Annotated in this window: 112 protein-coding genes, 1 tRNA gene and 1 pseudogene; 64 read left to right on the forward strand and 50 right to left on the reverse strand. The window is 64.1% G+C overall.

Annotation, left to right across the window (positions count from 1 at the left end):
* The first annotated feature begins 9 nt into the window (after positions 1-9).
* Both dnaE and RB2654_RS17940 read left to right on the forward strand, forming a co-directional pair.
* Complete coding sequence (gene dnaE / locus RB2654_RS17935) at positions 10-3,525, forward strand: DNA polymerase III subunit alpha (RefSeq protein WP_008334473.1); 3,516 nt, start codon at positions 10-12, stop codon at positions 3,523-3,525.
* Positions 3,526-3,760: 235 nt separating this feature from the next.
* A complete protein-coding gene (locus RB2654_RS17940) occupies positions 3,761-4,621 on the forward strand; it encodes a formate/nitrite transporter family protein (RefSeq protein WP_008334474.1) in 861 nt (286 codons plus the stop codon).
* Here the strand turns inward: RB2654_RS17940 and RB2654_RS17945 are convergent.
* The 3 genes from RB2654_RS17945 to RB2654_RS17955 form a co-directional block, all read right to left on the reverse strand.
* The gene (locus tag RB2654_RS17945) at positions 4,618-5,238 is read right to left on the reverse strand and encodes a hypothetical protein (protein WP_008334475.1); all 621 of its coding nucleotides are present in this window, start codon (positions 5,236-5,238) and stop codon (positions 4,618-4,620) included. The two genes, RB2654_RS17940 and RB2654_RS17945, sit on opposite strands and share 4 nt — an antisense overlap.
* A gap of 60 nt (positions 5,239-5,298) precedes the next feature.
* Positions 5,299-5,946: a glutathione S-transferase family protein gene (locus tag RB2654_RS17950; RefSeq protein WP_008334476.1), complete on the reverse strand. Its 648-nt coding sequence runs from the start codon at positions 5,944-5,946 to the stop codon at positions 5,299-5,301.
* 114 nt (positions 5,947-6,060) lie between these two features.
* Complete coding sequence (locus RB2654_RS17955; RefSeq protein WP_008334477.1) at positions 6,061-6,267, reverse strand: SlyX family protein; 207 nt, start codon at positions 6,265-6,267, stop codon at positions 6,061-6,063.
* 79 nt (positions 6,268-6,346) lie between these two features.
* On the opposite strand from RB2654_RS17955, the gene RB2654_RS17960 reads away from it, so the two are divergent.
* The 10 genes from RB2654_RS17960 (at position 6,347) to RB2654_RS18005 (ending at position 18,864) form a co-directional block, all read left to right on the forward strand.
* The gene (locus RB2654_RS17960) at positions 6,347-6,664 is read left to right on the forward strand and encodes a hypothetical protein (protein WP_008334479.1); all 318 of its coding nucleotides are present in this window, start codon (positions 6,347-6,349) and stop codon (positions 6,662-6,664) included.
* Between the two features lie 63 nt (positions 6,665-6,727).
* Positions 6,728-8,281 carry a histidine--tRNA ligase gene (gene hisS / locus RB2654_RS17965; protein ID WP_008334483.1) on the forward strand — a complete coding sequence of 518 codons (1,554 nt, stop codon included), beginning with the start codon at positions 6,728-6,730 and terminating at the stop codon, positions 8,279-8,281.
* Positions 8,274-9,368, forward strand: coding sequence for an ATP phosphoribosyltransferase regulatory subunit (locus RB2654_RS17970; RefSeq protein WP_008334484.1), 1,095 nt, complete (start codon positions 8,274-8,276; stop codon positions 9,366-9,368). The genes hisS and RB2654_RS17970 overlap by 8 nt, the downstream gene beginning before the upstream one ends.
* A complete protein-coding gene (hisG, locus tag RB2654_RS17975) occupies positions 9,365-10,063 on the forward strand; it encodes an ATP phosphoribosyltransferase (RefSeq protein WP_008334485.1) in 699 nt (232 codons plus the stop codon). The genes RB2654_RS17970 and hisG overlap by 4 nt, the downstream gene beginning before the upstream one ends.
* Before the next feature lie 59 nt (positions 10,064-10,122).
* Positions 10,123-12,306, forward strand: a complete 2,184-nt coding sequence (locus tag RB2654_RS17980) for a PBP1A family penicillin-binding protein (protein WP_008334486.1) — start codon at positions 10,123-10,125, stop codon at positions 12,304-12,306.
* A gap of 97 nt (positions 12,307-12,403) precedes the next feature.
* Positions 12,404-13,819 (forward strand): YcjX family GTP-binding protein, encoded by a 1,416-nt coding sequence (locus RB2654_RS17985; RefSeq protein ID WP_040885222.1) that lies wholly within the window; start codon positions 12,404-12,406, stop codon positions 13,817-13,819.
* 41 nt (positions 13,820-13,860) lie between these two features.
* Positions 13,861-14,256, forward strand: a complete 396-nt coding sequence (locus tag RB2654_RS17990; RefSeq protein ID WP_148912560.1) for a GNAT family N-acetyltransferase — start codon at positions 13,861-13,863, stop codon at positions 14,254-14,256.
* Positions 14,253-15,254 carry a YcjF family protein gene (locus RB2654_RS17995; protein ID WP_008334489.1) on the forward strand — a complete coding sequence of 334 codons (1,002 nt, stop codon included), beginning with the start codon at positions 14,253-14,255 and terminating at the stop codon, positions 15,252-15,254. The genes RB2654_RS17990 and RB2654_RS17995 overlap by 4 nt, the downstream gene beginning before the upstream one ends.
* A 170-nt stretch (positions 15,255-15,424) precedes the next feature.
* Positions 15,425-18,415, forward strand: a complete 2,991-nt coding sequence (gene ileS, locus RB2654_RS18000; protein ID WP_008334491.1) for an isoleucine--tRNA ligase — start codon at positions 15,425-15,427, stop codon at positions 18,413-18,415.
* The gene (locus RB2654_RS18005) at positions 18,412-18,864 is read left to right on the forward strand and encodes a methylated-DNA--[protein]-cysteine S-methyltransferase (RefSeq protein WP_008334493.1); all 453 of its coding nucleotides are present in this window, start codon (positions 18,412-18,414) and stop codon (positions 18,862-18,864) included. Before ileS ends, RB2654_RS18005 begins: the two co-directional genes overlap by 4 nt.
* On the opposite strand, the gene RB2654_RS18010 is transcribed toward RB2654_RS18005, so the two are convergent.
* The 5 genes from RB2654_RS18010 to fsa form a co-directional block, all read right to left on the reverse strand.
* Complete coding sequence (locus RB2654_RS18010) at positions 18,861-19,568, reverse strand: CDP-alcohol phosphatidyltransferase family protein (RefSeq protein WP_008334495.1); 708 nt, start codon at positions 19,566-19,568, stop codon at positions 18,861-18,863. The two genes, RB2654_RS18005 and RB2654_RS18010, sit on opposite strands and share 4 nt — an antisense overlap.
* A 48-nt stretch (positions 19,569-19,616) precedes the next feature.
* Entirely contained in the window at positions 19,617-19,946 is a 330-nt protein-coding gene (locus RB2654_RS18015) for a hypothetical protein (protein WP_040885225.1), read from the reverse strand.
* 52 nt (positions 19,947-19,998) lie between these two features.
* On the reverse strand, positions 19,999-20,940 hold the full coding sequence (locus tag RB2654_RS18020) for a tyrosine recombinase XerC (protein WP_008334497.1): 942 nt from the start codon (positions 20,938-20,940) through the stop codon (positions 19,999-20,001).
* A gap of 71 nt (positions 20,941-21,011) precedes the next feature.
* Positions 21,012-21,719, reverse strand: coding sequence for a DUF484 family protein (locus RB2654_RS18025; protein WP_008334498.1), 708 nt, complete (start codon positions 21,717-21,719; stop codon positions 21,012-21,014).
* A gap of 135 nt (positions 21,720-21,854) precedes the next feature.
* Positions 21,855-22,508: a fructose-6-phosphate aldolase gene (gene fsa / locus RB2654_RS18030; RefSeq protein WP_008334499.1), complete on the reverse strand. Its 654-nt coding sequence runs from the start codon at positions 22,506-22,508 to the stop codon at positions 21,855-21,857.
* A 113-nt stretch (positions 22,509-22,621) separates the two neighbouring features.
* On the opposite strand from fsa, the gene RB2654_RS18035 reads away from it, so the two are divergent.
* Positions 22,622-24,811: a primosomal protein N' gene (locus RB2654_RS18035; RefSeq protein ID WP_008334500.1), complete on the forward strand. Its 2,190-nt coding sequence runs from the start codon at positions 22,622-22,624 to the stop codon at positions 24,809-24,811.
* 272 nt (positions 24,812-25,083) lie between these two features.
* Entirely contained in the window at positions 25,084-26,313 is a 1,230-nt protein-coding gene (locus RB2654_RS18040) for a DNA methyltransferase (protein WP_008334501.1), read from the forward strand.
* Here the strand turns inward: RB2654_RS18040 and RB2654_RS18045 are convergent.
* Positions 26,310-26,906: a hypothetical protein gene (locus tag RB2654_RS18045; RefSeq protein ID WP_008334502.1), complete on the reverse strand. Its 597-nt coding sequence runs from the start codon at positions 26,904-26,906 to the stop codon at positions 26,310-26,312. The genes RB2654_RS18040 and RB2654_RS18045 overlap by 4 nt on opposite strands.
* 66 nt (positions 26,907-26,972) lie before the next feature.
* On the opposite strand from RB2654_RS18045, the gene RB2654_RS23465 reads away from it, so the two are divergent.
* Positions 26,973-27,455 (forward strand): hypothetical protein, encoded by a 483-nt coding sequence (locus RB2654_RS23465; protein ID WP_148912559.1) that lies wholly within the window; start codon positions 26,973-26,975, stop codon positions 27,453-27,455.
* 110 nt (positions 27,456-27,565) lie between these two features.
* On the opposite strand, the gene RB2654_RS18050 is transcribed toward RB2654_RS23465, so the two are convergent.
* The 3 genes from RB2654_RS18050 to RB2654_RS18060 form a co-directional block, all read right to left on the reverse strand.
* Positions 27,566-27,925 (reverse strand): hypothetical protein, encoded by a 360-nt coding sequence (locus RB2654_RS18050; protein WP_008334503.1) that lies wholly within the window; start codon positions 27,923-27,925, stop codon positions 27,566-27,568.
* A gap of 144 nt (positions 27,926-28,069) precedes the next feature.
* Positions 28,070-28,873, reverse strand: a complete 804-nt coding sequence (locus RB2654_RS23470; protein ID WP_148912696.1) for a hypothetical protein — start codon at positions 28,871-28,873, stop codon at positions 28,070-28,072.
* 24 nt (positions 28,874-28,897) lie between these two features.
* A complete protein-coding gene (locus RB2654_RS18060; RefSeq protein ID WP_008334509.1) occupies positions 28,898-29,353 on the reverse strand; it encodes a hypothetical protein in 456 nt (151 codons plus the stop codon).
* Positions 29,354-29,845: 492 nt separating this feature from the next.
* On the opposite strand from RB2654_RS18060, the gene RB2654_RS18065 reads away from it, so the two are divergent.
* The 4 genes from RB2654_RS18065 to RB2654_RS18080 all read left to right on the forward strand — a co-directional run bounded on the left by RB2654_RS18065 (position 29,846) and on the right by RB2654_RS18080 (position 32,780).
* Positions 29,846-30,334: a hypothetical protein gene (locus RB2654_RS18065; RefSeq protein ID WP_008334510.1), complete on the forward strand. Its 489-nt coding sequence runs from the start codon at positions 29,846-29,848 to the stop codon at positions 30,332-30,334.
* 77 nt (positions 30,335-30,411) lie between these two features.
* A complete protein-coding gene (locus RB2654_RS18070) occupies positions 30,412-30,807 on the forward strand; it encodes a hypothetical protein (RefSeq protein WP_008334512.1) in 396 nt (131 codons plus the stop codon).
* 149 nt (positions 30,808-30,956) lie between these two features.
* Positions 30,957-31,160: a hypothetical protein gene (locus tag RB2654_RS18075; protein ID WP_008334514.1), complete on the forward strand. Its 204-nt coding sequence runs from the start codon at positions 30,957-30,959 to the stop codon at positions 31,158-31,160.
* Between the two features lie 3 nt (positions 31,161-31,163).
* Complete coding sequence (locus tag RB2654_RS18080; protein ID WP_008334516.1) at positions 31,164-32,780, forward strand: recombinase family protein; 1,617 nt, start codon at positions 31,164-31,166, stop codon at positions 32,778-32,780.
* 64 nt (positions 32,781-32,844) lie between these two features.
* Here the strand turns inward: RB2654_RS18080 and RB2654_RS18085 are convergent, their stop codons facing one another.
* Positions 32,845-33,909, reverse strand: coding sequence for a YeeE/YedE family protein (locus tag RB2654_RS18085; RefSeq protein ID WP_008334518.1), 1,065 nt, complete (start codon positions 33,907-33,909; stop codon positions 32,845-32,847).
* A 186-nt stretch (positions 33,910-34,095) separates the two neighbouring features.
* Between RB2654_RS18085 and RB2654_RS18090 the strand changes: the two genes are divergently transcribed.
* Both RB2654_RS18090 and msrA read left to right on the forward strand, forming a co-directional pair.
* Positions 34,096-35,331: an MFS transporter gene (locus RB2654_RS18090; protein WP_008334520.1), complete on the forward strand. Its 1,236-nt coding sequence runs from the start codon at positions 34,096-34,098 to the stop codon at positions 35,329-35,331.
* Positions 35,332-35,365: 34 nt separating this feature from the next.
* Entirely contained in the window at positions 35,366-36,013 is a 648-nt protein-coding gene (msrA, locus tag RB2654_RS18095) for a peptide-methionine (S)-S-oxide reductase MsrA (RefSeq protein WP_008334522.1), read from the forward strand.
* Positions 36,014-36,092: 79 nt separating this feature from the next.
* Here the strand turns inward: msrA and RB2654_RS18100 are convergent, their stop codons facing one another.
* Entirely contained in the window at positions 36,093-36,530 is a 438-nt protein-coding gene (locus RB2654_RS18100; protein ID WP_008334524.1) for a DUF1489 family protein, read from the reverse strand.
* A 138-nt stretch (positions 36,531-36,668) separates the two neighbouring features.
* On the opposite strand from RB2654_RS18100, the gene RB2654_RS18105 reads away from it, so the two are divergent.
* The 8 genes and pseudogenes from RB2654_RS18105 to RB2654_RS18140 all read left to right on the forward strand — a co-directional run bounded on the left by RB2654_RS18105 (position 36,669) and on the right by RB2654_RS18140 (position 44,342).
* The gene (locus RB2654_RS18105; protein ID WP_008334525.1) at positions 36,669-38,945 is read left to right on the forward strand and encodes an adenosylcobalamin-dependent ribonucleoside-diphosphate reductase; all 2,277 of its coding nucleotides are present in this window, start codon (positions 36,669-36,671) and stop codon (positions 38,943-38,945) included.
* An 85-nt stretch (positions 38,946-39,030) separates the two neighbouring features.
* On the forward strand, positions 39,031-40,365 hold the full coding sequence (gene proS / locus RB2654_RS18110) for a proline--tRNA ligase (RefSeq protein WP_008334528.1): 1,335 nt from the start codon (positions 39,031-39,033) through the stop codon (positions 40,363-40,365).
* On the forward strand, positions 40,362-40,850 hold the full coding sequence (locus RB2654_RS18115) for an HXXEE domain-containing protein (protein WP_008334532.1): 489 nt from the start codon (positions 40,362-40,364) through the stop codon (positions 40,848-40,850). Before proS ends, RB2654_RS18115 begins: the two co-directional genes overlap by 4 nt.
* A gap of 55 nt (positions 40,851-40,905) precedes the next feature.
* Positions 40,906-41,400: a DUF2937 family protein gene (locus tag RB2654_RS18120; RefSeq protein WP_040885229.1), complete on the forward strand. Its 495-nt coding sequence runs from the start codon at positions 40,906-40,908 to the stop codon at positions 41,398-41,400.
* A 17-nt stretch (positions 41,401-41,417) separates the two neighbouring features.
* Complete coding sequence (locus tag RB2654_RS18125; protein WP_148912632.1) at positions 41,418-41,801, forward strand: hypothetical protein; 384 nt, start codon at positions 41,418-41,420, stop codon at positions 41,799-41,801.
* Between the two features lie 72 nt (positions 41,802-41,873).
* Positions 41,874-43,121 carry a lipoprotein-releasing ABC transporter permease subunit gene (locus RB2654_RS18130; protein WP_008334536.1) on the forward strand — a complete coding sequence of 416 codons (1,248 nt, stop codon included), beginning with the start codon at positions 41,874-41,876 and terminating at the stop codon, positions 43,119-43,121.
* Positions 43,114-43,644 (forward strand): annotated as a pseudogene (locus RB2654_RS18135) (ABC transporter ATP-binding protein); the annotation flags it as partial. The gene RB2654_RS18130 and the pseudogene RB2654_RS18135, both read left to right, overlap by 8 nt.
* Positions 43,645-43,889: 245 nt before the next feature.
* Positions 43,890-44,342 carry a L,D-transpeptidase gene (locus RB2654_RS18140; RefSeq protein ID WP_008334538.1) on the forward strand — a complete coding sequence of 151 codons (453 nt, stop codon included), beginning with the start codon at positions 43,890-43,892 and terminating at the stop codon, positions 44,340-44,342.
* Positions 44,343-44,497: 155 nt separating this feature from the next.
* Here the strand turns inward: RB2654_RS18140 and RB2654_RS18145 are convergent, their stop codons facing one another.
* The 6 genes from RB2654_RS18145 to RB2654_RS18170 form a co-directional block, all read right to left on the reverse strand.
* On the reverse strand, positions 44,498-44,941 hold the full coding sequence (locus tag RB2654_RS18145) for a DMT family transporter (protein WP_008334539.1): 444 nt from the start codon (positions 44,939-44,941) through the stop codon (positions 44,498-44,500).
* Positions 44,938-45,342, reverse strand: a complete 405-nt coding sequence (locus tag RB2654_RS18150; protein WP_040885829.1) for a PaaI family thioesterase — start codon at positions 45,340-45,342, stop codon at positions 44,938-44,940. Before RB2654_RS18150 ends, RB2654_RS18145 begins: the two co-directional genes overlap by 4 nt.
* Positions 45,343-45,381: 39 nt before the next feature.
* Positions 45,382-45,981 (reverse strand): PAS domain-containing protein, encoded by a 600-nt coding sequence (locus RB2654_RS18155; protein WP_161600705.1) that lies wholly within the window; start codon positions 45,979-45,981, stop codon positions 45,382-45,384.
* Positions 45,982-46,056: 75 nt separating this feature from the next.
* The gene (locus RB2654_RS18160) at positions 46,057-48,630 is read right to left on the reverse strand and encodes an HWE histidine kinase domain-containing protein (RefSeq protein ID WP_008334547.1); all 2,574 of its coding nucleotides are present in this window, start codon (positions 48,628-48,630) and stop codon (positions 46,057-46,059) included.
* Positions 48,627-49,205, reverse strand: coding sequence for a heme oxygenase-like domain-containing protein (locus RB2654_RS23940; RefSeq protein WP_246146611.1), 579 nt, complete (start codon positions 49,203-49,205; stop codon positions 48,627-48,629). The genes RB2654_RS18160 and RB2654_RS23940 overlap by 4 nt, the downstream gene beginning before the upstream one ends.
* A gap of 82 nt (positions 49,206-49,287) precedes the next feature.
* Positions 49,288-49,875 carry an exopolysaccharide biosynthesis protein gene (locus RB2654_RS18170; protein ID WP_040885832.1) on the reverse strand — a complete coding sequence of 196 codons (588 nt, stop codon included), beginning with the start codon at positions 49,873-49,875 and terminating at the stop codon, positions 49,288-49,290.
* A 126-nt stretch (positions 49,876-50,001) separates the two neighbouring features.
* Between RB2654_RS18170 and RB2654_RS18175 the strand changes: the two genes are divergently transcribed.
* Positions 50,002-50,523: a pyridoxamine 5'-phosphate oxidase family protein gene (locus tag RB2654_RS18175; RefSeq protein WP_008334554.1), complete on the forward strand. Its 522-nt coding sequence runs from the start codon at positions 50,002-50,004 to the stop codon at positions 50,521-50,523.
* A gap of 30 nt (positions 50,524-50,553) precedes the next feature.
* Here RB2654_RS18175 and RB2654_RS18180 read toward each other — a convergent pair whose 3' ends face one another.
* Both RB2654_RS18180 and RB2654_RS18185 read right to left on the reverse strand, forming a co-directional pair.
* Complete coding sequence (locus RB2654_RS18180) at positions 50,554-51,153, reverse strand: hypothetical protein (protein WP_008334555.1); 600 nt, start codon at positions 51,151-51,153, stop codon at positions 50,554-50,556.
* 59 nt (positions 51,154-51,212) lie between these two features.
* Positions 51,213-51,608: a hypothetical protein gene (locus RB2654_RS18185; RefSeq protein WP_008334556.1), complete on the reverse strand. Its 396-nt coding sequence runs from the start codon at positions 51,606-51,608 to the stop codon at positions 51,213-51,215.
* Positions 51,609-51,722: 114 nt separating this feature from the next.
* On the opposite strand from RB2654_RS18185, the gene RB2654_RS18190 reads away from it, so the two are divergent.
* The gene (locus RB2654_RS18190; RefSeq protein ID WP_008334557.1) at positions 51,723-52,118 is read left to right on the forward strand and encodes a c-type cytochrome; all 396 of its coding nucleotides are present in this window, start codon (positions 51,723-51,725) and stop codon (positions 52,116-52,118) included.
* Between the two features lie 46 nt (positions 52,119-52,164).
* Here RB2654_RS18190 and RB2654_RS18195 read toward each other — a convergent pair whose 3' ends face one another.
* The 7 genes from RB2654_RS18195 to RB2654_RS18220 all read right to left on the reverse strand — a co-directional run bounded on the left by RB2654_RS18195 (position 52,165) and on the right by RB2654_RS18220 (position 58,488).
* Positions 52,165-52,461: a hypothetical protein gene (locus tag RB2654_RS18195; RefSeq protein WP_008334559.1), complete on the reverse strand. Its 297-nt coding sequence runs from the start codon at positions 52,459-52,461 to the stop codon at positions 52,165-52,167.
* Between the two features lie 327 nt (positions 52,462-52,788).
* Positions 52,789-53,394, reverse strand: a complete 606-nt coding sequence (locus tag RB2654_RS22985; RefSeq protein WP_161600706.1) for a type VI secretion system-associated protein TagO — start codon at positions 53,392-53,394, stop codon at positions 52,789-52,791.
* 13 nt (positions 53,395-53,407) lie between these two features.
* The gene (parE, locus tag RB2654_RS18200) at positions 53,408-55,360 is read right to left on the reverse strand and encodes a DNA topoisomerase IV subunit B (protein ID WP_008334560.1); all 1,953 of its coding nucleotides are present in this window, start codon (positions 55,358-55,360) and stop codon (positions 53,408-53,410) included.
* Positions 55,361-55,895: 535 nt separating this feature from the next.
* Complete coding sequence (gene truA, locus RB2654_RS18205) at positions 55,896-56,669, reverse strand: tRNA pseudouridine(38-40) synthase TruA (protein ID WP_008334561.1); 774 nt, start codon at positions 56,667-56,669, stop codon at positions 55,896-55,898.
* Positions 56,669-57,745: a 5-(carboxyamino)imidazole ribonucleotide synthase gene (locus tag RB2654_RS18210; RefSeq protein ID WP_040885236.1), complete on the reverse strand. Its 1,077-nt coding sequence runs from the start codon at positions 57,743-57,745 to the stop codon at positions 56,669-56,671. Before RB2654_RS18210 ends, truA begins: the two co-directional genes overlap by 1 nt.
* Complete coding sequence (purE, locus tag RB2654_RS18215; RefSeq protein WP_008334563.1) at positions 57,738-58,226, reverse strand: 5-(carboxyamino)imidazole ribonucleotide mutase; 489 nt, start codon at positions 58,224-58,226, stop codon at positions 57,738-57,740. Before purE ends, RB2654_RS18210 begins: the two co-directional genes overlap by 8 nt.
* Positions 58,227-58,269: 43 nt before the next feature.
* Entirely contained in the window at positions 58,270-58,488 is a 219-nt protein-coding gene (locus RB2654_RS18220) for a YdcH family protein (RefSeq protein ID WP_040885238.1), read from the reverse strand.
* A 189-nt stretch (positions 58,489-58,677) separates the two neighbouring features.
* On the opposite strand from RB2654_RS18220, the gene RB2654_RS18225 reads away from it, so the two are divergent.
* Together RB2654_RS18225 and RB2654_RS18230 are read left to right on the forward strand one after the other, a co-directional pair.
* Positions 58,678-59,091, forward strand: a complete 414-nt coding sequence (locus RB2654_RS18225; RefSeq protein WP_008334565.1) for an Hsp20 family protein — start codon at positions 58,678-58,680, stop codon at positions 59,089-59,091.
* A 62-nt stretch (positions 59,092-59,153) separates the two neighbouring features.
* Positions 59,154-59,381 (forward strand): DUF1150 family protein, encoded by a 228-nt coding sequence (locus tag RB2654_RS18230; RefSeq protein ID WP_008334566.1) that lies wholly within the window; start codon positions 59,154-59,156, stop codon positions 59,379-59,381.
* Positions 59,382-59,444: 63 nt separating this feature from the next.
* Here the strand turns inward: RB2654_RS18230 and RB2654_RS22590 are convergent, their stop codons facing one another.
* Complete coding sequence (locus tag RB2654_RS22590; RefSeq protein ID WP_008334574.1) at positions 59,445-60,068, reverse strand: hypothetical protein; 624 nt, start codon at positions 60,066-60,068, stop codon at positions 59,445-59,447.
* Positions 60,069-60,192: 124 nt separating this feature from the next.
* On the opposite strand from RB2654_RS22590, the gene RB2654_RS18240 reads away from it, so the two are divergent.
* Complete coding sequence (locus RB2654_RS18240) at positions 60,193-60,777, forward strand: rhodanese-like domain-containing protein (RefSeq protein ID WP_040885240.1); 585 nt, start codon at positions 60,193-60,195, stop codon at positions 60,775-60,777.
* A gap of 125 nt (positions 60,778-60,902) precedes the next feature.
* Here the strand turns inward: RB2654_RS18240 and RB2654_RS18245 are convergent, their stop codons facing one another.
* Both RB2654_RS18245 and RB2654_RS18250 read right to left on the reverse strand, forming a co-directional pair.
* The gene (locus tag RB2654_RS18245) at positions 60,903-62,981 is read right to left on the reverse strand and encodes a bifunctional sulfate adenylyltransferase/adenylylsulfate kinase (protein ID WP_008334577.1); all 2,079 of its coding nucleotides are present in this window, start codon (positions 62,979-62,981) and stop codon (positions 60,903-60,905) included.
* A 124-nt stretch (positions 62,982-63,105) separates the two neighbouring features.
* Positions 63,106-64,194: a 2OG-Fe(II) oxygenase family protein gene (locus RB2654_RS18250; protein WP_008334578.1), complete on the reverse strand. Its 1,089-nt coding sequence runs from the start codon at positions 64,192-64,194 to the stop codon at positions 63,106-63,108.
* Between the two features lie 185 nt (positions 64,195-64,379).
* On the opposite strand from RB2654_RS18250, the gene RB2654_RS18255 reads away from it, so the two are divergent.
* A complete protein-coding gene (locus RB2654_RS18255; protein ID WP_008334579.1) occupies positions 64,380-64,943 on the forward strand; it encodes a fasciclin domain-containing protein in 564 nt (187 codons plus the stop codon).
* A 140-nt stretch (positions 64,944-65,083) separates the two neighbouring features.
* Positions 65,084-65,572, forward strand: coding sequence for an inner membrane protein YidI (gene yidI, locus RB2654_RS22595; protein WP_008334580.1), 489 nt, complete (start codon positions 65,084-65,086; stop codon positions 65,570-65,572).
* A gap of 87 nt (positions 65,573-65,659) precedes the next feature.
* On the opposite strand, the gene trxB is transcribed toward yidI, so the two are convergent.
* Positions 65,660-66,646: a thioredoxin-disulfide reductase gene (gene trxB / locus RB2654_RS18265; protein WP_008334581.1), complete on the reverse strand. Its 987-nt coding sequence runs from the start codon at positions 66,644-66,646 to the stop codon at positions 65,660-65,662.
* A gap of 181 nt (positions 66,647-66,827) precedes the next feature.
* On the opposite strand from trxB, the gene RB2654_RS18270 reads away from it, so the two are divergent.
* From RB2654_RS18270 to RB2654_RS18285, 4 genes are all read left to right on the forward strand, one after another.
* Positions 66,828-67,328 (forward strand): Lrp/AsnC family transcriptional regulator, encoded by a 501-nt coding sequence (locus tag RB2654_RS18270; protein ID WP_008334582.1) that lies wholly within the window; start codon positions 66,828-66,830, stop codon positions 67,326-67,328.
* A 97-nt stretch (positions 67,329-67,425) separates the two neighbouring features.
* Positions 67,426-68,013 carry a CAP domain-containing protein gene (locus RB2654_RS22600; RefSeq protein ID WP_050771993.1) on the forward strand — a complete coding sequence of 196 codons (588 nt, stop codon included), beginning with the start codon at positions 67,426-67,428 and terminating at the stop codon, positions 68,011-68,013.
* 237 nt (positions 68,014-68,250) lie between these two features.
* A complete protein-coding gene (locus RB2654_RS18280; protein ID WP_008334588.1) occupies positions 68,251-68,967 on the forward strand; it encodes a L,D-transpeptidase in 717 nt (238 codons plus the stop codon).
* Between the two features lie 96 nt (positions 68,968-69,063).
* Positions 69,064-69,906, forward strand: coding sequence for a glycoside hydrolase family 25 protein (locus tag RB2654_RS18285; protein WP_040885242.1), 843 nt, complete (start codon positions 69,064-69,066; stop codon positions 69,904-69,906).
* A 459-nt stretch (positions 69,907-70,365) separates the two neighbouring features.
* Here the strand turns inward: RB2654_RS18285 and pgeF are convergent, their stop codons facing one another.
* Genes pgeF through lgt form a run of 3 tightly spaced genes read right to left on the reverse strand, consistent with a single transcriptional unit; the run spans position 70,366 to position 73,066 of the window.
* Positions 70,366-71,124: a peptidoglycan editing factor PgeF gene (gene pgeF, locus RB2654_RS18290; RefSeq protein WP_008334591.1), complete on the reverse strand. Its 759-nt coding sequence runs from the start codon at positions 71,122-71,124 to the stop codon at positions 70,366-70,368.
* Positions 71,121-72,179 carry a class I SAM-dependent methyltransferase gene (locus RB2654_RS18295; RefSeq protein WP_008334592.1) on the reverse strand — a complete coding sequence of 353 codons (1,059 nt, stop codon included), beginning with the start codon at positions 72,177-72,179 and terminating at the stop codon, positions 71,121-71,123. The genes pgeF and RB2654_RS18295 overlap by 4 nt, the downstream gene beginning before the upstream one ends.
* Positions 72,176-73,066 carry a prolipoprotein diacylglyceryl transferase gene (gene lgt, locus RB2654_RS18300; protein ID WP_008334593.1) on the reverse strand — a complete coding sequence of 297 codons (891 nt, stop codon included), beginning with the start codon at positions 73,064-73,066 and terminating at the stop codon, positions 72,176-72,178. The genes RB2654_RS18295 and lgt overlap by 4 nt, the downstream gene beginning before the upstream one ends.
* A 137-nt stretch (positions 73,067-73,203) precedes the next feature.
* Here lgt and RB2654_RS18305 point away from each other — a divergent pair, with 137 nt between their 5' ends.
* Positions 73,204-73,470, forward strand: coding sequence for an accessory factor UbiK family protein (locus tag RB2654_RS18305; protein ID WP_040885244.1), 267 nt, complete (start codon positions 73,204-73,206; stop codon positions 73,468-73,470).
* A 95-nt stretch (positions 73,471-73,565) separates the two neighbouring features.
* Positions 73,566-73,937, forward strand: coding sequence for a CAP domain-containing protein (locus tag RB2654_RS18310; RefSeq protein ID WP_008334599.1), 372 nt, complete (start codon positions 73,566-73,568; stop codon positions 73,935-73,937).
* Between the two features lie 83 nt (positions 73,938-74,020).
* Here RB2654_RS18310 and RB2654_RS18315 read toward each other — a convergent pair whose 3' ends face one another.
* Positions 74,021-74,827, reverse strand: coding sequence for an SseB family protein (locus RB2654_RS18315; RefSeq protein ID WP_008334603.1), 807 nt, complete (start codon positions 74,825-74,827; stop codon positions 74,021-74,023).
* Complete coding sequence (locus RB2654_RS18320; RefSeq protein ID WP_008334605.1) at positions 74,824-75,417, reverse strand: uracil-DNA glycosylase family protein; 594 nt, start codon at positions 75,415-75,417, stop codon at positions 74,824-74,826. The genes RB2654_RS18315 and RB2654_RS18320 overlap by 4 nt, the downstream gene beginning before the upstream one ends.
* 190 nt (positions 75,418-75,607) lie before the next feature.
* On the opposite strand from RB2654_RS18320, the gene RB2654_RS18325 reads away from it, so the two are divergent.
* The 6 genes from RB2654_RS18325 to RB2654_RS18350 all read left to right on the forward strand — a co-directional run bounded on the left by RB2654_RS18325 (position 75,608) and on the right by RB2654_RS18350 (position 82,273).
* The gene (locus RB2654_RS18325; RefSeq protein WP_008334607.1) at positions 75,608-76,684 is read left to right on the forward strand and encodes a Hint domain-containing protein; all 1,077 of its coding nucleotides are present in this window, start codon (positions 75,608-75,610) and stop codon (positions 76,682-76,684) included.
* Positions 76,685-76,759: 75 nt separating this feature from the next.
* On the forward strand, positions 76,760-78,058 hold the full coding sequence (locus RB2654_RS18330) for a Na+/H+ antiporter NhaA (protein WP_008334612.1): 1,299 nt from the start codon (positions 76,760-76,762) through the stop codon (positions 78,056-78,058).
* Between the two features lie 195 nt (positions 78,059-78,253).
* Complete coding sequence (locus RB2654_RS18335) at positions 78,254-78,913, forward strand: ABC transporter ATP-binding protein (protein WP_008334614.1); 660 nt, start codon at positions 78,254-78,256, stop codon at positions 78,911-78,913.
* The gene (locus RB2654_RS18340; RefSeq protein ID WP_040885246.1) at positions 78,891-80,690 is read left to right on the forward strand and encodes a KpsE/RkpR family capsule polysaccharide export protein; all 1,800 of its coding nucleotides are present in this window, start codon (positions 78,891-78,893) and stop codon (positions 80,688-80,690) included. The genes RB2654_RS18335 and RB2654_RS18340 overlap by 23 nt, the downstream gene beginning before the upstream one ends.
* 130 nt (positions 80,691-80,820) lie before the next feature.
* Positions 80,821-82,134, forward strand: coding sequence for a mechanosensitive ion channel family protein (locus RB2654_RS18345; RefSeq protein ID WP_008334621.1), 1,314 nt, complete (start codon positions 80,821-80,823; stop codon positions 82,132-82,134).
* A 64-nt stretch (positions 82,135-82,198) separates the two neighbouring features.
* Positions 82,199-82,273, forward strand: a tRNA-Gln gene (locus tag RB2654_RS18350).
* A gap of 526 nt (positions 82,274-82,799) precedes the next feature.
* On the opposite strand, the gene RB2654_RS18355 is transcribed toward RB2654_RS18350, so the two are convergent.
* The 5 genes from RB2654_RS18355 to RB2654_RS18375 are packed head-to-tail and all read right to left on the reverse strand — an operon-like array spanning position 82,800 to position 87,853.
* Positions 82,800-83,555 carry an SDR family NAD(P)-dependent oxidoreductase gene (locus RB2654_RS18355; RefSeq protein WP_008334623.1) on the reverse strand — a complete coding sequence of 252 codons (756 nt, stop codon included), beginning with the start codon at positions 83,553-83,555 and terminating at the stop codon, positions 82,800-82,802.
* Positions 83,552-84,415, reverse strand: coding sequence for a TIM barrel protein (locus RB2654_RS18360; protein ID WP_008334626.1), 864 nt, complete (start codon positions 84,413-84,415; stop codon positions 83,552-83,554). Before RB2654_RS18360 ends, RB2654_RS18355 begins: the two co-directional genes overlap by 4 nt.
* Positions 84,412-85,563: an alpha-hydroxy acid oxidase gene (locus RB2654_RS18365; protein WP_008334632.1), complete on the reverse strand. Its 1,152-nt coding sequence runs from the start codon at positions 85,561-85,563 to the stop codon at positions 84,412-84,414. The genes RB2654_RS18360 and RB2654_RS18365 overlap by 4 nt, the downstream gene beginning before the upstream one ends.
* Positions 85,563-86,540 (reverse strand): 2-hydroxyacid dehydrogenase, encoded by a 978-nt coding sequence (locus tag RB2654_RS18370; protein WP_040885248.1) that lies wholly within the window; start codon positions 86,538-86,540, stop codon positions 85,563-85,565. Before RB2654_RS18370 ends, RB2654_RS18365 begins: the two co-directional genes overlap by 1 nt.
* Entirely contained in the window at positions 86,537-87,853 is a 1,317-nt protein-coding gene (locus tag RB2654_RS18375) for a Rieske 2Fe-2S domain-containing protein (RefSeq protein ID WP_040885842.1), read from the reverse strand. Before RB2654_RS18375 ends, RB2654_RS18370 begins: the two co-directional genes overlap by 4 nt.
* Before the next feature lie 206 nt (positions 87,854-88,059).
* Here RB2654_RS18375 and RB2654_RS18380 point away from each other — a divergent pair, with 206 nt between their 5' ends.
* The 5 genes from RB2654_RS18380 (at position 88,060) to RB2654_RS18400 (ending at position 92,382) form a co-directional block, all read left to right on the forward strand.
* A complete protein-coding gene (locus RB2654_RS18380) occupies positions 88,060-89,349 on the forward strand; it encodes a Rieske 2Fe-2S domain-containing protein (protein WP_008334637.1) in 1,290 nt (429 codons plus the stop codon).
* A gap of 63 nt (positions 89,350-89,412) precedes the next feature.
* Positions 89,413-90,405, forward strand: a complete 993-nt coding sequence (locus RB2654_RS18385; protein WP_008334638.1) for a PDR/VanB family oxidoreductase — start codon at positions 89,413-89,415, stop codon at positions 90,403-90,405.
* 16 nt (positions 90,406-90,421) lie between these two features.
* Complete coding sequence (locus tag RB2654_RS18390; protein WP_008334640.1) at positions 90,422-91,219, forward strand: SDR family NAD(P)-dependent oxidoreductase; 798 nt, start codon at positions 90,422-90,424, stop codon at positions 91,217-91,219.
* Positions 91,216-92,142 carry an alpha/beta hydrolase gene (locus tag RB2654_RS18395; RefSeq protein ID WP_008334641.1) on the forward strand — a complete coding sequence of 309 codons (927 nt, stop codon included), beginning with the start codon at positions 91,216-91,218 and terminating at the stop codon, positions 92,140-92,142. The genes RB2654_RS18390 and RB2654_RS18395 overlap by 4 nt, the downstream gene beginning before the upstream one ends.
* A 15-nt stretch (positions 92,143-92,157) precedes the next feature.
* Positions 92,158-92,382, forward strand: a complete 225-nt coding sequence (locus RB2654_RS18400) for a hypothetical protein (protein ID WP_008334642.1) — start codon at positions 92,158-92,160, stop codon at positions 92,380-92,382.
* A 4-nt stretch (positions 92,383-92,386) separates the two neighbouring features.
* Here the strand turns inward: RB2654_RS18400 and RB2654_RS23610 are convergent, their stop codons facing one another.
* Positions 92,387-92,902, reverse strand: coding sequence for a MarR family winged helix-turn-helix transcriptional regulator (locus tag RB2654_RS23610; protein WP_008334643.1), 516 nt, complete (start codon positions 92,900-92,902; stop codon positions 92,387-92,389).
* A gap of 457 nt (positions 92,903-93,359) precedes the next feature.
* Between RB2654_RS23610 and RB2654_RS18410 the strand changes: the two genes are divergently transcribed.
* The 5 genes from RB2654_RS18410 (at position 93,360) to RB2654_RS18430 (ending at position 97,894) form a co-directional block, all read left to right on the forward strand.
* Positions 93,360-94,457 carry an ABC transporter substrate-binding protein gene (locus tag RB2654_RS18410; protein WP_008334644.1) on the forward strand — a complete coding sequence of 366 codons (1,098 nt, stop codon included), beginning with the start codon at positions 93,360-93,362 and terminating at the stop codon, positions 94,455-94,457.
* Positions 94,458-94,547: 90 nt separating this feature from the next.
* Positions 94,548-95,426, forward strand: a complete 879-nt coding sequence (locus RB2654_RS18415) for a branched-chain amino acid ABC transporter permease (protein WP_008334646.1) — start codon at positions 94,548-94,550, stop codon at positions 95,424-95,426.
* Positions 95,426-96,445: a branched-chain amino acid ABC transporter permease gene (locus RB2654_RS18420; RefSeq protein ID WP_008334648.1), complete on the forward strand. Its 1,020-nt coding sequence runs from the start codon at positions 95,426-95,428 to the stop codon at positions 96,443-96,445. The genes RB2654_RS18415 and RB2654_RS18420 overlap by 1 nt, the downstream gene beginning before the upstream one ends.
* Complete coding sequence (locus RB2654_RS18425; protein WP_008334649.1) at positions 96,442-97,206, forward strand: ABC transporter ATP-binding protein; 765 nt, start codon at positions 96,442-96,444, stop codon at positions 97,204-97,206. Before RB2654_RS18420 ends, RB2654_RS18425 begins: the two co-directional genes overlap by 4 nt.
* Positions 97,199-97,894, forward strand: coding sequence for an ABC transporter ATP-binding protein (locus RB2654_RS18430; RefSeq protein ID WP_008334651.1), 696 nt, complete (start codon positions 97,199-97,201; stop codon positions 97,892-97,894). The genes RB2654_RS18425 and RB2654_RS18430 overlap by 8 nt, the downstream gene beginning before the upstream one ends.
* On the opposite strand, the gene RB2654_RS18435 is transcribed toward RB2654_RS18430, so the two are convergent.
* Complete coding sequence (locus RB2654_RS18435; protein WP_008334656.1) at positions 97,891-98,367, reverse strand: Lrp/AsnC family transcriptional regulator; 477 nt, start codon at positions 98,365-98,367, stop codon at positions 97,891-97,893. The genes RB2654_RS18430 and RB2654_RS18435 overlap by 4 nt on opposite strands.
* 125 nt (positions 98,368-98,492) lie before the next feature.
* Here RB2654_RS18435 and RB2654_RS18440 point away from each other — a divergent pair, with 125 nt between their 5' ends.
* Genes RB2654_RS18440 through lpdA form a run of 5 tightly spaced genes read left to right on the forward strand, consistent with a single transcriptional unit; the run spans position 98,493 to position 103,594 of the window.
* Positions 98,493-98,732: a hypothetical protein gene (locus RB2654_RS18440; RefSeq protein ID WP_008334657.1), complete on the forward strand. Its 240-nt coding sequence runs from the start codon at positions 98,493-98,495 to the stop codon at positions 98,730-98,732.
* Complete coding sequence (locus RB2654_RS18445) at positions 98,729-99,955, forward strand: 3-methyl-2-oxobutanoate dehydrogenase (2-methylpropanoyl-transferring) subunit alpha (protein ID WP_008334658.1); 1,227 nt, start codon at positions 98,729-98,731, stop codon at positions 99,953-99,955. The genes RB2654_RS18440 and RB2654_RS18445 overlap by 4 nt, the downstream gene beginning before the upstream one ends.
* Position 99,956: 1 nt before the next feature.
* Positions 99,957-100,970 (forward strand): alpha-ketoacid dehydrogenase subunit beta, encoded by a 1,014-nt coding sequence (locus RB2654_RS18450; RefSeq protein WP_008334659.1) that lies wholly within the window; start codon positions 99,957-99,959, stop codon positions 100,968-100,970.
* Position 100,971: 1 nt separating this feature from the next.
* On the forward strand, positions 100,972-102,216 hold the full coding sequence (locus RB2654_RS18455; RefSeq protein ID WP_008334660.1) for a dihydrolipoamide acetyltransferase family protein: 1,245 nt from the start codon (positions 100,972-100,974) through the stop codon (positions 102,214-102,216).
* A gap of 1 nt (position 102,217) precedes the next feature.
* Positions 102,218-103,594, forward strand: a complete 1,377-nt coding sequence (lpdA, locus tag RB2654_RS18460; protein WP_008334661.1) for a dihydrolipoyl dehydrogenase — start codon at positions 102,218-102,220, stop codon at positions 103,592-103,594.
* 66 nt (positions 103,595-103,660) lie between these two features.
* On the opposite strand, the gene RB2654_RS18465 is transcribed toward lpdA, so the two are convergent.
* The 5 genes from RB2654_RS18465 to RB2654_RS18485 all read right to left on the reverse strand — a co-directional run bounded on the left by RB2654_RS18465 (position 103,661) and on the right by RB2654_RS18485 (position 110,283).
* Positions 103,661-104,995: a Rieske 2Fe-2S domain-containing protein gene (locus tag RB2654_RS18465; protein WP_148912628.1), complete on the reverse strand. Its 1,335-nt coding sequence runs from the start codon at positions 104,993-104,995 to the stop codon at positions 103,661-103,663.
* A gap of 414 nt (positions 104,996-105,409) precedes the next feature.
* Complete coding sequence (locus RB2654_RS18470) at positions 105,410-105,955, reverse strand: hypothetical protein (RefSeq protein WP_148912627.1); 546 nt, start codon at positions 105,953-105,955, stop codon at positions 105,410-105,412.
* A gap of 41 nt (positions 105,956-105,996) precedes the next feature.
* On the reverse strand, positions 105,997-107,982 hold the full coding sequence (locus tag RB2654_RS18475) for a glycosyltransferase (protein ID WP_008334667.1): 1,986 nt from the start codon (positions 107,980-107,982) through the stop codon (positions 105,997-105,999).
* Positions 107,983-107,990: 8 nt separating this feature from the next.
* Complete coding sequence (locus RB2654_RS18480) at positions 107,991-109,151, reverse strand: HlyD family secretion protein (RefSeq protein ID WP_008334671.1); 1,161 nt, start codon at positions 109,149-109,151, stop codon at positions 107,991-107,993.
* 103 nt (positions 109,152-109,254) lie between these two features.
* On the reverse strand, positions 109,255-110,283 hold the full coding sequence (locus tag RB2654_RS18485; RefSeq protein WP_008334677.1) for a family 8 glycosyl hydrolase: 1,029 nt from the start codon (positions 110,281-110,283) through the stop codon (positions 109,255-109,257).
* Between the two features lie 147 nt (positions 110,284-110,430).
* Here RB2654_RS18485 and RB2654_RS18490 point away from each other — a divergent pair, with 147 nt between their 5' ends.
* Entirely contained in the window at positions 110,431-111,501 is a 1,071-nt protein-coding gene (locus RB2654_RS18490) for a cache domain-containing protein (protein WP_008334679.1), read from the forward strand.
* The last annotated feature ends 40 nt before the right edge of the window (positions 111,502-111,541 follow it).

Here is a 111,541-nt window from a genome sequence, read left to right on the forward strand (position 1 = left end):
TCTGGGCGTATGGCTGCCACTCCCCGATTCATTCACCTTCGCGTCCACACGGAATATTCGCTTCTCGAAGGCGCGGTTCCGGTCAAGAAACTCGCCGGTCTGTGCGAGAGCATGGACATGCCCGCCGTCGCCGTGACCGACACGAACAACATGTTCTGCGCGCTGGAGTTTTCCGTGACGGCGAGCGGGGCGGGCGTGCAGCCGATCATCGGGTGTCAGGTAACGGTCGCCTTCGATACGCCGGAGCCGGGCGAGCAGCCCAGACCGGGCGCGCCCGTGGTTCTGCTGGCCCAGAACGAGGGCGGCTACGAGAACCTGATGAAGCTGAATTCCTGCCTATACCTCGACAAGCACGGGGCGCTGCCGGAGGTCACTCTGGCGGAGTTGGAGCAATATTCGGCGGGTCTTATCTGTCTGACCGGCGGGGCCGAGGGGCCTGTGGGTCACTGGCTTCAGCAGGGCAACCGCGCAAAGGCGCAGGAGCTGATGACGTGGTTCCACCGCGTGTTCGCGGATCGGCTGTATGTCGAATTGCAACGCCATCCCGGCGAAGGCGGGCAGCTGACCGAACCAGAGCAGAAGACCGAGCGCGGGTTCGTGGAAATGGCATATGCCATGGGCATTCCGCTGGTCGCAACGAACGACGTCTATTTCCCCAAGACCCAGCTATACGAGGCGCATGACGCGCTGATCTGTATCGCCGAAGGGGCCTATGTCGACCAGCAGGAGCCGCGCCGCCACCTGACGCCGCAGCATTATTTCAAATCGCCGCAGGAAATGGCGACGCTGTTCGCCGACCTGCCGGAAGCGATCGAGAACACCGTCGAAATCGCGCGCCGCTGCGCCTTCATGGCTTACCGCCGCGACCCGATCCTGCCCAAGTTCGCCGACGACGAGGTGGACGAATTGCGCCGTCAGGCGAAAGAGGGGCTGGAGGCGCGGCTCGCGGTGATCCCGCATGCCGCCCCGGTCGAGGAATACGAGGCGCGGCTCGAGTTCGAGCTGGGCATCATCGAAGGCATGGGGTTTCCCGGCTACTTCCTGATCGTTGCCGACTTCATCAAGTGGTCCAAGGACAACGGCATTCCCATCGGGCCGGGGCGGGGGTCGGGTGCAGGCTCGCTCGTGGCTTACGCGCTGACCATCACCGACCTCGATCCGCTGCGCTATTCGCTGCTGTTCGAACGCTTCCTGAACCCGGAACGTGTGTCGATGCCCGACTTCGACATCGACTTCTGCATGGACCGGCGGGAGGAGACGATCCGCTACGTGCAGGAGAAATACGGGCGCGACAAGGTGGGCCAGATCATCACCTTCGGTGCGCTTCTGTCCAAGGCCGCCGTGCGCGATGTGGGCCGGGTGCTGCAAATGCCCTATGGGCAGGTGGACCGGCTGTCCAAGCTGATCCCGGTCGAGGGCGTGAAGCCCGTGTCGATCACGCAAGCCCTGAAGGACGAGCCGCGGCTGCGCGAAGAGGCGCGAGCGGAGGAGGTCGTGGAACGGCTGCTGCGCTACGCCGAACAGGTGGAGGGGCTTTTGCGGAATGCCTCGACCCACGCGGCGGGGGTTGTGATCGGGGACCGGCCGCTCGATGCGCTGGTGCCGCTCTATCAGGATCCGCGCTCGGACATGCCCGCGACGCAATTCAACATGAAATGGGTCGAGCAGGCGGGGCTGGTGAAGTTCGACTTTCTGGGCCTCAAGACGCTCACGGTCATTCAGAACGCCATCGACCTGATCCACGGGCAGGGGCGCGACCTGCATATCGGGCCCGACGGGGCCGAGATCTACACCCCTGCCGAGGGCGGGGAGAACCAGATCAACCTGATCCCTCTGGATGACGAAAAGACCTATCGGCTTTATGCCAGCGCCAAGACGGTCGCCGTGTTCCAGGTGGAATCCACGGGCATGATGGACGCGCTCAGGCGCATGAAACCGACCTGCATCGAAGACATCGTGGCGCTCGTGGCGCTCTACCGTCCCGGCCCGATGGAGAACATCCCGACCTATTGCGAGGTCAAGAACGGGCAGCGCGAGATCGAGTCGGTGCATCCGCTGATCGACCATATCCTCGAAGAGACGCAGGGCATCATCGTCTATCAGGAACAGGTGATGCAGATCGCGCAGGAGATGGCGGGCTACAGCCTCGGCGGCGCCGACCTGCTGCGTCGCGCGATGGGTAAGAAGATCAAGGAGGCGATGGACGCCGAGCGCCCGAAATTCGAAAAGGGCGCAGCGGAAAAGGGCGTGGACAAGAAGAAGGCGAGCGAGGTCTTCGACCTTCTCGAAAAGTTCGCCAACTACGGCTTCAACAAGTCCCACGCGGCGGCCTATGCCGTTGTCAGCTACCAGACTGCATGGCTCAAGGCGAACCACCCGGTCGAGTTCATGGCGGGCGTCATGAACTGCGATATTCACCTGACCGACAAGCTGGGCGTCTATGCCGAAGAAGTCCGCCGGGGGCTGGATATCGAGATCGTGCCGCCTTGCGTGAACAGGTCCGAGGCGATGTTCTGCGTGTCGGAAGGCCGGGTTGTCTATGGTATCGGCGCGCTGAAGAACGTGGGTGTCGAGGCGATGAAGCTGATCGTCGAGGCACGCAAGGTCGAGGGCCGCGAAAAGCCCTTCGTGAACCTTTACGACGTGGCGCGGCGGGTGGACCTGAAGCGCGTCGGAAAGCGCCCGATGGAAATGCTGGCGCGGGCCGGGGCCTTCGACGAGTTGGACGCGAACCGGCGGCGGGTGTTCGAAAGCCTCGACGCGCTGGTGAGCTATTCGGCGGCGATCCACGAACAGCGCGACAGCGCGCAGGTCAGCCTGTTCGGCGAAGCGGGGGACGACCTGCCGGAGCCGCGCCTATCGAATGCGCCGGACTGGCTGCCCAACGAACGGCTGGCCGAAGAGCACAAGGCGATCGGGTTCTATCTGTCCGGGCATCCGCTGGACGACTACATGGCCGCGCTCAAGCGCAAGGGCGTGGTGACGCTGGAAGAACTGACCAAGAAGGTCGAGCGCGCGCCCTGCGTCGCCAAGATCGCGGGCGCGGTGTCGGCCAAGCAGGAGCGCAAGTCGGCCAAGGGCAATCGCTTTGCCTTCGTCGCCATGACCGACCCGACCGGGGCCTGCGAGATCACGGTGTTCTCGGAAACGCTGGAGCAGAACCGGCAGTTTCTGGAAACCGGCATGAACGTCGTGGTGACGGTCGAGGCGACCTATGAAAGCGAACAGTTGAAACTGCTCGCCCGGTCGGCCGCCCCGGTGGATACGGTGGTGCAGGACGCGGGCGGCATGGCGCTGAGAGTCTATGTCGACAGCCCCGGCGTGGTCGCCACGGTCGCGGGGCTGCTCGAGTCGGCGCGCGAACAGGCCAAGGGCGCGCGGCCTGGTGCGGTCAGTTTCTGCCTGATGGACCCGACCCTGCCCGGCGAGGTGGAAATGGACATCGGTGCCGAATTCCCGCTGAACCCCCAGATCAAGGGTGCGCTGAAGTCGTTGTCCGGCGTCGTCGACGTCGAGGAAGTCTGACGTTTCCGAAAGGAGCGGGCTGAAGCCCGCGCTTTGGGAGCCTGATCCGCCAAGGGCGGCTCAGGCGATCAGGGGGCGCTGCCCCCGCTCGCATTTGCAGGCAAATGAGAGCCCCCCCGAGGTTTTTTGAAACAGAGAAGAGGCAGGCTCGCCCACTTTGGGGGCCGTCGTGTTCGGCTGTGACTGAACCTTTCCGGCCTTTGTGCCGTTATCAGTCGGACACGAGGACCGTTACATGCACGACCATTCCCCCGACCGCGACAGCCCCGCGCCCGATCCCGCACTCGAGGAAGAAGAGCAGCAGGAAGAGATCAAGGAGGCGTCCAAGCTGTCGCCGACCACCATTTACGAGGTGATCCGGCTGGATGGCGAGGAAGAGCTACGGCGCAACAAACTGTCGCTCATGTGGTCGGGCATCTCGGCCGGGATCGTCATCAGTCTTTCGGTCCTTGGCGAAGCGATCTTCCGCGCGCACCTGCCCGATACGCCGGCGCGTTACCTGATCGAGAACCTGGGCTATTCGCTGGGTTTCCTGATGGTGATCGTGGGGCGGATGCAGTTGTTCACCGAGAACACGATGACCACAGTGCTGCCCTTGCTCGACAAGCCCGGCTGGGGTGTTCTGGGGCGCACGGCAGTGCTTTGGGCGATCGTCCTGATCGCCAACGTGATCGGCGCCTTCGTCGTGGCGCTGTTTTATGCCTATGGCGGCGCGCTGGGCGACGACCTTATGGCCGCCATGTTCGAACTGTCGCTGCATGCGGTCGGTTTCGAGCCGGGCGAGGCCTTTGCGCGCGGCATTCCCGCCGGTGTCCTGATCGCCGCGATCGTCTGGATGCTGCCGCAGGTCAAGGATGCAGCGGTCGCGATCATCGTGATCTTCACTTGGCTCATCGCGGCAGGCGATTTTACGCATATCGTCGCCGGATCGGTCGAAATGGCGCTGTTGATGGTGGTGGGCGACCTGAGCCTTACGGACGGCGTGTTCGACTTTTTCCTGCCGGTGCTCGCGGGCAATGTGATCGGCGGCACGGCGATTTTCACCATGTTGATCTATGGCCAGACCCGGCGGGACCGGGAACGGCGTCTGGGTTAACGGCGCAGTTCCACGATGCGGCGCGCGACGCCTTCGCCCCCGTTCAGGGTGCCGACGGTGATGCCGTAGATCAGACGTTCGGACAGGACGACGAAGTAGAGGTCGAAGTCCACCTCGCCCTCGGGCCCCGTGTAGCTGCCGCCGCCCTGAAGCTGGGGCAGGGTGCCGATGTCGCACCCGGCTTCGGCTGAGATCTGGTCGTTCTGGGCCACATCCTCGGGGTCGAGCGGGCTGCCCTCGGGGAGATCGAAGTTGAGGCCGTCGCGCCAGGCCCGCAGTTCGACCTCGCCCTCGAACACCGGGCCGCCGCTGATGAAGAGTGCGTCGTTCGCCATCGACAGGGTTGTCGGTTCCGCCGTGCCCTGATCGGGGAGGGGCACGGTGCGGCCCGACATCGTGGCCACGCCTACGCCCATGAAGGTCTGGTAGGTTCCGAGGATATCGGGCGCGTCGCCCGCCAGGATCGCGTCGGCGGTAAGCGTGCAGCCGATGCTGGGCGAGGCGTCCGGCGCGGGCATATCCGTGGCCTCGACCCCGTCCGAGGTGTCCTGTGCCAGCGCGATGGACGCGGCGAGGCAGAGAGCGGCGGCGGCGGGGGCGAGTGTGTATCGGGACATGAAATCTCCTGTCTGAACCACAGAAAACCTAGACGCCCCGCGCCCGCAGGTGAAGCCGCGTCAGGCCGCGAGCCCGCTTTTCTCGGGCGTGGCGAGCCCGTCGGCGCGAAGTGCGCGCTGGACCGCCGGGCGGGCGATCATGCGCTGGTGGTGGTCGCGGATGTTGTCCGGCATCTCGATCCCGTGTTGGTGACACCAGCGGGTCATGTAGAAAAGCGCTCCCTCGGCCACGGTGAAATCGCCCAGAAGCCAGTCCTTGTCGCCCAGCGTCTCGGACAGGTTGTCGAGGCCGATCTTCACCTGATCGCGGCCATGCGCCCGAAGCGCCTCCTGCGCGGACGGGTCGTCCGGGTGGAACTTCATCGGCGCGAAAATGAAGGTGAAGCCACGCATGTGGATCGACGACACCATGTAATCCATGATCTCGATCACGCGAAGCTGGCCCTCGAAATCGGCGGGCAGCATCCGGGCCTCGGGGTAGGTGTGGCCGATCCAGAGCGCGATGGCCGGAAACTCGGTCACGAGCGAGCCGTCTTCGCGCAGGATCGCGGGGACTTTGCCCTTGGGGTTCGCCGCGCGGTAGTCGGGCGAGAACTGTTCGCGGTTGGCAAGGTCGATGATCCGGTTTTCGAAGTCAGCCCCCGCCTCTTCGAGCAGGACATGGATGCCGATGGAACAGGCGCCGATGCCGTTGAAGAACGTAATCATGGTATCCTCCCTGAGACTGGCGCGAGCCTAGGGCAGGATACCTGTGTGTGACAGTCGGATTTTCGCGTCTTTGCGTTTCGCGGCGACGATGGACGGCGCTGGGTCGAGCCCGCCCTACCAGTGCGGCGGTTTCTGGTCGGCCAGCGGGACGCTTCCGCCCGCCTCAAGCTCCTGCTCCGCCGCGCGTTCCATCAGCATGTGCAGACGGCGGGTGAGCGTGTCGAGCAGCTTGTCCTGCCGCGCGATCACCTCGGACAGCTCGTCCACGGTGCGGGTGAGGTAGGCCACCTGTTCTTCGAGATCGGTAATGCGGTCGGTCATGTCCGTCTCCTTTTGATCGGTGTCATAGCGGGGGTGCCCGCCAAGCGCGACACTTACCTTCGTGAAATGGGAGGTAAGAATGAAACGGATCTTCGCAACCTTGGCCGCCCTGCTGATCGCCAGCACGGCGCAGGCCTATGACGGCGAGCTTTACGTGACCTGTCACCTCGACCCGGCAGGCGACAACTGGGTCGCGTTGAAGGCCGCGCCGAACATCAATTCGCAGCGGCTGATGAAGCTGGGGCCCGAGACGTTCCTCGTCACCACCGATCCCTATCCGCAGGGCAAGTGGCGGCAGGTGATCGTGCAGCGGTCGATGCAAAGCTGGGATTATTCCGGCCCCGTCGGCTGGGTCTATACCGACTACATCTGTTACGTGGACCTGAGCGGGGGCTGAGCGCCGCTTGCCCCGTGGCCGGAACCGGGATATTCCGCCCGCGAACGTTGGACGGGAGCCATCATGGCCAAGCAAAAGAAACAGCCCCGGCCCAAGGCGGAAACGCCGAAGGGCTTTCGCGATTACTTCGGCGCGGACGTGGAAGAGCGTCGGCAAATGCTGGACGCGATTGCGGGCGTGTATCATCGCTATGGCTTCGATGCGCTGGAGTCCTCGGGCGTCGAGACGGTCGAGGCGCTGGGCAAGTTCCTGCCCGATGTGGACCGACCGAACGAGGGCGTTTTTGCCTGGCAGGACGAGGACGAGACGTGGATGGCGCTGCGTTACGACCTGACCGCGCCGTTGGCCCGAGTCTATGCCCAGCACCGCAACGACCTGCCGACCCCCTATCGCCGCTATGCGATGGGGCCGGTCTGGCGCAACGAGAAGCCGGGGCCGGGGCGGTATCGGCAGTTCTATCAATGTGATGCGGATACGGTCGGCACGGCCAGCATGGCGGCGGATGCGGAAATCTGCGCGATGTTGTCGGATGCGCTGGAAGAGGTCGGCATTCCGCGCGGTGATTACGTGGTGCGGATCAACAACCGCAAGGTGCTGAACGGGGTTCTGACTTCTGTCACCTCCGGCGCGGAACGGAATGACATTGCAGGTATGTCTCCCTCGGAACTCCGAGAATACCGGGACTTTGAGATGCAGGGATTGCAGAATGATCCTGCTCTTGATGCTATCATGCGTACACTCGACAAGTTTGACAAAGTCGGCGTCGAGGGTGTGAGAAATCTCCTGACGCATGGACGGAAAGACCAATCTGGCGCATTTATTGAGGGTGTCGGCCTTTCCAATTCAATGGCCGAAGGTTTCGTGGCGTTCTTGACCGCACGCGGCTCTACGAATGAAGCTACGCTTGCTCGCCTTCGTGAGGTTTTGAGTTTTTCGGCAATTGGCTTGGAAGGCGTCAATGAGCTCGAAGAAATTATTGCCCTATTGAAAGCCCAAGGCTATGGCCCCGACCGCATTGTTATCGACCCTTCCGTCGTGCGCGGTCTTGGCTACTACACCGGCCCCGTGTTCGAGGCGGAGCTGACGTTCGAGATTCTCGACGACAAGGGCCGCCCGCGTCAGTTCGGATCGGTCGCGGGCGGGGGTCGCTACGACGACCTCGTGGCGCGGTTCACCGGGCAGACGGTGCCCGCCGTTGGCGTCTCCATCGGGGTCGACCGTCTACTGGCGGCACTCCGCGAAAAGGGCCGGGTGGGTGGCACCGCGCAAGGCCCCGTCGTGGTGACCGTCATGGATCGCGACCGCATGGCCGACTATCAGACGATGGTGGCGGACCTGCGCAACGCAGGCATCCGGGCCGAGGTCTATCTGGGCAACCCCAAGAATTTCGGCAACCAGATGAAATACGCCGACAAGCGCAACTCCCCCATCGCCATCATCGAAGGCGGGGACGAGAAGGAGCGGGGCGTGGTTCAGCTCAAGGATCTGATCCTCGGCGCGAAGATCGCCGAGAACGCGACGTTGGAAGAGTGGAAGGAACGCCCGTCCCAGATCGAAGTTTCGCGGGCTGATCTGGTGGCGGAAGTTCGAAAAATGCTGGACAGCCAGAATGCCTGACACCCTCGCAAAGGCGCAGGTCCGGGCCGAGGCCGCGCGGCTTCTGGCCCTGTTCGAAGGGCAGGGCGCGCAGGTCGTGGAAACGCCGATCCTGCAACCGGCCGAGACGCTGCTCGACCTGTATGGCGAGGATATTCGCGCGCGCGCCTATGTCACCTCGGACCCGATGATGGGCGAGGCGATGCTGCGCCCCGACTTCACCGTGCCCGTGGTTCAGATGCACATGGCCGAAGGGGCCGAGCCTGCGCGCTATACCTATGCCGGCGAAGTGTTCCGCAAGCAGGAGGACGATCCGCACCGCGCGCCGGAATACATGCAGGTCGGCTACGAGGTGTTCGACCGGGCCAATCCGGCGGCGTCCGACGCCGAGGTGTTCAGCGTGTTTTCCGACATCCTCGCGCCGCAGGGTCTGCGGGCGGCGACCGGCGATCTGGGTATCCTGCTGGCTGCGGTGCGCGGTCTGACCACCACCGAGCGGCGGCGCAACGCGCTGCTCAGGCACCTGTGGCGACCGCGCCGGTTCCGCGCCCTTCTCGACCGGTTTTCGGGGCGCGCGCAGAACCCCGAGGGGCGCAAGGCGCTGGCCGCGGGCGATCCGTTCGAGGGGATGGACGCGCCGGTCATCGGCCTGCGGTCGCGCGACGAGATCGAGGAACGCATCGCGGCCTTGCGGGAGGATATGACGACCCCGCCGATCCCCGAGTCCGAGGTCGCGCTGCTCAACGACCTGCTGTCGATGCGCGAGACGATGACGAATGTGTGCGAGAACCTGCGCGATCTCGCGGTGGACATGCCGTCGATCATGGGCGCGGTCGAACGGTTCAGCGCGCGGTGCAAGGCGCTGGAGGCACGCGGTGTCGATGTCGAAAACCTCGACTTCGAGGGGTCGTTCGGGCGCACCACGCTGGAATATTACGACGGCTTCGTTTTCGGTTTCTACGCCGCCAGCCGCCCGGACCTGCCGCCTGTCGCCACGGGCGGGCGTTACGATGCGCTGACGCGGGTGCTGGGGCGCGGGTCCGAGATTCCGGCGGTCGGCGGCGTGATCCGCCCCGAACTGCTCTTGGCGGCGGGAGGTGCGGCATGACCATCAAGCTTGGCGTGCCCTCCAAGGGCCGGCTCATGGAAAAGACCTTCGACTGGTTCGCGGATCGCGGCGTGACGCTGGCGCGCACCGGGTCGGAGCGGGAATATGCGGGCGCGGTCACGGGGATCGACGGGATCGAGCTGGTCCTGCTCTCCGCCGGGGAAATCCCGCGCGAACTGGCGGCGGGCCGTATCCACCTTGGCGTCACCGGGTCGGACCTCGTGCGCGAAAAGCTGGGGCTGTGGGAAGAAAAGGTGGGCGAGCTTGCGCCGATGGGGTTCGGGCACGCCGACCTTATCATCGCCGTGCCGAAGGCTTGGGTCGATGTGACCACGCTTGACGATCTCGACGCGGTGGCGGCGGCGTTCCGGCGTCGTCACGGTTTCCGCCTGCGCATCGCGACCAAGTATCACCGCCTCATCCGCGACTATCTGCGCGACAACGGGGTGGCCGACTACCAGTTGGTCGACAGTCAGGGCGCGACCGAGGGCACGGTGAAGAACGAGACCGCCGAGGCGATTGCCGACATCACCTCGACCGGGGAAACCTTGCGCGCGAACCATCTCAAGGTGCTGTCCGGCGGCCCAGTCCACCGTTCGCAGGCGACGCTGTTCAAGAGCCGCATGGCCGAGTGGTCCAAGGACGACCGCCGCATCCTGACCGACCTCAAGGATCGTCTCGGGCTCGAAGACTGACGCAGGTGCCGGAACCGCCGGACTGAGCCTGCGTTCTTCCCTTGAACGAGGGAGAGCGCATGTCCGATCACCATAACACCGCTGCGAACTGGGCCCGTGAACTTGGCCGGCGAACGGGGCGCGTCTTTCGCGGCGGACCCGGCCCCGCGACCGACGACGGCGACGAAAGGCGCGAACGGCCGGGGCGTCGCCCGTCGCGCAGGAAACGCATCGCAATCGGGGCGGGGACGCTTGCGCTTTGCGCGCTGCTGGTCGGAGGCGCTTACGTCTTCACCCTGTCCGATCTCGACCGCTACGAGGTGAACACCGAGACCGTCCTTCAATTCGAGGATTCCAAAGGCGGCCCGCTCATGCTGCGCGGCGAGATTCCGTCGGCCTATGTCACGCTGGACGAGATGCCCGCGCATCTCGCCGAAGCTGTGGTCGCGATCGAGGATCGCCGGTTCTTCTCCCACGGTGGCATCGACCCCCGGTCGGTCGGTCGGGCGGTCATGGCCAATGCCTCGGCCGGTGAAATCGTCGAAGGGGGCAGCACGATCTCGCAACAGCTTATCAAGATCAGCTATCTCGAACCCGAGCGGACGTGGCGGCGCAAATTTCACGAGGCGCTGCTCACGCTGTCGCTGGAACGCCGCTATTCCAAGGAAGACATCCTCGAACGCTACATGAACGCGGTGTACCTTGGCAGCGGTGCGCGCGGGATGGGGGCCGCGTCGAAGGTCTATTTCGGCAAGCCCGTCTCCGAGCTGACCCTCGCCGAAAGCGCGGCCCTCGCCGCGACGATCCAGCTGCCCTCCGCCGTGAACCTTTATTCCGATCCCGAGGCGCTCAAATCCCGCGCGGTCCAGACCATCCGCAACATGCGCGCGGACGGCAAGATCGACGCGACCGAGGCGAATGCGGCGGTTGCGGAATTGACGGTCATGCAACCGACGCAAGCGAAAGGCAGCTACGGCGGGTGGTTCGCCGATGTCGTGGCCGCCCAGACCGAAACGCTGGCCGACCGGTTCGATCAGCCGGGCAGCGTGCGCACGACATTGGACCCGGACATGCAGGCGCAGGCCGAGGCCGCGGTGAACAAGGTGCTTGCCGGCACGCCGCATCAGGCCGCGCTCGTCGCGCTGGACCCGGAGGGGCGCGTGGTCGCGATGGTCGGCGGGCGCGACTATGCCGACAGCCAGTTCAACCGGGCGACGCAGGCGCAGCGTCAGCCGGGATCGACCTTCAAGACCTTCGTTTACATGACGGCGCTGGCTGAGGGCATGTCGCCCGACGACGTGATCGAAGATGCGCCCGTCGAGATCGATGGCTACACGCCCGACAATTTCGATGGCCGCTTTCATGGCCGCGTCACGCTCACGACCGCTTTCGCGAATTCCTTCAACGCGGCGGCCGTGAACCTTGGTCAGGCCGTGGGGCTGGACAACGTCGCCGCGACGGCGCGGGCGCTGGGTCTGGACGCCGAGGTCTCCGCCACGCCGTCGCTCGCGCTTGGGGCGTCCGAAGTCACCTTGCTCGACCTCACCGAAGCCTATGCCGGGATCGCCACCGGGCGTATGCCGTTCAAGTCGCATTTCGTCGAGGGCATCACCGCCGGGCAGACGGGCGAGTATTTTCCGTTCGACTGGCAAGACCCGGCGCCGAGCGCGATGAGCGAAAAGCTGGATCCGGTGCGCGAGCAGATCGCGGGCATGTTGCGCGCGACCGTGACGGACGGGACGGGCAAGGCCGTCGCGGGTGTGCCGGGGGCGGTGGGCAAGACCGGCACCAGCCAGAATTTCCGCGATGCGTGGTTCGTGGGCTGGGGCAACGGTCATGTGGTCGGCGTCTGGGTCGGCAATGACGACAACAGCCCGATGGAGGGCGTGACGGGCGGCAGCCTTCCGGCACAGATCTGGGCCGCGTTCCTCGAGGGTGCCGGGGGCGACGCGCAGACGGGGACGGTGGCCCAAGACCCGGCCCCCGAAGTCGTCGCGCGCGAGGGCCAGCCGCAAGACGTGGCCCCGGCGGCGGATGCCGATGCGCTGCGCGACGTCATCGCCGGGATCACGCGGACGGGCGAGATCGACGGGCAGGCGCTGGAACGCGCGGTGCGGGGCCTGTTGAATCAGGGCGGCGCGGCGACCGCGCAGGCCGGATCGTGCAACGTCGCCTCGTGCGACCGCGCCTATCGCTCTTTCCGCGCCTCGGACTGCACCTATCAGCCCTATGGTGGCGGGCCGCGCAAGCTTTGCACTCGGTAAGCGGCGCGTGCGGCGCTTCGGGCGGGCGGGTTGTCCGATGCCACTGGCGAGCCCGCTGTCCAGCCCCTATGTTCTTGGAAACGAAAGGGGTTCGGCGTTGATTTTCAACGATATCGCGGATGGCATCGTCCGGCAGGTCGAGGCGGTGGGAAACGGCGTGAACGAGGCGCTGTTCGAACCCGTGATCCGGCTGGGCGTCACCGGGTTGTCCCGTGCGGGCAAAACCGTGTTCATCACCTCGCTCGTCGCGAACTTGATGAACCGCGAGAGGATGCCGGGCTTTCTGCCGGCCGCCGAGGGGCGCGTCCTGACCGCCTTTCTCCAGCCGCAGCCGCATGACGACGTGCCGCGCTTCGACTATGAAAGCCACCTGTCGGCGATGACCGGGCCGGACCCGCACTGGCCGCAATCGACCCGCGCGGTGAGCGAGTTGCGCTTGTCCTTCCGCGTGAAACCCGGCGGGCTTCTGTCCGGGCTGCGATCGCCACGCACCGTGCATCTGGACATCGTGGATTACCCCGGCGAATGGCTGCTCGATCTGGGGCTTCTCGACATGGACTATGCCACGTGGTCCGAGGACGCGCTGAAACGGGCCGAGCCGCGCAAGATGGGGGGCGATTTTCTTGCCGCTGCCCACGCCGCCGATCCGGCGGGCGAGTATGACGAGACGACGGCCAAGACCTTGTCGTCGGATTTCGCAGCCTACCTGCGTGACGCGCGCGAGGCCGGGTTTTCAGACTGCACGCCGGGGCGGTTCCTGCTGCCCGGCGAGATGGCCGGGTCGCCCGCGCTGACGTTCGCGCCGCTCCCGACGCCCACGCGCGCGCCGCGAGGGTCGCTCCACCGCGAGTTCGAGCGTCGGTTCGAGGCCTATAAATCCAAGGTGGTGAAGCCCTTCTTCCGCGATCATTTTTCCCGCATCGACCGTCAGATCGTGCTGGTCGACGTGCTGGGCGCGATCCATGCGGGGCCAGCCGCGCTGGAAGACCTGCGACGGGCGATGGCGGAAATTCTGTCGGCCTTCCGGCCTGGTCGCAACGCGTGGCTCACCTCGCTCCTCACTGGGCGGCGGGTCGAGAAGATCCTGTTCGCGGCGACCAAGGCCGACCATCTGCACCATACCCAGCACCCGCGCTTGACGGCCGTGATGTCGGCGCTGATGCGCGAGGCCAAGGATCGGGCCGATTTCGCAGGCGCGACCACGGCGGCCATGTCCATCGCGGCGCTGCGGACCACGACCGAAGAGACGCTGGACCATCAGGGCCGCAAGCTCGACTGCGTGCGCGGCACGCTTCTGGACACCGGAAAACGCGCGGCGTTCTATCCCGGCGATCTGCCCGAAGACCCGGCACGGCTGCTCAAGCCCGCGCGCGACGGGGCCGAGGCGTGGCTCGACGACGATTACGGGATCATGCGGTTCGCGCCCGCCGAGATCACGCTGAAACCGGGCGAGGGTCCGCCGCACATCCGGCTCGACCGCGCCGCCGAATTCCTGCTGGGGGATCGGCTGTGAGGGCGGTGCGCGTCACCCGCGCCCGGCCATGGGAGACGACCGTGCTTGCGCGCATCCTGTGGGATTTCGGGGGCGAGGCCGCGTGGCTGCCCCGTGTGCGCACCCGGACCGAAGAGGCGCGGCTCATTCGCCGGATGGTGCGCCGGGGCTGGGTCCATGTCGCCCGCCGTGGCGCGCGCGTCGTCGGGTTCATCGCCGCGGGCGAGGGCGAGATTCACGCGCTTTACCTGCTGCCCGAGGCACGGGGGCAGGGGATCGGACAGGCGCTGATCGCCCATGCGCAGGCACGTTCGCCCCGTCTGGGCCTATGGGCCCATGCCGCCAACCATCCCGCGCGCCGCTTCTACGCGGCCGCCGGGTTCCGCCCCGTCTCGGTGGGCGCGTCGAACGACGAGCGGCTCACGGAAATCCGATTCGAGTGGGAGGGTGCGGCATGAGCAAAGGCCCGGTTCTGATCGACCTCGACGACGACGCGCCCGCCAAGGAAACGCCCGCCACCGCGCCGCCCGTGCCCGACCCGGAGCCGGACCTGCCGCAGCCCCGCGCGATGGAAATGGCGGCCCGGATCGCCACGCGTAGACCTTCGCGGCTGTCGCGCTGGTTCTGGTCGTTGGCCCTGTCGCTTGTGGGGTTCGCCGCATCCGTCGCGGCTTGGGAATTCGTGACAACGCTGCTGGAACGCAACCCGGTGCTGGGCCTGATCGCTACCGTGCTGACGGTCGCCTTCGTCGTGGTCCTGCTTATCATCGCACTGAGGGAACTGGCGGCCTTCGCCCGACTGCGGCGCGTCGACGACATCCACGCGGCGGCGGATGCGGCACTGACCCATGCCAATCTGGCCGAGGCGAAGGGCGTCATCGAGCGGCTGCGCCGTCTCTTCCGTGGGCGCGAGGATCTGCGCTGGGGGCTGGATCGTCTGGCCGAACGTGAGGGCGACGTCTTCGACGCGGATGGGCTGATCCATCTGGCCGAGGCCGAGTTGCTTGGGCCATTGGACGAATTGGCCAAACGCGAGGTCGAGGCGGCGGCGCGGCAAGTCGCCACGGTGACGGCCATCGTCCCGCTCGCTCTGGCGGATGTGGTGACGGCGCTCACCTCGAACATCCGGATGATCCGCCGGATCGCGGAGATTTACGGCGGCCGCGCGGGTGCGCTTGGCGCTTGGCGGCTGACCCGCGCGGTGATGACACATTTGGTTGCCACAGGGGCCGTCGCGGTGGGCGATGACCTGATCCAATCGGTCGCGGGCGGCACGGCGCTCTCGCGCATCTCCCGCCGCTTCGGCGAGGGCGTCGTGAACGGCGCGCTGACCGCGCGTGTGGGCGTGGCCGCGATGGAGGTGTGCAGGCCCCTGCCGTTTTCGCGCGAGAAGAAGCCCTCGGTCACGCGGTTGGTGCAACGGGCGCTGACGGGGCTGTTCGGCTCGAAAAGCTGACAGTTGCGGACCGTCGCCAAGGGGCGCTATACCCCCGCCCATGATGCATACGGCGATCATCATTCGAATTAGCGGCCCGGCTCTCACCTGAGACGCCGGGACAAGGCGTATGGACCCCGCGCCGCCCTTCCCCTACACACACCGCGACCAGAATTCGAAGGACACACCCGATGTGCGCCGACACGCCTGACTACAAAGATACCCTGAACCTGCCCGAGACGGATTTCCCGATGCGCGCGGGCCTGCCGAACCGTGAACCCGGCTGGCTGGACCGCTGGGAAAAGATCGGCGTTTACGACCGCCTGCGCGAGAAAGAGGGGCGCCCGCCCTTCACGCTGCACGATGGCCCGCCCTATGCGAACGGTCACCTGCATATCGGTCACGCGCTGAACAAGATCCTCAAGGACATGATCGTGCGCAGCCAGCAGATGCTGGGCCATGACGCGCGTTACGTGCCGGGCTGGGACTGTCACGGCCTGCCGATCGAATGGAAGATCGAAGAGCAGTATCGCAAGAAGGGCAAGAACAAGGACGAAGTGCCGGTCATCGACTTCCGTCAGGAATGCCGCCGCTTCGCCGAGGGCTGGATCGACATCCAGCGTGAGGAGTTCAAGCGTCTCGGCGTGACCGGCAACTGGGCCGATCCGTACCTGACGATGGATTACCACGCCGAGGCCGTGATCGCGGAAGAGTTCATGAAGTTTCTCATGAACGGCACGCTCTATCAGGGGTCGAAGCCCGTGATGTGGAGCCCGGTGGAGAAGACCGCGTTGGCCGAGGCCGAGGTCGAGTATCACGACAAGGAAAGCTTCACGATCTGGGTGAAATTCAAGGTCACCGACTTCAATGTGAAGGACGAGGATCGCATGTCCGAGGAAGAGACCTCGGAAATGCGCGAGGCCGTGGCGCAGACGATCGCCGAGACGCGCGAGAAATTCCTCGGCGCGAACGTTGTGATCTGGACGACGACGCCTTGGACCATCCCGTCGAACAAGGCGGTCGTGTTCGGGGCCGACTATCAATATGGCCTCTACGAAGTCACCGACACGCCCGACGAATGTTGGGCAAGGGTGGGCGAACGCTTCATCCTTGCCGACAAGCTGGCCGCGCAGACCTTTGCACGCGCTCGCCTGGAGGAAGGTCAGTGGAAACGCGTCTCCGACGTGACGGCGCATCAACTGGCCGCCATGACGCTGGCCCACCCGCTTGCCGGGGCCGAAGGGTCGAACGGCGAATGGGACCAGCCGCGCGATTTCCGGGCCGCCGATTTCGTGACGGACGAGGAAGGTACCGGGTTCGTCCATTGTGCGCCGTCGCACGGGATGGAGGAATACGAGCTTTACCGCGATCTCGGGATGCTCGATCAGGTTATCACCTACAACGTGATGGACGACGGCGGCTTCCGCGCCGATCTGCCGTTCTTCGGCGGCAAATACATCCTGAACCGCAAGGGCGGGGAGGGCGATGCCAACAAAACCGTCATCGACAAGCTGGTCGAGGTCGGCGGGCTCTTGGCACGTGGCAAGATCAAGCACAGCTATCCGCATAGCTGGCGCTCCAAGGCTCCGGTGATCTATCGCAACACTTCGCAGTGGTTCGCCGCCGTCGATGCCAAGCTTGACGACGGGATGGGGCAGTATGGCGACACGATCCGTTCGCGCGCGTTGACCTCGATCGACGAGCTGGTGAAGTGGACGCCGCAGACCGGGCGCAACCGGCTGTATTCGATGATCGAAAGCCGCCCCGACTGGGTGTTGTCGCGCCAGCGCGCCTGGGGTGTGCCGCTCACCTGTTTCACCAAGAAGGGCGCGCTGCCGACCGATCCCGACTTCCTGCTGCGGGACGAGACCGTGAACGCGCGGGTCGTGGCCGAGTTCGAGGCCAAGGGCGCGGATGTCTGGTATGAGGACGGGTTCAAGGACCGCGTGCTCGGCAATGTCGTGAACCCGGACGACTACGAACAGGTGTTCGACGTGCTCGACGTGTGGTTCGACTCTGGCTCGACTCATGCCTTCGTGCTGCGCGACCGCCCGGACGGGACCGAGGACGGGATCGCGGATCTGTATCTCGAAGGCACGGACCAGCACCGTGGCTGGTTCCACTCGTCGCTGCTTCAGGCCTGCGGGACCAAGGGCCGCGCGCCTTATCGTGGGGTGCTGACGCATGGCTTCACGCTCGACGAGAAGGGCATGAAGATGTCCAAGTCGCTGGGCAACACCATCGCGCCCGAGGATGTGACCAAACAGTATGGCGCGGACATCCTGCGCCTGTGGGTTGCGCAGTCGGATTACACCGCCGACCTGCGGATCGGGCAAGAAATCCTGAAAGGGACCGCCGACAGCTATCGCCGTCTGCGCAACACGATGCGCTTCATCCTCGGCAACCTCGCGGGCTTCTCGGACGAGGAAAAGGTCGATGTGGCGGACATGCCTGAGTTGGAACGCTGGGTGTTGCACCGGATCGCGGAACTTGACGAAATCGTACGTCAGGGCTTTGCCGACTACGATTTCCAGGGGCTATTCCAGCAGGTTTTCAACTTCGCGACCGTGGACCTGTCGTCGGTGTATTTCGACATTCGCAAGGATGCGCTCTACTGCGACGCGGACGATAGCACGCGCCGCCGCGCCGCGCGCACCGTGCTCGACATGCTGTTCCATCGTCTGACCACGTGGCTCGCGCCGATCCTGGTGTTTACGATGGAAGAGGTCTGGCTGGAGCGGTTCCCCGGTGACGAAAGCTCGGTCCACCTCGTCGATATCCCGGAGACGCCGGCGGCGTGGAAGGACGAGGCGCTGGCGGCCAAGTGGGCCGGTATCCGCAAGGTGCGGCGCGTCGTGACCGCCGCGCTCGAGGTGCAACGCCGCGACAAGGTCATCGGGGCGTCGCTCGAGGCCGCTCCGGTGGTGCATGTCGAGGACGGCGAGGTCGCCAAGGCGCTGGGCACCGTGCATTTCGCCGACATTTGCATCACCTCGGACGTGTCGGTGACGACCGACCCCGCGCCCGCCGAAGCCTTCCGCCTGCCGGATGCGCCGGGCGTGGCTGTGGTGTTCGAGACGGCGGATGGCGAGAAATGCCAGCGCTGCTGGAAGATCCTGCCGGACGTGGGCACCCATTCGCACGACGGCGTCTGCGGGCGCTGCGACGAGGCGCTGGGGTGACCATCCGCGTCGAGAGCCCGGTCGGCCCGCTTTATGTGAGCGAGGGCGACGGGGCGATCACGCGGGTGTCCTGGCGCTCGGCGGATCTGGGGGAAGAAACCCCGGTTCTGGCCGAGGCGCGGGCGCAGTTAGGCGAATACTTCGATGGAAAGCGGCAGGCGTTCGACCTGCCGCTTTTCGTTTCAGGCTCGGACTTCCAACGGCAGGTTTGCGCCGCGATGTCCGCTATCCCGTTCGGGGAAACCCGCACCTATGGCGACATCGCCCGCGACCTCGGCGTGCCCGCGCAGGCGGTGGGGCAGGCCTGCGGCGGCAATCCGATCCCGGTCATCATCCCGTGCCACAGGGTTCTTGGCGCCAATTCGCTCGGCGGTTTTTCCGGGGAAGGCGGGGTCGAAACCAAGGTCGCGCTTTTGCGGCATGAGGGTGCCGCGGGGCTGCTGATCTAGGCGGTTCGCGCGGCGCCGCGCTGCGGGATGATCTGCTGCGCGATACCGGCGAACAGCAGGTAGACGCTGGTGATAACGATGCCCCAATGCGCCCACAGGCCGGGGGCGAAATCGAACCATGCCGCCCAGCCTGCAAAGCCCGTCCACGCGATCGCGATGGGAAGCGACAGCTTGCGCCAGCGCACGGTGCGGGCCGGGTGGATGAACTTGAGCGGCGTGAACATCGCGAAGGCGAGCGCCACGACCAGAACCAGCGTGATCCAGAAATTCGGCTCGGTCGCGAACAGCACCACGACCACCATGTTCCAGCAGCCCGGAAAGCCCGCGAAGGAGTTGTCCTTGGTCTTCATCCGGCTGTCGGCGAAGTAGAGCGCCGAGGCGTATGTGATGAGGATGATCGCGATCCATCCCGTCCAGCCGGGCAGGATGCCGGACTTGAACAGCGCGTAGGCCGGGATGAACACATAGGTCAGATAGTCGATGATGAGGTCCATCAGAACCCCGTCGATCTGCTTGGCGTATCGCTTCACGTCATAGCGCCGCGCCAGCGGGCCATCGATGCCGTCGACGATGAAGGCGACGACAAGCCAGACATACATCAGGCCCCATTCCTCTTCGACGGCGGCAAGCATGGCCAGCATCGCGCAGATGGCGCCGATTGCGGTGAAGAGGTGGACGGCAATCGCCTTTAACTCGCGGGTCATGCCCGACTTGATGGACGATCAACGAAGGCAGGACAAGCCCCGACTGGGTCAGCGCAGTTCGCGCATGGTCGCATAAAGCTGATGGATGCCATCGACGGTCGGAGGTATCGGCTGTTGGCTGACCGCAGGGGGCGGGGGCAGCGGTGCGCCGTTCAGCGGCTGAAGCTCGGCGGTCCCTGCGCGGCCCTGCACCGATGCGCCCGGTCCGGAGGCGCTGGTGACCGGACCGCCCGCGTCAGGCGCCGCCCCGCGTGCCGTTTTTTCCATCGCATCGGTGAAATTGCCCGCCTTGCCCTCGGCGGCGATGGTGGTGATGGCGTTCAGGGCCTTGCCGGCCAACATGAGGGGCACAGCGGCCCCGGCTGCTGCTGCAAACATGGCTCGTCCTTTCTGGTCAAGCGAATCTGCCGACCAGCATGGCGCCAAGCCTTCAAGATTTCCCTAACGCGCGCGGATGGGCGCGATCATAGACCTCCATCAGCCGTTGGGTGTCGACCGCCGTATAGGCCTGCGTGGTGGACAGCGAGGCATGGCCGAGCAGCTCCTGTATCGCCCTGAGGTCGCCGCCCGCGTTCAGAAGATGGGTCGCGAAGCTGTGGCGCATCGCGTGCGGCGTGGCGGTCGCGGGCAGGCCCAGTTGCAGCCGTGCGCTTTCCATCGCCTTCTGCACAGTGCGCGGACCCAGCGCCTTGCCGCGCGCGCCATAGAACAGGGGCGTGTCGTCGGTCACCGGGTAGGGGCAGAGGCGGACGTAGCTCGCGACCGCATCGCGCGCGGCGGGCAGGACCGGGACCAGCCGCTCTTTCCCGCCCTTGCCGACGATGCGCAGAACGTCGGGCAGGGGGTGGGCGCGTCCCGTCAGGCCCAATGCCTCGGAGATCCGCAATCCGCACCCGTAGAGCAGCGTGACGACGGCGGCGTCGCGGGCCCCGATCCAGCCGTCGCGGGCCTGAATGGCCGTGGTCGAGATGACCTCTTCCGCGGCCTCCTGCGACACGGGGCGGGGCAGTTTGGCGGTGAACTTGGGCGCGCGGGTCGACAGGACGGTCGAGGCATCGAACCCGTCACGGTCCGACAGCCAGCGGTAAAAGCCCTTGACCGCCGACAGGGCGCGGGCGAGCGACCGGGCCGACAGGCCGCCGGCGCGTTCCGATGCCATCCATGCGCGCATGTCGGAGATCGTGACGCTGGCGAGCGCAGTGCGCCCGTGCGAGGTGCCGTGGTGGGCCGACAGAAACGCAAGGAAGCTGACGACATCCTTGCGATAGGCTTCGATCGTATTGGCCGCCGCCCCGTCGAGCGCGCGCAGATGGTCGAGCCAACCGGACAGCGCATCGCGCGCGCCATCGGATATGACGATCCCGTCAGGCATTCAGTCTTGCGATCTTTTCACGCGTGAAACCGGCAGGTTCCGCGCGGTGCTTGGCCAATACGAACCTCGGCTCACGCCAGCCAGCGGCGCATCGTGCGTTCGAACACGCCGCCGAAATAGGTCAGAAGGTCGGTGCCCTGACCCGGCTTGAACTGGTGCGGGTCTTCGGCGCCCATGACGAGCATACCGGGCAGACGGCCTTCGCCGAGGTCGAGCCGGATCAGCGCCTCGGACCGAATCCAGTAGCCGGAGTCGCCGAACAGCTTTTTGTCCTGCTCCTGCACCTGGCGCAGCGTGACCGAGGGTCCGCCGTGTTCCCGCGGGCGTCCGATGTAGTCGTCCGAGAAGCCGCGCGGGGCGGTGACGAGCACGTCGCCCACCTTCTTCAGCGCAGGGTCCGCTTCGGTCATTTCGGTTTCAAGAACCAGCCGCAGGCAATCGACGCGCAGAACATCCGCGATATCCGTGCCAAGCTCGTGCAGGAGCGTTTCGAAGTCGTCCTGTTCGAGAATGCGCAGGGTCGCCCGGTGGATGATGTTCATCCCCGCGAGGTTTTCATAGGCCGCCGCGATCACCGAGCGGTGCGTGTCCTCAAGGCGGTCGAGGCGGCTTTCCAGCCGTTCCATCGCGATCCCGCGCAGATCGACGATATTCGCGCCCATGGCACGTTCGTTCGCCGCGATCAGGGCGCGCATCATGTCGTGATCTTCGAGGATGACCTCTGGCTGGGTCAGAAGCTGCTCGCGCACGTCTTCGGTAATGGGAGCGTTGCTCGTCATTCGCCTGTCCTAACTGCCGTTTTTTCGTTTCTTGACAGTGAGTCTAGCAGGTCGCGAATCGGATTTCTGCAACTTTTTTACGAAAAACGGGACCATGAGGCCCCGTTTCATCAGTTTTGTGACATTCGACCCGGTTCAGAGGATCTTGATGCCCGCCGCCTTGATGTCGGCGAGGAAGGCGTCGAGCCCCTTGTCGGTCAGCGGATGGTTCGCCATCGCCTTGATGACGCCCGGCGGTGCGGTCATCACGTCGGCACCGATCAACGCGGCGTCCTTCACGTGGTTGACGGTGCGGATCGAGGCGGCGAGGATTTGCGTCTCGTAGCCGTAGTTGTCATAGATCGTGCGGATTTCGGAGATCAGTTCCATGCCGTCCATGTTGATGTCGTCCAGCCGCCCGATGAAGGGCGAGATGAAGGTCGCGCCCGCCTTGGCAGCCAGAAGCGCCTGGTTGGCCGAGAAGCACAGCGTGACGTTCACCATGTGGCCGTCGTCGGTCAGCGCCTTGCAGGCTTTGAGCCCGTCGAGCGTGAGCGGCACCTTGACCGCGATGTTGCCCGCGATCTCGACAAGCTTGCGGCCCTCGGCGATCATCTGGTTCGCATCGGTCGCGGTCACCTCGGCAGAGACGGGGCCATCCACGATCTCGCAGATTTCTTTCGTCACCTCGAGGATGTCGCGCCCCGACTTCTTGATGAGCGAGGGGTTGGTGGTCACCCCGTCGAGCAGGCCGAGATCGTTGAGTTCCCGGATGGCATCGACGTCGGCGGTATCGGCAAAGAATTTCATGGCAGCGTCCCTGGGTCGGATGGTCGAAAATGTTAGCGGTGTCATACAGGAGGTGATCCGCCGCAGAAAGCCCCCCTTTGCCGATTTGCGAGGGTTCGCCGGGATCGTCCGACATGGCTGAGTTTTTCGACGAAGGGGGCCGGGTTTCGGTCCTGACCACTCAGGGCATCGACCGGCTGCTCACCTACCGCGCGCCCGAAGGCGGCTGCTGGGAGGGCGCTTTCGTCGAGGTGCCCCTTGGTCCGCGCAAGGTCATGGGCGTGGTCTGGGGTCCGGGCGAGCAGGGGTTCGACGCCTCGAAACTGCGCGCCGTCATTCGGGTGCTCGACGTGCCGCCGATGCGTGCGGAGATGGCCGAGTTCCTCACTCGTGTCGGGGATTACACGCTCACGCCGATGAATTTCATGCTGCGGCTGGCGACCCGCGCGCCCGGCCTCTCCAATCCGCCGTCGATGCGCAAGATCTATCGCTTGGGTCACCATGAACCGGACCGCAAGACCGAGGCGCGCGAGCGTGTGCTGGAGGTCTTGGAATCGCAGGCGCATTCAGCCTTCACGCTCAAGGAACTGGCCGAAGAGGCGGGCGTCACCTCGTCCGTCGTCAAGGGGTTGGTGAAACTCGGCGCGGTCGAGGAAGAGGAAAGCCCCCGCGACCTGCCGTTCCCCCATCTCGACTACACCGCGCCGGGCAAGGCGCTGACCGGGGATCAGGCGGCGGCTGCCGGTGCGCTGCGCGACGGCGTGCGATCCGGCACGTTCGGTGCGACGCTTCTGCGCGGCGTTACCGGATCGGGCAAGACCGAGGTCTATCTGGAAGCGGTGGCCGAATGTCTGGCGCAGGGCCGACAGGCGCTCGTCCTGCTGCCGGAAATCGCCCTGACGTCGGAATTTCTGAAACGGGTCGAGGAACGCTTCGGCGCGAAACCAGCCGAATGGCATTCCGGTGTGACCATGACCGAACGGCGCCGCGTCTGGCGCATGGTGGCCGAAGGCGGCGCGCAGATGGTGATCGGCGCGCGCTCGGCCCTGTTCCTTCCGTTTCGCGACATAGGCCTGATCGTCGTGGATGAGGAGCACGACAATTCCTACAAGCAGGAGGATGGCGTGCTCTATTCGGCGCGCGATATGTCGGTGCTGCGCGGGTCCATCAACGGCGCACAGGTGGTGCTGGCCTCGGCTACCCCATCGCTCGAGACATGGGCCAATGCGCAGGCCGGGAAATACAATCGCCTCGATCTGACCAGCCGGTTCGGCCCCGCCGTTCTGCCGGAAATGCGCACCATCGACATGCGGCAAGAGGATCTTCCGGGCAATCGCTGGATCTCGCCCACGCTCGCCACCGCCGTGCGTGGCCGGATCGACGAGGGCGAGCAGGCGCTGATCTTCCTCAATCGCCGTGGCTATGCGCCGGTCACGGTCTGCCGCGCCTGCGGCCACCAGATCGGCTGCGACCACTGCGACGCGCGCATGGTCGAACACCGCTTCCTAAAACGTCTCGTCTGTCACCAGTGCGGCGAGACGAAACCGATGCCCGAGACATGCCCGTCCTGCGAGACCGAGGGCAAACTCGCCCCCGTCGGGCCGGGGGTGGAGCGGATGGCCGAAGAAGTGGCTGAGACCTTCCCGGATGCGCGGGTCGCCGTGCTGTCCTCAGACCTCTTTGCAAGCGCCCGCGCGCTCAAAGCGCAGATCGAGCTGATCGCGGCGGGCGGGGCCGACATCATCATCGGCACGCAGATCGTGGCCAAGGGGCACAACTTCCCGAAGCTCACACTCGTCGGCGTGATCGACGCGGACCTCGGCCTGCAAGGGTCGGACCTGCGCGCCGCCGAACGCACGTTTCAATTGATCCGGCAGGTCGCGGGCCGGGCCGGTCGCGGCGACGTCTCCGGCCTCGCCCTGCTTCAGTCGTTCCAGCCCGAACACCCGGTGATCCGCGCGATCCTGTCGGGCGATGAGGAAGGGTTCTGGAAAGCCGAAGCCTCGGAACGACAGGCGGCGGGCGTGCCCCCCTACGGGCGTCTGGCGGGCATCGTCATTTCCGCCCCCGACCTCGACGCGGCCATGAACCTGGGCACCGCGCTCGCCCGGGCCGACGGTCCCATCGTCCAGATCGGCGCGCAGGTCTTCGGGCCGGCCCCCGCGCCCATCGCCCGCATCCGGGGCCGCCATCGCGTTCGCCTGCTCGTAAAGGCGCCCAAGACCGCCCCCCTGCAAACGGCATTGCGAAAGTGGCTGGCCAACATGGACGTCAAAGGCGACATCCGACTCTCCGTCGATATCGACCCGCAAAGCTTCTACTGAACCGCGTTCCTCTTCTCTGTTTCCGGAAACCTCGGGGGTGTGGGGGCATAACTCGTCTGTCGTTTGCAGCGTGCATTGTGAACCACCCCGAGGCTGCAGTCACCGTTATTTTTCTGTAGACCGAGAGGTTAGCCGGATAGCGCCAGAAAAGCACTTGGAACGTAGCTTTCGTTTGGCGGTATGGTGGACTAAGGTAGGAAGACGCTGCACGTCTCTAGCCGTGCCATCAGTGCTTTGGCGCCACAAGAAAGCAGAACAGAAGGTATGGGCGAATGAACCAGCTCTCCATCTTTGATCAGGAGAAGTTCGCGGCGACGGCTGAGACCTTCATCGAAGACCTTCGGGCCTTCGATGACTTCGGCCAGCGCACAATGACTGAGACCGTGGAAGGTATCCCTTACCTGATCAACGAGTTCTGGACGGCAGGGCAACGCCAAGCTCACTCGATCCACGAGGTTTCTTACCGTGCCTGCTTCAAGGCACAGTTGCCCGAGTTCTTCATCAAGCGTCTCACTAAGCCGGGGGGCGTGGTATTCGACCCGTTCATGGGGCGGGGCACAACGCCCGTGCAGGCGGCGCTAATGGGCCGTCAGGCCTTTGGCAATGACATCAACCCGTTGTCGGTCCTACTGACCCGTCCCCGGCTGCGCCCGATCACTTTGCAGGCGGTTGCAACGGCGCTGCAAACCGTTGATTGGTCTCGGGGTGATATTGAGCGCGAAGACTTGCTCGCCTTCTACCACCCCGAAACGCTCAAGAAGCTGGAGGGCCTGCGCCTATGGCTGGCTGAACGCGCGCCGCTTGGCAGCGAGAGCGTTGACCCGGTGGCCGACTGGATTCGGATGGTGGCGATCAATCGCCTCTCGGGTCATTCGCCGGGCTTCTTCTCTGGCCGGTCGATGCCGCCGAACCAAGCAGTGTCAGTCAAGGCACAACTCAAGATCAACGAGAAACTAGGCGTATCGCCGCCAGAGCGCGACGTGGTTGCCGTGATACTCAAGAAGTCGAGAACGCTGCTTAAGAACGGCTGTGCCCCTAGCCAAGTGCGTTCAAGCCTTCACACCGGCGCGGCGTGGGACTTGCGCGGCGTCGCTGATGCTTCGGTCGATCTAACTGTCACCTCACCCCCATTCCTCGACATCGTGCACTATGCCGCCGACAACTGGCTGCGCTGCTGGTTTGCAGGCATCGATCCGGAAACCGTCGCCATCGATATGCATCGCACCGAGGAGGCGTGGACCGCGATGGTGCACCGCGTCCTAGCGGAACAGGCCCGCATCTTGCGCTCCGGTGGCTACGTCGCCTTCGAGGTGGGTGAGGTGCGTAATGGCAAGGTGCTGCTCGAGCGCCTCGTCTGGAAGGCGGCGGAGGGCTTACCGTTCAACCGGCTGGGCGTGATGGTGAACGACCAGGAGTTCACAAAAACTGCCAATTGCTGGGGCGTGGCCAACGGCGCGAAGGGCACGAATACGAACCGGATCGTGCTCTTGCAACGTCACTAGGGGGTCTGCCAGCTTGAATGATTTCCGCCCGCAAGTAGTTTGTGCGAGGTTGAAGCTTCCAGCCTGATATTCATCGGTGAAGCGGGATCGAGAAAGTCGAGTCTGAACCCCTCCACGATTGCCCCGCCATTCTGGTATAGCACCGTAGCGACAGCGTGTGCAGGCGGGTTTTCGACGATGCCATCTTCGATGAGTCTGCGCATTTTTAGTGGCGAACTGGTCAGGACGCGTCGATTGCCGTCGTTCGGATTCCAGTCGGACGTCGCCTTGAACTCCAGAAAGTGCCGCTGCCCCTGAATTGTCAATACGGTGTCCGGGTAGCCTTTGCCGGGGGCAATTTCAATTCTGAATGCGTTTGTGAAAGCGGGCGCAATCTTGGTCAGAAATGCCGCAGCAGCCTTGTTGCCCAAAGATTGATTTGAGCCTGTGAAGTCTGGCATCTGCCAGCCGATGTAGCCTTGAGATTGAATGGCCTGACTGATTGCCGCTTGCGCGGCGGCTGCAATGTTGGCGTCCCAAGAAGAAATTAGCGATCGAGCTTGCAGGCCTGAGTATTCCTGCAACTCCTCCAGATAGTCATCGAAACGCGGCACGGCCTGCTCCTTGATCCGTGCCAGAAATCATGGCACTTCCTCCTAGGTAGCAGGGAGAAGTGTTTGATGGAAAGACGTTTTAAACTCCGCTGGGATGAGGAAGAGCTTGCCCGCGCGTTCCGGGTGACACCCAAGGATGTCCGCGAATACCTGACTGATGGTCGGCGCGTCTCGTTCATCATCGAGCGGCGTCTAATGTGGGAGAATCCCGGCTGGAAGCTGGCCCCGTCAGAGGGCGCTGGCTATGACCTGCTCGATCCTGAGGGTGGTATGTGGGAGGTGCGTTCGATCACGCGGCAAGGTGTATACTTTAATCCAAGCAACCAAGTTGGGTCCGGTCGCGCTTTTAATGAAGAAGGTTTTCAAGCCAAACTGGCAGGCATTAAAGGCTTCATTCTCTCAGACATCGTTGGATTTCCAGAGGTAGATGTATTTGTTGTGCCTGTAGCAAACGTCCTACGCTGGCACCAAAATAGAGATCTAGGTGCTAATGCCAAAGTATCTCGGACGAAGTTCTTCAATCAACTCGCAGGGGATATTGATTTTTGAACTTTAGATGACCTGTTCAATGTGTCGACTGAACAACATGAGAATACCAAAAGTCCGATGCGGTGTTCCGCATCGGCCCTGATAGATCGCTCGATTGAAGTTGTGACGCCTTAGGCGCTGGTAACGGGGGTGTCGTTGGCGGCATCGCTGCCGCCAACGGGTTTCTTTTTCGCCAGTTTGGCTTCGGCGCGGGCGGCCATCTCCGCGTCAGCCTTCGCGGCTTTCAACAACCCTTCGTGAACGAGGAGCTGCAGTGCAACTAGACTGAGGGTGGGAACGAGTGCGCTGATGATCTGACTACGCAGCTTTTCATCCACATTCGGAAGAGCGGCGAGGGTCGTTTCGCCGATTTCCTTGCGGGCTGCGGCTTCTTTCTTGGCTCTTTTTGTGGCCACTTTGGCTCGTTGTCGATCGACACGCGCTTTCATACGTGCTGTCGAGGCATCATCTTTGTCGATATCTTCAAACATCAGATGTCTCCGTGATTAAGTGTGTGAGCGATCTGGAGGGGAGTTGATGTCGTTTGAGATGGCCCCAAGATAATAAATGCTATCACTCGTCGATTTCCTTGCCGCCTTTGCGCGAAGTCTCCGATTTCATGATTGTTTTCGCTGTCAGCTTTGCGTCCGCGAAGTCGTTCGCCTCGCCCCGGACCCGTTTTTCGATGATCGGCAGAGAAATGCGCGGGACAGCTGCATGCATCGCGTGCAGGAAGGCTTCGGCTTTTCGCGCCAGGCGTTCCGCGGCTGCCATCCGCTTGGCAGTCTCGTTCTCCGCAGTCCGTTTCGTAGAGGTGACAGAGACGCGAACACGCGCCCCAGTTTGCGGCGAATGCGCGCCGTCAGAGGCGCCTCGTCTTCTTTCGCCTCTCCGACTGTGCCCTGTGATGCGGCCACGTCGAGAAGGGTTTCGACCTGATTGTTGACGGCCTCTCGTTCATCCAACCGCGCGGCTTTCGCGTCTGCTGTCACCTGAGCCTTGCGAAAGGCAGATTCGCTTTCGGCGGTGGCGCGTTCCCGGGTCTCTATTTCTGCTTCGCGCTGCCGTTGCGCGGCCTCACGTCCGGCGAGCGCATGTTCGCGCTCCTTGAGGTCTTTCGCCCGTTTTCGAAGCTGTGCCGCTTCGGCTTCGCGCCAGACGTGACCGCATTGGTTCTCTCGATACTCGGGCTGGTCCCTGCCGCCTTCTTCGGCCCGGCGCCGCTCCTCTGACCGCCGCTGGCCGCGAGCCAAATTGAGAGGCGCAAAGTTTTCCGCGATATCGGTTTGTGCGTCTTCGTAGCTCTTGAGCAGCTCGTAGGCTGATGGCACCAGAAGGTGCTGCCAACCGCGCCGTTTCGAGGTCTTTTCAGCCCAAGGGGCGATCATCGCGTGGATATGGGGCGCGGTTTCGTCGAAATCCGCCCGCGCCGTTATCACCGCGTCGCCGAAGCGCTCCTTCAGCTACGCGATCGAAGTTTCGACGAAGGCGTCTTCCCTTGCCGACCGCGCCGCGTTGATGAGCAGCGAAGGGTCGTCGAACGCGTTGAACCACTCTTTGTTCGCGGTGATGATGACCTCGCGGAGCGGACCTTGTTTCGACGCCTTCCACGGATCCTGAGGCCCGCCATCGGCGCGGTCTGCCCAGTCTTTTTTGCGGCCGAGCGCCTCCAAGGCTTCCAGCTCTTCAGCGAAGTTCGACAGTCGTGCGAGTTCATACCTCTCATTGAACCGTTCGCGCCAATCGGGTTCGCCGATCAGGTTTAGACGGTTCGCCATCGCCATGCCCGACTCGCAGTGCTTCGATCCTCGCCCCTTGCGCTCCTCGTGCAAGGCGTAGCCCGCGATGTCGTGGGGAAACATCGGCTTGAAGCGCAGCACGATGGGAAACTGGCGTTCGGAATTGGCGGGCTGTGCCATGAGGGCCTCCTGATCTGGTCGATCAGGAGGTCGGTTCGTTTCCTCGAAGAGAGAAACGGACGCCTCCGCAGGTCTGCGGGGGATCTACTCACTAGCAAAGTGACAGACGGCCCTTCGGTTCTTTCTGTCATTTTCGTTCGGCAGGGGAAACCCCTGCACCCCGGCACGGCTTGCGCGGCGCTCGAGATGCGCTCCGCCTCTCGAACTCTCCCGGAGCCTCCAGCCGGGCCAAGGGTCATCGTTCCGCACTCCCCCTTGGATCCCCCTGCGCCCGCGGGAGCGTCGTTCCGCACTCCTCCCCCGAACCCCCACCTGCTCGCGTTCCCCACGCGGGGTCGAGAGGCTTTCCCCCTCTCGACGCTCTCTCCCTGTGCGCTTGAGGCGCGAGGCGGGCGCAGTCGCGCGCGGCCCTGTCGTGACGCGCGCGCGGCTGACCCGCTTGGAGTTTAGGGCAGATGGGCGTGCGTCTTCTTTCAACGATTGGAGACGACAATGCTCGACAATACCACCCAAAAACCGAAGCCAGTGAAACACTGGCAGACGGTGCTTCAGCCGGGGCACATCGTGATGTTCCGGTTTCCGGTGCGCCTGACCGATGACCCGCCGAAGATCCGACCGTGCCTTGTCCTCGACGTGGTCCGTCGCGGCGGCGAACACTTCGCGGTGCTCGCCTATAACACCAAGGTACAGACGAACGCCAACTGCGGTCATGAAGTCGCGGTCAGTGGCGAGACCCTGTTGAAAGTGCTGAAGCAGCGCAAGTCCACGCGCTTCGTCGGCGCGCGGCGGATCACCGTTTCGCTCGATCACCACGGCTTCGCATGCAATCGCGATGGGACACCGATCCTCAGCGAATTGGTCGGCACCTCCGTCGATCGGATGCTCGCGGTCCGGGCCCACATCAACGCGATCGCGGACATCAAGAGGGAACGCGACGCCAAAACCGGTCGCCGGAAACCGAAGCAACTCTCCCTGTTCTGAAGCTCACCCACTCGACCCGGCCCCTGTTCACGAGGGCCGGGATCGACCGGCTGCCTTCTGAAAGCAAAGGAACCAGAATGAACACTCAGAAACACAAAATCGAATTCCACTACGAACCACCCGTTCGCGAGGTCGACAACCTCGAAGCGATGATCGCCGACGCAGCACGAGATGCCCGCGATGGTCTGCGTGGCCTGCATGCACTCAGCTCACGGGCGATCCGCGACAATGAGCTGAACATCAAAACGCTGACCGACATCATCGAGCAAAAGCGCATCCTGACCGACCAGTTCCGTCACACGATCCGGCTGATCCTCGCCAATATCGCGCAATCGCATCCCGAGACCGACGAAGATCCGGTCGCGGACACCGTGCGCCGAGATCTGCTCAGCGCGAGCTACCTCTCGCAGCGCGTCAGCGATCTGATCGAAGCCGAACAAATGATCGGGAAGAAGCGCCAGTCACGCAACTGACCGATCCAAAGAAACGCGGCTGTCTTTCCGCGTCAGGACGCGTCGGCACCATCCTTTCTGCTCCCCCAGCCGGTGCGTCCGAACTTTTCTCCAAAAATTTTTTCACTCTGAGAAACGTTCCACCCATCTCCTGTCCAGTTGTGAGCCACATGGACGAAGGAGAACAAGAAATGTCACGCGTTACTTTGCAAGCCGCCAACCAAAATCCGGGCGGAGAAACGAACCTTGAGACCAACCTACTGGGGTTGATTGAACTGCTCGCGCAGGCGCAGGTGCGCGCCGAGACGCGCCCTTCCAGCGCATACGGTCGCGTGGCTGCTAACGACAACACCCCAATTTACAAGAAAGGCTGAACCATGACCAAGCGCGCTGTCATTTACGCCCGCTATTCGACTGGCAAGCAAAAGCAGACGTCCATCGCTGATCAGGTGGCGATGTGCGAGCGTCATTGCGAAAACGCCGGCTGGGAAGTTGTTGGGGTGTTTAGCGACAGCGAGAAGACTGGCAAACGCACCAAGCGGCCTGGACTTCAGGAAATGATTGAGATGTTGCGCTGCCGCAAAGCCGACGTCGTTCTTATCGAAGCCGTCGACCGCTTGCACCGCTCCGTGGTCAATGCACTGTCCTACTTCGAGATTACTACCTTCCGAGGGATCGAGCTTTACTCAGTCTCTGAAGGGCAACAGGACTTTATCAAGCTCCTGTTCAATGCCCTTGGCGCTCAGTATTATTCGGATAGCGTCGCGGTTCACACGCGACGCGCTCTCGAGTCCCTCGTGCGTAAACAAGGACGAACGCACGGAATGGCCTTCGGCTATCGCAAAAAAGACGGCGAGACAGGTCTAAACCGCGAGCCGGACCCTGAAACCGCTTGGATCGTGACGCGCATTTTTGAAGAAACCGCCGCAGGCCATTCGGCCGAACAGATTGCCCAGCGGCTCAATCAGGAAGGCATCCCAGCGCCAAAGGGTGGGGATTGGTATACATCGACCTTGCGCGGAAACAAGCAGCGCGGCGATGGCATCCTGCGCAATCGAATCTACATTGGCGAGGTCACCTACGGCGCTACGAAGTCCAGCTTCGATCCCGAAACTGGCAAGAAATGGGTGGAAGCGACGCCGGACCAAGCGACCACCCTTCAGGTTGAGGATCTGCGGATCATTCCGCAGCCGCTCTGGGACGCAGCCCACACTCAACTCGAAGCCACCGCTCGTCAGGTCGAGACCATTGGAAATGCTTCAGCCGCGCATCGCACCAAATATCTCTTGTCCGGGCTCTTGGTTTGCGGCTGTTGCGGTCGCCCTTTCACAATGCAAGCTCAAGGGAAATATTATTGCCGGAACAAGAAGCTCTGTGGCAATCGGACTCCGGTTTTGCGGGAAGCAATTGAACAGCGTGTGTTCGCTAGCCTGCGCGACCTCTTCCTGACTCCGGAACTCGAAGCAAAGTTCGACGCAACGATCGCTGCTGAACGTCGGAAAATGGCGTCCGCATCTGGATCGAACGAGCTTCGAACACTCATCCGTCGCAAAGCCGAAGCAGAAAAGGCCATCACGCAGATCCTGCGCGCGATCGAAAGCGGCACGACATTCAAAAGCCTCCTTGAGCGAGCCCAATCCCTTGAGGACGAGATCGCCAGACTCGAACTCCAGATCAACAAGCTGGAGGCAGTGCGGCGCAGTGCTGAAGCTATGCCAACCCGAGCAGCACCCGTTTACGCCGCCGCTATAGAACGGATGGAGACGCTACTGGCCGATCCTGATTTTGTGCACCAGGCGAGTGGTCATTTGGCTCAACTGATCCGAAGTATCAGGCTCACGCCGGATCATACAGCGCAAGACGGAATGTCTGCCGAGGTTCATATGGACCTCGGCAGTTGGGTTTTGGGGGCCGGATATTCAGCAGAGATCGCCGCCCGGTTCTCAAACAATCCGCAAATGACGATTGAGGTGGGGGCAGCGCCCCCCACTTGAAGCAGGGGTGTGGGGGCAGCGCCCCCACGCGGGTCGGCTTGCGCCCTGCGCAAGTCGAAACCTCTCACGCGGGCTGGCCGATCGGCCCCCGTTGATCGACAAGGAAATCCGTCGCCATCGCCCCGATCCACATGGAAAAGAGCGCGAGCCATGCGGTGCCGACGAAGATCGACCCGCCGGACACGCCCGCCCCGATGGCGCAGCCGCCCGCCAGCATCCCGCCGAAGCCCATCAGCGCGGCGCCCGCGAAGGCGCGGCGCATGTTCTGTTCGTTCTCGAATCCCTGAAACCGGAACTCGCGTTTGATCCAGCTTGCCACGAACGCGCCGATCACCACACCGGGGACAAGTCCGATGTCGAATTCCAGCGCCGGGTTCGGCTCCAGAAAAAACATGAGCGTATTGGCCGAAGGGCCGGTGAACGTGGCCGAGGTGACCGTGACCGGGTCGAACGCCACCTGACTGAGCGAAAAGGTCAGCACCCATCCCAAAGCGACGGCGAAGCCGACGCCGGAGGCGAAGACGAGGCGCGCAGCGCCGATCTGGTTGCGCCGCGCCACGACCAGCGCGAGCACCGCGAGCGCGAGGCCAAGGGCGAAGCCCGACCAGTCCGGCAGGCGGAGCGCGTGCAGCAGGTTCACGTTGGTCCCGCCTTCGGTCATCCAGACCCGCGCAAGGCGGTCGCGCAGCGGGGCGAGCGAGCCGTGCAGCGACATCTGCGCCACCACGGCGAAGATCAGGCCGGACACGACCGAGCGCAGGTTGCCCGCCGCCGCCAGCACCAGAAGCCGCCCCGAACAGCCACGGGCCAGCACCATGCCGACCCCGAACATCAACCCGCCGATGATCGCACCGGACCATGATCCGGTGACGGCCATCATCCGGGCGTCCTCGACCCGCATCCATCCCAGAAGCGACGCGCCCTGAACCCAGGCCAGCGCGGTCGAAAAGGTCAAGAGCCACACCGCGACCGACGGCCCCATCCGGCGCCGCGCGAATTCGACCGTCGCGGCGCGCAGGCAAAAGCGCGAGCGTTGGGCCGCCACGCCGAAGACGATCCCGGTGACGAGGCCGAACAGCGCCCCGGTCTGGGTCTCTCCAATCCAGTCTATGAGCGGAACGATATCCATCGCGCGTCCTCCTGTTCGCCGTGTCTTGTGTCATGATCCTGTCCGGCGAGCCTTGATTTGGATCAGACGCATTCGCGGCACTGCATACGTCTCCTGTGCGCGGATGGCTCGGATCAGCGTCGCACTGTGCGGGTCCGAACAGGGATCGGGTCTCGCCAGAGCCTATGTGCGGCCCTATTGAGGGACATGCGATTTCACAAGGTCACTCTCGAAGAAGCCAGGAGCCTGCCGATCTGGCGCCAGCCCATCGCGCTTCTGGTGGTGACGGCGGCAGCGATGCCGATCGCCTTCGCGACGTGGAACGCGCTTCTCAACAACTTCGTCATCGAGGTCGCCGGTTTCACCGGGGTCGAGATCGGGTGGCTGCATTCGGTCCGCGAAATCCCCGGCTTCCTCGCCATCGGGGTCATCGCGCTCATCATGTTCGTTCGGGAGCAGGTTCTGGGCCTCGTCGCGCTCCTGCTGCTTGGCGCGGCGACGGCGGTGACCGCTTGGTTCCCGTCCTTGGGCGGCATCCTCACCATCACGATGCTCTCGTCGATCGGGTTTCACTACTACGAAACCGTGAACCAGTCGCTTCAACTGCAATGGATTCCGCGCGAGCGCGCGCCGCAGGTGCTGGGCTGGCTGGTGGCCGTCGCCTCTGCCGCGTCGCTCGCTTCCTACGGGTTGCTCGTGCTGACGTGGAAGGCGTTCGATCTGAGTTACAACTTCGTCTATCTCGCGGCGGGCGGGATCGCGACGCTCATGGCGATCGGTGCGCTCATCGTCTTTCCGCAATTCGAAAGCCCGGAGCCGCAGCTCAAGACCTTCGTGCTGCGCCGCCGCTACTGGCTTTACTACGCCTTGCAGGCCATGTCGGGTGCGCGCCGCCAGATCTTCGTCGTGTTCGCGGCCTTCATGATGGTCGAGCGGTTCGGCTTCGAGGTGCACGAGGTCACGGCGCTGTTCATCATCAACTTCGTCGCCAACATGCTCTTCGCGCCGCTCATGGGTCGGGCCGTGGCGCGGTGGGGCGAGCGGCGGGCGCTCATGTTCGAATACGGGGGGCTCATCCTCGTCTTTCTCGCCTATGGCGGCATCTATTACTTCGGCTGGGGCGTGATGCTGGCGGGTGCGCTTTACGTCATCGACCATCTGTTCTTTTCGCTGGCCTTCGCGATGAAGACCTATTTCCAGAAGATCGCGGATGTGCCGGACATCGCACCGACCGCCGCCGTGGCTTTTACGATCAACCACATCGCGGCGGTGTTCCTGCCGGCGCTTTTGGGCTACCTCTGGGTGCAGTCGCCGGGTGCGGTGTTCGGGCTGGCGGCGGGCATGGCGGCGGCCTCGCTGATGCTGGCGATGCTGATCCCGCGGCACCCGGAAAAGGGTCACGAGACCGTGTTGACCGGCACCGCGATCTCGCCCGCCGAGTGATCCGGGCCTATATTGCCGGGCAAAGGAGGACGCGATGTTTGGATTTTTCAAAGACCCCGAGATGGTGACGGCGGCGGATGCGCTGCCGGGCCGCGACCATGCGATCCCCACGGCGGACGAGCACGCGGTGTTCGGTCGGCCCCTGACGATGGACGTGCCCGAGGGCATGGAGGTCGCGATTTTCGCGATGGGTTGCTACTGGGGCGTCGAGCGCAAGTTCTGGCAGGTGCCGGGCGTCTGGCTGACCATGGTCGGCAATGCGGGCGGCCACACGCCGAACCCGACCTATGAAGAGGTCTGCACGGGCCGCACCGGGCATGCCGAAGCGGTGCGCGTGGTCTATGACCCCAAACAGGTCAGCTACGAGGAGCTGCTTCAGGTGTTCTGGGAGGGTCACGACCCGACCCAAGGGATGCGTCAGGGCAACGACCGGGGCACGCAGTATCGTTCGGCGATCTACGCCGTGAACGACGCGCAACTCGCCGCGGCCAAGGCCAGCCGCGAACGGTTCCAGCCGCGCCTGTCCAAGGCGGGATACGGCAAGATCACCACGGATATCGAGATGGCCGGACCGTTCTACTGGGCCGAGGACTATCACCAGCAATACTTGCACAAGCACCCGAACGGCTACTGCGGGCTGGGCGGCACTGGGGTCACCTGTCCGGTGGGCACCGACGCCTGAGCCGGGGCCGATACCTGAAACGACAAAGGCCGCGCGGGTTCTTGCGCGGCCTTTTTCATTCGTTCGCGGCGTGCGGGGCTTACAGAATCCCGATCTCGGCCAGCGCGGTTTCCAGCTCGCGCGGCAGTTCGCTTTCACCTTGGCGACCTTTCGGCAGATCGCGCGGCGCGTCCTCGGGCTTGAGGTAACGCCAGCCCTGAAACGGGCGCCGGGGCGCGGCGTGGGTGCGCACGACCTCACGGTCCAGCACCAGACCGCAGCGGCGGATGCCGTCCTCGCGCACGACCTCGTCCAGCCGCACGACCCGCTGGCGGGCGAGAATCACGCCCTTGAAGACCCAGTAGAGCGAGCCACCGTTCAGCAGTTCCTCCTCGCGTTTCGGCCACATGCGGGTGACATGGCGCGGCTCGTAATCCGGGTCGCCCCCGGCGCGCATCTTTTGCCACGCGGTCAGGTCTTCGACCGCTTCCGCACCGACGCAGAGTTTCACCAGATTGATATGGCTCACCGTGTTCACCTCTTGTTCATCCCCCCAAATCTAGTGGTTGGGGATGACTCGCACCCATCATTAGCGTAATACTAGGTCTCCCCCGCTGACTGATTCAACCGGGGGCCGCCGCTTAATCCGCCACGCTGAAGATCAAAAGGCCGTGCCATGACCCGTTTCGCCGCCCCCATCGCAGAACAGATCTGGGATATGAAATACCGGCTCAAGGAAGCCGACGGGACGGCGGTGGACAAGACCATCGAGGATACATGGCACCGGATCGCGGATGCGCTGGCGGACAGCGAGCCGGAGCGGGCGGGGGAGTTCTATGCCGCCCTCGAGGATTTCAAATTCCTGCCTGCGGGCCGGATCACGGCGGGCGCGGGCACGGCGCGCAACGTGACTCTGTTCAACTGCTTCGTCATGGGCACGATTCCCGACAGCATGGCGGGCATCTTCGACATGCTGAAAGAGGCCGCGCTGACGATGCAGCAGGGTGGCGGGATCGGCTACGATTTCTCGACGATCCGGCCCAAAGGGGCGGGGGTCAAAGGCGTGGCTGCCGATGCGTCGGGTCCGCTGTCGTTCATGGACGTCTGGGACGCGATGTGCCGCACCATCATGTCGGCGGGCAGCCGTCGCGGCGCGATGATGGCGACGATGCGCTGCGACCACCCGGATATCGAGGATTTCATCACCGCCAAGTCGGACGCGGCCCGCCTGCGCATGTTCAATATGTCCGTGCTCGTGACCGACCCGTTCATGGAAGCGGTCAAATCCGGCGGCGCGTGGGATCTGACCTTCGACGGAACCACCTACCGCACAGTCGAGGCACGCGATCTGTGGAACAAGATCATGCAGGCGACCTATGATTATGCCGAGCCGGGCGTGATCTTCATCGACCGCATCAACCGGATGAACAACCTGGCCTATTGCGAAACGATCGCGGCCACCAACCCCTGCGGCGAGCAACCCCTGCCGCCCTATGGTGCCTGTTTGCTCGGGTCGATCAATCTTGCCCGACTGGTGGAGCACCCGTTCGAGGAGGCCGCGACGCTCGACTACGATGCGTTGAGCGACCTCGTCACGACCGCTGTTCGAATGATGGACAACGTGGTGGATGCCTCGCGCTTCCCGCTGGAGCAGCAGGCGCGCGAAGCCGAGGCCAAGCGCCGGATCGGACTGGGCGTCACCGGGCTGGCCGATGCGCTGCTGATGCTTGGGCTGCGCTATGGCTCGGACGAGGCTGCCGCGCAGACCGAGGTCTGGATGAAGGCCATCGCGCGTGCCGCTTACCTCGCCAGTGTCGAGCTTGCGAAAGAAAAAGGGCCGTTTCCGCTGTTCGATGCCGAAGCCTATCTCGCCTCCGGCTCGCTTCAGCATATGGACGACGACGTGCGCGAGGCGATCCGCGAACACGGCATCCGCAACGCGCTGCTCACGTCGATTGCGCCCACCGGCACGATCAGCCTTTACGCCGGCAACGTGTCGTCGGGGATCGAGCCGGTGTTCGCCTATGCCTACACGCGAAAGGTGCTCCAGAAAGACGGAAGCCGGACCGAAGAAGAGGTCGTGGATTACGCCGTGCAGATGTGGCGCGACAAGTTCGGCGACGCCGATCTGCCGGATTACTTCGTGAACGCCCAGACGCTGGCCCCGATGGATCACGTCAAGATGCAGGCGGCGGCGCAGAAATGGGTCGATTCGTCGATCTCCAAGACGATCAACTGCCCCGAGGACATCAGCTTCGAGGGGTTCAAGGACGTCTACATGGAAGCGTGGGAGACGGGTTGCAAAGGCTGCACCACCTATCGCCCGAACGATGTAACGGGGTCGGTTCTATCGGTGAGCGAGGAGAAGGCCGCCCCCGAAGTCCTCTCCACCACCGACGATGAGCCGCGCCAGCCGCACGGCGATGTGGTCTATATCTCCGAGCCGCTGGATCGGCCGCAAGAACTGGACGGGTCGACCTACAAACTCAAGTGGCCGGACAGCGAGCACGCGATTTATATCACGATCAACGATCTGGTCGTCGCCGGGCATCGGCGCCCGTTCGAGGTGTTCATCAACTCCAAGAACATGGAGCATTTCGCCTGGACCGTGGCGCTCACACGCATGATCTCGGCGGTATTCCGGCGCGGGGGCGACGTGACCTTTGTGGTCGAAGAACTCAAAGCGGTGTTCGACCCGCGCGGCGGTGCTTGGATGCAGGGCAAGTATATCCCCTCGATCCTCGCGGCCATCGGCGGCGTGATCGAGAAACACATGATCGCCACGGGTTTTCTTGCCGGCGAGGGGATGGGGCTGAAGTCCGACCCTCAGGCCGACGTGGTGAACATCGGTCATCGCCCCGGCCCGGCCTGCCCGTCCTGCGGCCAGTACACCATGCAGATGATCGAAGGCTGCATGACCTGTTCGTCCTGCGGTCATTCCAAGTGCGGCTGAGCGCGACGCGTTCAACGTAACGACCGCACTTGTCGCCTTGGGGGCGGCGCGATAGGGATGCGCCACGATATCACGTGAGGTTTCCATGCGCCTGTCCCGCTACTTCCTGCCCGTTCTCAAGGAGACGCCGTCCGAGGCGCAGATCGCTAGTCACCGCCTGATGTTGCGGGCCGGAATGATAAAACAGCAGGCGGCGGGGATCTATTCGTGGCTTCCGCTGGGCTACAAGGTGCTCAAGAACATCGAGCGGATCGTGCATGAAGAGCAGCAGCGCGCGGGTCACATCCCGATCCTGATGCCGACGCTGCAATCGGCCGATCTGTGGCGCGAATCCGGGCGCTACGACGATTACGGGCAGGAGATGCTGCGCATCACCGACCGCCACGGGCGCGATATGCTCTATGGTCCGACGAATGAGGAAATGGTGACGGATATCTTCCGCGCCCATGTCGGCAGCTACAAGGATCTGCCGCTCACGCTTTACCACATCCAGTGGAAGTTCCGGGACGAGATCCGCCCGCGGTTCGGCGTGATGCGGGGCCGCGAGTTCTTCATGAAGGACGGCTACAACTTCGACCTGACCCGCGAAGATGCGCTGCATGCCTATAACCGCCACCTCGTCAGCTACCTGCGCACCTATGAGCGCATGGGGCTTCAGGCGATCCCGATGCGGGCCGATGGCGGGCCGATCGGCGGCGACTACACCCACGAATTCCTCGTGCTGGCCGAAACCGGCGAATCCGAGGTGTTCTATGACAGCGAGATCACCGATCTGAAATTCGGTGACCGCGAAATCGACTATGACAGCGTCGAGGCCTGTCAGGCGGTGCTTGAAGAGTTCACCTCGCGCTACGCCCGCACGGACGAAACCCATGACGAGGCGCTGTTCAACGAAATCCCCGAAGAGCGCCGCCGCGTGGCACGGGGCATCGAGGTCGGCCAGATCTTCTACTTCGGCACCAAGTATTCCGAGGCGATGGGTGCCACGGTGCAGGACAGCGACGGCAACAAGGTTCCGGTCGAGATGGGGTCGCACGGGATCGGCGTCAGCCGCCTTGTCGGTGCGCTGATCGAAGCGAACCACGACGACAAGGGCATCATCTGGCCCGAGGGCGTGACGCCGTTCCACTGCGGGATCGTCAACCTCAAGCAGGGCGATGACGAGGCCGACGCGGCCTGTGAGACGCTTTACAAGGCGCTGACCGCTGCCGGGCTGGAGCCGCTTTACGACGACCGCAACGAACGCGCGGGCGGCAAGTTCGCGACGATGGACCTGATCGGTCTGCCGTGGCGCATCACCGTCGGCCCGCGCGGGCTCAAGAACGGTGTGGTCGAGCTGACCTCGCGCCGCACGGGCGAGAGCGAGGAACTGGCACCCGAGGCCGCCGTCGCCAAGGTGCGCGAGATCTACGGGGTGTGATTTCGCGGCGCGAGGTCACCGAGCCGCAAGGGCTGTTTCATCCCTGCCGGGCCTACAGCTACGCGGCCATCGCGTTCATGCTCCATTCGATCGAAGAGTTGGAAGGGCTGGCGGCGTGGGTGGCGGCGCGGAACCTGCCGGTGGTCATCACCGCACCGCAGCTGTCGCAGGCGATCACGTGGCTCGCCATCGCGGTTCTGGGTATCCTGATCGTCGGGCGGACGGTGACGAACCGCCCGGTGCAGATCATCGTCGCGGGCGTCGTCGGCGCGCTTCTGGCGAATGTGGTCAGCCACGTGGGCCTCAGCCTCGCGACCTGGACCTATATGCCGGGAACGGGCACCGCGCTGGCGTTGGTTCTGCCCGCCTGTCTTTGGCTTTACCGGCACATGGCCCTGGCTGACCCGGCGCGGCTGGTGGCTGCGGGCATCGGGGTGCTTGCCATGGCGCCGGTCACGTGGGTCGCGCTGGCGCTTGCCGCGTGACTTGACCGACGCCGCGCCAACGCCCAGACTCGCGCCCAAAAAAGGAGTGGAGCAGATGCGTATTCTGGCCCTTGCAGGCGGCATCGTCGGTGCGCTTGGCCTGTCGCAGTTTCCCGAGTTCTCGCAGCAGTATGTCCAGCGCCTGTCGGGCGCCGTGGATGAGTTGCGCGCGGTGACCGTCGTGTTCGACGGGGCGGCCAGTGCGGCCGGCCTGACACGTGAAGAGGCGTTGCGCGAAATGCAATCGGGCAATTCCGGCCTCGTCGCCAGCGTGGGGTCGGGGATCGGCGAGCGGATCGCGCGGTATGAGCGGCTCAACGCCGATTACGAGGCGCTGGCACCCGCCACGCCGGTCGCGCGGCTGGCGAACGTCTGGCGTTTCCGTGATGAGGAACTTGTGGAGCGGACGTGGGAGCATTATCAACCCGCCGTGCCGGTCACCGTGGATGGCGCCATCACGGCGGGGATCGGGTTCGTCGCCGGATGGGCGGTTGTCGGCGGTCTGATCGCGCTTCTGCTCAGACCCTTCCGCCGCCGCCGCTACGCCTGAAAGGAATTGCCATGCCCATGCAGATGCGCTTCGCGCTGATTTCCGCGGGACTTTTGTTCGTCATGCCGCTGCTCGCGGGCATCCTGAAAGCCAGCGTGTTCTGGTGCCTCGCGATCTACGCGGTCTTCATCCTGAATGCGGCCATCGGGGCCAAGCGGGTAGGGCGCGAAGGCGGGCTGAAATCGATGCAGACGATTCTCATCACGCAGGGCGTGATGATCCTGATCTTCTATCTCATTGGCCGCTTCATCAACCTGATCGCCATGTCGGGCGACCGGGTGGACCTGACGCCGCTGCATTACGGGATCTTCGCCGTGATCGCGCTGGCGGCCATCGGGGCCGGCCTGATCGCGTCGAAAAAGCCCGCGACGCCCGCCGAAACGGACACCAGCGACGCCTGAGGGCGCGCCGGTTTCAGATCAGAAAGCCCGACCGTGGCCAACCGCACAGCCCCGTTTTCCCGTTTCGAATGGATGATCGCCTGGCGCTACCTGCGTGCGCGCCGGGCCGAAGGGGGCGTGTCCACGATGACGTGGATATCGCTGATCGGCATCACGCTCGCCGTGGCCGCGCTTATCATCACCCTGGCCGTGCGCACCGGGTTCCGGGCCGAATTCGTCGACACGATCCTCGGCGCGAACGCCCATGTCACCGTCTATACGGCGGGCGAGGTCACGGCGCAGGGCAACCTCGACCGGACGCTCAAGGATTATGACGCATGGGCCGACCGGATTGCCGGGGTCGAAGGCGTCACCCGGGCCGCGCCTTTGGTCAAGGGTCAGGTCATGGCCAACAACCAGGACCGCAACATCGGGGTCCAGATCTTCGGCATCCGCGCCGATGACCTGAAGACCATCCCCGGGATCGTGAACAACGAGACCTCGACCGGGAATATCGACGATTTTCAGGACGGGGTCGCCATCGGACTTGGCGTCGCGCGGGAACTGGGTCTGGGGCTGGGCGACAAGATCCGGCTCATTTCCCCCAACGGGGTCAAGACGGCGTTCGGCACCAGCCCGCGCGTCAATGTCTACGACGTGAAGTATATCTTTTCCGCCGGCCGCTACGACATCGACGCCACCCGCGTCTACCTGCCCTTCGAAGAGGCGCAGTCCTATTTCAACAAGGAAGGATCGGCGGACGAGATCGAGGTCATGGTCGAGGACCCGGAAGAGATCAACCGCTATGTCGGTGCGGTGCTGGCGGCGGCTGGCGACGGTTCGCTCGTCTGGACGTGGGAGGACAGTGCGGGATCTTTCCTGCGCGCGCTTGAGATCGAGGACAACGTGATGTTCATCATCCTGTCCGTGCTCGTGCTGATCGCGTCGATGAACATCGTCTCGGGCCTCATCATGCTGGTCAAGAACAAGGGGCGCGACATCGGCATCCTGCGCACCATCGGGCTGACCGAAGGGTCGGTGCTGCGCGTCTTTTTCCTGTGCGGGTCGGTCACGGGCATAGCGGGAACCGTGTTCGGTGTCATCCTCGGCTGCCTGTTCGCGATCTATATCGACCCGATCTTCGCCTTCGTGAACTACCTGTCCGGCGGCGGGGTCTGGGACCCGTCAATCCGGGGCATCTATGCGCTGCCCGCCAAGCTGCAACTGGGCGACGTGCTGTCGGCCGTGGGCATGTCGCTGGGCCTGAGCTTCATCGTCACGATCTTTCCGGCCCGCCGTGCCGCCCGGATGAACCCGGTGGAGGCGCTGCGCTATGAGTGATGTGCTGACGCTGGAAAGGATCGAAAAGGTCTACAACGCGGGCGAACCGGGCGAGGTCTCGGTGCTGAAAGGTGCGGATATCGCAATTGCACCCGGTGAGGTCGTGGCCCTCGTCGCGCCCTCGGGCGCCGGGAAATCCACGCTCCTGCACATCGCCGGTCTGCTCGACACGCCATCGGCGGGGCGCGTCGCCATCGGGGGCGAGGACGTGACCGATCTGGGCGACCGCCGCCGCACCGCGCTGCGCCGCTCGAAGATCGGGTTCATCTACCAGTTCCATCACCTGCTGCCGGAATTCACGGCGGCCGAGAACATCATCCTGCCGCAGCTTGCGAACGGGGCCGCGCAGGGCACCGCAAAGGCGCGGGCGGCGATGCTGCTCGACCGTGTGGGCGTCGCGCACCGTGCAAGCCATCGCCCCGCCGAACTGTCGGGCGGCGAGCAACAGCGCGTGGCGTTCTGCCGGGCGCTGGCGAATGCGCCGGAGCTTCTGCTGGCCGACGAGCCGACCGGGAACCTCGACCCCGAAACCTCGGACCGGGTGTTCGGGGCGCTCATGGATCTCGTACGTGAAACCGGGCTGTCGGCCCTGATCGCGACGCACAATCACGACCTCGCCGCGCGGATGGACCGGAACGTGCACCTTGATGGTGGGATGGTCACACTCAAGACGTGATACGACACATACCTCTTGCCGAATCGAGGTGACCCCCCAATCATTGAGTCGTATTTAGGGGGATACACCATATGTTGCGTAAACGACTTTCCATGCTCGCGCCGATCCTGGCCGCGACGATATTTTCCACGACCACGGCGCCTGCCAGCGCGGAAGAGGTCTTTTCATCATCCAACCGAGCGAAACAGCGGATCGTGGTGCGCGTCGACGTCTCGGAGCAGCGGATGACCGTGATCCAGGGCGGTCAAAGGCTTTACGACTGGGATGTGTCGACGGCGCGTGTGGGGAAATACACACCGCGCGGCACGTTCCAGCCGCAGTTCTTCTCGCCCAATCACCGCTCGTCGAAATACGGCGGCGCGCCGATGCCGTGGTCGGTGTTCTACGACGGCGACTATGCGATCCACGGCACCGATGCGATCAGCCGGCTCGGCGCACCGGCCTCGGCCGGGTGCGTGCGACTGCACCCGGACAATGCCAAGCTCCTCTACGCGATGATCTTCGAGGCCGGGAAGGCAGAGACCTTCATCGTCGTTCAGGACTAGGTCCGGTTCGAAAACTGTGCGGGCTTGCGCCCGCGCAGGTCTTGCGCCGCCCCGCCTTCGGCGGGTCGTCGCGATGGGGGGAGGCCAGCCTCCCCCGTCTCGCCCCTCGGGGCGAGACTCCCCCTCCGAGGTATTTGAAGACCGAAGAAGCCGGATCAGGCTTTCTGGGTGAGCCAGACTCCGACCGCCATGAGGGCGATGCCTGCGGCACGGGTCAGGCTAATCGGCGAAATGCGCGCGCCAAAGAGGCCGAACTGGTCGATCAGGGCCGCCGAGACGAGTTGCCCCAGCAGAACGAAGAACACCGCGTTGCCGACGCCGAAGCGGGGCGCGACGAAGGTGATCGAGAGCACGTAGAAGGCCACGAAGAACCCGCCGGTGAGCAGCACTTTCGGCGCATCCCCGAGCCGCGCGATGGCCGAGGGGCCGGTGAGGAGCGCGGCGATCAGGCCGATGGTGAAGGCGAGGCCGAAGGTCACGATGCCAGTTGCGAAGGGATTGCCGATCTTCTGACCCAGCTGCGAATTGATCGCGGCGAAGACGGGGATGCCGATCCCGGCGATCAGCATGGTCAGGGCGTAGCCGGTCGTGCCGTTCATGGGACCATGTAGGTTGCGGTGGCCGTGGCCACGGGTTTGTCGGAGGGTTCCGCGATCATCGTCGCATCGGCGAAAAGCACGGCCTTTCCGGCCCGCACCACGCGGGCGTGGCAGGCGATCCGCTCGCCCGCGCCGGGCCGGAGGAACACGGTGTCGAGGTTGGTGGTCGCCACAGGTTTGAATTCGCCGTAGTGGCCGATGGCGGCGAAGACCATCGCTGTGTCGGCCAGCGTCGCAAGTGCCTGACCTGAAACGATCCCGCCGACGCGGGCGATTTCGTCCGTTACGGGGATGGACAGGGTCGCGCCTTCCGGCCCGATCGCGTCGATGCGCATGTCGAGCGCACGGACCCAGGGGGCGAACATGTCTGCGAGGATTTTTTCGGCGGTTTCAGGCGTCATGGCGGCCACAATGTCCGCAACGCCCGCGTCGATCAAGCCTCAACCTGCGGGGGTTTCGCTGTCGCGGTCCATGAGGCCGCGCAGATCGTCGATCGCCGCGCTCGCCCGGTCCGCAGCGCCCCCGAGGTCTTCGGCGATCTGGGCGGTCATGTCCTGATCCAGCCCGCGTTTCATGAGCCGGGCGGAGGAGGCCGAGACGTTGGCGAGATTGGCGAAGGCGTGTAGCGCGCTGGGCAGGGCCATCACGATGTCACGGTCGCGTGCGCCCGCGTCAAAGGTGAGGGCGAGAACGGTCTTGACGCCGCTGCCCTCGGCCATCAGGGGCAGGGTGCGCACGGCGCGCGGTTCGTCCTCTCCGGCCAACTGCCCGGTGAAGGTCGCGACGGCCCCGTCGAGCGCCTGTTCCAGCGCGGCGCGCGCCTCGGGCGCCGTGTTCTGCGCCCACAGGGCCGACCAGGATGCGCCGCAGATGTCTTCGGCCTGCTTTCCGATCAGGGCGGCGCCCCGGCGGTTCACGGCGACCACTTCGCCCGCCTCGTCGACGAGTTTGGCGCAGATGCCGGCCGCGTCTGCAAGAAGGTCAATCAGCGCGTGAAGCACCGATGCGTCGATCGCATTGGATTTGAAGACGAGATCCAACTTGTCCTCCTTGGGCAATAAGTCGGAGCCTCAGTATCGTTTGAGGTGACTAATGACAAGCTTGACGCGAAGATATCAGCGCGACATCGCCTTGGCAAAAGCACTGCGCAGGCTTTCGTTCGAGAAGGGTTTCTGAACGACGGGGCAGGGTGGATAGCTTTCGATCAGTTCCGGGGTCTCGCCATAGCCCGTGGACAGCACGAAGGGCACGCCGAGTTCCGCCAGCCGTTTGGCCACGGGCACGGATTGCTCGTCACCGAGGTTCACGTCGAGCAGCGCGAAGTCGAGCTTGTGACTTTCGACGATATCGAGCGCCTCTTTCACCGAGGCGGCGATCTTGACGGTCTTCGCCCCGAATTCTTCGAGGATGCCCTGCGCGTCCATCGCGATGATGAGCGTGTCTTCGACGATGAGCCCGACCCCCTGAAGCGTGAGTTTCTGCGCGGCCTTCGACGAGGGCGGCGGCGCGGCGGGCGCGTGGTCTTCTTCCTGCACCCCGGCGATGTGGCCCTTGGGAATGTGGAAATGCGCTTCGACGCCGGAAATCTTGTAGTCGATCCGCGCTTCGCCCTTAAGCTCGTGCGGAATGGACAGCTCGATGATGGTGGAGCCGAAGCCCCGGCGGCTCGGCGCCTTGACCGGGGGGCCGCCCGCCTCGCGCCAGTCGATCGAGATTCCGCCCTTGGCATCCTCGGTGATCTGGATCGTGACCGTGCCGGACTGATCGCAGAGCGCGCCGTATTTCATCGAATTCGTCGCCATCTCGTGAACCACCAGCGCGACGTTCGTGAAGGCGGTGGGCGACAACAGCGCATCGGGGCCGTTCACGATCACGCGTTGCGACTTGGCCTCGGCATAGGCCTCGAATTCGCAGCGGATCAGTTCCTTGAGCGGCGCCGGCTCCCACCGGTCGCGGGTGAGCTGGTCGTGGGCGCGGGCGAGGGATTGGATGCGGCCGTCGAGGCGGCTGGTGAAATCCGCGACGCTGCCGGTGTCGGACTTGGTCTGAGACACCAGCCCCTGCATCAGGTTGAGGATGTTGCGCACGCGGTGATTGAGTTCGGAAATCAGAAGTTGCTGCTGCTCCTGAGCGCGCTTGCGTTCCTCGGCGGTGGCGTCCGTCACCTTGAGGAAAATCTCGAGCAGCACGACGCGAAGCTGGTCGGCGGCATGTTCGGCGTGATCGGTCCAGGCTTCGGACTTGCCCTCGACATCCTGTTGCCACGTCTCGAAGCTCTTGCGCGGGGTCAGGCGGGTGCCGTTGGGGCCGACCTCGACCGCCTTGGTCGGGTCTCCGGCCCAGTTCACCTTTTCCGTCACCGGTCGGCGGCACAGGACAAGGTAGTCGCGCGGAAAGCGCGACACGGGAATGGCAAGGATGCCCGCGGCCCGGTCGACGAAGGAGGCGGCAACGGGCAGGATACGCGACAGGTCTTCGGTGGAGAAGATGCCGGGGGTCGGCGCATCGTCCAGCAACTTGGCGATATGCTCGAATTCCTCGGCGGTGGGGGTCGTCCCCGTCGCACTGAATTCGCCGTCGTGATAGAGCACCATGCCGTCGTGCGGGATCACGCGCTGGATGTCGGGAGAGAGCGAGAACAGGCTTTCGTCAAGCGCCAGACCATCGGCCATATGCGCCATGATCCGGGTCTGAAGCCGCGCGGTATCGTCCTGCGCGCGCGACCGGATGCGGGCCTGATATTGACCCAGTTCGAACGAAAAGAGGTGCGCGAACAGTTCGACCGCCGTGCGCCGTTCATAGTCGATGTAACGCGGCGAATTGTGGTGGCAGGCGAACAGCCCCCAAAGCTCGCCGTCCTTCATGATCGACACCGACATCGAGGCTTCGATGCCCATGTTGTGCAGGTATTCGATATGGATGGGCGATACCGCACGGGTCACGGCGAGGGACAGGTCGATCGGCTTGCCTTCGGCATCCACACCGGGACGGATGACCGATCCGGGGTCTTCGACATCCGCGATCAGGCGCAGGAGCGCGCGTTTGTATAGCGCACGGGCCTGCACGGGGATATCCGAGGCCGGGAAATTTAGACCCAGATAGCGTGTTTCGCCATCGGACCGGCACTCGCCGATCACGCGGCCCGAATGGTCCGGCTGGAATTCGTAGACCATGACGCTGTCGAACCCGGCGATCTCGGCAAGGCCACGGGCGGCGTCGCCGGCCAGTTGCGCGAGATCCTTGGTCGTGTCGATGTTCTGAATGAGGGGATAGACCTCGCTCATCACGTCGCTGCCGCGTTCGGCGGCCTTGGGTTCGAATTCGAGGATCAGGTATTGGTCGCTCTGGTGCAGAGACAGGTCGAACAGTCGTCCGTTGTTCTTGAGTTCGACGCCGAAAAGGCGGACCGCGGTCTGGGTGATGTCGCCCCGCGTCATGGCGGTGCGGAGGCGGGCGATGGCGCTGGCGTCGACGATCTCGTCGATGTTCTGGCCGATCACCTCGCCGTCGTGGTGGTCGAGGATCGTCCCAAGGTTTTCCGAGGCGTGCTGGATGACCCAGTCGGGCGACAGTGCCACGAGCGCGCCGTAGGACTGGACGCGACCGAGCAGGTGGATCGGCTCACGGTCGCAGTTGGTCAGGTCGACGGGCGTGCCGGGATCGATGTGGCGGATGGTGGGTTCGTTCACGTTGCCGCCTTTGCAAAGGTAAGCCTGCCCGCTTGCGCATAAAGCGCATAGCCTGCCCGGGTGTCGTCGATCAAGCGCCTTGCGGCGTCGCTGTCGGGGTCCATATCGCCCAGCTTGGCGCAGACCGCCGCCCATTGGCTCCGCCGGTCGGTCGGCTGAAAGAACCGGGGGAGGGGGGCGATGCCGGCCCGCGTCGCGCGCACACGCATCGCATCCACGCCCATCTGCGAGCCGAGCACGAGATAGGCACCAGCCAGACCCGACAGCGGGCGCGTTGCCTGCACCACGGGGGCGCGCTGGCTCAGATCCGCACAGTCTTTGGCGAGGCGGTCGATCAGGTCGGGCAGGATCACGGCGATCTCGGGCGCGCCGGACCCCGCGGTGGCGTCGCGGATGGCCGACAGGGCGGCATGCTGGGCCGCAAGGAACGGCGCCATGTAGGCCTGTGGAGCGTCCATGAACGGGGCGAAGAACCGCTCGGAAGCGTCATGGTCCTCGCGCGTCATCTCGCGCAGGGTCACCCGGAACGAGCGACGGGACGGTGCCTCGGCCGCTACCTTAGTAAGACTGTTCATATCGGGTAGATGTATCCCAAATCCACGACTTCCCCAAGACCAAGCCGCAAGAAATGTTATTGTTCCATCCCAAAATCAAAAATTAAGCGAGCAGGTATTGGCCGAGTGCGAAAGCGCCCACGATCGTCGACAGTCCGAGCAACACCAAAAGCCCGTCCCGCGTCACCATCGCGACCGCCATGACGGCCACCGCGAAGCCGAGAAGGGACGATGTGAAGGGCACAAGCTCCAGCATCGGCATCATCGCCCCGGCCAGCAGGCAGATGATCTGCGGCACGATCAGCAGGGGTGGCTCGACCAACATGCAGACCCTCTGCCGGGTCACCCGGTCGAGAAACAGCGCGGGCGGGCACAGCCAGTCGAGCGCCTTGCGGATGCGATCCCGTGGCGCGTGACGCCGCATGATCCAGTCGGGCAGCCAGACGTGATCGCGCCGGGCGATCATCTGGAACGCGATCAGCGCGATCGAAATGCCGCAGATCGAGGACAGGCCGGGGATACCGCTCGCCGGACTCGCCACGATCATGGCGGGCAGCATCAGAAGCGGTGCGAAGGACGCGCGCCCCATCGCCTCGACCACATCGCGCACCGACACCTCGTCCCCGTCCAGCGAAAAGCGCGCCCGGTTGAGGATTCCGGCGACGCTTTCGGGCCGGGTGGTGGGGGTCATGTTCGTGTCTGCGGTCGTCATAGATGCCTGCCTTGTCCGGGGAGTTAACGCCGCCCGCCCGGAACGGTTCCCCCTTGCGGAACCCGCACGACGGCGCGGCGTTGGGACATCGAAAGGAGACATTCGATGTCAGAACTCAAGAAAGCCAAGACCGATCCGACCGACGTTTTCTGGGGCACCGCCGAGGACACGCGCTTTGGAATGCTGGGTCTCAAGGGCAAGGATCAGCACCTTCAGCCCATGACGCATTTCGTGGATCGCGACACCAATTCGCTGTGGTTCATGACCAGCCGCGACACCGACCTCGCAAAGGCCGCGGGCGAAGGCTGGCAGACCAAGATGAGCGGTGACGGCACCGAAGCGTGGTTCATCCTCGTGTCCAAGGGGCAGGACGTGCAGATCTGCTGCAAGGGGCGGCTGCACTATTCCGACGAGATGGAGAAGCACAAGGAACTGTGGAACCCGGTCGCGGGCGCATGGTTCGACGGGCCCGAAGATCCGAAGCTCGCCGTCTATCGGCTGGAACTGGAAGAGGCCGCGATCTGGGCTTCGACCGATTCCAGCTTCGTCTTCGCTTGGGAAATCGCCAAGGCGCACGCCAAGGACGAAGACCCGGACGTGGGCACGCATACCGTCATCAACTTCTGAAGACGCGCCCGCGCGCGCAGGGCCGATCCGTTACTGAAACGGGTCGGCTTTTTTCGAGTTTCCGCCGCCCTCGAAAGGGTCGGACCGCGATCCGACCGCGTCGAGGTAGCTTTCGGTGCAGGACATGACCTCGTTCATCGCCATGTTCGTGCCGCGCAGGGAAAAGTCGCCCAGCTCGGTGCCGCGATAGGTCCAGACCATGTGGTTCGACCGCTGGAACTCCCGCACGAAATTCCCGGCGCTGTCCGAGGTGGCGGGGAACAGGTTGTAAAGCCCACGTCGCCCGTCGACATCGGTGCCATACATGGTGATGTCCCAGGGCGGGCGGCGGTCGAAGCGGACGACGAGCTGATAGGCCTCGTCCACCGCGATGGAATCCCAGTGATGGTTCAGGATCGCGACGCGCAGGCCAAGGTCGCTGGTCGATGTGTCCAGACCGAAGAAAACGAAACTGTCGTTGTCGTATTCCGCGATGGCCGCGCAGGCGCCGTAAGCCTCGTAGAAGTTGACGTCCCACCAGCCGATCGTTTTCCACGTGATGACGTCTTGGGCGGCGGCCGGCGTGGCGACGACGGCAAAGGCGAGGGCAATGGCGCGCATCTGTAGCTCCCGATGGACAAGCGTTTCCATCAGGTTAGCAAGAGTTCGCCGAATCGCCAAACCCGCTGAACGCGGGTCTGACTGGTGCGTCAGTTGAGCAGGTTCGACACGATGCCGATCGCCTCGACCACCGTCTGCGTGTCGCGGATGATGCTGTAGATCTGGTCGCCCTGACGAACGTAGATCTGGTTCGAGGGAAGCGCGGGCAGGCCGTAGGTGGTGGGCTGTTCGATGATCGTATAGTTGCGGATCACCGTCACGTTTTCCTCGCGGATGATCGTGACGTCATCGTCGTCATGGCGCTCGCGCTCATAGACGACATCGCCGCCGTTGCGGCAGCTTTCGATCTTCTTGCAGTGACCCGGCGGGATCTTCCCGACGCCCCAGCCGGTGCCATTGTTGTGGTTGTTCGGTTTCGCCGCGAGCGGTGCGGCCATCGCGACGGCGCAGACGGCGGCGAGAGCGGATTTGGTGAGTGTGGACATGCTGTCCTCCTTTTCCTTTTCGTCTGTTTAACGCAAGGTGGGGCCGAAGGGTTCAGCGGGTGTCCGCGTATGGCGAGGGACCGCCGATGAACCGGGACGGACGGGAGAAGCGACATGAAACCAATGCTTTGGCTGGTCCCCGTGGCGATGTTCGTCGCGGGGTGCGAGATGGATGGGACGGCGGATGGAGCGAAATCCGGCGCCCAGCTTTACGGCGAATACTGCGCGGCCTGTCACGGCCCGTCGGGCACCGGGGGGTTGGACGTGGGCGGCAAGACGACGCCCGACCTGACCATGCTCGCCAAGAACAACGGCGGCACCTTCCCGATGACCTACGTGATGTCGACCATCGACGGCTATGCCCGCGACGACACGCACGGGCCGATGCCGCGCTTCGGTGACCTGATCGACAGCCCGGTGGTCAACTGGGTCGATGAAGAGGGTACGCCGACACCCACGCCGCAGGCGCTTATCCGACTGGCGGAATACGTCGAAGGTCTGCAAGACTGAGCCGATCTCCGGCGCGCGCTCTGCGGTCTGAATTGTCGCTGTCTCGTCACTGGGTGACGATGGCCCCCTTGGGCGTCAGGACCGAGGCATTGGCCCGCGCCATGCGGTAGATGTGATCGTCGAACTGCACATACATCTCATGCGCCGAAAGCGGCGGCAGACCATGCGCGGCGGGGTTCGCGATGATGCGGTAATCCTGCTGCGCGACACCCAGCGCCACCTCGGTCGGCTCAGTGGGCCGGTCGGTCGTGTCCTGCGCGGTGGCGGGGATGCCCACGAGAAGCCCGAGGCCCGAAAGGCCGAGGCTGAGGGCAATGGCGGAGACGGCGATGGTATTGGTCATGGCTCTTGTCCTGTTGGCAGCGTTTGAGTGCTAACGTTCCGGGGACGGTGAGCGGTTCCATGCCGAGGGAAAAGAGTGGGCGTGCGAGGCACCGGTTGGCCTTGGACCACGACCCATAACGAGGGCAATTACATTTAAGTTTTCGGCGTTGATCGATCTTCGTCTATTTGGAGAATGCTTAGGCAGGCATTTTCACGGCGGTTTGTTCTGGCTGAAGCATTCTGAATTCATACGAAAACTAATGAATCAACACGAATGCCTTATTTCTGGGAACTCAATGCTGAATGCATTTCTCGCTCAAACTACCTGTTCAACACTCGTTTCTGTCTACCAGCTACATGTCTCGCGTAATTCTACGACAGCTGTGTCAAAGCCTCGAGTGTCAAACTTGGCTGTAACAGGTGATTCGTTATATGGTGTCGCCCTGATGATTAGTCGTTGACTGCCCAAGAGTTCCTTTAAAAACGGTATAGACCTACCACCATTCCAAAGGCCCAACGCTTTATTGTCCGTGCTTGCGACAAATGATCTCGACTGCATTGGCTTTTCATCGACTCTATATTCAATTTTTCCGTATGTCTGAATATCTGCCAGGTGTAGGTCATTGAGAATGAAATAAGCGGAGGTGGTGTTCTCTTGGCATCGCACTAGCAACGTTGCTGGACCGGGTGCCCCAAAACGCCCTTGTACATTGTCATCACTTTCTATGCGCAAAAAGACTGATTTTTCGTCCGTTAACGGCGATTGGTCGGTGCGCAAGTTCCATTTTCCATGGCCTTCGAGAGGTCCGGTTTCGTTTGCGTTTACTCCGAAGGCTTTGTCGAAGCACTGTAGCCTTGCATCGCTATCACTTATGACTACGCACTCCTCTTGAGCCGATGCAGAACTGCATACCATCGACACCAAAGCGACAACCGCAACGATCATCCTCATGCCATTTCCTCTCTCAAACATCCAACTCCTCAACAAACCGAGCGTTCTCCTGAATATACTGGAACCGTAGCTCCGGCTTCTTGCCCATCAGGCGTTCTACCAGGTCGCCGGTCTCGCCGGGTTCGTCCTCGTCGATGGTCACGCGGATGAGTTTCCGGGTGTTCGGGTCCATCGTCGTCTCTTTCAGATCCTTCGCGTCCATCTCGCCCAGACCCTTGAACCGCTGGACGTCGATCTTGCCCTTGCCGCCCAGACCCTTGGCCATCCACGCATCCTTCTCGGCGTCGTCGGCCACGTAAAGCCGCTTGGCGCCCTGCGTGAGCCGGTAAAGCGGCGGGCAGGCGAGATACAGGTGGCCGTGGTCGATCAGCGGGCGCATCTGGCTGAAGAAAAACGTCATCAAAAGCGCCGCGATATGCGCGCCGTCTACGTCGGCGTCGGTCATGATGATGACCTTGTCATAGCGCAGGTCGTCGACGCGGAATTTGATGCCCATCCCGACGCCGAGCGCCTGACACAGGTCGTTGATCTCCTGGTTCTGGCCCAGCTTGCTCGACGCCGCGCCGAGCACGTTCAGGATTTTGCCCCGAAGCGGCAAGAGCGCCTGTGTCTTGCGGTCCCGGCCCATCTTGGCCGAGCCGCCCGCGCTGTCGCCCTCGACAAGGAAAATCTCGGTGCCTTCGCGGTTGGTGGCCGAACAATCGACCAGCTTGCCGGGCAGGCGCAGTTTCTTGGTGGCCGATTTGCGCTGCGTCTCTTTTTCCTGCCGCCGCCGCAGGCGTTCCTCGGCCCGAAGCACGAGAAAGTCGAGGATCGCGCCCGCCGATTTCGTGTCGGCGGCGAGCCAGTTGTCGAAGTGGTCACGCACCGCGCCCTCGACCATCTTGGCGGCAGCCTCGGTGGACAGCCGGTCCTTGGTCTGACCGACGAAGGCCGGGTCGGCGATGAAGGTCGAAACCAGCGCGCAGCCGCCCGTGAGCAGGTCGTCGCGGTTGATCTGGGCGGCCTTCTTGTTGCCGACCAGTTCGCCGTAGGCCTTGATCCCCTTGAGGATCGCGGCCCAGAACCCCGCGACGTGGGTGCCGCCCTCGGGCGTCGGCACGGTGTTACAGTAGGACTGGATGAAGCCGTCGCGCGCGGGCGTCCAGTTGATCGCCCATTCGACATAGCCCGGTTCGCCGAACTTCTCGCGGAATTCGACCTTGCCCGCGAACCCGGTGTCGGAATAGGTCGAGGCGGTTCCCAACACCTCTTTCAGATAGTCCTTGAGACCGCCGGGGAAGTGGAACGTCGCCTCGGTCGGCGTCTCGCCGTCGTCGATGGCCGATTTCCAGCGAATCTCGACGCCGGAATAGAGATAGGCTTTGGAGCGGGCGAGGGTGAAGAGCCGCTTGGGCTTGAAACGATGCGAGCCGAAGATCTGGTCGTCGGCATGGAACGTGACCGAGGTGCCGCGCCGGTTGGGCGCCGCGCCGACCTTTTCCACGGGGCCAAGGGGCAGCCCGCGCGAAAAGCGTTGCTCGAACAGTTCCTTGTTCTTGGCGACCTGCACCACGAGGCTGTCCGACAGCGCGTTCACCACCGACGAGCCGACGCCATGCAGACCGCCGGAGGTCTGATAGGCCTTGCCGGAGAACTTGCCACCCGCGTGAAGCGTGCACAGGATCACCTCGAGCGCCGATTTGCCGGGGAACTTGGGGTGCGGGTCGATCGGGATGCCGCGCCCGTTGTCGGTGACGGTGACGGAATAGTCCCCATGGAGCTCCACCTCGATCCGGGTGGCGTGGCCCGCCACGGCCTCGTCCATCGAGTTGTCGAGGATTTCCGCGACCATGTGGTGCAGCGCCCGTTCGTCCGTGCCGCCGATGTACATGCCGGGGCGCTGGCGGACGGGTTCGAGCCCTTCGAGCACCTCGATGGATGAGGCGTCGTAGTCGTCGGACGGATTGGTGAGGAGATCGCTCATGTGCCGCTGCTCTTTTTGTCGGTTTGTTGCCGGGCATTATGGCAGGGGTGCGGGCCGGAAAAAAGCGGGAAGCGTGATTCGGGTTTGGGCGCTGGATGGTCCGGTTTTCCGTAGTAAGGTTAGCCATACCTGAACACTCCATTTCGGCAGGCGTGGATTGTCGCCGGTTCGCGGATAACGGCGATGCAAATAAGGATAATTTGGGGCAAACTTGCGCGTTTTCGTTGACCGGAGGGGGGCGAAAATGGCACAACACAGGTGTCGCGACGGCTGGCTTGGGGGCTGGCTCGGACCGAAGCGAACGCAGCCTGGTCAGGGGTGCGTGCACATGGTCAGCGGCGTTTCCGCGTCAAACGATCCGATCCAGCGTCCCCAGGACGCAAGCCGGCCTTTGGTCAGGACCCGGCACCGGAAAAGGTCGTGCGGAATGACAAGTCTGGTGATTTGGGCAATTTGGCGGTCAGGGGTGTCCGCCGGGGGAGCCCAAGGGGGGAAAGACCGGGGTAGGGGTACCCCGGTCTTTCTTTTTGTAAAATCAGGTATTTGAGAAGGGGTCGACCGGGTATCCGACCCGCGCGAGGTACAGCCCGTCCGGCGGGCAGACCGGGCCGCAGGCGGCGCGGTCGCGTGCCTCGAGCGCGGCGGTCACGTCATCTGGCGACCACGATCCGGCACCGACCCGTTCCAGCGTGCCGACGAAGCTGCGCACCTGATTGTGCAGGAAGCTGCGGGCGCGGACGTGGAAGCGGTATTCGGTCCCGCCCGGGTAGGGCAGGGTTTCGACCCGCAATTCGTCCAATGTCTTCACCGGGCTGTCGGCCTGACACATGGTCGAGCGAAACGTGGTAAAATCATGGCGGCCGATCAGGCGGTCGGCCCCCGCCTGCATCGCGTCCGCGTCAAGCGCCTGCACGACGCGCCACGCGTTGCCCCGGTCGTGAACCAAAGGTGCACGGCGCGAAATCAGGCGGAACAGATACTGCCGTTCGATGGCCGAAAACCGGGCGTGAAACCCGTCATCCACGAGCGCGCAAGCGACGATGGCGACGCGGTCGGGTTTCAGGTGGTAATTCAGCGCCTCGGTCAGGCGAAACGGTGTCCAGTCTTTTTGCAGGTCGCAGGTCGCGACCTGTCCCAGCGCATGAACCCCGGCATCGGTGCGGCCTGCGGCGGCGATGGAGGGCACGTCGGCCTCCAGCTTGCCAAGCGCGGCCTCGACCGCGCCTTGGACGGACGGCTGATCCTTTTGCCGCTGCCAGCCGGAAAAGGGCCGCCCGTCGTATTCGATCTTGAGCGCGTAGCGCGGCATCAGCCTGCGGGACCGGTGACCCGGTTCACGTGGCCCATCTTGCGGCCCGCCTTGACCTCGGATTTGCCGTAGAGGTGGATCGCATTGGCGCTGTCTTGGGCAAGGTCCGGCACTTTGGACACGTCGTCGCCGATCAGGTTCGTCATGACAACGTTCGTATGATGCGTCCCATCGCCCAGCGGCCAGCCCGCCACCGCGCGGATGTGCTGCTCGAACTGGTCGATGGCGCAGCCGTTCTGGGTCCAGTGCCCCGAGTTGTGGACGCGCGGGGCGATCTCGTTCACGACGAGGCCCTGCTTGGTCACGAAGAGTTCGACCCCCATGACACCCACGTAATCGAGTTTTTCAAGGATGCGGGCGGCCATGCCCTGTGCCTCGTGCATCGCCTGCACGGACAGGCGCGAGGGCACGGTGGTCGTGTCGAGGATACCGTCCTTGTGCACGTTCTCACCCGGCGTGAAGCTGGCGAAATCGCCGTTCAGCCCGCGCGCGCCGATCACCGAGACCTCGTAGTCGAATTTCACGAAACCTTCGAGGATCGCGGGTGCGCCGTTCATGTCGGCGAAGGCCTGTGCGATGTCTTCCGGCCCCTTGAGCCGCGCCTGCCCCTTGCCGTCATAGCCGAAGCGACGTGTTTTGAGGATCGCGGGCGTGCCGATCTCGGCCACCGCTTCGGTCAGGTCGATCTCGTCATCGACGGCCGCATAGGGCGCGACAGCGAGGCCGAGGTCCGCAAGGAAAGCCTTTTCCGTAAGACGGTCCTGCGACACGCGCAGCGCGGTACGCCCCGGACGGACCGGCGTGATCGCTTCGACGATGTCGAGCGCCGAGGTCGGAATGTTCTCGAACTCGTAGGTGATGACGTCGGCGGCTTGCGCGAACGCTTTCAGCGCGGCTTCGTCGTCATAGTCGGCTTTGTGGTGGTAATTGGCCACATGACTGGCCGGACAATCGCCACCCGGTTCGAAAATGACGGTCTTGAAGCCAAGGCGCGACGCGGCGACGGATAGCATACGGCCAAGCTGGCCACCACCGAGAATACCGATGGTCGCGCCGGGGGCGAGGGGATCACTCATCTTGCGGCTCGTCGGGGATGGAAGCGGACAGGGCCGCGCGCCATGCGTCGAGGCGCTGGCCGAGCGCGGCGTCGGAAGTGGCGAGGATTCCGGCGGCCATCAGACCCGCATTGGCGGCTCCCGCCGCGCCGATGGCCATGGTCGCGACCGGGAAGCCCTTGGGCATCTGCACGATGGAATATAGGCTGTCGACACCGGACAACGCCTTGGTCTGGACCGGAACGCCGATCACCGGAACGCGGGTCTTCGATGCCATCATGCCGGGCAGGTGGGCCGCACCGCCTGCGCCCGCGATGATGACGGACAGGCCCCGTTCGACGGCGGACTTTCCATAGTCCCAAAGGCGGTCGGGGGTGCGGTGCGCCGAGACGATCTTTTTCTCATAGGCGATGCCCAGTTCGTCCAGAATGTCGGCGGCGAGTTTCATGGTGGGCCAGTCCGACTGGCTGCCCATGATGATTCCCACTTTCACGTCGGTCATACGGCTCTCCCTCAGGAATGGCCGTTATAGACCCTTCAGGGCCTCATGCAATGATGTCGGGGAGAAGGACGTCTTCAATCCGGGCGATCTTGTCCTTCAGCAGCAGTTTCTGCTTCTTGAGACGCCGGATGGTGAGCACGTCGGCCCGTCCCTCGGCCTCCAGTGCCGTGATCGCCTCGTCCAGATCGCGATGTTCGCGGCGCATGACCTCAAGCTCGACACGAAGCACGTCCTCATGCTTCATCTCGTAGGAATTGCTCATGGGTTTCGAGTCGTCCTTCATCGCGCGACCAATTTAACCCCTCGGTGGGTTTTCTCAAAGCTTTTCGCGCGGGTTCGCCTTTGGGCGCCAAGGTCTTGCGCCGATATGCCCCGCCACCCATATTGAAGGCGTGGGTTGCCGCTTCGGGGCCCACGACCTGCACATCGCTTTCAAGGCAAAGGACGTGTGATGACGAAGATGACGCTGGGGGCCCACCCGTATTTTCTGGGCTTTGATCAGCTCGAACGCATGATCGAACAGGCCGCCAAGAGCGGCACGGAAGGCTACCCTCCTTTCAACATCGAACAGGTGAGCGAATTCGCTTACCGCATCACACTCGCCGTGGCGGGGTTCTCGGAGGACGATCTGGCGATCACCATCGAGGACCGCAAGCTGGTCGTGCGGGGGCGTCAGCCGAAACCGGACGACAGCCGTGTGTTCCTGCACCGGGGCATTGCCGGGCGGCAGTTCATGAAAAGTTTCGTGCTGGCCGATGGTGTGGATGTGGTCGGTGCGCGGACCGAGAACGGGCTGCTGCATGTCGATCTCGAGCGGTCGGAGCCCGATCCGGTGGTGCAGACCATCCAGATCACGAAAGGCTGAGGGATCATTTCCCTGCCGCGACGCGTTGGGGATGAAACGCCCCCACAGGAAAGGAGTGCGTCATGGATACGAAATTCGAGCAACTGAGCGAGACGCCCGAGACCATCGTCTACGTGCGGGAGGTGCTGGTGGCAGACCTGCCGTCCGATATTCAGGACCAGGTAGAAGGGGCCGAGAAGCTCTACGCCGTGCACTCGTCGGAGGGCGAACGCCTTGCCTTGGTGGGGGACCGCAATCTGGCTTTCACGCTGGCGCGGCAAAACGACCTCTCGCCGGTGGCGGTGCACTGAACCTAGCGCAGGGGCCCATCTGGGCCTCTGCCTCTGGCCGAGGGCTTCGGCCGTTTCCCAACATTACAGGTCGGGCCAAGTCCCTGCGAGCCGCGCCGCCGCGCGGTTTGCGTCGTCACGGTCCGGGCGGGATTGAAGCGCACCGGGATCGGCGAGGGGCATCATCTTGCGCCGCGCGGCCGGGACGGCTGTGATGGCCGGAAGATGCGCCGATATCCACACATCATCCGCAACCCAAGCGTCCGGCGGTGGATCCGGGATGGCGCGCGCCAGCATCGACGGGATCAGCGCGCCCGCGAATCCTTGCAGGACCGTTCCACGATAGCCGATGCGCCGGGCATCCCAGGTCGAGGCGGCGAGAGCGCCGGGGGCGGTGGCGCGGGTGGCGAGGAACGTCGCGGCCCAGTCGGGCGCATAAAGCCAGTCGTCGTCGCAGATCAGGATATCCCCGTCGAACTGCTTCGCTGCGGGAAGCAGCTTGCCGATCGGGCCCATGTCCGTCTCGGTCTCGATCAGCGTGACGCCGAAGGGGATGGCGGGCAGGGGTGCAGGGTCGAACCGCGCCCAGTGTCGGGGGATTGTCAGGAAAACCGTGGCCGGTGCCGCCGTCTGGCCGACCAGCGCGGCGAGCACGCGGAGGAGCGTGGCAAAGCGCGGCGGAATGGTCGTCAGCGAGATCGCGTACATGGGGCGAACAGACCCGAAATCACGCGCCGCCGCAACGCGCCGGGACACCCACGCGAATAATATTCCATTTCATGAATATTGCGTGCTAGCGTGGCGCCGAACGGTCTTGGAACGGGAGGGTATCATGCGGGTTTTGACAGTGGCATTTCTGGTGGCGGCATCGACGGCGGGGGCGGACCCGGTGGGGATCACGCCCGACATGATGAGCGTCACGGTGGATACCGCATCCGGCCCCGTCGAGATCATGCGCGAACAGGACAACGACGCGGTGATCGAAGGCGATTTCGCCCGCATCGCTCGGCCCTGCCCGAATTTCTGCATTCAACCCATGGTTCCCGCGCCCGGCGTGACGCCGGTCGGGGAGTTGGAAATGCTCGGCTTCCTGACAGACCCGAACGTGGTGGTGATCGACGGCCGCGTGCGCCCCGACTTCGATACCGGAGCGATCCCCGGCGCGGTCAATGTCCCCTACACCGAGGCCGCCGACCGTCTAGGCGAGTTGGGCTGCGAGCCGGATTTCGACGGCTGGATCTGCGACGGCGAGGGGGTGAAGTCGGCCGCTTTGTACTGCAACGGCCCGTGGTGCGGCCAATCCCCGACGGCGGCGCGGCGCATGATCGAAGCGGGATTCCCGGCGGAAAAACTGTTCTACTATCGCGGCGGGATGCAGATGTGGCGGATGCTGGGGCTGACGGTGACGGGGGAGTGAGGAGGATAACGCCCTGAGCGGACATCCAATCCAAGTGCGGGGAACGTCCGCCCTCAGCCAATCCCGAACAAAAAACCGGGACCCTTCGGCCCCGGTTTCCATTCTTCCCTAACTCACCGCAGAGCTTACTGCCCCGCGATCAGACCCATGCTTTCGAGCTTCAGGATCACCTGATGCGCGCAGTTGTCGACGTCGACGTTCTCGGTCTCGACGCTCAGCTCGGGGTTCTGCGGCACGTCGTAGGGGTCCGAGATGCCGGTGAACTCCTTGATCTTGCCTTCGCGGGCGAGTTTGTAGAGGCCTTTGCGGTCGCGGCGTTCGCATTCTTCGATGCTGGTGGCCACGTGGACTTCGACGAAGGCGCCGTATTGCTCGATCTCTTCGCGGACGTGGCGGCGGGTGGCTGCGTAGGGCGCGATGGGGGCGCAGATGGCGATGCCGCCGTTCTTGGTGATCTCGCTCGCCACGTAGCCGATGCGCTTGATGTTCAGGTCGCGGTGCTCTTTCGAGAAACCAAGCTCCGACGACAGGTTCTTGCGCACGATGTCACCGTCGAGCAGCGTCACGGGGCGGCCGCCCATCTCCATCAACTTGACCATGAGCGCGTTGGCGATGGTCGATTTGCCGGAGCCGGAGAAGCCCGTGAAGAACACGGTGAAACCCTGCTGCGAGCGCGGCGGTTTGGTACGGCGCAGTTCGCGGACCACTTCGGGGAACGAGAACCACTCGGGGATTTCCAGACCCTCTTGCAGGCGGCGGCGCAGTTCGGTGCCGGAGATGTTGAGGATGGTGACGTTGTCCTTGTCCTCGATCTCGTCGTTCGGCTCGTACTGGGCGCGTTCCTGCACGTAGACCATGTGTTTGAAGTCGACCATCTCGATGCCGATTTCGTCCTGGTATTCGCGGAACAGGTCCTGCGCGTCGTAGGGGCCGTAGAAATCTTCGCCGGCCGAGTTCTTGCCGGGGCCGGCGTGGTCGCGGCCGACGATGAAGTGGGTGCAGCCGTGGTTGGCGCGGATCAGGCCGTGCCAGACGGCTTCACGCGGGCCGGCCATGCGCATGGCGAGGTTCAGAAGCGACATGGTGGTCGTCGACTGCGGGTATTTGTCGAGCACGGCCTCATAGCAGCGCACGCGGGTGAAGTGGTCGACGTCGCCCGGTTTGGTCATGCCCACGACCGGGTGGATCAGCAGGTTGGCCTGCGCTTCCTTGGCGGCGCGGAAGGTCAGTTCCTGGTGCGCACGGTGGAGCGGGTTGCGGGTCTGGAACGCGACGACCCGGCGCCAGCCCATCTTGCGGAAGAAGGCGCGCATTTCATTGGGCGTGTCGCGGCGGGCGCGGAAGTCGTAGTGGACGGGCTGCTGGATGCCGGTGACGGGGCCACCGAGATAGACTTTGCCGGCCTTGTTGTGCAGGTAGTTGACCGCCGGGTGCGCGTCGTCGTCGGCGCCGAACACCTTTTCGGCCTCGCGCGATTTGTTCGGCACCCAGTTGTCGGTGACGGTCATGGTGGCGAGGATCACGCCTTCCTGATCGCGCAGCGCGATGTCCTGACCTTCGGTGAGGTTGGCGGCGAAATCCTCGGACACGTCGAGCGTGATCGGGATCGGCCAGAGGGTGCCGTCGGCGGTGCGCATGTTTTCGACGACGCCGTTGTAATCCTCTTCGGACAGGAAGCCCTTGAGCGGGTTGAAGCCCCCGTTCATCAGAAGTTCGAGGTCGCAGATCTGGCGCGGCGTCAGGTCCCAGGACACGAGGTCGGCGGCTTCGACCTTCAGTTTCTGGGCACTTTCGTAGGATACGTAGAGTTCCGGGATCGGGGCGAGGTTATTCAGCATCAGAGTACTCCTGTATTTAATGGGGGTCGGGCCGGCGGGCGTGCCGGTGAGTTCGGCGTGAAGTGCGGCGTATTCGGTGTATTTACGCGCGAGAAACGGGTCGATGAGGCGGGCTTTGGTGGCCGCGCCACGGGTGGTGAGGGCATAGACGAAACGCTGGCGCCGATCCGGCCCCTTGCGGTCGGTGATCTTCACCAGCCCCGCCTCGGTCGCCGCGCGAAGCTGGGCGTTGAGCGAGCCGAGCGAAATGCCGAGCGCCGCCGCCGTCTCGCGCTGCGACGCTTCAGGTGCCGCGTCGAGTTGACGGAGCAGCAGGAAAAGCTGGTCGTCCTCGGGCAGGTCGGGAAGGGCAGGGGCGGCGGTCATGGCGTGTCGGGTTCAAAGTGTGTTCACGCGTGAACGCATAGGAGATTTTGCAGGTGCAGAAAAGAGGAAATGCGGCGCTAACGTCCCGAATTTCGGGTGTGGCGTGGGACGTTGTTTTGGCCTGTCAACCCTGCGCCTCGCCCACGAGACCAGCGTTCTGGTTCCGTATCGCCGCCGCCGCGTCGTCGTAGAGGAACGGCAGGAACGCATAGCGGCTGCCGCGCGTCACCGTGGAGACGGCGTGCAGGAGCGAGCAGGAAAACACCACCGCACCGCCCGGCGGGGCCTTGAAGCTTTGCGGGCCGTATTCGGGAAAGCTCACTTCGCCGCCCTCGAAGTCGTCGTTCAGGTTTATCGAGACGGCGAACCGGCGATGCGCCGTGCCGGAGGTGGTGTTGTCGCGGTGCGGGTTGAAATGCCCGCCTTCCTCGGCGCCGTAGCAGGAGACGATGTAACGCTCCATCCGCGTGACGTGGAACTGATGCACCTTGGCGATCTCGGGCACGACGCGGTTGACTATGCGGTTCTGGATCGTGCCGATCAACGCCTCGTCCGTCAGGGTGATGTCGCGCCGGACCTTGTGGCTGGCGTCCTGTTTATAGACGGTGCGCCCGTTTTCCTGCGTCATGAAGCCCGAGCTTTGCCCGCCGGTTTCGTCGAACAACTCGATCAACCGCGTGCACAACTCCGGCTCGAACACGCGGGGCAGGTAAAGCACGGGAGCCTGCAAGGGGATGCCCGCGAAGCGGTCGGGCGGAGGTTGCTGGGCGAGCAGGTCGAGCGCGGCCTCGTGTCCCGCGCCGTCCGGTCCGAACCGAAGCGAGGCGATCACGCGCAGGGTCGGGTCGATCAAGACCCAGAGGCCGCGTTTGTCGCCCTTGTCGTTGGCGGCGCCGTAAAGGCGGCTGATCACGAGGTCGAAGTCCCAGAACTGCCGATAACCCGGAAAGCGATGGGACACGCGGCCCTCCGCCTCGTCCGCCGGGGAGGTGCTGACGCCAAAGAAGCTGGCGAAGCGGTCGTCGAACAGGTCGGGGCGATCATGGGCGGCCGCCAGCGCGGCGCGGGCCACCGGGTGTGCCGCGTCGTGAAAGAAACACAGCAGCAGATAGCGGCCTGCGGAGGTGTCGAAGGTGAAGCGCGGGTTGCGGGTCGAGCGGGCTTTGAAGAACGGGGCGGGGTGCCCCGGCCCCGGCGACATGAATTCGGTCACTCAAATGTCCTCGCACTGCCTGCGGATGATCTTGGCGCAACGCGCGGGTCTGTCAATTGCGATGCGCGGGGGCCGGGCTGGGGCAGGGCCGCTCACGACAGCGTGATGAAACCGCCGCAACTCTTCGCCGTCGGCTGCGTGGCTACAGGCATCGAAACCGAAACAGACCAACTGGAGGAAAACAGATGTTCAAGACAACCGTTGCCGCCGCCGCGCTCGCCGCCATGACCGTTCCGGCGCTTGCCGCAAGCCACGAAGAAGGCGGAAACCCGATGGTGGGTGGCGCTGAAATGTTCGCCGACAAGAACATCGTCGAGAACGCGATGAACTCGGCCGACCACACCACGCTCGTCGCCGCCGTGCAGGCCGCCGGACTGGTGGAGACGCTTCAGGGCGAAGGCCCGTTCACCGTGTTCGCACCGACCAACGCCGCGTTCGAGGCTCTGCCGGAAGGCACGGTCGAAGACCTGCTGAAGCCGGAAAACAAAGAGCAGCTTACGAAAGTGCTGACCTGTCATGTCGTCGCGGCCGACGCGATGTCGGACGCCATCAAGGGCATGATCGACGACGACGGTGGCGAGCACCCGGTGCCGACCGTGGGCGGTTGCACGCTGCAAGCCACCTATGACGGCGACGAAATCATGATCGAGGACGAAAACGGCAACGTCGCCAACGTCACGATCGCGGATGTCGACCAGTCGAACGGCGTGATCCACGTGATCGACAAGGTGCTTCTGCCCGCGATGTAAGCCGCGCAACCCACACTCACGGCTTAACGGAAGGTCGCCCGGATTATTCGGTCCGGGCGGCCTTTTTCGTTGGTGGCGCCGTAACGGCACCGGGCCGAGGGGGCCAAATTTTCGCCACGCTTTGTGACTATGCGTTCACCATGACACAGGTTTCGTATATTCCCGACGCTTTCGGCCCCGCTCCGCTCAGGACCTGGGGATTCTGGGCGATCGTCACCGGCGCGCTGGCCGTCATGGTCGTGTGTTTCTACATCTACGGCCCGACGCTGGAACCGCAGCCCTCGGCTGCGCAACAGATCGGTGAAATCGCGGGAGAGATGAAGCGGGCCGCGTGGCGTGCTTTCCTCGGGATGGAGGCGGAAGCGGCGGCACCTGCGCCGGAGCCTTCGCTTTTCATGCGCTACCTGCCGTTCGCCGGCCCTGCGCTTGGGCTTGTCGCGGTCGTGCTCTCGGCGGTCTCGCTTATCCGGCGGGAGGACCGCAAACTTGCCGGATATGGTGTCGCGCTGGGTGGCGGGGCCGTGCTGTTTCAGGTGTTCTGGTGGTTTGCCGCGCTGATCGTCTGCGCGATCCTTTTCGTGAAAATCATCGAGAATCTCGACGGCTTCTTCAGCTTGCCGTGGGACTGACGGGGGCCTGACCGCCGCCGCCCGCGACGAAAAACGCCCCCGCAGAGGATGCGAGGGCGTTCGTGATGTCGTGTCTTTCGCGGGGCGTCAGACCGGGGCTTTTTCCGCTTCGACCGCAGCGGCGGGTTCCGCCTCTTCATGCTCGGCGAGGAATTTCTCGGCGTCGAGCGCGGCCATACAGCCCATGCCCGCGCTGGTCACGGCCTGCCGGTAGATGTGATCCGTCAGGTCGCCCGCGGCGAACACGCCGGGGATCGAGGTGCGGGTGGTCCCCGGCTCGACCTTTACGTAGCCGCCGTTGTGCAGCTCGAGCTGGTCTTTCACCAGCTCCGAGGCAGGCGCGTGGCCGATGGCGATGAACACCCCCTTGGCGTCCAGTTCGGTCACCGCGTCGGTCTTGACGTTGCGGACCTTCACGCCTTCGACGCCCAGCGGCATGTCGGTGCCCGTGACTTCTTCGAGCACGTGGTCCCACATCACCTCGATCTTCGGGTTCTTTTCCAGACGGTCGATCAGGATCTTCTCGGCCCGGAATTCGCCACGGCGATGGATGACGGTGACCTTGGAGGCGAAGTTCGTCAGGAACAGCGCCTCTTCCACGGCGGTGTTGCCGCCGCCGACCACGATGATCTCCTGCCCGCGATAGAAGAAGCCGTCGCAGGTGGCGCAGGCGGAAACGCCGAAGCCCTTGAACTTCTCTTCCGTCTCGAGCCCAAGCCATTTCGCGCGTGCGCCGGTGGCCAAGATCACTGCCTCGGCCTCATAGGTCGCACCGCTGTCGGCCTTGGCCACGAAGGGCCGCTTGGACAGATCGAGATCGGTGATGATGTCGGTCACGATCTCGGTCCCCATCGCGCGGGCGTGGGCTTCCATGTTCACCATCAGTTCAGGCCCCTGAATCTCGGTGAAGCCCGGATAGTTCTCGACCTCGGTCGTGGTGGTCAGCTGGCCGCCCGGCTCCATCCCCTGCACGAGGATCGGTTTCAGCATGGCGCGTGCGGCGTAGATTGCGGCGGTGTAGCCCGCCGGGCCCGATCCGATGATAAGGACGCGGGTGTGATGAGTGCCGGACATGACGAATCCCTTCGAATTTCTCGTTTCCCAGCATATAGGGGGAGGGACATGGTGCCGAAACCCCTTGCGACACCTTGCCGGTTCGGCGCGCGGTCCCGACAGGATATTGCGCAAGTGCGAAATATTATTGCGCAGCCGGGGCCGTAGCGGTAAGGTTCGCGAAACCGCAGGGGAACGGCACATGGCGCATTCAAAACTCGACCCGATCGACCGGATGATCCTGGCCGAGTTGCAGGCCGACGGACGCATGACCAACGTCGAACTGGCCAAGCGCGTCGGGATCTCGGCGCCGCCCTGCCTGCGCCGTGTGCGCACGCTTGAGGAGGCGGGCTACATCAAGGGCTATCACGCCGACGTGGACAGCCGCGCGCTGGGCTTCGAGGTTCAGGTGTTCGCGATGGTCGGACTTGTCAGTCAGGCCGAAGCGGACCTGTCCCGGTTCGAGCAACGCTGCCGCGACTGGCCGCTCGTGCGCGAATGCCACATGCTGAACGGCGAGGTGGATTTCATCCTGAAATGCGTGGCACCCGACCTGTCGACCTTCCAGAGCTTCCTGACCGAGCAACTGACGGCGGCCGAGAACGTGGCGAGCGTAAAGACCTCGCTCGTGATCCGCGACGCCAAGGACGAACCGGGCGTGCCCTTCGACGTGCTGGAAGCGCGGATGACGGCGCAGGCGTAAAAGCCACAGGCGGCGATTTGTCCGCAGCTTGCGGCTTGTGAGATTGAACGGTCCGGTTAAGGTCATCTGCGGGACGAAGCGCAGAGGGGAACCTGCCTTGAAGAAACTTGTTCGCAATCTGGCCTGCGTCGGTGCCGTCGCGGCGCTTTCGGGGTGTATGGGAACCGGAACGACGTCCGTCGCTACCCTCTACAATATTGGCGAGATTTTTGACCCGAATGCGCCAGCTTGGGATCTCAATTCTTACATCCCCGACCCCAATGAAAACACCACGACCGTAACAAACTCCTTTCAGGACACGTCCTTCAAGACCATTTTCGACGGCGTGAGGTCTGCGGACAACAAGGCGCTCCTAACTTGGAACGACAAGTTGGATCAAGTTGCCCAATCCTACGCAGGCTACTTGGTGGATACAGGTCAATTTACCCATAATGGCGGTGGGACCGACATTGAAACAAGAGTATCCGCGTCCGGTTACGATGCCGAGTGGGTCGGCGAGAACTTAGCTAGAGGGCAGCAAACTGAGCAGGCTGCTATGACGGCATGGGAGAATTCCACTGGGCACCGAGAAAACTTGTTGCATGAAATGGCAGAGGAATTTGGATTAGGCATTTCCGGAACAGGGCAAGACCTCACGTGGGTTTTGGTTTTGGCGAACCCGTGTCTCCCTGGCGAGTCCTGTTGAGTTCCATTCGGCTTAGTGCGTAGAGCGCGTCGCCAGCTGGCCCATCCCGCCCGCGCGCTCCCTCAGATGTGATCGCGGCGCGTTGCTCCACGAACACGGATTCGGGCGTCGAGGCGAGATTCTTTGGCCATTGCCATTGAATTTCTTAGGCTATTCCCCGTTAACTGGCACGCGGAGAACAGTTTTTTTCGCGCGAGTCGCTCTGTCAGGCGGCGGGCTTATCCGGGGGATGTTGAATTGATTGGCAAGCGTATCGTGAAACTTGTGGCCGGGCTTGCGCTGGCCGGGGTCCTCGCGGCCTGTGAAACCGTGCCCACGGAAACCGCCGTCACCTCGAATGGCGAGGTGCTTCCGTTCGTGTCGCCGCGCACGCTGTCGATGTATCGCGAATTCGACGACGGCCAGTTCGTCGTGCCCGCCGTGCCGCGCCAATACCTGTCGGAAGAGGTCGCGCGGCAATACGTGCCGTATTACTCGCCCTATGCCGAGGGCACGATCGTGGTCGATCCGTATGCCTTCAAGCTTTACCTGATCTCGGGCCCGAACGAGGCGATGCGTTATAGCGTGGGTGTCGGCAAGGCGGGCTTCGGGCTGACGGGCGAGGCGCGGGTCAACCACCAGAAGGATTGGCCCTACTGGACGCCGACCGCCAACATGCTGCGGCGCGAGCCCGAAAAATACGGTCCTGTGCGTGGCGGTATGGAGGGGGGCCTCGACAACCCGCTGGGCGCCCGGGCGCTTTACCTCTATCGCGGCGGGCGCGACACGCTTTATCGCATTCACGGCACGCCCTACCCGTGGACCGTGGGCGGACAGGAATCGGGCGGGTGCATCCGCATGTTCCATCAGGATGCTATTCACCTTGCAGCCAATGTCGAAAACGGCACGCGGGTCGTCATCCTGAGCCAGAGCCAGACCGGCATGTACACGGTGGCCGAGGACGTGGCCTCCTGACAGCGGATCGCCGCCGGACCCCACGCGAACGTGCGTGCGTGATGGTGGGACTCTGTGTATGATCTGCCGCAAAACATAATGCGAGCAGGCAACCCTATGACACGACCCATCCGGCGGCGCGCCGCCGTCACCCTTTCCTTGTGCGCCGTTCTCGTCCTGGCGGCCTGCGGGTCATCCTCGACACGCGGGCGCATGGCGAACCCAAGGCCGCTTTTACCCGAAAACTATCAGGCTGCGGGCATCCCGTCGCAATTCGGCGACACCGACCCGATCGACTGGACCGAGCATGACATCCGGCCCTCGGCCTATCCGGTGCACGGGATCGACGCCTCGCGGTATCAGGGCGACATCGATTTCGCGACGGCACGGGCGAACGGGGTGAACTTCGCATGGCTGAAGGTGACGGAGGGGGGCGATCACCTCGACCCCGGATACGAGATCAACGCGCCGCGCGCGCGGGCGGCGGGCGTGCCTGTGGGCGGGTATCACTTCTATTACTTCTGCCGGACCCCGGCAGAGCAGGCCCGGTGGTTCATCAAGAACGTCCCGCGTGTGGCGGGCGACCTCCCCCCGATGCTGGACATGGAGTGGAACCACCAATCGCGGACCTGCAACCGTCGCCCGGACGCCGAGACCGTGCGCGACGAGATCCGGCAATACGCGGCCATCGTGACCAGCCACTACGGCACGCCCCCCGTGATCTACGTGACACCCGATTTCTATGCCGAGAACGAGCTGGGCAAGCTTGCCGGGTACGAGTTCTGGCTGCGCTCGGTCGCGGCGCATCCGTCGGAGCGGTATCCCGACGAACGCTGGACGTTCTGGCAATACTCCGGGACCGGGGTCGCCAAGGGCGTGAAGGGGAACGTGGACCTCAACGCCTTTGCGGGCAGCGTGGAAAGCTGGGTCGGCTGGCTTACGGGGCGGCGTCAGCAGTAGGCGCGCGGCGCGGCGTGATGGTGCGATTCAAGATACTAGAATCCTAGTATTCTAGTATCTTTGGCGGGGCATTTTCGGATTTTGAATCAGAGTGTTACCTGCGAATTTCCGCCCGTTTGCCCGGCAAGAAACGAAAAAAGCCGCCCCATGCCGGGGCGGCTCTTTCATCGATATCGACCGCGTCAGGCCGCTTTGGCCCGCAGGCGCACCTGCTTGCGGTTGCCGCGATGGAACGGGAGATCGATCTTCTCCGTTTTGGCGGTTTCGACAATCGACTTGATCCAGCGTTGCTTCGACATATTCGGCCTCTCGTCTCTCGCGGGGTCGGCACCCCGGCGTGTTTCGTTTCGTTGAGACCATGAAGCGCCTGAAATTGGGCGAGTCTGGGGCAGGTTCGGGGAAAGATACGGCCCGTTTGGGGGCCATTTTGGAAACAATCGCGCCAGACTGTTTCGACTGTCAGAGGCGGATCGCGGAAATCAGGCGGCCATAGTCGGCCTCGTTCCGGTGAACCGACCGGCGATAGGAATAGAAACGGGCCGGGTCGGCATAGGTGCAATGCCGGGTCCATTCGGCGTGGCCCACGCCGGCCTCGCGCAAGCGGTGCAGGCCGAAGGCGGGCAGGTCGAACTGCACGCGGTCGCCCGCGCCGCCCGCGAAGAAGCGGCCGTTTTCCGGGTCTTCGTCCATGAAACGCTCCATGAACTCCGGCCCGACCTCGTAGTTCGGCTGGCTGATGGTGGGGCCGATGACGGCATGGATGTTCTCGCGCGTGGCCCCCAGTGCGACCATCGCATCGACGGTCGCCTCCAGCACGCCTTCGATGGCGCCGCGCCAACCGGCATGTGCGGCACCCACGACGCCAGCCTCGCGATCCGCGAACAGCACGGGTTCGCAATCGGCGGTGAGCACCGTCAGCACGATGCCGGGGGTGTTCGTCACCAGCCCATCCGCCTTGGGCCTGTCGCCGGTCTGCGGTTCCGTCACGGTCACGACGTCGGGGGAGTGGACCTGATGAACGCCCGCGATGTCCACGGGTTCCGCCCCCATGGCCGCCGCCATGCGCGCGCGGTTCATCGCCACGGCGTCGGCCTGATCGTCGGACCCGCCGCCGCAGTTCAGCCCGGCATAGACGCCCGACGACGCGCCGCCCTTGCGGGTGAAGAACCCGTGGCGGATACCGTCCAATGCGCTTGCGGTGATGATTTCGAGGTTCATGTCTCGAGCCCCGGCAACATGGCTGCCCCTTCCGGCACGAATGCGAGTGTCTTGAACAGGGTTCCCATTTCATCGGGGTGCGTCAAGCGGCGATGCGCGGCGACGTGGCGGGTGAGCGGTTCTCCCTCCAGCCGGGCGGCAAGGGCTTGGGCGCGCGCCGTGATGCCGAGCCGTTCCAGAAAGACCCCCTGTGGCGTGAGGCGGGAATGGGTGAGGCGGGTGGCGGCCAGCGCCAGTGCCTCGAAATCCACATGCGCGGTCAGGTCCGCCGCGCCGGGATTGGCGAGCGGATCGGCGGCTTCGTGCTTGGCGACGGCCTGAAGCGTGTCGCCGAGCGAATGCCAGTCGCCATAGTCGATGACGAGGGCGGCACCGCCCTGCGCGGCGATACGCCGGTCGATTTCCGCCATGACGGCATCGGCTGCGGGGCGCAGTTCGACGAGGTCGCCCGGTTGTGCGTCGGTCCACCGGTCGAGTGGTGCATGAGCGGTCGGACCACCGAGGCCGAAAGTGAGCGCACCGTCTTTCAGCCCCACCTGCCGCTCGCGCCAGTCGTCCGCGTCGCGCTGGAACTGGCGCACGGGCAGGGCGTCGAAGAATTCGTTGGCGACGAGGAAAAGGGGGCCGTCCGGCGCATCCTCCAAACTGTCCACCCAAGTGACGCCATAGCCCGTGAGCGTCGCCTGCTGGCGTTCGCGCAAACGGGGCGAGGCTTCGACGAGCACGATCCGCGCGGCGTCGTGAAACCCCGGCACGCCCCGCGTGGCGCGCAGGATGTCGGCCATGAGGGTGCCGCGACCGGGGCCAAGCTCGGCCAGAACGAAAGGGGCGGGCGATCCCTGATCCATCCAGCCTTGTGCCAGACACAGCCCGACCAGTTCCCCGAACATCTGCGAAATCTCGGGGGCCGTGGTGAAATCGCCCGCCGAGCCGAAAGGGTCGCGCGTCGTGTAATAGCCGTGCTCGGGATCGAGCAGGCATTCGGCCATGAAATCGGCCACGCTCATCGGTCCGGTGCCTTCGATCCGGGCGCGGAGTTTGTCGGCGAGGCTCACGTCCGGCTGCGGCGGGCCGCCCAGATCAGGGTGGCGATGCCGACGAGGATCATGGGGGTGGACAGAAGCTGGCCCATCGTGATGCCGAAGGACGGCGAACCGATGACGTAACCCATCGGATTGTCCAGCGTGATGAACTGCGCGTCCGCCTGCCGGAAGAATTCGACGATGAACCGGGCAAGGCCGTAGCCCAGAAAGAACAGGCCCGCGAGCATGGCGGGGCGTTTCAGCCAGCCGCGTTTGAAGGCAAGGTACAAAAGAACCGTGCCAAGGATCACGCCTTCGAGAAGCGCCTCGTAAAGCTGCGAGGGATGGCGGGCACAGACCTTGCCCGCCGTGGCGCAGGCCTGTGCGGCGGGGCCGGGGAAGACCACGCCCCAAGGCGCATCGGTCGGGCGGCCCCAAAGCTCGCCGTTGACGAAATTCGCGATCCGCACGAGGGCGAGGGCCGGGGGCGTGGCGATGGCCAGAAGATCGGCGACGGAGGCGGTGACCAGACCGTGCTTGCGCGAAAACAGGATCACGCCGACGACCACACCAAGAAACCCGCCGTGGAACGCCATGCCGCCCTGCCAGATCTTGAAGATGTCGAGCGGGTTCTGGAGGTAGTATCCGGGTTGGTAGAACAGCACGAATCCAAGCCGTCCGCCAAGGATGATACCCGCGACCATCCACGTCACGAGCTCTTCGAGCTGGGCGCGCGTCATGGCGGGGTTTTCGTCACGCCACAGCGGCGGGCGCGAGATCGCCATGCGGATGATCCACCACCCGATCCCGATGCCGACGATATAGCCCAGCGCATACCAGCGAATCGCGAAATGCAGTCCGAACAGGTCGAATGCGAACGCCTCTGGCGACAGGTTCGGAAATTGGATTGCAGCCCACATGGCCGTTTGGTGCGCCGCTCGCGCGGCAGTGTCAACCTGTCACGCTCTGTTGAGAATCGCGGCCATCTTGCCCATATAGTGAACAAGCACCGGCCCAAGGGCGTTCATTCATGAGGGCCGGGCAACAGGAGATCGAAATGCAGACGCGAAACAAGGTGCTGGACGACCTGTCTCAGCTCATGACCAATGCAATGGGCGTGGCGCAGGGGGCGCGGACCGAAGCCGAGACGGCGATGAAAAGCTGGATGGACCGCTGGCTCGCCGACCGGGATTTCGTGACGCGCGAGGAATTCGACGCGGTGCGCGCGATGGCGCAGAAAGCCCGCGAGGAGAACGAAGCCCTGAAGGCCCGCATCGAAGCGATGGAAGCGGGGGCTGCAAAAAAGCCCGCGGCGAAAGAGTGATGCCTTACGTCACGGCCCTGGTTGCGGCCGTGGCGATCAGTCTTTCGGCAACGGTCGCTTCTGCCTGTAACCTTCCCCCCAATGCGGCGAGCCTTATGGCCGACGCCGGATCGCAGATGAATTCCGTGCGATCCGCGAACGGGCGCGCGACCCTGAGACGGGATGCGCGGCTGGACCGGGCGGCCCAGCGCCACGCCTGCTGGATGTCCACGAACGGCACGTTTTCGCATCAGGGCGGCGGCAACTCGAGCCCGAGCGACCGGATCGCAGCGACCGGGTATCCCGCGCGCATGACCTCCGAGAATATCGCGCAGGGCCAGTCGTCCGGGTCCGAACTCATGTCGGACTGGATGATGTCGCAGGGCCACCGCGAGAACATCCTGCGCCGCGCCGCACAGGATTACGGCGTCGGCGTCGCGCTTCTGAGCGGTCGCGTGGTCTGGGTCATGCTCTACGCCGCGCAGTAGCCGGCGTTTCACGAAACCCGCATTCGTGAGGCATACTCTGTGGCTTTGTGTGCCTTTGCTTGGCTTATTTCGATCCCGAGCGTCTATTTCAGGATCGGGGGCTTCGACGGGTCGGACCCCGGAGCCTTGCGTTCCACGGGTTCGGGCGCTTCGGGTTCCGGCATGTCGAAGCGCAGGCCGACGCGCGCCAGCCGTTTGGCGACCGGATCGCTTGTATCGAAGAACGCGACGTCCAGCCGCTGATCGGCCCCGGAAAACGTCATCGCCTCCTGCGCGGCGCGGGCCAGCGGTTCGTGTGCATCCGGGTCGGCGTCGATGAACGCCAGAACCAGCCCCTGACTGTCATCGTCATACACCGCGCGGGCGAGCGTCGCGTGGTCGCAGAACCGGCCCGCCGCGGCAAGCTTGCCCTGTAGCCCGGTGATGAGCCGGTCGGTCAGACCCGTGGGCGGTTCGAGCGCGCGGACCTGGCTTTCCACCTCTTCCGGCGCGGGGCCAAGTGTCTGGGCGAGCCAGTCGACGGCGGCGGCCGGGATCAGGATGGAGGAGGGCGCGGCGCCGAGGTTGACGCCCAGACCGATGCCAGATCCCGCGATCATCGCCGCGACGACGCGACCGGGCAGGGCGGCGTAGGGCGCCGGTCCTTCCGAGAACGTGGACAGCCGATCCTCCCGGTCGAACACCAGCACGTAGCGGTCGGGCGGCTCGCCCTCGGCCGCTTCCAGTTCGAAAATCTCAGGGTTCACCGAGTCGCCCCGCGATTCTTCCTTGAGCAGCAGGAACAGTTCGTCATCCGCCAGACGCTCGTAAAACCCGAGCCGGGCGGCGTCGTCATCGAGGTCGGCCTGCATCGCCGCATGGGCGATATCGAGCGGTGTCTCTTCGGTCATGGGTTCAACGCCTCCGCCACACGGGTTCTGAGGACCGGAAGAAGATCGGCCTCGAACCACGGGTTTTTCCTGAGCCACCCGGTATTGCGCCAAGACGGATGAGGCAAGGGCAGTATGTCCGGCAGATGGTCACGCCAGCCGCGCACCGTGTCGGTCAGGCTGGCGCGCGTGCCAAGATAGCGGCGCTGGGCATAGGCCCCGACAAGCAGCGTCAGGGTCGGTGCAAGCGTGGCGTCGACCGCGTCGTGCCATGTTTCGGCGCAGACCCGAGGTGGGGGAAGGTCCGACCCACGCGCGTCGTAGCCGGGAAAGCAGAACGCCATCGGCGTGATCGCGATGCGTGCGCGGTCATAGAAGGTGTCGCGGTCCACGCCCATCCAGTCGCGCAGCCGGTCGCCGGACGGGTCATTGAACGGAATCCCGCTTTCGTGAACCCGCAGTCCCGGCGCCTGTCCGATCACGCGCAGGCGCGCGGACGGGTCGAACCACGCCACGGGGCGCGGCTCATGCCCGGTCGCCGTCGCGCGAAATGCGGCGGCGCAAATGCGGCATTTCCTGATCTGATCCGCGAGGGGGTCGGTGCCTTGCATAACAGGAGGTTAAGCGTGACGAGCCGCGTCAACAATACGCCGGACACGCACAGAACTTTTCACGAATTGTCCACCGTCGTGCCCCAATTCGGTCCCTAAGGGCAGGATATCCATAGTGCGTGCCGTCCCGACGGGGTCGGAATTCGTACGAGTCTTTGGGATCGGTTTACCCCCAGGATTTGAGGGCAAAATGTCAACGAGCAGGCTGAGCGCCTATTACATCGGCACCTATGCCGATCTGGACCTCGCGGAAGGCGACACGGTTGCAAAGACCGCCGGTCGGCTCGTGGGGTTTCGGCTTGGCGATGCCCAGCACCCGGCGCATTCCCGCGAAAACACGTTGATCCTGACCGATTGCGGCGCGGATCGCGCGGACACCCTGACCTGGGGTGGACGCAGCGCCGACATGCTGGCTTCGCTCCACGTGTCGGTGAAGCTGACCTATACGGATCGCAAGACCGATACGACGTGGATGATCGTGTTGCAGGACGATGCGGGGCGCGTGTTCCTGACACCGTTCGCGGACGGGTCCGAGTTCTCCGAAGCCTTCGTCGAGAAGCCGATCCAGACCATCGAAATCGAGACGATCACGGGTGAACATTACCGCGCGGCGGTCAAGAAACTAGCCGATCAGGGTTACGTCTGTTTCGGCTCGGACACGCGGATCGAAACGCCTGACGGACTGCGCAAGGTCGTGCGCCTGAAGCCCGGCGATCTCGTGAACACTGTCGATCACGGCCCGCAGCCGATCCGCTGGGTCGCGATGCGCCGTCTGGGGCCGCTGGAACTGCGCGCCAATCCGGCGATCCGCCCGATCCGGGTCAAGAAGGGCGCGCTGGGCCACGGCTTGCCGGAGCGCGACGTGCTGCTTTCGCCGCAACACCGGGTTCTGGTGCGCTCGCGCCTTGCCATGCGGATGTTTGGGACGACCGAGGTGCTGGTGGCGGTGAAATCGCTTCTGGGCCTGCCCGGTTTCGAGGTGGCCGAAGATGTGGGCGGCGTCATCTACGTCCACCTCCTGTTCGACGATCACGAGGTCATCATGGCCGATGGCGCACCGATGGAGAGCCTGTTTCTGGGGACCGGCGCGCGGGAAGCGGTCGGGCAGGAGGCGCTGGAGGAAATCCGCGCGATCATGCCCGAACTGGTCGATATGATGGTCGCCGGGAACGGCAGCCCGGCCCGCCCGCTGACCGACAGCGACCGGGCCGCCGAGATGGGGCAGATCCACCGGCAAAGCGATGTCGCGCTGATCGCGGGGTTCTGAGGCGACATCGGGCGGCATTGAGCCTGACCTGACGTTTCGCTACACGGGCTGAAACCCTGTGGAGACGTCGCGCGCATGTATCGGGTCTGGAACTTCATCGCCAATTACTCGGTCCTGCTCGTCGGCGGCGCGTTGATCGCGCTCGTCTGGGCGAACCTCGACACCGAAAGTTACCGCCATTTCATCCACTATCCGCTGTGGTTCAACGGCTGGATCGGTCTCGACCTGCATGCATGGGACGCGGCTTTCGGGCCCGAAGCGGGACGGTTCGAAACCGGCGATGTCGAGAGCGTGCTGACCGTTCAGACGCTCGTGAACGATCTGCTGATGGCGTTTTTCTTCGCTTTCGCGGGCAAGGAGGTGTGGGAGGCGCTGATCCTGAAACGCGGTGCCCTGCGGGGTCGCAAGGCCGCCACGCCCCTGATCGCGACCCTTGGCGGGATGCTTGGACCGATTGTCGTCTTTCTCTCGCTGGCTTCCCTCATGGGGTCCGACATCTATGACGCGGTGGCCCGTGGCTGGGCGGTTCCGACCGCTTCGGACATCGCGTTTTCCTATATCGTCGGGCGGGTCGTGTTCGGGGCCGGGCACCCGGCGCTCAGGTTCCTGCTGCTTCTGGCCATCGCCGACGATGCGGGCGGGCTCGTCATCCTCGCCCTGTTCTACCCGCCGGGCGACTTCGCGCCGGAATGGCTTGCCGTGTCCCTGTTCGCTTCGGTCTTCGTCTATCTGGCCTTCAACCTGATCCCGCGCCGGATGGATCGGGGCGACCAGACGCGGGCGCGGTCGACATGGGTGCGCCTGAACCTCAAATGGTATCCCTACGCCATTGCCGGGATCGTCAGCCTGCTCGCCTTCACGCAGTCGGGCCTTCACCCCGCGCTCGGGCTGCTGCCCGTCATTCCGGCCATTCCCCATGCCGACCGGGCCTTCGGTATCTTCGCCGAGGCCGAAACGCATCTGCACGACATCCTAAACCAGATCGAACATGCGCTACAGATCCCGGTCGAATTGATCCTGTTCCTGTTTGGGCTGGTGAACGCCGGGGTGGCGTTTGCCGCCTTGGCCGAGCCGACATGGCTGGTTCTGGGCGGGCTGGTCATCGGCAAGCCCGTCGGCATTTTCCTGTTCGGGCTTGTCGCGGCGCGGCTCTTGCGGCTCGGCTTGCCAGAAGGAATGCGCGTGGCCGATCTTTTCATCGTCGGTATCGTCGCCGCGATGGGGTTCACGGTGGCGCTGTTCTTCGCGGCAGCGGCCTTCGACCCCGGTCCGGTGCAGGACGCGGCCAAGATCGGCGCCTTCTTCAGTCTGGGGGCCGCGATCCTTGCCATTGCACTGGGTAAATTGTTGCGGGTCGAGAAACGCCGGGCCTGAATCGGGCGCGTCGTGTACGATCCGGACCAAAGATCACCGGGTATTGTGCCGTTTTCCGGCCCAATTCCGAGACAAAGCGTTGTATTGAAGGCGTTTGATCCGACATAATGACGCCAGATTGGCCTAATATAGCGTATCCTTAACGCGGCCCGGACTACACCGGGCCCTGGGGCAGCAGCAGTCACCGGGGTTCGAATGATCGAATTCGACAATGTATCCAAGTCCTTCTGGACCGGAAAACAGCGCAAGGTCATCCTCGACCATGCGTCGTTCCGGGTGGAGCTTGGCAACTCGCTTGGGATTCTCGCGCCCAACGGCACCGGCAAGACGACGATCATTCAGATGATGGCGGGGCTGGAGAAGCCGGACGAGGGCGAAGTGCGCCGCACCAGCCGCGTGTCGTTCCCGCTCGGGTTCATGGGCGGCGTTGTGCCCAAGCTGTCGGCCAAGGAGAACGCGCGCTACATCGCGCGGCTCTACGGGCTGGACCCCGACTATATCGAGGCGTTCACGCGCTGGCTGTGCGGGCTTGAGGAATATTACGACTTTCCGCTCGGCACCTATTCGTCGGGCATGAAGGCCCGGTTCACGTTTTCGCTGCTTCTGGCGCTCGAGTTCGACATCTACCTGATCGACGAGGGGATGCCGCAGACGACGGATGCCGAGTTCAACCGCAAGGCGGGGGACGTGCTCAGGCAACGCCTGGAAAATTCGACCGTCGTGGTGGTGAGCCATCAGGCGCAGACACTTGAGAAATTCTGCCGTTCGGCGGCGGTGCTGCACAACGGGCAGCTTTTTATGTTCGATACCTTGGAAGAGGCGAAGCAACTGTATGACTACTCCACCCAAGGCTAAGAAATTCCGCATCCGCCGCCCCGGCACGGACGCCCCGCGTGAGGCTTCCCCCGAAGCGCAGCCGAACGCGCAGGGCGCGCAGCAACCGCCGCGCGCACAGGCGCAGACGCTTCGCCCCGCCGGCCAGCAACCACAGCGCCCGGCCACACCGCAGGGTCAGCGCCCGCCGCAGGGCGGACAGCCGCAGCCGCGCCAACCGCGCCAGTTGAACGCGATGGAAGAGGCGGCGCTGTCACCGCAGGAGGATGGCTTCGGCGGCGCGCCCTTCCCGGGGTCCGCCGCAGCCGACCGGGGTGGGCAGGCCGCGCCAACGCCATCGCGGCGCGAACCGCCCGAGGTCGAAATCGGACGCATCAAGCAAGAGGGCCTGACGGGCCGGCAACTGCGCATGGCGCGCCGCGTCGCCCAGAAACACGGGCTTCCGGCGACGTCGGACTATGACGCCGTGCGCCTGTTGCGCAAAGCCGGGATCGACCCGTTCCAGACCGCGAACATGCTGCAACTCGTCTCGTCGGAAGAGGGCGGGGCCAAGCCGCAGGCGCCCGAGGGCGGGGCGCGGGTGCAGCTTCCGCAGACGATCCAGCCGCAGCAGCAGCAATTGCCCTCGACGCAGGTGATGGATGCCGCCGATCGTGCGAAATCCATTCAGGAAATGCAGAACCAGATCGTGCGGCGGCGACGCAAGAAACTCTTGCTGCTCGCCACGCGACTGGCCGCGCTGGTGCTTCTGCCGACGCTCATCGCGGGTTGGTATTTCTATGTCGTGGCGACGCCCATGTACGCCACCAAGTCGGAATTCGTGATCCAGAAGGCCGAAAGCGGCGGCACGGCGATGTCGAGCCTGTTCGCAGGCTCCGGTCTGGCGACGTCGCAGGATTCGATCACGGTCCAGAGTTACCTGTCATCCCGCGACGCCATGCTGCGGCTGGACGAGGAATTGGGCTTCAAGGCCCATTTCTCGAACCCCGAGATCGACCCGATCCAGCGGCTCGACGCGGATGCCTCGAACGAGGAAGCCTACAAGACCTATACGCGCAACGTGAAGATCGGCTTCGATCCGACCGAGGGCATCGTGAAGATGGAAGTGATCGCGGCCGATCCGGCGTTCTCGCGCCAGATGTCCGAGGCGCTGATCCGCTATGCCGAACAACGGGTCGACAACCTGACAAGCCGTCTGCGCGACGACCAGATGGCGGGCGCGCGCGAAAGCTATGAAGAGGCCGAACAGGCGATGCTCGACGCGCAGGCCGAGGTTCTGCGACTTCAGGAAAGTATGGGCATTTTCGATGCCACCTCGGACGCGACCTCGATCATGGGTCAGGTGAACACCTTCGAGACGCAGTTGCAGCAGAAGCGGCTTCAGCTTCAGCAGCTTCTGGACAACCCGCGCCCCAACCAGGCACGGGTCGAGGGCGTTCGGGGCGATATCGCGCGGCTGGAACAACTCGTCGCCGACCTGCGGGCGCGGCTGACGGAAGACGGTCAGCAGGGCGGTGACAGCCTTGCCTCGGTGTCCGGCCAGTTGACCATCGCGCAGACGAACCTCCAGACGCGGACCGCGCTGATGCAGCAGGCGCTGCAACAGCTCGAAACCGCCCGGATCGAAGCGAACAAACAGACGCGCTATCTGGAAATGGGCGTGCATCCCGTGGCCCCGGACCGCGCGACCTATCCGCGTGCGTTCGAGAACACGCTGCTTGCCTTCCTCGTCTTTGCGGGCATCTACCTGATGATCTCGATCACCGCGGCAATCCTGCGCGAGCAGGTCACGAGCTGACCTGACGGGCACGCCGAGTTCGGAACGGGCGCCCGTTTTCATGTCCGGGTGCGGGCAAAAGCCCCGGTTTCGGGGGTTCCCAAAAGTCGATGCCGCCGGATACTCTGGGAAAAAATTCCCGGGGACGGACATGATATTTCTAAGACTTCTGGCGCTTATCCTGTGCCTCGCCACGCCCGTGCTCGCACAAGAGGGCACGATCACCTCGGGCAACGGCACGAACGCCGAACAGGGTCAGGCCGACGCGGCCATGGCCACGCGCATCCGGGACATCCTGCACGAACTCGACGGGTACGAGGACGTCACCGTCACCGTCAAATCCGGCATCGTCACGCTCCGCGGCACGACGCTCGACCTCGCCCAGTCCGAGGCGCTCGTCGGGCTTATCGGTCGGGTCGAAGGGGTCGTGGCGATCGAGAACGAGGTGACGATCTCGACCGACGTGCGGCGGCGGCTGATGCCGATGGTCGAACGTTTTCAGCTCAGGTTCTGGCAGGGCATCGCGTTCCTGCCGCTTGTCGGGATCGCACTCTTCGCTTTCGGGATCGTGGTCTGGATCGGGTTCTTCATTGCGCGGCGCAAACAGCCGTGGGACCGGATCGCCCCGAATGCCTTCATCGCCGACATCCTGCGCGCCGTCATAAGGATCGCCGCGATCATCGCCGCGATCGTGGTGGCGCTGGATATTCTGGGCGCCACCGCTCTCCTGTCCACGATCCTAGGCGCGGCGGGGATCATCGGTCTGGCCATCGGTTTCGCGGTCCGTGACACGGTCGAGAACTTCATCGCCTCGGTGCTTCTGTCCGTGCGCCAGCCGTTCGCGCCGAACGATGCGGTGAAGATCGACGGGCATGAGGGCAAGGTGATCCGCCTGACCTCCCGCGCCACGATCATCCTGTCGTTCGACGGCAACCACATCCGCATCCCGAACGCGACGGTCTTCAAGTCGACGGTCATCAACTACACCCGCAATCCCGAACGCCGCTTCGACTTCGACATCGGGGTGGGCTACGGCACCGATCTCGCGGCGGCCAAGCTGCTGGCCGAAGAGACGGTGAAGGGTTTGCCCTTCGTTCTGACCACGCCGTCGGTCTCGTCCTGGACGACCGAACTCGGCGGATCGGACGTGGGCATGAAGGTGACAGGCTGGATCGACCAGCGCGAAACCGGGCTTCTCGCGGCGCGGTCCGAGGCGATCCGTCAGGTTCTGATCGCCTTCGAGGAAGCGGGAATCGAGATGCCGGAACCGACCTATCGCCTGTTGATGAACGAGGCCGGCACTGCGGAACCAGCCCCCGCGCCAGCCAAGCCGAATGTCGCCGAAGTCAGCCATGACGTGATGAACGTCGAGGCCACGACGGAACACGAACTCGAGGATATCGTTGACGCCGAGCGCGATACCGAGCGGCAGGATCTGCTTCGTCAGGACGCAACCAAGGAATGAACCGACAGCCCGGATTTTTTGGCTTGCAGCCCACCAGCCGTTTGAGTAGGAACACGCGCACCGTTGGGGTGTAGCCAAGTGGTAAGGCAGCGGTTTTTGGTACCGTGTATCGTAGGTTCGAATCCTACCACCCCAGCCACGCTTTCCTGCATTGCGAGCCTCTACGCGCTATCTCTGGTATTCCTATGATTTCGCTCTGTGGGACTGCCGGTGAGACGGACTGTCTTTCCGATCAAGGCTACCCAATCACCAATGGCGCCGACCGAGGAATTTGCCTCTAGGCAAATCGAGAGTTTGGCGAGCGGTCATCGAACGCCCAAATCAGTCCCTGCCGGTGCCTTCTGACATCGCAAGAGATCTTCCGGCTCGTGCAAATTCTTGATGTCGTTTGCCCGCTTTCGCACCGAGACGTCGGTGACTTGCGATGAAAGTGGAAGTGTGGAGCGATCAAAATGACTGGGAAGACTTGGCGCCTCGTCGAAGTGTTGGCGACGTTGGACCGAGAAAGTAGTAAGAGCTAAATCCTCCGACTGCGCCGTGGCGGTCTGTCAAGCGTCCAAGACGGACAAATCGTACATGTGGCGACGAACAATGCGCCTGAAATTTTCTCTCAAGTTTTTCCCGAAGTCAGCGCACATCTTGATGCGAGACCGCTGGCGATGCGCCTAGTGGTAAACTGATCCCCCGTCTGCCGCGATCACCTGCCCGGTGACAAACGAAGCGTCGTCACTGGCGAGAAACAAGCCCACGCGAGACACGTCTTCCGGTTGGGCGTCGCGTTTAAGAGCGCGGGTGTCGCGGGCGATGCCTCGATAAACACCGTCGAAAGCGGTGTTTTCGAGGTTGCTCTGCGTCAACGTGTAGCCCGGTGATACCGCGTTCACGGTGATGTCGTCGGCGCCGAATTCGTTCGCGAGGGATCGGGTCATAGTGATCACCGCGCCTTTTGACGCGGTATAAGCGCAGAGGTTTGGCGCGCCTTTGAAAGCGGTCCCCGAGACGACGTTGACGATCCGGCCATAACGCCGCGCCCGCATGTGCGGTGAAACTGCCTGACAACATAGAAGAACGCTCAGCGTGTTTACGTCGATCATCCGGCGGAATTCTTCGACCGAGACCTCTTCGAACGGCTTCAGCACCATGCCGCGCGAAATCGCGGCGTTGTTGATCAGGATGTCGACCTGACCGAAGGTTTCGATCGTGCGGGCGACCATGGCTTCGACAGCAGCTTTGTCCGAGACGTCGGTTGTGGTGGCGATGGCTTGCGCGCCCGCGGCACGGGCGGCTTCGGCCCCGGCGTCCGCATCCAGAATGTCGGCGGAGACGATATTCGCGCCGCTCTGTGCCAGCCGGGTCGCCATGTCGAGACCCAGCCCGGTGCCTGCGCCGGTCACGATGGCGGTTTTACCTTCGAAGTTCATGTTCCTGTCCTTTTGGCTTGCGTGAGTTCGGCGTCGATGGCGTGGAGCCAGTCGATGCCGGCCCGTTCGCTTTGCGCGGACGGGTCCGCCCAGAGGTGTTCGAGTTCCACGAGACCCGCGAACCCCCGCGCGGCAAGCGCGTCCAGCACCGGGCGGATGCGGGGGTCTGCCCCCGGCTCGCACCGCCCCGGTTGCCCGGCGATCTGGACCGGGCCGATGATGTCCGCGTCGCGGGTGAGCGGGGTCAAAAGGTCGCCGTCCGTCGCGATCAGGTGCCCGGTGTCGTAGATCAACCGCACGGCGGGATGGCCGATCCGGCGAACCACGCGGGCGGCCTGCGCAAAGCTCGTGAAAAGCTGGCCGGGGATCGCTGCCGGGTCCACAACCTCGACATTCAGCGTCAGACCAGCGGCCGCCGCGCGATCTGCGAGGGTCGAAAGGCGTGCGGCGAATGCGTCCTCCGCCGCGTCCTGACCAAGCGCGGTCGTCCCGGCGGGCACGATTGCCAGGTCTCGCGCCCCGATCCGGGCCGCGTCGGCGAAGGCCTGATCGCAGGCGGCCTGCAAGACGCGTTCACCGGACGCGTCGCCCGGAAACCAAAGCGGCTGGCGCAGATCGGACAACCCGCCGATGCCTAGCGTTCCTGCGGCAAGGCCGGATGCAGTCAGCGCTTTGGCGATGCGTGCCTTGTCCCCCTCGGGCCGGGACGAAAACCACGGGTCTTGAATTCCCGCGAACCCTTCGGCAGCGGCAAAGGCGATCTGGTCGACCGGATCGCGCGACGGTGCGGCGTGGGCGAAAAGCGGCGTGTCGAAGCCCCGAAACCCAAGGTGCGGGGCATAGCGCAGGGCAAAGCTCATAATGTTATTTCCGTCAGGTGGCTGGGGGTGAGCGCGGCAATTTCGCGTTCACCCAATAGCATCATCGCATTCGTCATTTCGTCCCGCAGAAGTTCGATCGCCTTGTCCACGCCCGCCTCGCCCGCGGCGGCAAGGCCATAGGCCCAGGCCCGACCGATCAGCACACCGGATGCGCCAAGCGCACGCGCTTTGAGGATATCGGTGCCGCGCCGAACTCCGCTGTCGAGCAGCACCTCCATGTCGTCGCCCGCCGTCGCGACCATGTCGGGCAATGCAGCGACGGCCGACAGCGATCCGTCCAACTGCCTGCCGCCGTGGTTCGAAACCGAAATGCCTTGCACACCGATCCGGCGCGCGGCCTCGACGTCATCGGGGTGTAAGAGCCCTTTGACGATCATCGGCCCGTCCCACGCTGCACGCACACGCGCCACGTCCTCCCACGTTGCTGAGGGGTCGAAGAGTGACGAGACGTGCTTAGCGATGCTCACGAAGCCGTCGGCGTGGGGGTTGCCCTCGAAATTGCCGAACCGGAACCGAGTGCGGGTCGACCGGGCAAGGAACGGCAGGCGGAGGGCGGTACCGGCAAGCGTCGCCAGACGCGGCCGGATTGGAACCGTAAAGGCGTTGCGCACATCGCGTTCGCGTCGCCCCGCGACGGGCAGGTCGAGTGTCAGAACCAGAACGCGGTAGCCCGCATCCTTGGCGCGGCGCACCAGCCCCATCATCCAGTCGCGATCCTTGAGGAAGTAGAGCTGGAACCAGTTCTCACCCTCCGGAACCGCGCGCGCGACGTCTTCGATGGACGCGATGGAGTTTGTGGACAGGCAGGCCGGAATGCCCGCGCGCGCGGCAGCACGGGCCGCCAGAACCTCGCCCTCGGGCCAGCACAGCCCGGCAAAGCCGATGGGACTAAGCGCAATGGGAAGTGCGGCGGGCCGGCCCGCCATCGTTGCCGACAGGTCGATCGTGGACACGTCACGACCAACACGCGGGCGAAACCCATAACGGTCGAAATCCGCGCGGTTGTGACGGGCGGTCGTCTCGTCGCCCGCCGCACCGTCGACGAAGTCGAACAGCGCGCGGGGCAGGGCGCACCGGGCGCGGCTGCGCAGGTCGTCGATGTTCGACACGGTGGACAGATCGGGCATCAGGCTGGCTCCGGCACAAGGTTTGGCGGCGTCTCGCCGCGCGCGAGTGCGATGAACCCGTCACGCAGGATCGCGCCCATTCGCACCCGCGTCTCGACGGTCGAACTTCCGATATGCGGCAGGAGGAACGCGTTTGGCAAATCCAGATAGCGCGCATCGAAGGTCGGCTCGCCCGCCATTACGTCCAGCCCGGCCCCTGCGATCTGCCCGCTGGACAGCGCCGCAATCAGTGCTTCGTCGTCCACAACCGTTCCCCGCGCGACGTTCACGATGTAGCTGCCGGGGCGCATGGCAGCGAGGATCCGCGCGTTCACCGCGCCCCCGGTCGCGGCATTGGCCGGACAGGCGATGACCAGCACGTCGCAAGTCTTCGCAAGGCCCTGAAGCGTCGGGTGATAGACCGCGCCGCGTTCATCTTTGGGCTTCAACCGCGACCGGTTGTGATAGGCGATGGTCATGCCCATGCCCGACAGCCGCGCGGCGATCTCACGCCCGATCCGACCCATGCCGAAGATCCCCGCCGTGCGACTCGCAAGCTCGTGGCCCAGAAGCTGACCGGGCGTCCACCCGGTCCATGCGCCCGACCGCACGAGCGAGATGCTCTCCGTCGCCCGCCGCATCGCGCCAAGCGTAAGGAAGACCGCGATTTCAGCGACCGAGGCCGACAGCACGTCGGGCGTCGACAAAAGCGCAATCCCGCGCTCGGCAAGGGCGGCGCGGTCGATGTGGTCGGTCCCGACCGAATAGGTGCCGACCGCCGCCAGACCCGCTGGGAGCCGGGCGATAGCCGCGCTGTCCAAAGGCGTCTCGACCGACAGGACCAGCCCATCCGCCGCATCTTTGGCCGTCACTTCGGACAGCGGCTTGGCGGTCAGGTCCAGCCCTTCGGCCAGCGCCGCCACCACCGGGTCCGGCAGCCTGCAACACAAAAGCACACGCGGGCGATCCAGCCCGCGCGCCGGTTCGCCTCCGGTCATTCCGCGGGCACGCCCGGCTTGCGGTTCGGCTGCGCTTTCTTGTGGCCGGGAACAAGGCTCCGCCATGGCTCGCCTGCGTCCACCACGCCCGATGTGCCGACGATCCCGCCGTAATCCACCGACGATCCAAGACCCGTCGGCTCGCGCCCCTCATCCACCTGTTTCGCGATGGTCAGAAGCGTGCGGTAGAGCCGCTGGATACCGATGTCTGCTGACGAAAGCCGCTCACCCGAACGGTCCCGTATGGGGCCGCTCGACACGACGACCGCGACATCCTCTTCGATCAGACCCGGCAGGCCCGAAAACGTCTTGCCCGCCCGCATCGCTGCGCGGTCCTGCCCGAAACGATTGTGATGCCCTGCCGTCGCAGGGGTGCCGAAGGTGCGGCGCGAAATGCCGTAACTGTCCAGATGGTGATCGGTCAGCCCCACGAATTCGAGCTGCTGAGAGCGCAGCGGTTCCTCGCCAATCGCCTTTTCGGTGTCCCAGAACACATGAATGAACAGCGACGTCGTGTCGTTGACCGGGACCATCAGCGTCGCAATATCGCCGTTCGGATTCAGCACGGTAAAGGGCGCTACGAAGGACGTGATCCGCACGTTGTGGCTGCCGTCGCTGTCGCCTTTGCGCAGGGCCGCATAATGAAACCCGAACTCGGTGTCCTCGGCGGCCAGTTCCGGGGCGAGGTCGTCGGCCATCTTGCCGACCTTGGAGGCGTAGTCGATCTGCACGTCGCCCGCACGCGACAGCCCGTCAGAGTGCAGGAAGCCAAGGTGAGTGGTGTCGAGAAGCCCCTCTGTCACCTGCACATAATTGCAGTCCTCGAAGTGGATCGTGGTCAGGAGGTGCGAGGCAGGCAGGTCCATCCACGGATACCGCTTGAACGCAGGCTTATCCTCGGGCGCGCCCATAAAGATCCAGACGATCCCGCCCGCCGCGACTGCAGGATAAGATTTGATCTTGAACCGCGTCTTGAACTCGGGGTCTTTGACGTTGGGGGTGTCGAGCACCGTGCCGTCATGCGCGAACTTCCAGCCGTGGTAGATGCAGCGCAGACCGCAGTCCTCATTGCGGCCCAAGGACAGCGACGCGCCCCGGTGGCAGCAGAACTCGTTCAGAATACCGATGTTGCCGTCCGTGTCGCGAAAGGCGACCAGCTTTTCGCCCATGATCTCGATTCGCACCGGGTCTCCGTCGCGCTCGCTCACCTCTGATTCGAGCAGCGCGGGCACCCAATAGCGACGCAGCGCCCGGCCCATTGGCGTGTCGGCCCCGGTCAAACACATACGCATATTGTCGTCGTGTGAAAGCATGATTTCCTCCCGTTTGCTCATTATCTTCCATGGAAGATGATAGGGATGTCAAGCGCGCAGAACGCGCGGATCGCTTTGGCTAGCATCCCGACGCAGCGGTGGCAGGGGGAGTTGACGGAGCTTCCCGATGATGTTTATCTTCCATGGAAGATGAAAAGCCGCGGCGACCGGAAACGGGCGACTGTGGACCAGGAGGAGGAACTGGAATGCTGTCCCACGAGGAAAACGAAGCCCTTTGCCGCGTCGGCCGCGGCACGCCCATGGGCAAGGTCATGCGCCGCTACTGGCACCCCATCGCGCTGTCCGAAGAATTGCCCGAGCCCGATTGCAAACCGATCCGGGCTGAGCTTCTGGGCGAAAAGCTCGTCGTCTTCCGTGACAGCGAAGGCAAGGTAGGCGTGCTTCAGGAAAGCTGTATGCACCGGGGCGCGTCGCTGGCGCTTGGCCGTGTCGAGGATGGCGGCGTGCGTTGCCTCTATCACGGCTGGAAATTCGCGGTGGATGGCACGATCCTCGACACCCCGAACAACCCCGATCCGCGCGTGAAGCAGCGGCTCAAGCAGCCCTGTTTCCCGGTGCGCGAAGAGGGCGGTCTGATCTGGACCGTGGTGGGCGCGAAGAAGGGCGAAGAGCCGCCGTTCCGCCGCTATTCCTTCATGGACGCGCCGGCCGAGCACCGGCTGGCCCTGCGCATCAACGTGAAATGCAACTACTTGCAATTGTGGGAAGGCGGGGCCGATAGCTCCCACGTCGGGATCCTGCACGCCGAAAGTGCTTCGCCGGGTTGGCTGAACGACGAGCCGACGCGCGACAGCCGGGCGTCGAACCCCGCGAACCTTGCCGTCGTCGACAACGCGCCGACGTTCGAGATCGAGAACACCGACTACGGGTTCCACTATGCCGCTATGCGCCGCGCGCCGAATGCGCAGGGCGAGCCGGAGGTGGTGAACGTTCGTGTGGTGCCGCTTATCATGCCCACGGGCCGGATCATCCCAGCGCCGAACTCGTTCCTGACGGTGTTCGAGACGCCCGATAACGATGGCCAAACCTCGACCTTCATCGTGCAGCACGGCTATTCCAAGCCGGACCGCGAAGAGATGCTGGAACTGCTCGGCATGGACGATCCGGCGGTCTATGATCCCGAGACCCATAACCTCACCGTCGACTGGGGCATGGGGCTTGGGCAAAAGCGCGATCAGATGGACGAACACTGGAGCGGGATGAAGGGCGTCGAACACGAAGACGCCGCCATGGCGCTGTCCATGGGGCAGATCTTTGATCGCACGCAGGAACATCTGGTGGCAGCCGACGGGGCCGTCGTGCGCCTGCGCCGCTGCCTTCTGGATAGCATCAAGGCGGTCGAAGAGGGCGAAGAGCCCTTGGGCGCGACGATGGAGGATCTCACGCAGGTGAGCGTGACGTCCGACGCGCCGCTCGACCGGCCATGGCAGGCCGTGGGGCATCATTACGAAATCCCGCCGCAAGCCGCTGAATAAGGCCGCGCCCGGCTGCAAGCGTGGCCGGGCGTTCGACCTATCTTTCTTCAAAAGGAGCCTGCGATGATGATGCAGCCCTCGCTCCCCGGTCAGGACATGACCCTGCCGGTCGTTGTCCGTTCGATGACCCTTCTGGCACGTGACACGCTCGCGGTCGAATTCACGCCGCAGGATGGTGTGACGCTCCCGCCGTTCGACGCAGGCGCGCATGTCGATCTTTTGCTACCCAACGGCATCCGCCGGTCCTATTCGCTGTGCAATGCGCCGGGTGACACCGGGCGATATGTCGTCGGCGTGAAAAAGGCGGACCCGAGCCGAGGTGCCTCGTCCTACATCCATGACACGCTGCGCGTGGGGCAGGCGATGAAGATCTCGGCCCCCAAGAACAACTTCCCGCTCGACGAGTCGGCGGCGAAGTCCGTGCTGATCGCGGGTGGGATCGGGATCACCCCGATGATGTCGATGATCGACCGGATGGAGGCGACGGGCGCCGACTGGACGCTCTACTATTCCTGCCGCACCCGCGCGGATGCTGCGTTCCTTGACCGGCTCGACCTGCTCGACAAGGCGCGCTGCGTGAATCTGAACTTCGACGGCGAACCGGGCGGCGCGATGCTGAATTTGGCCGAGATCATCGGGGCCGAACAGGGCGACGGCGTGCATTTCTATGCCTGCGGTCCAGCGCCGATGCTCGATGCGTTCGAAGCCGCGACTGCGGGTTTGCCGGAAGGGCACGCGCATCTTGAACGGTTCGGGGGCGAGCCGCTTCCCGTCTCGGACGATGCGCTCGAGACGTTCGAGGTGGAGTGCATGCAAAGCGGGCTGAACCTCACCATCACGCCCGAGACGACCATTCTGGACGCGCTTCTCGACAACGGGATCGACATTCCGTTTTCCTGCATGGACGGTGTCTGCGGATCGTGCCGCGTCGGTGTGGTCGAGGGCACGCCGGACCACCGCGACATGGTGCTGTCAGACGGGGAACTGGCCGAGAACAAGGTAATGATGGTCTGCTGTTCGGGCAGCCGCAGCCCGAAACTGGTGCTGGATATCTGAGGGAGGAGCAGGCGCAATGACGCTTGAGAACGTGCCGGGCATCTCCGGCAAAGCATTCGCGGTGCTGGGCGCCGGGCAGGGGATCGGTCGCGCAACGGTGCAGGCGCTGGCGGCAGCCGGTGCACGCGTTGCCTGCGTGGACCGCGACGAAGGACTGGCTCAGGCTGTCGCGGGTGCGGTCGGCGGCCTTGCCCTGTCGGGCGACGTGACCCGGCGCGGCGACATGGAGCGGATGTTTCAGGACGCCGCCGACTGGGCGGATGGGTGCCTTGGCGGGGTCGTGGACATCGTGGGGATCGCAGACGTTCGGGCGATTGCCGACATGGATGACGAGGGCTGGAACGAGCAGTTCGACCTCACGCTCCGCCATGCCTTCCTGACCGTCCAGATCGCCCCCCGCTTCATGCCGGAGGGCGGCGCGCTCGCCTTTGTGAGTTCGATGTCCAGCACGCGGGCGGTCGAGAACCAGACCGTCTACGGCGCGTCCAAAGCCGCGCTCAACCAGTTCGTCGCTGGGGCGGCTTGCGAGCTTGGGCCAAAGGGCATCCGCGTGAACGCCGTGTCGCCCGGTTTTGTGCGCACCCCGCGTCTCGTCGCGGCACTTGGCGATGACTTCTGGGCCGAGCTCAATGGCTATATCCCCGTGGGCCGCCCGTGCGAGCCTGTCGACATCGCCGGGCCGCTCATGTTCCTCTGCTCGGACCTTGCCGCCTGCATCTCGGGCCAGACGCTGACGGTGGACGGCGGCACGAGCACGCAAGCCCACATGCCCAAGATCCCGCTCAAGCGAAAGGCCATGGGGGCGACGGCATGAGCGCGCCGACCGATCCCGCCTTCGCACCGATCCTCGGCCATAGCCGGGGTAAATCCGTGCTCGCCGACGGGGCGCTCCCCGATGTGCGTCAGATGATGGAAGAGCGCGCCAAATCCCGGCCCGGCCCGGACGTTGCGACCGTGCGCGACGCGGTCGTGCCCGGCCCGGCGGGCGACATTCCGGTGCGGCTTTACGTGCCCGAGCAGGCGCGCGGCGTCGTTCTTGCCTATCACGGTGGCGGCTGGATCACGGGCAGCCGCGACAGCTTTGACCCGGTCTGCCGCTTCATGGCGGCGGACTCCGGCGCGGCGGTCGTGTCGGTCGACTACCGGCTCGCGCCCGAGCACGTGTTCCCCGCCGCAGTCGATGACGCCTTTGCCGCGCTCGTCGCGGTAGATCGGGACCGCGCAGGCCTTGGCCTGCCGGACGGCCCCATCGTCGTGATGGGCGAATCCGCAGGTGCGAACCTTGCCCTCGTCGTGTCGCTGATGGCGCGGGATGCGTGCGGCCCGGCGATTGCCAAGCAGGTGTTGGCCTATCCGGCGGTGGACGCGAGTGTGGAGCGCCCCTCGATGGATCTCTTTGCCGAGAACCACCTTCAGACCCGCCGCGACGTCAAACACGCGCTGGGCACCTATGCGCTGAACCACGGCGTCGATCCGTCCGACTGGCGTCTGTCGCCGCTCAAGGCCGAGACGTTCGCGGGCCTGCCTTCGGTCTTTCTCATCTCGGCGGAGTGCGACGCGATCCGCGACGATTCCGAAGCGCTGACCCACCGCCTGATGGCCGAAGGTGTCGGCGTGGTCCACGCGCGATATGCGGGCATGATCCACACCTTCGTCCAGATGCGCCCGGCGGTCGAAGCGGCCATCGTCGCGCAGCGCCAGATGGCCGACGAAGTGCGCCGCGCCGTGCAAGCGTAACGAGAAGGGTATCCCGTGATCAGTTTCAACGACATCATCGACAAGGCCTGCCCGGCAGCGGTGCAGGCCGAACGCCAAGGGAACCTGCCGACGCGGATGTTTGTTCATCCCGTGATATTCGACGGCATTTCGGAAATCCGGCGCGACGAAATCGCGAACGGGTTTCCTCTGATCCTGCTCGGCATGTTTCTGGAGGTCGACCCGGACCTTCCCCGAGATGGCTTCCGCTTCGAACGCTAGGCGATCAGTCCGCTGCGTTCTCTACCGGGGGGAGGCCTTCGACGTTCTCGAAATAGGCGAGAAGCTTGTAAAGGAAATCCATCCCCTGAGCGAGCTCGTCCGTGCTCATGCTGTCAACAACCCGACCGAACGCGGTGTCCGGCGAACAGATCAGCCCGATCGCCTCGTCCGCGACACGCCGCCCCTCGTCCGTCAGGTAAATGATCCGGCCGCGTTTATAGGCCGGGTCGACCTTGCGCGACACGAGCTTGCTGCGGATCAGGCGATCCACCTGCTTGGTCACGGCCCCCGATGTGATGAACAGCGACTGGAACAGGTCGGTCGGGCGCATCGCACCGTCCGGGCCATTGCGACGAAGCGCCAGAAGGATACGCAGGTCGCTAGGCCCGATCGAATATCCGGCCTGGCTGAGATCGCGAAACGCTGCCTCCATCGACGTGTCGATCTGTTTGATCGCCGCCGCGACGATGAACGGGTCGAGGTTAAGGTCGGGGCGCTCCCGGCGCCACGCTTGGGTCATGTCATTCAATGTTCGTGCCAATCCCGCTTTATCCCCTCCGCGACTGCATTCGTGCAGTCCTCCCCTTGATTTCACGGGATCATAGAGTCCCGCGGACGCCCGAACAACGCCTCTCCCTGCTCGAGCGGATCCTCCGCCAATCACCTTCGTTCCGCTTGCCGGGACAACGGCGCTGCTTTGCGGATGCAGCATCATCATCCATGGAAGATATTCAAGAATCTTCTTGACGTGAAAGCGCATTCGTTTCATCTTCCATGGAAGGTCAGATGAGTTGGTTATTGGTCGGACACTGTTAAGACCGATCCGGGAGTGAGGAAAATCTGGCCTGACGACGATGCGTGACCGTGCTCCGGAGAGCCACGGCAAAAGCGCGAACAGGGAGGAAATCATGGTAACTCAACGAAATCGTCTCGGGACGATAACGGTCGTGGCTGGCCTTATGGTCAGTACATCGGCGATGGCTGACACGCTGAAGGTCGGGGTCGTCGGGCCAATGACCGGGCCTCTTGCGGTGATGGGCGAACAGTGGCGCCAAGGCATCGAGACGTTCATGGAACTGAACGGCGACAAAGCTGGCGACACCACCATCGAGGTGGTCTACCGCGACACGACGGGCAACCCGGCGAACGCCAAACAGATGGCGCAGGAGCTGATCGTGCGCGAACGCGTGCAGGCTTTGGTTGGCTTCGGCATTTCGCCCTCTGCCGCAGCGGCGGCTCCGGTAATCAACGAAGTGCAGATCCCGACCTTCCTGCCGCACGTCGCATCGCCCGCGCTGATGGACGCGTCGCCCTATTTCGTGCGTCTCGGGCAGAACATCGCCACCAACGCCGAAGTCGCTGCCAAATGGGCGCGCGAGAGCGGGATGGAAAGCGCCTATGTCGCCGTGGCCGATTACGCCCCCGGTCATGACGTGGCCAACGCGTTCAAACCGGCGTTCGAGGGCGCGGGCGGCACCGTCACCGGCTCCGACAACATCCCGCTGTCCACCGTCGATTTCTCGCCCTTTGCCGAACGGATCGCCGAGGCGCAGCCGGACATGGTTCAGCTGTTCATCCCGCCCGGGGCGCAGGCCGTCTCGATGGTCAAGGCGATGGCGGCGCGCGGTCTTATGGAAGACACGCTTATCATGGGGCAGGGCGAGGCCGAGGATAGCGACATCCACCTCTTCGATGGCACCATCAAGAACTTCCATTCCGCGATTTACTACTCGGAATCGCTCGACAACCCCGAGAACGAGGCCTTCGTCGGCGGGCTTCAGGCCAAGTTCGGCGAAGACGTGCTGCCCAGCACCTTCACGCTCGGCGCTTATGACTCCATGGCGCTGATCTATGCGCTTGCTTCGGAAATGGGTGCCGACTTCAACGGCGACGCGGTGATGGCGAAGCTCGCCGGGTATTCATGGGCCAGCCCGCGTGGCAAGATCACGCTCGACGCCGAAAGCCGTGAACCGATCCAGGATTTCGTGATCCGACGGGTCGAAGACGTGGACGGCCAGCTGCGCAACGTCGTGGTTGATACGATCCCGCAGGTTCACCCGATCTCGGGAAGCTGAACGCCCTCGTCATAACACCGTCCGCGGGGCATCATCGGATGTGCCGCGGACCTTCGCTTTGACGGTCCGCACGAAACGGGGAGCACCTTCATGGCCAGCGCCGCCTCATCACTCACATTCATTCTGCTCTATGGCGTGTCCTACGGACTTGTCCTGTTCATCATTTCCATCGGCCTCGTCATCACGATGGGTTTGATGCGGGTCATGAACCTCGCCCACGGCGCTTTCGCGGCCATCGGCGGCTATATCGCGGTGGGGGTGATGACCAACTTCGGGATACCCTTTCCGCTCGCCGTAGTGGCCGCCGTCGCCGGTGTCGTCGCCCTGTCGGTGGTGCTCGAGCGTCTGGTCTTCGTGAACCTTTACGGCGCGCCAGAGCTCGATCAGGTGCTGATGACCATCGGCATCAACTTCATCGTCATCGGCGGGCTGACCATCTTTTTCGGGCCGAACGTCTATCCGATCAGCCTGCCGGACTACCTGACCGGCAACGTCGACCTCGGCATCCGCAACTTCGAGGTCTACCGTCTGTTCGTCATCGCAATGGGGCTGATCGTCGTCGTCGGCCTTTGGATCATGTTCGAAAAAACTTCGTTCGGGGCCAAGCTGCGCGCCGCCGTGGACAACCCGTCGATGACCCGCGTGATTGGGATCAACGTGAACCGCGTGTTCATCATCGCCTTCGGGATCGGGAGCGGTTTGGCCGCCCTCGGAGGGGCCATCGGCGCGGGGATGCTGCCGCTCGAACCCTATTACCCGATGAAATACCTCGTCCTCGTGCTGGTCGTCGTGGCGCTGTCGGGCTTTGGTAACATGCGCGCCTCGCTTGCCGTCGCGGTGCTGGTCGGGATCGTCGACACCGCAGGCCGCTTCCTCGTGCCCAGCTTCGGTGGGTTCATCATCTACATCGTCCTCGTCGTGCTCATGGTGTTGCGCCCCGAGGGTCTGTTCACGAAGAGGGCCGCCTGATGGACATGCCGAACGCACGCTTCCTCAATCGTCACCGCTTCTCGCTGTGGGAACTGGTGCCGCTGATCGTGGCCATCGGGTGCTACTACCTCTTTCCCGGCTACCTGACGCTCGGCGCGGCGGTGCTGGTGATGGCGATCTTCGCCGTCTCGCTCGACCTCGTGATCGGATACGCGGGCATCGTCACGCTCGGCCATTCGGTGTTCTTCGGGGTAGGGGCGTATGGGGCCGCGAAACTGTCCATCGCCGGGATCGACACGCCGATTGCGGCCGCCCTGATCGCCGGGGCCATGGCCTCGCTGCTCGCCGTCCTGACCGGGCCGTTCGTCCTGCGCCTCAAACATCTGCCGCTCATCATGGTCACGGTCGCCATCGCCGCCATCGCCCATGAGGCCGCGAACAAAATGTCGTGGCTCACGGGCGGCCACGACGGCCTGCCGAACCTGACGTTCGAGCCGGTGCTGGGCCTGTTCAAATGGTCGATCTGGGGCACGACAAGCTATCTCTACGTCCTCGCATGGCTCGTCCTTCTCGTGATCATCTCGCGCATCGTCGTATCGTCGTCCTTCGGCATGGCGCTGCAGGGCATCCGCCAGAACGAACTGCGCATGAGGGTCATGGGCGCGCCCGTGCTGAAACAACAGGTGATCATCTACACCTACAGCGCCTTTCTGGCCGGGATCGCGGGCGCGCTCTACGCCCAGACCAACAACTTCGTCTCGCTTGAGACGCTGACGGTGGACCTTGGCGTCTTTGCGCTGGCGATGATCGTGCTCGGCGGCCTCGGGCGTATCTACGGCGCGATCATCGGGGCGGCGGTCTACATGATCGTGCAATACCTCGCCCAGCAATGGGATCCGTATTTCTGGATGCTGGCCATCGGGGTGCTTCTGGTGCTTGTCGTCCGCTTCGGCAAAGGCGGCCTTTTGGGCATCGCCGAGAAGGCATGGCTCCGGGTGCGCCCCGCGCGCCCCGCCTTTACCCCTGCCAAACGCGAAAAACTGGAGCCGGGCGAATGACCTACATGCTCGAAGCACGCGACCTGCACAAATACTTCGGCGCGCTTCACGTCACCAACGGCGTGAACCTGAAACTGGCCCCCGGCGCGCGTCACGCGCTGATCGGCCCGAACGGTGCGGGCAAGACGACGCTCGTCGGGCAATTGTCCGGCGTGATCGCACCCACGTCCGGGCAGGTGCTCATCGGAGGGGAGGACGTCACGCGCCTTGCGCCCGCCAAACGCACCCGTATGGGGCTGGTGCGCACCTTCCAGATTTCGAACCTGTTCACTGACATGACGGTGCTCGAGAACGTCTACCTCGCCGTCAGCCAGAACCGGCGCATGGGGGTGAACCCGTTCCGCGCGGCAGGCCGCGACAAGGACAGTATCGACCGCGCGATGGACCTGATCCGCAAGGTCCGGCTGGAGCCGCATGCGGATCGGCTGGTCTCGGAACTTGCCTACGGACAACAGCGCCTGATCGAGATCGCCATCGCGCTTGCCCTCGATCCGAAAATCCTGCTGCTGGACGAACCGGCGGCGGGTATTCCGACCGGCGAACTCGACCTGCTCCTTCGGGTGATCGAAGAGCTCGACCCGTCCCTCGCCCTTCTCATCATCGAACACGATATGGAGCTTGTGCGCCGGGTCGCGACCGATGTGACTGTCCTTGTCCACGGCACAGTCCTGATCGACGGCCCATTGCGTGAGGTCATGTCCTCGGACGAGGTCAAACGCGTCTATCTTGGCGGCGGCGAAGTGGAGGCTCAGAATGCTTGAAGTGCGCAACCTGACCGGGGGTTGGGGTCCGACCGTCGTGGTCCAGGATCTGTCCCTCGACCTCGCCAAGGGTGAAACGCTCGCCATAATCGGGCGCAACGGGGTCGGCAAATCGACCCTGCTCGAACTTCTCAGCGGCCGCGCGCGGCGGCTCAGCGGATCGGTCCGTCTGGGCGACACCGACCTTGCCGCAGCCAAACTGCACCGCCGCGTGGCTCACGGGATCGGACATGTGCCGCAAGAACGGGAAGTGTTCAAAAGCCTGACGGTGGACGAGCACCTGCTGATTTCGCGGCGCCCCGGCGTCTGGACCCGCGACAAGGTGCTCGACCTCTTTCCCGGCCTCGCCGCGCGGATCGGAAGCCTTGGCGGGCAACTCTCCGGCGGTGAACAGCAGATGCTTGCCATCGCACGGGCGCTGGTCGGCAACCCGCAAGTGCTGCTCATGGACGAGCCGTCCGAGGGGCTTGCCCCCGTCGTCATCGAACAACTCGTGGGAGCCATGCGCGCGCTGACGGTGGACAAGTCGCTGGGCATTCTGCTGGTCGAACAACGAATCGACATCGCCCGCGATCTGGCCGACCGTTTCGTCGTCATGGACCGGGGCGCGATCGTGCACCGGGGCCAGATCGAGGAACTCGACCGCACCGAAAATCTCGCCGAACTCGTGGGTCTGACCGACGCCTAGTCCGGCACGAAGGCCTGCTGGCTTTTCAGACGGCGGAGCACAAAGCTCGACCGGGAATGGCGTATGCCTTTGACCTTGTAGAGCTTCGAGCGCAGGAACTCCTCATACCCCCGCGTGCCGTCCACCGCGACCTTGATCATGTAATCGTAGTCGCCCGTGGTCAGGTATACCTCGAGCACCTCGGGAATGTCCGCCAGCGCCTGCCCGAAGTCCTCGAGCGTTTCATCGTCGTGACGGTCAAGCGTGACCTCGACGATGGCCAGTTCGCGCAGGCCGAGCAGCTCCATATCGACCCGTGCGCCGTAGCCGTCGATGAACCCGTCCGCCTCCAGCCGCCGCACTCGCTGCCAGCACGGGCTTGCCGACAATCCGACCCGGTCGGCCAGTTCCGCCGTGGTCAGGCGCCCGTTCTCAAGCAGGTGGCGCAGGATTGCGCGGTCTTTGGTGTCTAGCTCGCGAGGCATCAGTTTCATCCGTGGAAGATATGATTCTGCCGGAATGGGTCATGACAGAAAAATCATTTTTATAAGGCCATAAATAGCAGAAGATCAAAAGCCTTTTTTGTTCTTCTGAGGATAACGTTGCCGTAGGAGGAGCCATGCGCAGACACATCTATTTTACGACGACCGAAGGCTACGCCGGCCTGATCCGCCCACTCGACCACGCACGGCGCATGGGGTTCGACCTGATCTCCGTCGCGGCCCACCAGCAGGGCGAAGACCTGGACGTGACCTTGACCCTCGCGGGCCTGACCGATGGGGCGGTGCCGACGCTCGCCGCCCGGATCGACGGCGGCCTTGGCTGCGCGATCACCGCGCCGTCCGAGGTGGCCGCATGACCCATCCGCTCCGCCTCCACGTCCCCGAGCCGACCTTGCGCCCCGGCGACAGCCCCGACTTTTCCGGCGTGCCGATCCCCAAGGCGGGCAGCGTGCGCCGCCCTCCGGTCGATGCCGACCCCGAGGATATCCGCGACCTCGCCTTCACCATCATTCGCGTCATGGCCCGCAACGGGCAGGCGGTCGGTGACTGGGCCCCGGACATCGACGACGACGAACTCCGCACGGGCCTGCGCCACATGATGCTGCTGCGCGAATACGACGCCCGGATGCTTATGGCGCAGCGGCAGGGCAAGTCCAGTTTCTACATGCAGCACTTGGGCGAAGAGGCGATTTCCTGTGGCTTCCGGCGCGAGCTTGCGGAAGGCGACATGAACTTTCCGACCTACCGTCAGGCGGGCCTCCTGATCGCGGACGACTACCCCATGTTGCTCATGATGAATCAGGTCTACTCGAACGAGGGCGACACGGTGCACGGGCGGCAGTTGCCGGTGTTCTATTCGTCCAAGGACCACGGGTTCTTTTCCATCTCCGGCAACCTCGCCACGCAATATCCGCAGGCGGTCGGCTGGGCGATGGCGTCCGCGATCAAGGGCGCGACGAACATCGCGGCGGCGTGGATCGGGGACGGCTCGACCGCCGAGAACGACTTTCACGCCGGGCTTGTCTTTGCCTCGACCTACAAGGCGCCCGTGGTGCTGAACATCGTGAACAACCAGTGGGCCATTTCCACGTTCCAAGGCATTGCGCGGGGCGGCTCGGGCACCTTTGCCGCGCGCGGCCACGGGTTCGGCATCCCGGCGCTTCGCGTCGATGGAAACGACTACCTCGCCGTGCGCGCAGTGGCCCGATGGGCGGCGCAGCGCGCACGGGCGAACCTTGGCCCGACCCTGATCGAATACGTCACCTACCGCGTCGCCGGTCATTCGACCTCGGACGATCCCTCCGCCTACCGCCCCAAGGAGGAAGGCAGCGCATGGCCGCTGGGCGACCCGATCCTGCGCCTTCGCGACCACCTGATCGCACGCGGCGCATGGAGCGAAGAGCGCCACACGCAGGCCGAGGCCGAGATAAGGGCCGAGGTCATCGCGACCCAGAAAGAGGCCGAGGCCATCGGCACGCTCACCTCGGGCCGCCTCCCGTCGCCCGCGCATATGTTCGAGGACGTGTTCGAGGCGCCGACACCCCACCTTGTCCGCCAACGTCACGAGATGGGGGTCTGACATGCCACACATGACCATGATAGAGGCGATCCGCGACGCCCACGACATCGCCATGGACCGCGACGAGCGCGTCGTCGTCTTCGGCGAGGACGTCGGATTCTTCGGCGGCGTCTTTCGCTGCACCGCAGGGCTGCAAAAGAAATACGGCGCCACCCGTTGCTTCGACACGCCGATCAGCGAGCTTGGCATCGTCGGCACCGCCATCGGCATGGCCGCGAACGACATGCGGCCCGTGGTCGAGGTTCAGTTCGCGGATTACATGTATCCGGCCTACGATCAGCTCGTGTCCGAGGCCGCGCGTCTGCGCTACCGCTCGGCGGGCGAGTTCACCTGTCCCATCGTCGTGCGCATGCCCACGGGCGGCGGCATCTTCGGCGCGCAGACCCACAGCCAAAGCCCCGAGGCGCTGTTCACTCATGTCGCGGGCCTGAAAACCGTGGTGCCGTCCACGCCTGCGGACGCCAAGGGCCTGCTCCTCGCCGCCATCGAAGACCCGGATCCGGTCATCTTTCTGGAACCCAAACGCATCTACAACGGCCCCTTCGACGGCCACCACGACCGCCCGCTCGTCGGCTGGAAAAAGCACGAGCTTGGCGAGGTGCCGGAGGGTCATACGCCCGTGCCATTGGGCAAGGCGGCTCTCCGGGCCGAGGGCGATGACCTGACGATCGTGACCTATGGCACGATGGTCCACGTCGCCTTGGGCGTCGTGGCCGGCGCGGGGCTTTCGGCGGATGTCATCGACCTGCGAACGCTCGTCCCGCTCGACATCGATGCGGTCGTCGCCTCGGTCAAACGCACGGGCCGCTGCCTTGTGCTGCACGAAGCGACGCTCACCAGCGGGTTCGGCGCAGAGCTTGCCGCTCAGGTGCAGGAGGCATGCTTTTACCATCTGGAAGCGCCGGTCAAACGCGTCGCGGGCTGGGATACGCCCTATCCGCACGCTGGCGAATGGGACTACTTCCCCGGCCCCGAGCGGCTGCTGCGCAACATCGAAGCTCTGCTGGAGGCCTGAGATGGGAGAACACATCGTCAAACTGCCGGACATCGGCGAAGGCGTCACCGAAGCGGAACTGACGGAATGGTCCGTGGCCGTGGGCGACGTGGTGCAGGAGGACGACGTGCTCGCCGTCGTCATGACCGACAAGGCCGCCGTCGAAATCCCCGCGCCGGTCTCTGGAACCGTTGCGCGGCTTGGTTGCGAAGTCGGGGACACTCTTGCGGTCGGGTCGGCTCTGGTTGCCTTGGCGACGGATGGCGGCGGGGTGGGCGAACAAAAGTCCGAACCAAAGGGCGAACTGAAGTCCGAACAAAAGTCCGCTCCCGCGCCTCAAGCGGGCAAGGCGGAACCGCCGACGAAACCGGCGCACGCCGAACAAAAGTCCGCGCCGAAACCACAGCCGCGCAGTTCCGGCACACGGCCCGCCGCCGCGCCGTGGGTCCGGCAACGCGCCCGCGACATGGGGATTGCGCTGGGCGATGTCACAGGCACCGGTCCGGGGGGCCGTATTCTCTACGACGATCTCGAAGACCACCTTGCCGCGCCCCAGCCCAAGGCCCGGCGCAAAACCGGGACGACCGACCTCAAGGTCACGGGGCTGCGCCGCGTCATCGCAGTCCGGATGCAGACCGCCAAGTCCGAGGCGCCGCATTTCTCGATCATCGAAGAGGTCGACGTCACCGAGCTTGAAGCCACCCGCAAGCAGCTGAATGACACGAGGCGCGGTAAGCTGACCGTCATTCCCTTCGTGGCTCTAGCAATCGTCAAAGCGGTGCGGGAACAGCCCGACCTCAACGCGCACTTCCTGCCTGCCGAGGGGATCATCCGCCAGCATAAGGCGGTGCACATAGGTGTCGCGACCCAAACGGACCGTGGCCTCATGGTCCCCGTCCTGCATCATGCCGAGGCGATGAAGCCGTGGGACATGGCCGAGCGACTGCGCGACGTGAGCAGTGCCGCGCGGGACGGCACCATTGCCAAGGGCGATCTGGAAGGGTCTACCATCACGATCTCGTCGCTCGGTTCCCTCGGCGCGATTGCGACGACGCCGATCCTGAACCTGCCCGAGGTCGCCGTGGTCGGCGTGAACAAGATGGCCGTGCGCCCGATGTGGGACGGGAGAGACTTCCGCCCTCGCACGATGATGAACCTATCCGGCTCATTCGATCATCGGGTGGTCGACGGCTGGGATGCAGCAGTGTTCATCGCCCGGCTCAAGCAGCTTCTCGAAACCCCCGCGCTTTTGTTCATCGGAGACTGACATGGCCGATCTGACCTGCGATTTCCTTGTGATCGGCGGTGGGCCGGGCGGCTACGTCGCCGCAATCCGGGCCGGGCAGCTGGGCCTCAAGACCGTGCTTGTCGAGAAAGAGGCGGTCGGCGGCACTTGCCTCAACGTCGGCTGCATCCCGTCCAAGGCGCTGATCCACGCGGCCGAGAAATTCCACGACGCCGTGTCCTTTGCAGTCGAAAACGCACTCGGCATCCAAAACGCCGCGCCCAGCATCGACTATGCCCGGACGGTGGGCTGGAAAGACGGCGTCGTCGCCACCCTAACGGGCGGTGTGCGGGGCCTGCTCAAACGCGCGAAGGTCGAGGTGGTGAGCGGCACTGCCCAGTTCATCGACGGCAAGACGGTTCAGGTCGGCATGGGCGACCGGATCACGGCCAAGACCATCGTCATCGCCACCGGATCGACGCCCGTGGACCTTCCGCCCCTGCCCTTCGGCGGCGATGTGCTGTCCTCCACCGGGGCGCTTGCGCTGACGCATGTGCCGCCCACGTTCGCCGTGGTCGGCGGCGGATACATCGGGCTGGAGATCGGAACCGCCTTCGCCAAACTCGGCGCGCGTGTCACGGTAGTCGAGGCGGGGCCATCCCTCCTCCCCCAATACGATGCCGAATTGGTGAAACCTGTTGCCAAACGGCTCGAAGCGCTGGGGGTGACGGTCCACCTGAACGCCCGCGCCACGGGTCATGAAGCCGGCCGCCTGTGGATCGAGGGACCGGACGGCCCGGCGCAGATCGACGCGGACAAGGTGCTCGTCGCCGTTGGCCGCAAGCCCTACACGGACGGTCTTGGGCTGGAGCGGCTATCGCTGCCCACGCAACGCGGGTTCATCCCGGTCAACGACCGCTGCGAAACGCCGATGCGCGGCGTCTTTGCCATCGGTGACGTGATCCCAGGCCCGATGCTCGCTCACCGTGCCATGGCCGAGGGCGAGATGGTTGCCGAAATCGCCGCTGGCCACACCCGCGTCTGGGACAAACAAGCGATGCCTGCGACCTGCTTCACTGACCCGGAAATCGTGACGGTCGGCCTGTCACCGCAAGAGGCGAAAGACCAGTTCGGCGCGGCAAAGATCGGCCGTTTTCCGTTCACTGCTAACGGGCGCGCGCTGGCCACCGAAGGGACCGAAGGGATGGTGCGCGTCGTGGCCCGTGCAGAGGACAACCGAATCGTCGGTATTCAGGCCGTTGGGCAGGGGATTTCCGAACTGTCCTCGGCCTTTTCCATTGCGCTCGACATGGGCGCCCGGCTCGAAGACGTGGCCGCCATCGTCCAGTCGCACCCAACCCGATCCGAAGGCTTTGCCGAGGCCGCGATGCAGGCGCTGGGCCGCGCGGTCCATATCTGAAACCCGCGCGTTTCATGCAAAAAGGCCGGCGAACCTGTCGCCGGCCTTTCCACTTTTAAACCGTCACTAGTGAACCTGTTCCGGCGTTCCGCGTCCCAGCTTCACCGAGCGATACCGCCGGGTGATCGTGTGGGTGGGCACAAGCTGCCGCCAATCTTCGTCCTCCGGGACCGTACCATTGCGTCCGATGATCTTGGTCTGGTCGGCATGAACCCCCTGCGGCTCCTGATCGTTCTCGACCGCCTGCGCCGCCGAAATGAGCGAGCGGTAGAGGCGCGAGACCGCCATATCGACGGGGGCGAGGATTTCCTTGGACCGATCCTTGATCGCGCCGGGCGAGATGTTCACCGCGCTGTCTTCCTGCGTGAAGCTGTGGAAACCCGAAAAAGATCCCGCCTGAATGCGCGAACGGTCCTGCTTGTAGCGGTTTCGCAGCGACGGGCGGTCGTCGTCGTTGAACGTCTCGTAGGTCATGTTGTAGTTCGCCAGCGCCTCGGGATCGAGACCGACGTGCTTGAGCATGTTGGACTTCAGCGGGTCTTTCCCCATTTCGCGCTCGGCATGCCACCAGACGTGGAAGTGGATGCACTGCTCGTCGTTGATCGGGACCACGCACATAAAGAGGTCTTCGTTCGGGTTGGCGATAAAGCAGGGCAGCGAGAAGGCGGTGACCCGCACGTGTACCTCGCCCTTGCCTGACACGTTTTCGCCCCGGCGAAGCGCCGCGTAATGGAAGCCGAAATCGGTGTCGTCCACTTCGATGGTGGGGGCCGCGTCGAACGTCATTTCGGCAGCGGCGGAGAAGTTCAGGTTTTCAAGCTGGCCGGAGGCGACAAGGCCATCGGCGTGCAGGATGTTCAGGTGCGAGCTGTCCACCAGCGCCTCAAGCGCCTGCACGTAGTTGCAATGGTTCAGCGCATAGGCGTTGTTGCGGTGGTCGTCATCGGCATCAAACCAAGGGAAATGCGGGAATTCGGGTTGAAGGAGCTTCGGCCCGAGGTAAGACCACACAAGCCCGCCTGCTTCGCGCACCGGAAACGCCTCGGCCTTGAACCGGTTCTTGAAGTCGGGGTCGTTCACGTTCGGAGTTTCCAGAACGGTGCCGTCCGGAGCGAATTTCCAGCCATGATAAAGGCAGCGAATGCCGTCACCCTCGCAGCGACCGATAGCAAGCGACGAGCGGCGGTGCGGGCAGAACTGGTCGAGCACGCCAAGTTGTCCATCCGCATTGCGCCAGACCACCAGTTTCTGGCCGAGGATTTCAAGCGGGAAAGGCGGGCTGTCCGGGGTCGGGATGTCGGACGTCTGGCAGATCGGTATCCAGTAGCGCCGGAATGCGTCGCCCATAGGGGTGCCGGGGCCGACCCGGCACATCATTTCATTCTGTTCATGTGAAAGCATTGGTGATCCTCCCTTATCTTCCATGGAAGATAAAGTTGATGCCAATGTGCGTCAACATAGGATGTAGGCCTTGAATGTGGGCTTGTTGTAGAAGGGGAAGCATCTCGGCGAGCGTTCCAGCAAGCTCAAGCCAACTATCCATCCGATGTTTCCAGACCTTCGGCGAAGTCATTCGCCTAACGCCAACCCGCCTTAGCAGAGACGGGTTCAACTTCGTCTACCAGCGCAGCCACGCTTTCCGCCGAGTCTCGAAAGACGTGCCTCCGCTGCCAGTCGGCAGGCCGGTCCTGCACCCGCGTCAGGCCTTCTTTGTCACGTGCGTTGTCGCGTTGCGTCCATTACTTCGAGCAGTGGCCCCGCGCATGAAGGCCGCCCGAAGTGGTCATCGTCGCCGGCCGCGTTCACTCCGCCACGCTAGAATGTGTTGAGCGAGACCCCGGCGAACACCTCGCGTGATTGAAACCGGTAGCCGAGGCGCAGCCGGGTCGCGTTGTTGGGCAAGCCGTAGGTGGCCGCGATGGATTGGTCGAAATACCCGTCGTCGTCGCCCTGAACCGTGAACTCGAAATCGATGTCGGGCTCGTTGAACCCCACGGTCAGCAGGCCGAAGTACCCTGTGTCGATGGACGTGAATTCTCCCAAAAGAAAGACGTGTCCGAACGTCGTGGGGCGGTAGTGTTCGGCGATGACGCGAACGCCGAATTTCGGGGTCGCGAGTCCTTCGTACTGAAAGGCTGGACCGATCCGGAACGTGACGGGAGCCGCTTCGCCAAGGACGAATTTGTAGGTGAGCGAAGCGTTCAGATCCGCCCCACCCGTATAGCCGCTGAGGCTCGTCGCATAGGACAAGTTTCCGCGTTCGACGGACAGGACACCCGTCGTCGTGGTCCGCGACGCGTCGAGTTGGGCGAACAGGCCATCCGACATGGCGGCAGAGGGCAACAGGGCGAACGCTGACATCAGGGATACGCGAAGGAACGCGCGGAGAGGGGCGCGGTTCATCAACCCCGTCCTTTCGTGTTCGAACTGAAGGTGAAGCGACGGGCGACGTCGCGCAGCATGGCGCTCATCCTGACGTTGGAGATCCCGGGCGTGTTGTCCTCGGTGTAGAAGCGCAGGAGGAGCGCGGCGCGCTGGGTGTCGTCGGGCAGAAGTTGCAGGCGCACGCCGTCGCGCGACTTGGCGCTGACGTAGGTGGCGACCGCCCCGACGTTTTCCAATTCGATCGTGCCGCGCGTGCCGATCTCGAACTGGCGCCCCCGCAGTCGGGCATGGTCGAGCGTCAGGTTCGTCATCCAGAGGTCCATCTGTTCGCCCTCAAACGAGACGCGGACCCGTTCCGGCGCATCGGCGACATGGCGTTCACGGCGCGGCAGTTCCACGCAGGCCACCAGTGTCACGGAGAGGACGACAAGGTTGTAGAGCGTCCAGAACAGGATGACCCATTTGCCGTCGCCCGCATCGAAAAAGGCGAACCTGTCGAACAGCACGCCCAGCACGAGGCCGCCCAAGGTGATGGCCAGCAACAGGGCGAAGGGCACCATCATGCGCCACTGAACGACGATCTTGCTGCGATCCCCACCTTTGGCTGTGACGCTGAACGGATGGCCGTAGGGCTTGATGAGACCCGTGATGGCCGAACGCGCGATGGGATAGGCGCCGATCAACTGGCTCACGTCGTTCAGGACCGGCACGACATGTCCGCGCGACAGAAGGTTCAGGGTCAGCAGAATCCACAGGTAATACGCCCCGAAATAGGACACCACGTCGGCAAGCTGGGCATTCACGACGGTGATGTTTCCGTACCAGTAGAGCAGGGGAAACACGAGCGCGGCGAGGCGGAAGGTGAATGTCGTGAGCCAGTAGAACACCGAGTCGAGGACGCTCCAGCGATCGCGAAGGCGCAGGTTGTTCGTCGCGAAGGGGCCGAGTGACCCGCGCGCGATCTGCATGAGGCCCAGACACCAGCGGGCGCGCTGGGTGACGTATTCCTTCAGACCTTCGGGGGCCAGCCCTTCGGTCAGCGCCTCGTTGAGATAGACCGTTTTCCACCCGCCGTTCTGAAGCGCGAGGGTCAGCATGAAATCCTCGGTGATGCTCTCGGTCGGGAAGCCACCGATGTCCTGCAAGGCCGGGAAGCGGATCACGGACGAGGTGCCGCAGCAAAAGGCGATCCCCCATGCGTCGCGCGAGGGCTGCATGTGGTCGAAGAAGAACCGCTGCTCGTCCGGGTAGGACCGGCTGACGCCGAGGTTGTGCTGGATCGGGTCGGCGTTGAAAAAGTGCTGGGGCGTCTGGACGAGGCCGACATCGGGGTCGTGGAACAGGGCGAGCGAGCGGCGCAGGAACCCGCGATGCGGCACGAAATCAGCATCCAGCACGGCGACGAAATCAGGGGGGGTCTCCCGTTCGGCCAGTCGCGCGAGGGCATGGTTGATGTTGCCGGCCTTGGAATCCTTGTTGTCGGGCCTGCGCAGGTATCCGACCTCGGCGCTGGCGCAATAGTCGCGCAGCCAGTCGCGGCGCCCGTCGTCCAGCACGATCACTTCCTTGTTCGGGTGCTTGAGCGCCTTGGCCCCGATGATCGACCGTTCGAGAACGTCGAGTTCCTCGTTATAGGTCGCGATCAGGAGCACGACGGACGGGTCCGGGCGTGGCGCCCACCAGTTCGCGTTTTCCGTCGCCTCGTCGGAGCGGGACTTGACCCGCATCATGATTACGAAGGCGCTGAGTGACCCGATCAGGGCGAGCAGCTCCAGCAACAGGAGCGCCCAGCTTGCCGCCCAGTCGAGCGTGAAGCCAAAAGGCGCAACGGTTTCGGTCGCGCGCCAATAGATGTAGCGCAGGGCAAGAACCATCGCGATCGAGAGCATCACGACGCGATGGCTGGTCTTCGATTTGTCGAAGACGAAAGGGATCACCACCGCGATCCCCAGAATGAGGGCCAGTTGGTTGAAGCTCGACCCGAGTTCGCTGGGATAGATCATCGACGGGCCTAGTTCAGCAGCCGGCGCAGCGGGTCCAGGGGCCGGTCTTGAAAGAACACGCGGCCGGTCCGCCCGATGGCGCAGCCGCCCGACATGTCGGCACCGCGCAGATCGGGCACGATGAGCGTCACGTCGTAGCGTTCCAGATGTTCCTTGCTGGGTTTGACGGCCATGTCGTCGTAGACGGTCGCGGCCCCCGCTCCGGCGAGCCGGGAGATCGTGCCCTCCAGTGCCGTATCCGCGCCGGAGAACCGGAAAATGGCCGGGTCGCCCGTGCGCAGGCGGTTGTAGACGATCTCGGACACGCTGAGCGACACCACCGCCGCCGAACAATCGGCGACCTTCATGATCGTGTCGCCGCGCTGCACATTGATCCCGTCACCCACCATCCGCTCCCAGATGATCCCGTCGACCGGCGAGGCGATGTCGCCGCCCGTCAGCCGGATCATGCGCACACGTTCGCGGGCGATGCGGTCGTCGATGGAGGTCGCGATGGCCTGCGCCTCCGCCAGTTCCGCCTCGATCCGTGCGAGTTGCTGGCGCGCCGTGCCGGACCAATAGGCGTAATTCCAGGCCGCTCCCGCCGTGTCGTCGAGAAACAGATCCTTGCGAGCGGTGTCGAGTTGAAGCGCCTTGAGCGACGAGAACGCATCGGAGGCTTGTGCCGTATCTTCCCCGGCGTTGCCGTCCACATTGCTCGCGTTGCGGACGGTGTCTTCCAGATCCAGATCCTCGAGCTTTTCGGGGTCGGTCAGATCGGGAAGCGGGTCGACCGGGTCTTCGGTCTGGTATGCAAGCTCGCGCGTTCTGGCCGCCGCATAGGCATCACGCATTTCGGCAAGCCAGACGCTGTGATCTTCCAGCACGGCCTTTTCCGCCTTGAGGCGTTCGACATGGGACAGCGCCAGATCGTGTTCGAGGATGAGGTCGTCGAGCCGGACACCATCGGCGCGCACGTCGCTGATGCTGAACAAGACCGTGTCCGTCGAGACCTGCATCCCGACGGTTCGCGACGGCATTTCGATGTCCCCGGCGACGGGTGCGCGCACCGTGACGATCGGTGCGTTGACGAAGGCGTTGGAACTGGCACCGGTGACGTGTTCAGCCACGAGGACGTAGAGCGCCCCGATGATTACGATGGACCCGATTACGAGGCGAAGATACCGCACGATGTGCCTCCTGCAAGCGCCCACAGCTTCCGAGCTGTGAAGTTGTTTTTTCCATTAACCTTAACACATCAAGACATTGTCGAAAGTATGGAAACACATGCGCTCAACAAAGGCCGCTCTCGCGGCGTGCGACGCTCGCCATAAGGCCGAGCGTGGCGGGGTAGTATGGCTCGCCCGCATCTTCGACGGGGTCGTTCGGGCTGCATCGGATCAGGTCCGCGACGGCGCGGTAGCCCGGATAGGTGCTGCGTTCGAGAACCTCGCCCTGCGGCGTCAACACGACAGGCACGCGCGCCTCGCCCGTCCATATCTCTTGCTTCTGCGTCCGCGCGGGGTGCGCCGCATTGCCGGACCAGTGAAGGTAAAGGGCCACCCGGATCGCATCGTAACCGTGGTTCGCGCCGAAGCCCTCGGCAGGTCTGAACCCATCCCGCGTAACCAGAACCCAATCCGGGACGAGCCCCGTTGCGGCGAGTTCGGCAAGGATCGTCTCGCCGTGATCGGCGGCACGGATCAGGGTCTCGCGTTCCGTGTAGAGGCCCAGTTCCCGCAAGGCGCGCGGCATGATATAGGACGGGTTGAACAGGACGCGGTCGGGTTCGCTCATGGCCTCCGCACCGGGGGTCAGGATCGGCTCGTCCGGCGCGCGCGGGTCAGGTTCGAGGCAAAGCGCGGCAAGGGCGTTGGAGATGGCTTCGACCGTGCCGCGTCTGTCCCCCCAGCCTGAAAACACCTCGGACCGCATCAGCGCCCATGCGCGGAACAGGTCGCCGTCGGTCGCGGTATGCCAGTCGTTCCCGGCCAGTTCGTCATCACGATTTCCCGAGGGCGACCAGCGCCACGCCATCAGGGCATCGTCGCGGATCAGCAGGTGCTCGCGGGTCCAGCTTTCGATGGCGTCGAACGCCTCGCGATCCCCGAAGGCCTGTGCGAGCAGCAGCCCATAGCCCTGACCCTCGGAATGGCTCACCCCGTTCTGAAGGTGGTCGATCACCCGCCCGTTCCCGGCCAGAAACCGGGACTTCCACACGTCCCAGGCGGCGCGTTCATCGGCGCGAACGGACGTGAGGAAGGCCATGGGTAACGCATAGCCGGTCAGCGTGGCGATGAGCCTTCGGCGGGTCAGTTTCATGGGCAAGGGTGGCTCCGGGCAAGAGGGGCCTGAGCCGGGGGGCGACCGTCAGATATGCGACACCTGAGAGGCGAGAGTCCAAGTCTTGCCTTATTCCTGCCAAAGGTATCTGGCAGATCATGGTTAATATTCCTGCGAGTAACGACCATGTCCCACACCGATCACGATTCGAACCATCCCCGCATCATAAGCACCCTGTTCGCAAGCGCCGGGATCGCATTTCTTCTCGCCATCGTCGTCTTCATCTTGCCGTTCCAGCGGAAGGTCGAGGATGTGGCGATCCGCGCGCAGGGCGATGTGGCACGACATTCGGCACAATCCATCCAGCTCGCGGTCTCGGCGCTGGTGGAACGGGAATGGGACAGTCTCGTCGGTTTCAGCGCCTATGTCGATCTCGATGACCATGACGGAATGCGCGTGCTTACGGACGCGGCGGCCATGGCATCGGAGGGCATCACATGGGCCGCTGTCGTGGGGCTGGACGGCACCGTGATGGCCTCGACGCTGGGCAAGGATCAGGGCGCGGACGTTTCGACCGCGCCGTGGTTCAATCAGGGGCTTCGCGGTGACACCGTGCAGACGGCCTCCTCCGGCGAAGGCAGCCGGATTTTCCTGTCCCGGCCGGTTCGGGACGCTTACGGACAGGCGATCGGTCTGGCGGTCTACCAGCTTCAGGGTGCCTGGCTCGACCGGGTGGTTCAGAGCGCAGCCGCACGTCTGGAAGTGGACGTGATGGTGCTCGACACCAATTCAGAGCCGCTGTTCGCCTATGGCGACTGGACCAAAGCGGGGCCGTCCGCGTTGATCCGGTCGCGCGCCGAACTGGGAACCGAGTTTGAAGTCATCGTTTCTTCCCATGACGACGCACCGACCGTGTCCGGGGTGTTCCCCAACGTGATCGAGGGCAGCATGCCGCCGTTCGGATGGTCGCTGGTGGTTCAGGTTCCGGTAACGACGGGCGCGACCGCCATGGGGTCCGCGATGTCCTCGCTGATCTGGACGCTGGCCGGGCTGTTCGCCGCAATCGGTGTTCTGGCCATCGTGTTCGCCTATCGCTACCTGCAACCTCTGGCAAATCTCGCGCGGGAGGCCGCGCAGATTGCGAATGGTGAATCGATTTTCCCCTCGGAAGCGACCCGCACCTATGAGGCCGAGCAGCTGTCAAACGCTCTTGCGCGGTTTCAGGCGCGGATGCACCGCGAGCAGGGGGCCGGGTGACCGGCCCCTCCGACGGCTGAGGTCTACGCGGCCACCCGAT

The organism is Maritimibacter alkaliphilus HTCC2654 (assembly GCF_000152805.1).
In the GTDB taxonomy this organism is placed as follows: Bacteria; Pseudomonadota; Alphaproteobacteria; order Rhodobacterales; family Rhodobacteraceae; genus Maritimibacter; species Maritimibacter alkaliphilus.

Excerpts from the sequence above, each read along its gene's own strand:
- dnaE (WP_008334473.1), top strand. The coding sequence starts at position 10 with ATGGCTGCCACTCCCCGATTCATTCACCTTCGCGTCCACACGGAATAT.
- RB2654_RS17940 (WP_008334474.1), top strand. The coding sequence starts at position 3,761 with ATGCACGACCATTCCCCCGACCGCGACAGCCCCGCGCCCGATCCCGCA.
- RB2654_RS17945 (WP_008334475.1), bottom strand. The coding sequence starts at position 5,238 with ATGTCCCGATACACACTCGCCCCCGCCGCCGCCGCTCTCTGCCTCGCC.
- RB2654_RS17950 (WP_008334476.1), bottom strand. The coding sequence starts at position 5,946 with ATGATTACGTTCTTCAACGGCATCGGCGCCTGTTCCATCGGCATCCAT.
- RB2654_RS17955 (WP_008334477.1), bottom strand. The coding sequence starts at position 6,267 with ATGACCGACCGCATTACCGATCTCGAAGAACAGGTGGCCTACCTCACC.
- RB2654_RS17960 (WP_008334479.1), top strand. The coding sequence starts at position 6,347 with ATGAAACGGATCTTCGCAACCTTGGCCGCCCTGCTGATCGCCAGCACG.
- hisS (WP_008334483.1), top strand. The coding sequence starts at position 6,728 with ATGGCCAAGCAAAAGAAACAGCCCCGGCCCAAGGCGGAAACGCCGAAG.
- RB2654_RS17970 (WP_008334484.1), top strand. The coding sequence starts at position 8,274 with ATGCCTGACACCCTCGCAAAGGCGCAGGTCCGGGCCGAGGCCGCGCGG.
- hisG (WP_008334485.1), top strand. The coding sequence starts at position 9,365 with ATGACCATCAAGCTTGGCGTGCCCTCCAAGGGCCGGCTCATGGAAAAG.
- RB2654_RS17980 (WP_008334486.1), top strand. The coding sequence starts at position 10,123 with ATGTCCGATCACCATAACACCGCTGCGAACTGGGCCCGTGAACTTGGC.
- RB2654_RS17995 (WP_008334489.1), top strand. The coding sequence starts at position 14,253 with ATGAGCAAAGGCCCGGTTCTGATCGACCTCGACGACGACGCGCCCGCC.
- ileS (WP_008334491.1), top strand. The coding sequence starts at position 15,425 with ATGTGCGCCGACACGCCTGACTACAAAGATACCCTGAACCTGCCCGAG.
- RB2654_RS18010 (WP_008334495.1), bottom strand. The coding sequence starts at position 19,568 with ATGACCCGCGAGTTAAAGGCGATTGCCGTCCACCTCTTCACCGCAATC.
- RB2654_RS18015 (WP_040885225.1), bottom strand. The coding sequence starts at position 19,946 with ATGTTTGCAGCAGCAGCCGGGGCCGCTGTGCCCCTCATGTTGGCCGGC.
- RB2654_RS18020 (WP_008334497.1), bottom strand. The coding sequence starts at position 20,940 with ATGCCTGACGGGATCGTCATATCCGATGGCGCGCGCGATGCGCTGTCC.
- RB2654_RS18025 (WP_008334498.1), bottom strand. The coding sequence starts at position 21,719 with ATGACGAGCAACGCTCCCATTACCGAAGACGTGCGCGAGCAGCTTCTG.
- fsa (WP_008334499.1), bottom strand. The coding sequence starts at position 22,508 with ATGAAATTCTTTGCCGATACCGCCGACGTCGATGCCATCCGGGAACTC.
- RB2654_RS18035 (WP_008334500.1), top strand. The coding sequence starts at position 22,622 with ATGGCTGAGTTTTTCGACGAAGGGGGCCGGGTTTCGGTCCTGACCACT.
- RB2654_RS18040 (WP_008334501.1), top strand. The coding sequence starts at position 25,084 with ATGAACCAGCTCTCCATCTTTGATCAGGAGAAGTTCGCGGCGACGGCT.
- RB2654_RS23465 (WP_148912559.1), top strand. The coding sequence starts at position 26,973 with ATGGAAAGACGTTTTAAACTCCGCTGGGATGAGGAAGAGCTTGCCCGC.
- RB2654_RS18050 (WP_008334503.1), bottom strand. The coding sequence starts at position 27,925 with ATGTTTGAAGATATCGACAAAGATGATGCCTCGACAGCACGTATGAAA.
- RB2654_RS18060 (WP_008334509.1), bottom strand. The coding sequence starts at position 29,353 with ATGGCACAGCCCGCCAATTCCGAACGCCAGTTTCCCATCGTGCTGCGC.
- RB2654_RS18065 (WP_008334510.1), top strand. The coding sequence starts at position 29,846 with ATGCTCGACAATACCACCCAAAAACCGAAGCCAGTGAAACACTGGCAG.
- RB2654_RS18070 (WP_008334512.1), top strand. The coding sequence starts at position 30,412 with ATGAACACTCAGAAACACAAAATCGAATTCCACTACGAACCACCCGTT.
- RB2654_RS18075 (WP_008334514.1), top strand. The coding sequence starts at position 30,957 with ATGGACGAAGGAGAACAAGAAATGTCACGCGTTACTTTGCAAGCCGCC.
- RB2654_RS18080 (WP_008334516.1), top strand. The coding sequence starts at position 31,164 with ATGACCAAGCGCGCTGTCATTTACGCCCGCTATTCGACTGGCAAGCAA.
- RB2654_RS18085 (WP_008334518.1), bottom strand. The coding sequence starts at position 33,909 with ATGGATATCGTTCCGCTCATAGACTGGATTGGAGAGACCCAGACCGGG.
- RB2654_RS18090 (WP_008334520.1), top strand. The coding sequence starts at position 34,096 with ATGCGATTTCACAAGGTCACTCTCGAAGAAGCCAGGAGCCTGCCGATC.
- msrA (WP_008334522.1), top strand. The coding sequence starts at position 35,366 with ATGTTTGGATTTTTCAAAGACCCCGAGATGGTGACGGCGGCGGATGCG.
- RB2654_RS18105 (WP_008334525.1), top strand. The coding sequence starts at position 36,669 with ATGACCCGTTTCGCCGCCCCCATCGCAGAACAGATCTGGGATATGAAA.
- proS (WP_008334528.1), top strand. The coding sequence starts at position 39,031 with ATGCGCCTGTCCCGCTACTTCCTGCCCGTTCTCAAGGAGACGCCGTCC.
- RB2654_RS18120 (WP_040885229.1), top strand. The coding sequence starts at position 40,906 with ATGCGTATTCTGGCCCTTGCAGGCGGCATCGTCGGTGCGCTTGGCCTG.
- RB2654_RS18125 (WP_148912632.1), top strand. The coding sequence starts at position 41,418 with ATGCAGATGCGCTTCGCGCTGATTTCCGCGGGACTTTTGTTCGTCATG.
- RB2654_RS18130 (WP_008334536.1), top strand. The coding sequence starts at position 41,874 with ATGATCGCCTGGCGCTACCTGCGTGCGCGCCGGGCCGAAGGGGGCGTG.
- RB2654_RS18140 (WP_008334538.1), top strand. The coding sequence starts at position 43,890 with ATGCTCGCGCCGATCCTGGCCGCGACGATATTTTCCACGACCACGGCG.
- RB2654_RS18145 (WP_008334539.1), bottom strand. The coding sequence starts at position 44,941 with ATGAACGGCACGACCGGCTACGCCCTGACCATGCTGATCGCCGGGATC.
- RB2654_RS18150 (WP_040885829.1), bottom strand. The coding sequence starts at position 45,342 with ATGACGCCTGAAACCGCCGAAAAAATCCTCGCAGACATGTTCGCCCCC.
- RB2654_RS23940 (WP_246146611.1), bottom strand. The coding sequence starts at position 49,205 with ATGAACAGTCTTACTAAGGTAGCGGCCGAGGCACCGTCCCGTCGCTCG.
- RB2654_RS18170 (WP_040885832.1), bottom strand. The coding sequence starts at position 49,875 with ATGACCCCCACCACCCGGCCCGAAAGCGTCGCCGGAATCCTCAACCGG.
- RB2654_RS18175 (WP_008334554.1), top strand. The coding sequence starts at position 50,002 with ATGTCAGAACTCAAGAAAGCCAAGACCGATCCGACCGACGTTTTCTGG.
- RB2654_RS18180 (WP_008334555.1), bottom strand. The coding sequence starts at position 51,153 with ATGGAAACGCTTGTCCATCGGGAGCTACAGATGCGCGCCATTGCCCTC.
- RB2654_RS18185 (WP_008334556.1), bottom strand. The coding sequence starts at position 51,608 with ATGTCCACACTCACCAAATCCGCTCTCGCCGCCGTCTGCGCCGTCGCG.
- RB2654_RS18190 (WP_008334557.1), top strand. The coding sequence starts at position 51,723 with ATGAAACCAATGCTTTGGCTGGTCCCCGTGGCGATGTTCGTCGCGGGG.
- RB2654_RS18195 (WP_008334559.1), bottom strand. The coding sequence starts at position 52,461 with ATGACCAATACCATCGCCGTCTCCGCCATTGCCCTCAGCCTCGGCCTT.
- RB2654_RS22985 (WP_161600706.1), bottom strand. The coding sequence starts at position 53,394 with ATGAGGATGATCGTTGCGGTTGTCGCTTTGGTGTCGATGGTATGCAGT.
- parE (WP_008334560.1), bottom strand. The coding sequence starts at position 55,360 with ATGAGCGATCTCCTCACCAATCCGTCCGACGACTACGACGCCTCATCC.
- truA (WP_008334561.1), bottom strand. The coding sequence starts at position 56,669 with ATGCCGCGCTACGCGCTCAAGATCGAATACGACGGGCGGCCCTTTTCC.
- RB2654_RS18210 (WP_040885236.1), bottom strand. The coding sequence starts at position 57,745 with ATGAGTGATCCCCTCGCCCCCGGCGCGACCATCGGTATTCTCGGTGGT.
- purE (WP_008334563.1), bottom strand. The coding sequence starts at position 58,226 with ATGACCGACGTGAAAGTGGGAATCATCATGGGCAGCCAGTCGGACTGG.
- RB2654_RS18220 (WP_040885238.1), bottom strand. The coding sequence starts at position 58,488 with ATGAGCAATTCCTACGAGATGAAGCATGAGGACGTGCTTCGTGTCGAG.
- RB2654_RS18225 (WP_008334565.1), top strand. The coding sequence starts at position 58,678 with ATGACGAAGATGACGCTGGGGGCCCACCCGTATTTTCTGGGCTTTGAT.
- RB2654_RS18230 (WP_008334566.1), top strand. The coding sequence starts at position 59,154 with ATGGATACGAAATTCGAGCAACTGAGCGAGACGCCCGAGACCATCGTC.
- RB2654_RS22590 (WP_008334574.1), bottom strand. The coding sequence starts at position 60,068 with ATGTACGCGATCTCGCTGACGACCATTCCGCCGCGCTTTGCCACGCTC.
- RB2654_RS18240 (WP_040885240.1), top strand. The coding sequence starts at position 60,193 with ATGCGGGTTTTGACAGTGGCATTTCTGGTGGCGGCATCGACGGCGGGG.
- RB2654_RS18245 (WP_008334577.1), bottom strand. The coding sequence starts at position 62,981 with ATGACCGCCGCCCCTGCCCTTCCCGACCTGCCCGAGGACGACCAGCTT.
- RB2654_RS18255 (WP_008334579.1), top strand. The coding sequence starts at position 64,380 with ATGTTCAAGACAACCGTTGCCGCCGCCGCGCTCGCCGCCATGACCGTT.
- yidI (WP_008334580.1), top strand. The coding sequence starts at position 65,084 with ATGACACAGGTTTCGTATATTCCCGACGCTTTCGGCCCCGCTCCGCTC.
- trxB (WP_008334581.1), bottom strand. The coding sequence starts at position 66,646 with ATGTCCGGCACTCATCACACCCGCGTCCTTATCATCGGATCGGGCCCG.
- RB2654_RS18270 (WP_008334582.1), top strand. The coding sequence starts at position 66,828 with ATGGCGCATTCAAAACTCGACCCGATCGACCGGATGATCCTGGCCGAG.
- RB2654_RS18285 (WP_040885242.1), top strand. The coding sequence starts at position 69,064 with ATGACACGACCCATCCGGCGGCGCGCCGCCGTCACCCTTTCCTTGTGC.
- pgeF (WP_008334591.1), bottom strand. The coding sequence starts at position 71,124 with ATGAACCTCGAAATCATCACCGCAAGCGCATTGGACGGTATCCGCCAC.
- lgt (WP_008334593.1), bottom strand. The coding sequence starts at position 73,066 with ATGTGGGCTGCAATCCAATTTCCGAACCTGTCGCCAGAGGCGTTCGCA.
- RB2654_RS18305 (WP_040885244.1), top strand. The coding sequence starts at position 73,204 with ATGCAGACGCGAAACAAGGTGCTGGACGACCTGTCTCAGCTCATGACC.
- RB2654_RS18310 (WP_008334599.1), top strand. The coding sequence starts at position 73,566 with ATGGCCGACGCCGGATCGCAGATGAATTCCGTGCGATCCGCGAACGGG.
- RB2654_RS18315 (WP_008334603.1), bottom strand. The coding sequence starts at position 74,827 with ATGACCGAAGAGACACCGCTCGATATCGCCCATGCGGCGATGCAGGCC.
- RB2654_RS18320 (WP_008334605.1), bottom strand. The coding sequence starts at position 75,417 with ATGCAAGGCACCGACCCCCTCGCGGATCAGATCAGGAAATGCCGCATT.
- RB2654_RS18325 (WP_008334607.1), top strand. The coding sequence starts at position 75,608 with ATGTCAACGAGCAGGCTGAGCGCCTATTACATCGGCACCTATGCCGAT.
- RB2654_RS18330 (WP_008334612.1), top strand. The coding sequence starts at position 76,760 with ATGTATCGGGTCTGGAACTTCATCGCCAATTACTCGGTCCTGCTCGTC.
- RB2654_RS18335 (WP_008334614.1), top strand. The coding sequence starts at position 78,254 with ATGATCGAATTCGACAATGTATCCAAGTCCTTCTGGACCGGAAAACAG.
- RB2654_RS18340 (WP_040885246.1), top strand. The coding sequence starts at position 78,891 with ATGACTACTCCACCCAAGGCTAAGAAATTCCGCATCCGCCGCCCCGGC.
- RB2654_RS18345 (WP_008334621.1), top strand. The coding sequence starts at position 80,821 with ATGATATTTCTAAGACTTCTGGCGCTTATCCTGTGCCTCGCCACGCCC.
- RB2654_RS18355 (WP_008334623.1), bottom strand. The coding sequence starts at position 83,555 with ATGAACTTCGAAGGTAAAACCGCCATCGTGACCGGCGCAGGCACCGGG.
- RB2654_RS18360 (WP_008334626.1), bottom strand. The coding sequence starts at position 84,415 with ATGAGCTTTGCCCTGCGCTATGCCCCGCACCTTGGGTTTCGGGGCTTC.
- RB2654_RS18365 (WP_008334632.1), bottom strand. The coding sequence starts at position 85,563 with ATGCCCGATCTGTCCACCGTGTCGAACATCGACGACCTGCGCAGCCGC.
- RB2654_RS18370 (WP_040885248.1), bottom strand. The coding sequence starts at position 86,540 with ATGACCGGAGGCGAACCGGCGCGCGGGCTGGATCGCCCGCGTGTGCTT.
- RB2654_RS18375 (WP_040885842.1), bottom strand. The coding sequence starts at position 87,853 with ATGCTTTCACACGACGACAATATGCGTATGTGTTTGACCGGGGCCGAC.
- RB2654_RS18380 (WP_008334637.1), top strand. The coding sequence starts at position 88,060 with ATGCTGTCCCACGAGGAAAACGAAGCCCTTTGCCGCGTCGGCCGCGGC.
- RB2654_RS18385 (WP_008334638.1), top strand. The coding sequence starts at position 89,413 with ATGATGATGCAGCCCTCGCTCCCCGGTCAGGACATGACCCTGCCGGTC.
- RB2654_RS18390 (WP_008334640.1), top strand. The coding sequence starts at position 90,422 with ATGACGCTTGAGAACGTGCCGGGCATCTCCGGCAAAGCATTCGCGGTG.
- RB2654_RS18395 (WP_008334641.1), top strand. The coding sequence starts at position 91,216 with ATGAGCGCGCCGACCGATCCCGCCTTCGCACCGATCCTCGGCCATAGC.
- RB2654_RS23610 (WP_008334643.1), bottom strand. The coding sequence starts at position 92,902 with ATGACCCAAGCGTGGCGCCGGGAGCGCCCCGACCTTAACCTCGACCCG.
- RB2654_RS18410 (WP_008334644.1), top strand. The coding sequence starts at position 93,360 with ATGGCTGACACGCTGAAGGTCGGGGTCGTCGGGCCAATGACCGGGCCT.
- RB2654_RS18415 (WP_008334646.1), top strand. The coding sequence starts at position 94,548 with ATGGCCAGCGCCGCCTCATCACTCACATTCATTCTGCTCTATGGCGTG.
- RB2654_RS18420 (WP_008334648.1), top strand. The coding sequence starts at position 95,426 with ATGGACATGCCGAACGCACGCTTCCTCAATCGTCACCGCTTCTCGCTG.
- RB2654_RS18425 (WP_008334649.1), top strand. The coding sequence starts at position 96,442 with ATGACCTACATGCTCGAAGCACGCGACCTGCACAAATACTTCGGCGCG.
- RB2654_RS18430 (WP_008334651.1), top strand. The coding sequence starts at position 97,199 with ATGCTTGAAGTGCGCAACCTGACCGGGGGTTGGGGTCCGACCGTCGTG.
- RB2654_RS18435 (WP_008334656.1), bottom strand. The coding sequence starts at position 98,367 with ATGAAACTGATGCCTCGCGAGCTAGACACCAAAGACCGCGCAATCCTG.
- RB2654_RS18440 (WP_008334657.1), top strand. The coding sequence starts at position 98,493 with ATGCGCAGACACATCTATTTTACGACGACCGAAGGCTACGCCGGCCTG.
- RB2654_RS18445 (WP_008334658.1), top strand. The coding sequence starts at position 98,729 with ATGACCCATCCGCTCCGCCTCCACGTCCCCGAGCCGACCTTGCGCCCC.
- RB2654_RS18450 (WP_008334659.1), top strand. The coding sequence starts at position 99,957 with ATGCCACACATGACCATGATAGAGGCGATCCGCGACGCCCACGACATC.
- RB2654_RS18455 (WP_008334660.1), top strand. The coding sequence starts at position 100,972 with ATGGGAGAACACATCGTCAAACTGCCGGACATCGGCGAAGGCGTCACC.
- lpdA (WP_008334661.1), top strand. The coding sequence starts at position 102,218 with ATGGCCGATCTGACCTGCGATTTCCTTGTGATCGGCGGTGGGCCGGGC.
- RB2654_RS18465 (WP_148912628.1), bottom strand. The coding sequence starts at position 104,995 with ATGCTTTCACATGAACAGAATGAAATGATGTGCCGGGTCGGCCCCGGC.
- RB2654_RS18470 (WP_148912627.1), bottom strand. The coding sequence starts at position 105,955 with ATGTCAGCGTTCGCCCTGTTGCCCTCTGCCGCCATGTCGGATGGCCTG.
- RB2654_RS18475 (WP_008334667.1), bottom strand. The coding sequence starts at position 107,982 with ATGATCTATCCCAGCGAACTCGGGTCGAGCTTCAACCAACTGGCCCTC.
- RB2654_RS18485 (WP_008334677.1), bottom strand. The coding sequence starts at position 110,283 with ATGAAACTGACCCGCCGAAGGCTCATCGCCACGCTGACCGGCTATGCG.
- RB2654_RS18490 (WP_008334679.1), top strand. The coding sequence starts at position 110,431 with ATGTCCCACACCGATCACGATTCGAACCATCCCCGCATCATAAGCACC.